The sequence below is a fragment of the Streptomyces sp. NPDC107454 genome, from assembly GCF_055582885.1.
Genome location: NZ_JBVJPA010000008.1, coordinates 301150 through 414859 on the forward strand (window position 1 = coordinate 301150; position 113710 = coordinate 414859).

The following is a 113710-nucleotide window of genomic DNA, read 5'->3' on the forward strand; positions in this document are numbered from 1 at the left end:
AAGCCGCGGCGTACGCGGGCCAAGGCCACGGCCGAGGCGCCCGCCGAAGCCGCCGTGGACAGTGCCGAAGCCCCGGCCAAGCCCGTCCGTCGCCGCACTCGCAAGGCCGTCGCGGATTCCGTCGCGACTGCCGAGGCCGTCACGCCCGTCGAGGCCGAGATTCCGGCGCAGACCGCCGCCGCCGTCGTCGTGGCCGAGGCCGTCGCGGAGGCTCCGGCCAAGCCGGTTCGTCGCCGTACCCGCAAGGCCGCGGAGCCCGCGGAGGTCGCGGTCGACACGGCGGAGGGTGCCGCCGAGGCGCCGGTCACCAAGCCGCGGCGTACGCGCAAGGCGGCGGTGGCCGTGGTGGACGCGGTCGAGGCCGCGCCGGAGGCCCCCGTCACCAAGCCGCGGCGTACGCGGGCCAAGGCCACGGCCGAGGCGCCCGCCGAAGCCGCCGTGGACAGTGCCGAAGCCCCGGCCAAGCCCGTCCGTCGCCGGACCCGCAAGGCCGTCGCGGAGACCGTCACGGAGACCGTCGAGGCGGCGATTCCCGCCCAGTCGGCAGCCGTTGACGAGCCGGAGGCCAAGCCGCGTCGACGTGCCCGCAAGGTCGCGGAGCCCGCGGTCGCCGCGGAGACGGCGCCCGAGGCGGCAGCGCCGCGTCGGCGTACGCGCAAGGCGGCGGCTGCCGCGGAGCCCGCGGAGAGCTGATCCTCAGCCCGATGGCCCGGTCCCACATGCAGTGGGGCCGGGCCATCGGCGTTCTCGAACGCCGGACGAGCCGGGGGCTTTCAGGGGCGCGGGGAACTGCGCGCTCAGCCCCACCGACCGTCAGCCGGACAACTACGGGTGGGCGGGGAGCCGGGGCGCAGCCCCGCCCGATAGCCTCGGGGCATGAGCAGGCCCCCCTCCTTCGCGCCGCCCGCCGGTGTCCGTGCCTACCGTCTCCGCACCGCCCGCGGCGAGTTCGCCGCGCTCGACGCCGCGCCGCAGGCGCAGCTCAAGGGAACCGTGCTGCTGCTGCCGGGTTTCACCGGCAGCAAGGAAGACTTCATCGCGCTGCACGAGCCGCTCGCGGCGCGCGGGTACCGTACCGTCGCCGTGGACGGCCGCGGGCAGTACGAGAGCGACGGCCCCGAGCACGACGAATCGGCGTACGAGCAGGCCGAGTTGGCGAAGGACGTGCTCGCCCAGGCGGCAGCCGTCGGCACCCCCGTGCACCTCGTCGGCCACTCCCTCGGCGGACTGGTCGCCCGCGCCGCCGTCCTCCTCGACCCGGCCCCCTTCGCCTCGCTCACTCTCATGGCCTCGGGCCCCGCCCAGATCTCCACCTCCCAGCAACAGCGCGTCAAGCTGCTCCGGGACTCCCTCGCCGTGATGGACATGGCCCAGGTGTGGGACGCCATCCAGGCGATGGAACCGCCGGAGGAGATCGACACCGCCGATCTCGACGGTGGTCTGGACGACCGCGAGGACCTGCGGCGCCGCTGGCTGCTCACCCGCCCGGCCCAGCTGATCGCGACCGGCCGTCAGCTGTGCACGGAGCCCGACCGCGTCGCCGAGCTGGCCGCCGTACCCCTGCCCAAGCATGTGCTGTCCGGTGCGTTCGACGACACCTGGCCGGTGCCGCTCCTGGACGACATGGCCGTACGTCTCAAGGCCCGGCGCACGGTCGTACGAGGAGCCGAGCACTCCCCGAACACGGACCAGCCCGAGCAGACAGCCCTCGCCCTCGCCAAGTTCTGGGATCAGACGCAGGAGTGATCCGGGTGCGGACCCCGGTGGAAGCCAGAACCTAGTACTGCGCTTGCAAGTGCTCCCAGAAGCCGTCCCTGAGCGCGCGGCGCAGGTCCGCCTGGCCCCGCAGGGAGTACTGCAGCAGCCCCTCGGCCTCGACCAGCAGATCCTGGTCGACCGAGCCGGGCAGGTAGGGGTGGCCGGGCAGCAGCTCCACCAGCGCCTCGCGCCCCCGCGCGGCCAGCCACTTCGCGGCGATCTGGGCGCCCACGAACCGCACGTCCTCGCGGGTGGGCCGGCTCGCCGCCGTCGGGTCGTAGGTCGCGGAGGTGCGCCGCGACACGTAGGGCTTGAAGAATTCGAGGTCGAACGTGCGCTGGCTGTCGACCTCCCACAGCAGCGGCTCGGCCTGGTTGCGGCCCTCGGGCGCCTCGATGCCCCAGAGGTGGACCCGCGCCCCGTACCCCTGCGCCGCCTCGACCGCCGACACCAGGTCCTCGTCGCCGCCGAGCAGCGCGGCGTCGCTGATGGCGCGGTGCCGGGCGAGGGACTCCAGGTCGGAGCGGATGAGGGAATCGACGCCCTTTTGCTGGTTGTTGGCGTTGAGGTTGCCCAACCGGACCTTCACGTCCGGGAGTTCGGCGATCGACTGCTGTTCCGCGGTGTGGATACGGCGGCGTGCGCCGTCGTACCAGTAGACGCGCAGCAGCCTGCTGTCGGCGAAGATGGTGCGGGCCCTGTCGATGAGCGCGTCGATGAGGCCTTCGGCGTCGAGGTCGAAGGCGCGGCGGTCCTCGGTCCCGGCGACGAGCCGCCCCGCGGCCGCGTACAGGTATCCGGCGTCGACGAAGATCGCATGGGTCGAGGGCGTCTTTGCCACCTCGGCGAGCATGCGCTGGAGCAGCTCGTTCGTGCGGTCGATGCGGGCGCCGAGCGCCGCGTGGTCGTCGTTCATCACCTCCATTGTCCCGGCGGTCACGCTGCGAACACAACCGGTCCCGTTCAGTCTCCTTCAGACTTCTTACCCGACAGTAATTAGGTTCTCGAAAAATTTCCTTAGCGTAGGGAATGTTTGTAACACGCACCCCGTTGAATACGAACGGAAGCGTGAGCACCGACGTCTCGCGCACCGCACGCCAGTAGTTCTCCTCAGGAGGATGACCAGACGAAGGGAGAAGCCCATGCGCTTCGAAATCATGCGACTCGACGATGTCGACGGCACGCCCGTGGACACCACCGTTGTAGACGCCGCCTCCGTCAACCGGATCGTTCAGCAGGCCGCCGCCATCGGGCAGCGACTGTGGATCCGCCCGGCCGAATCGTCCGCTTCATAACATTTCAGAGCAGTTCGAAGCATCACGGAGCAGTTCACCTCCGGGCGGACGCCTTCAGATTTCAAAGCCCCGTACGGCACGACGCCGTACGGGGCTTTGCGTGTTCTCACCGGCTCACGGTCAGCCCGCCCGGATCACCTGGGTGATCCCGTTGATGATCTGCTGCACGGCGATCGCGGACAGCATCATGCCCGCGAGCCGGGTCACCAGCACGACACCGCCGTCCTTGATGACGCGGATGATCAGCAGCGAGTAGCGCATGACCAGCCACAGGACGACGTGGATGGCGAGGATCGCGACCCACACGGACACCTGGGTGGCGACGGTGTCGGCCTTCTGGACCGCGAGGATCACCGACACGATCGCGCCGGGGCCCGCCAGCAGCGGCATCCCGAGCGGTACGAGGGCGACGTTGACGTCCTTGGTCTGCTTGGGCTCGTCGGTCTTGCCGGTCAGCAGGTCGAGGGCGATCAGCAGGAGCAGCAGCCCGCCCGCGATCATCAGCGCGGGCACGGACACATGCAGGTAGTCGAGGATCTGGTGGCCGAGGAGGCCGAAGACGGCGATCACTCCGCCGGCCACACAGACGGCCTGGAGGGCCATCCGCTTCTGGACCTTGGCGGGGCGTCCCGCGGTGAGCGCGAGGAAGATCGGGGTGATCCCGGGGGGATCCATGATGACGAAGAGGGTGAGGAAGAGGGAGCCGAAGACGGCGACGTCGAACATGAGTGAGTGAGGCCTTGCGAAGGTGGGGAGATCGGCGCGGCGAGATCTGCCGCCACCGCTGGGGAAAGGCGTTCCGCCGGGCGGAACGGAGGCACACGACGGCCGGCGTGGGGCATGTTGCCGGGCACATTCATTGCCGTGCGCTGTGCAGTGCGCTTTGTCAGGCGCTCTGTCGGATGCTTCGAGGAACCTGGGGCGCGAAGGCGGGTGTCAGGCTCCGCCGGTGCCCGGGACGGGGAACGCCCCGGTCGCACGCCGGGTGATCTCGCCGTACACCTCGGGGTCGGTGGTGAACTCCCCGAGCACACAGGTCTTGCGGCTGCCGTGGTAGTCGCTGGACCCTGTGGCGAGCAGCCCCAGGTCGGCGGCGAGGCCGCGCAGCCGGGCGCGGGTGGCAGGCTCGTGGTCCATGTGGTCCACCTCGATGCCGTCGAGACCGGCGGCGGCCAGGTCGGCGATCGCGGACTCCGGCACCGTCCGGCCGCGCTTGGCGGCAGCCGGGTGCGCGAACACGGTCACGCCGCCCGCGGCCTTGACGAGGCGGATCGCCTCGAAGGGGTCGGTCTCGTGCTTGGGGACGTAGGCCCGCCCGCCGTCGGCCAGCCAGTCCTGCGTGAAGGCGTCGGAGACGCTGTCCACGACCCCCAGCTCGACCAGGGCGGAGGCGACGTGCGGTCGCCCGACGGATCCGTCGCCCGCGATGCGCGCGACCTGCTCCCAGGTGACCGGCACACCGAGCTCCTGGAGCTTGGCGACCATCGCCCGGGCACGCGGCACGCGGTCGTCGCGCACCAGCTCGCGCTCGGCGAGCAGCCCGGGCTCCTCGGGGTCGAAGAGGTAGGCCAGCATGTGCATGCTGATGCCGTCGAGGCGGCAGGAGAGCTCGGCGCCCGTGACGAGGGTGAGCCCCTCGGGCAGCGCGGCCAGCGCCTCCGCGTACCCGCGGGTCGTGTCGTGATCGGTCAGCGCGACGACGTCGAGACCGGCGGCGCCTGCGTTGCGCACCAGCTCGGCGGGGGTGTCCGTACCGTCGGAGGCGGTGGAGTGGGTGTGCAGATCGATACGCACGACGCGGACTCCAGGCGATGACGGGGTGAGAGGGGACGCTCAAGCATAACGGGAGTTCCGAGCGCCTTGTCACACCCGCAAGTCCCGGGCGCCCCCTACAACCAACCCGTACGAAGCGGCCCGTCAGGAGCGCGGGGAACCGCGCGCTCAGCCCGGAACAACCCGCACGCGCCCCACGCAACCACCCGAAGACCCAAGGACTCCAGGACTCAAGGACCCAAGGCGCCGCACACCACAGCGGAGCGCTACGGCTCCAGGATCCGTGGCGACAACGCCCCGCACGGCAGCAGATCCACCTCCGCCCCCGCGTCCCGCAGATCCGTCAGCACCAGCTCGTCGTACATCAGCAGCCCCGACTGCTCGGGCCACACCACCGCCCACACCCACAGCCCCAGCGCCTCGCCCGCGAAGACGGCACGGTCGTCGGGGCTGCCGGTCACATGCCAGAGCGGGGTCGGGCGGCCGGCCGCGAGGACCTTCGCCTGGGGTGGTTTCTCGACGTTCATGTACGGCCCCGGGTCGGGTCCGTCGACGCCCGCGTACCGCGCGCCGAGGCCGACGCCGAGCTCCTCGGCGACGAGGATCAGCTCCCCTATGCCGCCGAGCGGTCCGGGGCCCGAGCAGGCCACGGCCGTCGCGCGCCCTCCGCTGCGATCGTCACCGGCGAAGGCCGCGCCGGTGAACAGCCAGCCGACCGGCAGCGGCCACGGCATCCACACCGGCACCTGGGCACGGTGCACCACTACACCGAGGGCCTCGACGCTGGGCGGGATCACGGGCTGCAGCGGATACACGGCCCCGTGCGCATCGCACTGCCAGGAGTCGGCAAAGAGGCCGGGAGCCCTGACCCGGCCACCACACTTCGGGCAACTGGGTTCGCCCCTCATAGGGCCCCACGGTCCTCCCCGTATTTCGCCGCGTCAAGGACGATCACCCGTCCGGAGCGTGGCGGTCACCCGATGGAACTAGATGCAGCTTGCATTAATTAGCCCTTCTAACTTATTATGTGTATACGCCAACGATCTCTCCACACGCAGTCGAGGAGCGAGCATGACCAACACCACGGGAGGTCCCGCCGAGGGGGACACATTCGACGCCGGCGCGGGCAGCATCCTGCGGCAGCCGAAGGCCGTCTGGGCGACCGCCGGCGCATCCGTCGTCGCCTTCATGGGCATCGGGCTCGTCGACCCGATCCTGCCCTCCATCGCCAAGGGCCTGGACGCCACCCCGAGCCAGGTCTCGCTGCTGTTCACCTCGTACTTCCTGATCACCGCGGTCGCGATGCTGGTGACCGGCTTCGTCTCCAGCCGCATCGGCGGCAAGAAGACCCTGCTGCTCGGCCTCGCGCTCGTCGTGGTCTTCGCGGGGCTCGCGGGCACGTCGGGCTCGGTCGGCGAACTCGTCGGCTTCCGGGCCGGCTGGGGCCTGGGCAACGCGCTGTTCGTCTCCACCGCCCTCGCCGTCATCGTCGGCGCGGCGGCCGGCGGCAGCGCCGCGGCGATCCTGCTCTACGAGTCCGCGCTCGGCCTCGGCATGGCGTGCGGGCCGCTGCTCGGCGCCCTGCTCGGCAACGCCAGCTGGCGCTACCCCTTCTTCGGCACCGCGTTCCTGATGGCGGTCGGCTTCCTGTGCATCACGGCGTTCCTCAAGGAGCAGCCGAGGCCCGCGAAGAAGACCTCACTGCTCGACCCGATCAAGGCGCTCGGCCACGGCGGCCTCGCCTCGGCGGCCGTGTCGGCGTTCTTCTACAACTACACGTTCTTCACCGTGCTGGCCTTCACCCCGTTCGTGCTGAACATGACCCCCTACAAGTCGGGCGCCGTGTTCTTCTGCTGGGGTCTGCTGCTCGCCGTCTTCTCGGTGATCGTGGCACCGCGGATGCAGGCACGGTTCGGCTCGCTCAAGGTGCTGGGCGGCTCCCTGGTCCTGCTCGCCGCCGACGTGCTCGTGCTCGGGTACGGCAACCACACCACGGCCGTGGTCTGCACGATCCTGTCGGGCGCCTTCATCGGCGTGAACAACACCGTCTACACCGAACTGGCGCTCGGCGTGTCGGACGCGCCGCGCCCGGTGGCGAGCGCCGGCTACAACTTCGTCCGGTGGTTCGCCGCCGCGGCCGCGCCCTACTTCGCGCCGAAGATCGAGGAATGGAGCGACATCCACATCCCGTTCGTGGTCGCCGCGGTCACCGCCGTGATCGGAGCGGTCGTGGTCTTCGTACGCCGCGACGCGCTCTCCCACGAGGCCGAGGAGCTCCAGCCGAAGCACGCCACCGAGGACAGTGTGACCGTGTTCGCCAACTGACTGATTTCCCGTACTCAATCCAGCGGAACGGATGTGCGCGAGGGATCGCGCAGGTCCGTTCCGCGGTTCAGCCAGCGTTCCTGAAGGGCCCCGGCGCCGTGCACACGCTTCCACGCGGCCTCGTTCGGCGTCATCGGGAGCAGCGGCAGGAACCGTACGGGATCGGCGGGCGCGGCCAGCTCCAGGTCCTCGACCAGGCCACCGGACTCCGCGACCAGGACCGAGGTGAACGGCGCGCCGGGCCACAGCGCCCCGCCCACGTCGAGCGAGGCACCAGGAGCCACGATCAGCCCCTCGACCTGCGGGGACGCGGCGAGCACGGCGAGCGGGCGGAGCACCTTGTCGGTGTCGGCGGCGCCGGGGCGGACCGACAGGACCAGCTCCGCGCGCGGGCCCTTCACCGGGTCGGCGAGGACCGCCGTGGGGTCCGCCATCGGCTGGGCGGACATACCGAGCGTGGCGTAGCGGACGACGTCACCCTCTGTGAAGCGCAGCACTTCGATACGGTCGGTGCCGAGGAAGGTGACCGCGGCCCGGGCGTCGGGTTCGCCCAGCGCAGAGCGCAACCGGGCCTCGACCAAAGGAAGAACATCAGCCATGAGCCGAGCATAGAACTCGTCAGTAACGGGCAAAGCGGCGGCTTGACGCTTCAGTGCGCTGATAGTCTTGGCCGCTGGTCGGGGCAGCACGCAGAAGCGTCGCTCTCAAGCTCCGACGCACTGAGACTGACTGTCTTCCCCACGGGGGGAGCCAGCTCCCCCACGGGGGATGGATCGTCCCTCACGGGGGACCGACCGGAGGAGGTGGGGCTGCAATGGACCGAAGTCGACCTGGCAGTACCACCCGCTCTTCCGGTCGCTGAAGTTCTGTAGCTGGTTCCAGCCGCTCCCCGGCTCCCGTAGCTCTGTCGGCTGCTGCCTCCTGCAAACGTGTGCATACGTGTCAACGTTGTCCCGGTGCACCACGGAAGAGCGCTTCGTTTCCGCCTGATCCATCCGATCTGTCTGATCTGAATCAGTAGCGAAGCTGCCACCGCGACGGTGCGGTGCTCCCCGCTTTGTGGACGTGCCAAACATCCGCAGTCAGGACGTCCCCATTCCGGGTAGTTTCAACCGTCGTCGGTCGCCTCCGTTGCGAAGGAGCCCGTCATGTCGATGATTCGTGACCTGCGTGCCGCGGTCCGTCCCCGTCCCTCGCTGCGCAAGGACAGTGGCTCGTACGACCACACCCGCGCCCCCGGGACCAACTCCGCCGTGGTCGACTGCGCCGTCTACCGCGACGGCGCCCGCGTCCAGACCCCCGAGCCGCTGACGCCCCAGGAGGCGATGCGGCTGGTGCACCGCGACGGCGGTTTCGTGTGGATCGGTCTGCACGAGCCCACGGAGGCCGAATTCGCCGGTATCGCGGGCGAGTTCGGACTGCACCCGCTGGCCGTCGAGGACGCCGTCCAGGCCCACCAGCGACCCAAGCTGGAGCGCTACGACGACTCCCTGTTCACCGTCTTCAAGACCATCCACTACGTCGAGCACGACGAACTCACCGCCACCAGCGAGATCGTGGAGACCGGCGAGGTCATGTGCTTCACCGGGCGGGACTTCTTCATCACCGTCCGGCACGGCGGGCAGGGCTCGCTGCGCGCGCTGCGGCACCGGCTGCAGGACGACCCCGAGCTGCTCGCCAAGGGCCCCTCCGCCGTGCTGCACGCCATCGCCGACCACGTCGTCGACGGGTACATCGCGGTCGCGGACGCCGTGCAGGACGACATCGACGAGGTGGAGACCGAGGTCTTCTCGCCGGGCCGCAAGGGCACCCCGCGCGGCACGGACGCCGGCCGCATCTACCAACTCAAGCGCGAGGTGCTGGAGTTCAAGCGGGCCGTGTCCCCGCTGCTGCGCCCCATGCAGCTGCTGAGCGAGCGCCCGATGCGGCTGATCGACCCGGACATCCAGAAGTACTTCCGCGACGTCGCCGACCACCTCGCCCGCGTCCAGGAGCAGGTCCTCGGCTTCGACGAACTGCTCAACTCCATCCTCCAGGCCAACCTCGCGCAGGCGTCCGTGACGCAGAACGAGGACATGCGCAAGATCACTTCCTGGGCCGCGATCATCGCCGTACCGACGATGGTCTGTGGCGTGTACGGCATGAACTTCGACTACATGCCGGAACTGCACTGGAAGTTCGGCTACCCGCTGGTGCTGGGCGCCACGGTCGGGATGTGTCTGTCGATCCACCGGATCCTGAAGCGCAACGGCTGGCTCTGAGCGCACCGGGTGACCGCCTGGTGCCCCTGGATAGGCTGGGCCCATGACGGAACAGCTGCTCGACCGGGCCCTCGTCGAGGAGGCCACGAAGAAGTCCGGGCTGATCTGGGTGCGCAGCGGCGGCGTGCCGGCGCATGAGGCGCCCGGCGCCGAGGCACCCACCCGGGCCCTGTGGCACGTGTGGCACGACGGCGCGGCCTGCCTGGTCGGCGACGGGCCCGGAGAGCAGCCGCTGCCCGGGCTCGTCGACGGGGGCGACGCGGTCGTCGTCGTCCGCAGCAAGGACAAGGGCGGCCGGCTGGCCGCGTGGACCGCGAAGGTGGTCGAACTCGCGCCCGGCTCCCCCGCGTGGGAGGCGACGGTCGCCGAGCTCAAGGGCAAGCGTCTGAACGCGCCCGACGGCGAGGAGATGCCGGCCCGCTGGGCCCGCGAGTGCCGGGTGCTGCGCCTGGAGCCCCGGGCGGGCACCCTCCCGCTGCCGGACGGCTCGCTGGCCGCCACGCCGGTCCCGTCCCCCGCGACCACCCGCCAGCCGATCCCGGCCGCCGTACCGCGCCTGCTCTTCAGGAAGCGGGGACGCCGCTAGGGCCTTGTCCGGCGGAGAGGCCCTCAGGGCTACGACGTCGGCAGCTGCTGGCCGTAGTCCACGGTCTCGTCCTTGGCGGGTTCCACGAGGGCGAAGCTCTTGCCCCAGTCGGTGAGGGTGAGCGTGCCCGCGTCGCCCGCGCGGACCAGCAGCAGCGGGTACGGGGTTCCCTTCAGGGAGACGTCCAGGGTGCCGCCCGCGCCCTTGTCGCCGGTGATACGGATGGTGCGGACGCCGGACTGCTCGTGGTGCCCGTCCGTGGCGAGGGAGCCGTGCAGGGTCAGCAGACCGTCGAGCAGGACGTCCTTGTCCGTGAAGCTGATGAAGCGCTTGTAGGCCGGGTCGCCGCTCGGGACCTTCACGTACTTGCCGTCGAGCTTGTCGGCGGCCGCGGTGTCCGCCGAAGTGGCACCGCTCTTGCCGTCCTGGTGGTTCCAGAACTCGGCGCCGGCCTTGAGGAAGAGATGCCGGCCGACCCGGAGCAGATGGAAGCTCGCCCCCTCCGAGGTGACCGAACCGGTGCCGCCGTCGGACCTCAGCCGCATGTCGAGCTTGTACGTGCGCCCGTTCGACACCACGGTGCCGGCGAGTCGTACCGCCTCGGCCGACGTGGCGGCCTTGCGCGTCTTCGACTGGATCTCGGTGGCGGACAGCTTCCCCACCCCGTTCGTGCCCGCGTCCGGATCCTCACTACTGCACCCCGTCAGCGCCGTCCCCGTCACGACCAGTGCGCACATCGCGCCCACCAGTGCGGCCCTGCGGGTACGGCCCTGGGAAATCGCAGTCACAGGTAGGGCTGCCTTTCATACGGGTGTCCATGCGGGTGTCCAAGCGCGTGCGCGTGCGCGTGTCCGTGCGGGTGCCCATGCCGGGGTGGCCGTGCCGGGTGTCCCCAACGGCGTACGGCAGCGTACCGGTGCCGTGCGTGCCCGGCGGAGCCAGTCCGTCCGGACCGCTCACCAGGGCGTATCCGACCGGGACGGGCTAGCCTGAAGCCCACCTGAGCGGACAGGTCGGGACCAAACGCCCGTACGGAGAATGCCGGCACGCGTCCGGAGCGACACGCGACGAGCAACACGCGACCAGCGACACGGAAGAAAGAGCAACACGGAAAGAAGGAGGCGCGGGCATGGCCGCAGCCGCCCCCCGGATCTTCGTCTCGCACCTCGCCGGTGTCGCCGTCTTCGACCCCAACGGCGACCAGGTGGGCCGCGTGCGGGACCTGGTCGCCATGCTCCGCGTCGGACGCCGCCCGCCCCGGTTGCTCGGGCTGGTCGTGGAACTCTCCACCCGGCGGCGCATCTTCCTGCCCATGACCCGTGTCATCGGCATCGAGTCCGGCCAGGTCATCACCACCGGTGTCCTGAACGTGCGCCGCTTCGAGCAGCGGCCCACCGAGCGGCTCGTCTTCGGGGAGCTGCTCGACCGGCGGGTCCAGCTCGTCGAGACCGACGAGGAGGTGACCGTGCTCGACGTGTCCGTCCAGCAGCTGCCCGCGCGCCGGGAGTGGGAGATCGGCCGCGTCTTCGTGCGCAGGGGCCGCAGCGGGACCTTCCGGCGTACCAAGGGCGAGACGATGACCGTCGACTGGTCCGCCGTCACCGGGTTCTCGCTGGAGGAGCACGGACAGGGCGCCGAGAGCCTCCTCGCCACTTTCGAGCAGCTGCGCGCCGCCGACCTGGCCAACGTCCTGCACCACCTGTCACCGAAGCGGCGCGGGGAGGTCGCCGCCGCCCTGGACGACGACCGCCTCGCCGACGTCCTGGAGGAGCTCCCCGAGGACGACCAGATCGAGATCCTGGGCAAGCTGAAGGAGGAGCGCGCCGCCGACGTCCTGGAGGCGATGGACCCCGACGACGCGGCCGACCTGCTCGCCGAACTCCCCGAGGACGACGTGGAGCGACTGCTGACGCTGATGCGTCCCGACGACGCGGCCGACGTACGACGGCTGATGGCCTACGAGGAGCGCACCGCCGGCGGTCTGATGACGACCGAGCCCATCGTGCTGCGGCCCGACGCCACGGTCGCCGACGCGCTCGCCCGGGTCCGCAATCCCGACCTGTCCCCCGCGCTCGCCGCCCAGGTGTACGTGTGCCGCCCGCCGGACGAGACGCCGACCGGGAAGTACCTCGGCGCGGCGCACTTCCAGCGGCTGCTGCGCGACCCGCCGTACACGCTGGTCAGTTCGATCCTCGACGACAATCTCCAGCCCCTCGCGCCGGACGCCGCGCTGCCCGTCGTCGCCGGGTTCTTCGCCACGTACGACATGGTCGCCGCGCCCGTCGTCGACGAGAGCGGCTCGCTGCTCGGCGCGGTGACCGTGGACGACGTACTGGACCACATGCTGCCGGAGGACTGGCGCGAGACCGAGTTCCATCTGCACGAGGAGGAACCGCAGCACGAACGTCTGGACGAACCCCAGGACGAGCGCCCGCGTGACCGCGACGCCGACCTCGGCGACGACCTCGAAGACCACCGGGGGGACGACAAGGAAGGCGACCAGAAGGACGGCCGCGAAGGCGTGGACGAAGTGGGGCGCGATGGGGCCTGACCGCGAGACCCGCGAACGGGCCGCCACCGGGGCGACCGCCACCACCCGGCCCCGCACCCGCCTCGACCAGCCGCTGCCGCCGCGCCGCCGACTGGTGCCCGAGTGGGACCCGGAGGCCTTCGGGCGGCTCTCGGAGCGGATCGCGCGTTTCCTCGGCACCGGACGATTCATCGTCTGGATGACGGTCGTCATCATCGTGTGGCTGGTGTGGAACGTCGCGGCACCGCGCCATCTGCGCTTCGACCCGTACCCGTTCATCTTCCTGACCCTGATGCTCTCGCTCCAGGCCTCCTACGCCGCTCCGCTGATCCTCCTCGCGCAGAACCGCCAGGACGACCGCGACCGGGTCAACCTCGAACAGGACCGCAAGCAGGACGAGCGCTCGATCGCGGACACCGAGTACCTCACCCGCGAGATCGCCGCCCTGCGCATGGGCCTCGGCGAGGTCGCCACCCGCGACTGGATCCGCTCCGAATTCCAGGACCTGATCAGAGAGCTGGAGGAACACCGCACCGACGGCCGGGTCGTATTCCCGGCAGAACGGCCGCCGCGACGTGACGTAGACGACCGCTGACGGGGCTTTCCGGGCCCCGGGCCCGGCGCCGTACCATCGTCCTATGGCTACGGAAGACGCGGTGCGCGAAGCACTGGCGACGGTGAACGACCCCGAGATCCAGCGACCCATCACCGAGCTGGGGATGGTCAAATCGGTGGAGATCGGTGCGGATGGCGCGGTCGCGGTCACCGTGTATCTGACCGTCTCCGGCTGCCCGATGCGCGAGACCATCACGAAGAACGTGACGGAGGCGGTCTCGGCGGTCGAGGGTGTCACCCGCGTCGACGTGACCCTGGACGTGATGAGCGACGAGCAGCGCAAGGAGCTGGCGAGCGCGCTGCGCGGCGGCCAGACCGAGCGCGAGGTGCCCTTCGCCAAGCCGGGCTCACTCACGCGCGTGTACGCGGTCGCCTCCGGCAAGGGCGGTGTCGGCAAGTCCTCGGTGACCGTGAACCTCGCGGCGGCGATGGCGGCCGACGGCCTCAAGGTCGGCGTGGTCGACGCGGACATCTACGGCCACTCGGTGCCCCGCATGCTCGGCGCGCACGGCCGTCCGACCCAGGTCGAGAACATGATCATGCCGCCGTCCGCGAACGGCGTGAAGGTCATCTCCATCGGCATGTTCACCCCGGGCAACGCACCGGTGGTCTGGCGCGGCCCGATGCTCCACCGCGCCCTCCAGCAGTTCCTGGCGGACGTCTTCTGGGGCGACCTGGACGTCCTGCTCCTCGACCTCCCGCCGGGTACGGGCGACATCGCGATCTCGGTGGCCCAGCTGGTCCCGAACGCGGAGATCCTGGTCGTCACCACCCCGCAGCAGGCGGCGGCCGAGGTCGCGGAGCGCGCGGGCTCCATCGCCGTCCAGACCCACCAGAAGATCGTGGGCGTGGTCGAGAACATGTCGGGCCTGCCGTGCCCGCACTGCGGCGAGATGGTCGACGTCTTCGGCACGGGCGGCGGTCAGACGGTCGCCGACGGCCTGACCCGCACCACCGGCGCGAGCGTTCCCGTCCTCGGCTCCATCCCGATCGACGTCCGCCTGCGCGAGGGCGGCGACGAGGGCAAGCCGGTCGTCCTGACCGACCCGGAGTCCCCCGCGGGCTCCGCCCTGCGCGCCATCGCCGGCAAGCTCGGCGGCCGCCAGCGCGGCCTGTCCGGCATGTCCCTGGGCATCACCCCGAGGAACAAGTTCTAGCCGGCAGTACGTCGACAGGGGCGCCCCGCCGAGGAGCGCCCCAAAGGAACGCGGCCCTGCCATGTGCGGCTCCGCCGCGTGGGCGCGACAAGCCACAGACGCCCCGCGGCCGCCGAACGACCCGGAGCCACGCACCGCCCCGCGTCCCCGGCCCCTTCCAGGACGGCACCGTCACGCGTACGCGGCGATGTCCTTGATCATGGCGAAGCCCAGCCCGTACGCGCTCATTCCCCGCCCGTACGCCCCCACATGGACCCCCTCCTGGGTGGAGCCCGCGAGGACCCAGCCGAACTCGGACTCGCGGTAGTGGAACGGCGTGGGGACGCCGTCCACGGGGAGGGACAGCGAGGACCAGTCGGGCCCGTCGAGGTCGTCCGCGAGCACCCACGCCGTCTCGGTCTGCTGGTCCAGCCAGTCGTCCCGCAGGGTGTGGTCCATCTGGCCGGGCCAGGTGAAGGACAGCAGCCCCACACCGGCCAGCCAGGCCGCCGAGGACACCGACGTGGCCTCGAGGAGCCCGGTACCGTCCGCACTGCGGCGCGAGGGGCTGGCCGCGACGGTCACCACGACCGCGAACCGCTCCTTGTCCTCCGTCGACTCGCTGCGCACCGTGGGCTCTTCCCCGTGCCCGATCGAACCGTGCTCGACGGCACCGTCCGCCGACGTACCGACCTGCATCAGCCAGCGCGGCCCCGTGAAGGCCTCGTCGAGGCCGTACCACGGGAAGTGCGCCAGCAGGTATCCGTCTACCGTGCGGCGGGCGGAGGGGACCTGCTGTCCGTCTTCCGCGGCCGGCGCCTGCGCGCCTACCCGACTTGTCGTCTCCATCTGCCCGGACGCCTCCTTGCTCTCGTCGGACCGGGTGGCCCGCCCCCCTCGGGCGTCCTCAGCGGTCCGCACAACAACTGGGCAGCATAGCCACCCCGCTCCGAGCAACAGGGAAAGCACCCGGCGCGTGAGACGCGCACGCGCCGTTTTCAGGCCGTGTCACACGCCTGCGGGTACGACTCAGGTGGCGTCCGCGTCGAAGGGCGGGCGCTCGTCCGGATCGGTTTTCTCGGGCTTCTTGGTCATGTCGATCGAGCCGCCGGAGGAACCGGAGGACGAGGACGGAGAAGACGAAGAGGAGTCCGTGTCGCGGCTGTGGACCGCGTCCGTGACCTCGGCCATCTCCTTCTTCAGGTCGAAGCCGTTGCGGATCTCCTTGAGCCCCAGCTCGTCGTTGTCCAGCTGCTTGCGGATGAACGTCTTGGGGTTGAGGTCATCGAACTCGAAGTCCTTGAACTCCGGGCCGAGTTCCTCACGGATGTCCGCCTTGGCGCTCTCCGAGAACTCGCGGATCTTGCGGATGGTGCGGGTGACGTCCTGGATCATCTTCGGGAGCTTTTCCGGACCGAAGACGAGCACGGCGAGGACAACGAGCGTCACCAGCTCGAGCGGTCCTATGTCATTGAACACCTGAAGCTCCTTGCGATGTCCTCAGTCCTCGACCCTCGGCCCTCGGGATTCTTCCGTGGTCCGGGCCGGGTCCACGGTACCCGTCGATCCCGTCCGTCCGGAACTGTCCCGGGGCTTCCGGGTTCGTGTACACGACGAGTTTCCCCGGATGTACGCCGCTCAGCACGGGCTCGGGGCCTCTCCTGTGAAGTTCATGTCAATTGCTGTCGAAAGAGGTCAGCCGCTGCTCGCGGAGCCGAGGACCAGGGTGACCGTCCGCTGTGAGCCGCCCCGCCGGAGGGTCAGCCGGAGCCTGTCGCCGGGACGGTGTGCGCGTGTCTTCACGATCAGCTCCTCACCGGAGTGGACGCGCCGGCCGTCGACCTCGGTGATGACGTCGCCGGCCTTGATGCCCGCCTTGGCCCCGGGACCGCCCGCGATGACCGGCGCGCCGCCGCCCTTCGTGCCGACCCGGGCGCCGTCGCCCGTGTAGTCCATGTCGAGCATGACCCCGATCACCGGGTGGGTCGCCCGGCCGGTGTTGATCAGCTCCTCGGCGACGCGCCTGGCCTGGTTGACGGGGATGGCGAAGCCGAGCCCGATGGAACCGGCCTGGCCGCCCTGGAGGTCGGTGCCGCCGTCGGCCGAGCGGATGGCGCTGTTGATGCCTATGACGCGGGCCCGGGAGTCGAGAAGGGGGCCGCCGGAGTTGCCGGGGTTGATGGGCGCGTCGGTCTGCAGCGCGTCGACGTACGAGACGTCGCTCCCGTCGCCCTTCTCGCCGCCCGCCGTGATGGGCCGCTCCTTGGCGCTGATGATCCCGGAGGTGACGGTGTTGGCGAGGTCGAAGGGCGCGCCGATGGCGACGACGGGGTCGCCCACCTGGACGCTGTCGGAGTTGCCCAGCGCCATGGGCCGCAGCCCGCCGACTCCCGACACCTTGACCACGGCGAGGTCGTAGCCGCTGTCGCGCCCGACGACGGTGGCCTCGGCGCTCTCGCCGCCGCTGAACGTCACGGATATCTCGCCGCCGCTGCCGGCCGGCTCGACCACGTGGTTGTTGGTGAGGATGTGACCCCGGGTGTCGAGCACGAACCCGGTGCCGGTGTCCTCTTCGCTGGAGCCGCGCACATGCAGGGTGACCACGCTGGGCAGCGCGCGGGCCGCAATCCCGGCCACGCTGTCCGTGGGCCGCCCGGGCGCCTCCCTGGCGGCCTGCGGCAGTGTGACGTCACCGACCCCGCCGTTGCGCTCCAGATAGGCCCCTACGGCGCCTCCGGCGCCTCCGGAGACGAGGGCGAGCGCCACGGCCCCGAGGACCAGCGCCTTCCTCGCCCGCCTACGCCGCTGGGTCTTCGTCTCGACAGCCGCCCCGTTCAGCTGGAGCGGTCCCGGGGCGGCCCAGGGGTCGTAGTTCTGCCACGGGGCGGGGGCCGGGTGGGGGTTGCTCGGGTACGGGGCCGGGGCCGGAAGCGGCGCCGGGGCCGGAAGCGGGGGCGGGCCCGGGGGCATGGCGGTGCCGTGCGCGGGGGTGGTGGCCGGGTGCTGGACGGGCGGGGCGGGCGCCCAGGGGCCCGGCTCGCCGTACGGCGGGGTGCTGTAGGGGTCGGGGTCGTGCAGGGGCCGGGGGCGGTCGACGGGGGCCTGCTGCGCCGGTACGGCGGCGACCGGGGCCCCGCCCGCGGGCACGGCGTCGGAGGGACCCCCGACCGCCTCCGCATCCGCATCCGCATCGGGCGCGCTTCCCTGAAGAACCGCGGCAGGACGCTCCAACTCGAAGTCACCGCCGCCGACACCACTCCCGGCACCGGGCCCCGCCGGTGCGACGTACGGCGAAGCCGCACCAGTCTCACCAGTCGCACCGGCCACACCCGTCGGAGCCGTGGCCGCCGCCGTCGCCGGCCGGTCCAGTTCGTAGTCCCCGTCGGAGTCGTGGTTCGCGTCGGGTCCGGGGATGTCCTCGACCGGGCCCACCTCGCCGACCCCCGGAGGGACCTGGCGGGGCCGACTCCACCACTTCGCCTTCGTGGGCTTCCCCTCGTTCATGCTCTCCCCACACCTGGCCCGCGGCACAGCACGCCGACGGTCACCGCAGATTGCCGACTCCGCGTCCGGGAATCCCTCCGGCGGACGCGGCCCACCCTGGATTCAACCAGGTTCCGGGGCCGGGGCGCAGGGGGCCGGTCAGTGGGCGGTACGGGAGGAGGGGGACGGGGAGGAAGAGGGGGACGGGGAGGTGGCCGGGGCGGCGAGCAGGCGCGGAGGCGTGAGGCCGGGCGGCGTCGACCAGGAGGTCTGCGCGATCGGCTGTGCCTGGGTGAGCGGATGTATGAGCGGGGACATCACGGCGGCACCGGCCACCACGGGGGTGGTCAGCGTGTGCAAGAGGTCGTCCGCCCGGGGCACCGGAGCGGGGACCCCGGGGAGCAGGGGCGCGGACACCGAGGTCGGCACCGCGGGCGCCACACCGAGCGAACGCTCTCCCTGGGCCAGCAGCGGCCCGTCGGAGCGGCGGCGCTGTGTCTCGGGAGCCGTCGCGGGCCCCGAGCCCGGCGTACGCGCCGGCGTCACATTGCTGCCGCCGGAGCCGCCGCGTGCGTCCGTGGTGTCGGCCGGCACTCCGGTCGACACCCCGCCGAGCGCGACCGCGGCCAGCGACACCGCACCGGCGGCGGCGAAGGCGAAGCGCAGCCCGCGTGAGGCCGATCGGTCGGTCTCGTGACGGCTGACGTCATGGATACGGAAACCGCGCCCGGAGGCGGGCGGCAGCACGTCACCGTGCGGCGCGGCGGGCACGTATCCGAAGGGCTCTCCGCGCACTCCGAAGACGCCGGTCACCGGGGCGCCGGAGGGGAGTCCTCCGCCGAATCCGCCCCCGCCGAACGGTGAGCCATCACCGCCGTCGAAGTCACCTCCCCCGGGCAGTCCCTGGAGACGGGCCAGGAAACTCTCGGAGGGGGGCGGAGCGGCGACTTCCGCGAAGACGTTCTTCAGTCGGCGCTGGGCGTCCGCCTCGGCCTTGCACTTCGCGCAGGTGACGAGGTGGGCCAGGACGCGATCGCGCGACTCATGACCGAGCTCTCCGTCCACCAGGGCGGAGAGTCGGTCCCCAAGATGCTGGTCGGCAACACGCCGCTCCGTAGAGTCGGGCCGGGATCCACTCACGCGGTCGCGCCCCCTCCTCCCAGCGCGGGAACTCCCGTGATCGCGAAGCCGCGGCGCTCGGCACGGGCCTCGGGAGACCGGTGTGCGAGGGCCTTGCGCAGCTGCGAACGGCCACGGTGGATCCGGCTGCGGACCGTACCGAGCTTGACGCCCAGGGTCGCGGCGATCTCCTCGTACGAAAGTCCCTCGATGTCACAGAGGACGACGGCGGCGCGGAACTCGGGCGCGAGGGTGTCCAGCGCCTGCTGGACGTCCGCGTCGAAGTGCGCGTCGTTGAAGACCTGCTGCGGGGAGGGCTCGCGGCTGGGCAGGCGCTCGGCCGCGTCGTCACCGAGGGCGTCGAAGCGGATGCGCTGCTTGCGGCGCACCATGTCGAGGAAGAGGTTCGTGGTGATGCGGTGCAGCCAGCCCTCGAAGGTGCCGGGCGTGTAGGTCGACAGGGAGCGGAAGACACGCACGAAGACTTCCTGTGTGAGGTCCTCGGCGTCGTGCTGGTTGCCCGTCAGGCGGTAGGCGAGCCGGTAGACCCGGCCGCTGTGCGTGCTGACGATCTCCTCCCAGGTGGGCGGAGTCCACGCCTGCGACTCCGCGTCGGTGGTGAACGTCGCGGTCTGCGCGGGGGCAGCAGCATGGAACTTGTCAGCGATGTCGGTCACGGATTTCGGCTCACCCGCTGATCTGAGGAGGCGCCGCAGCACCCCGCCCCGATCCACAGGCGTAGCCGCACCTCCCCTGTCGGCTCTGGTGGTGTCCAGTGGAGCCCCTACCATAGCCACCTCGCCCGTTAGCTCCGGATAAGCGGTTTTACGAGAATTTGATACGTGCTCATATGCCTGCGTCAGCATGTGCTCGCCACCCCGCTCCACACCCCGCTCCGCGCACTGTTGCATCGGCTTTCCCCCGCTCTGTTTCCGCACCCTTCTAAACGCCTGGTCCCATCTGCGGGTTCCCGGCACCAACGGATACAGTCACGCCCAGGCAACCACGGGGACAGGGAGAGGGTCATTACCGGCAACCGGCAGACGAGCTGGGCGTTCGCCGACGCCTTTGTCGCCGAGGACGAAGCGCTGCGCTGGGCCCGTGACCGGGCCCGCGAGGCAGGGCTGCGCCCGGTGTCGCCCGGCACGGGCGCCGCGCTGCGGTTGCTCGCCGCCACCGTGGACGCGAAAGCGGTGGCGGAGATCGGGACCGGGACCGGCGTCTCCGGAATTCATCTGCTGCACGGCATGCGGCCGGACGGGGTACTGACCACCGTCGATCCGGAACCGGACCGCCAGCAGTTCGCCCGCCAGGCCTTCCGCGCGGCCGGCTTCGCCAGCAACCGCGCCCGCTTCATCCCCGGCCGCGCACTGGACGTCCTGCCCCGGCTCGCGGACGCGGGCTACGACCTCGTCTTCTGCGACGGCGACCGCCTGGAGTGCCTGGACTACCTCGCTGAATCGTTGCGCCTGCTGCGTCCTGGCGGGCTGGTCGTCTTCGAGGGGGTCTTCGCGGACGGCCGCACGGTCGAATCGGGCCCGCAGCCCGCCGAGGTCGGCCGGCTGCGCGAACTGCTGCGCGCGGTGCGCGAGAGCCAGGACCTGGTGCCCTCGTTGCTGCCGGTGGGCGACGGGTTGCTGTGCGGGGTCAAGCGCTGACCGCACGCTCGGCCCCGTACCCGCACTGCATGCCTGACCTGCTTCTACGCGCACAGGCACACCGCTGCCGTACCCCAGGAAAACGACCGCCCCGGCACCGAATACGGTGCCGGGGCAGCTGAAAGGTATGGTCGCGTTCCGCGTCAGCCGACGACCTTCTTGAGGGCGTCGCCGAGCGCGTCGGCCTCGTCAGGGGTCAGCTCGACGACGAGCCGACCGCCGCCTTCGAGCGGAACGCGCATGACGATGCCCCGCCCCTCCTTGGTCACCTCGAGCGGGCCATCGCCCGTCCGCGGCTTCATGGCCGCCATGCTCGTTCCCCTTCCTGAAACCAGCTCATCGTCGCCGACGGCCCCTTGAAGGGCACGCACGTCCCCTCATAGGACACACGTCACCGGCATCGAACACATTGCTTCCAGGCCATTATCCCGCATCTCAGGACCCGATGACCAACATCAGTCGGCATCGCTTGCGCAACGCGCTTGAGCAAAACCACTCAATTCGGCGATGTGGCTGCGATACTGCGCCGCTGCATCGACTTCCACGGCGCGGAATTCTTTGACGCAGGTCACATGTCCTGTCCACGCCCCGGCCGTGATCTCCGCCATGCTGTCCTGCATGCTGTCCTCGCACGCAGGACGTACCGACCGGTACGTCGGAGCCGCGAAACCGGAGGAGACCCACCATGGCCGACACCGTGCTCTACGAGGTGAGCGACGGACTCGCGACGATCACGCTGAACCGCCCCGAGGCGATGAACGCGATGAACACCGAGACCAAGGTCGCCCTCCGGGACGCGGCCCAGGCCGCCGCGGCGGACGGCGGCGTACGGGCGATCCTGCTCACCGCCGCAGGTGACCGGGCGTTCTGCGTCGGGCAGGACCTCAAGGAGCACATCGGGCTGCTGTCCGCCGACAAGGAGTCGGGGTCGCGGCACACGATGAGCACCGTGCGCGAGCACTACAACCCGATCGTGCGCGCCCTGACCGGGGCCCCGAAGCCCGTGGTGGCCGCGGTGAACGGCGTCGCCGCGGGGGCCGGCTTCGGCTTCGCCCTCTGCGCGGACTACCGGATCGTCGCCGACACCGCCGCCTTCAACACGTCCTTCGCCGGGGTCGCGCTGACCGCCGACTCGGGCACGTCATGGACCCTGCCGCGGCTGATCGGACCGGGCCGCGCCGCCGATCTGCTGCTCTTCCCGCGCAGTATCACCGCGCAGGAGGCCTTCGAGCTCGGGATCGCCAACCGGCTCGTCCCGTCGTCCGAGCTGCGCGGCGAGGCGGAGAAGGTGGCGCGGGCGCTGGCGGCGGGGCCGACGGTCGCGTACGCCGCGCTGAAGGAGTCCGTGGCGTACGGGCTCACTCATTCTCTGGACGAGACACTGGAGAAGGAGGACGAGCTGCAGGCGCGGGCCGGGGCGTCCGAGGACCATGTGATCGCGGTGCAGGCGTTCGTCAACAAGGAGAAGCCGAAGTACTTGGGGCGCTGACGCTTCGCCGGACTCGGAGGTCGGAGGTCGGAGGTCGGTACGGGAACTGCGGGCCGTCCGTTGCTGGTCGCGCAGTTCCCCGCGCCCCTCAGCGGGCGCTCCTGGCCGCGCAATCCTCCAAGTGGTCGTTGACCAGGCCGCACGCCTGCATGAGCGCGTAGGCCGTGGTCGGGCCCACGAAGCGGATGCCGCGCTTCTTGAGGGTCTTGGAGAGGGCCGTCGACTCGTCGGTGACGGCCGGGACGTCGGCCAGCCGCTTCGGGGCCGGGCGGACGGCCGGGTCGGGGGCGAAGGACCAGATCAGCTCGTCCAGCTCGCCCGGCTCCCAGTCGGCCAGCACGCGCGCGTTGGCGACGGTCGCCTCGATCTTGGCGCGGTTGCGGATGATGCCCGGGTCGCCGAGGAGGCGCTCCTTGTCGGCGTCCGTGAACGCGGCCACCGAGGCGATCTCGAAGTCGGCGAAGGCGGCACGGAAACCCGGCCTGCGGCGCAGGATCGTGATCCAGGACAGGCCCGACTGAAAGGCCTCCAGGCAGAGCCGCTCGTACAGCGCGTCGTCGCCGTGGACCGGGCGGCCCCACTCCTTGTCGTGGTACGAGACGTAGTCCTCGGTGGACAGGGCCCAGGGGCAGCGCAGCGCGCCGTCGGGCCCGGCCAGCGCGTCGCTCACTGCTGCTCCCCCTCGGCCGGCTTGCGCAGCGACATGGTCGCGGTGGCGCGGGCGCCGGCCAGCGCGGCCTCCAGGTCGGCGATCCTGGCGTCGCGCTCGGCGAGCTCGGCGCCGAGCCGGCCGAGGGCGTCGTCCACGTCCGCCATGCGGTAGCCGCGGGCGGCGAGCGGGAAGCGCACGGACTCCACGTCCGCGCGGTTCACCGGCCGGTCCTGGGGCAGCGAATCCACCAGCCGGTCGGGCTCGGCGTCGGGAAGGGGGGCGCTCTCGCCGCCGCCCACCACGGACAGTGTCACCGCGGCGACCACGACGGCGAGCGCGACGACCAGGAACAAGAACATGAACATCGCTGAGGTCCCCACGCTCTGGTGCCGACGCGTTGGGCGCCGACGCGAAAGTACTGAAGCTACTGAAAATGTCTGACGAGTGCCGAAGCGGTCCGGCGCTGAAAGTGTCAGGGTCCGATCGTGCCATGCGAGTCTGACAGTTAAGGTCGCAGGCGGCTAAGCAGCCGGACTTACTAGGAGAGGTCACAGGGGATGCTCAGGCTGGGCAGGCACGAATTCGACCCGCACGAGCCGGTGATCATGGCCATCGTGAACCGGACCCCTGACTCCTTCTACGACCAGGGAGCCACCTTCCGCGACGAGCCCGCGCTCGCGCGCGTGGACCAGGCGGTGGCCGAGGGCGCCGTCATCATCGACATCGGCGGGGTCAAGGCCGGGCCCGGGGAAGAAGTGACCGCCGAGGAGGAGGCGCGCCGTACGGTCGGTTTCGTCGCCGAGGTGCGGCGGCGGTTCCCGGACGTGATCATCAGTGTCGACACCTGGCGGCACGAGGTCGGGGAGGCGGTCTGCGAGGCGGGGGCGAATCTCCTCAACGACGCGTGGGGTGGCGTGGATCCGCGGCTCGCGGAGGTGGCCGCGCGGTACGGGGTGGGGCTGGTGTGCACCCATGCCGGGGGCGCCGAGCCTCGTACGCGGCCGCATCGGATCGCCTACGACGACGTCGTGGCCGACATTCTGCGGGTGACCGTGGGGCTGGCCGAGCGGGCGGTGGCCCTGGGGGTGCCCCGGGAGTCCGTGCTGATCGACCCCGGGCACGACTTCGGGAAGAACACGCGGCACAGCCTGGAGGCGACTCGGCGGCTGGGCGAGATGGTGGAGACGGGGTGGCCCGTGCTCGTCTCCCTCTCCAACAAGGACTTCGTCGGGGAGACGCTCGACAAGCCGGTGAAGGAGCGGGTGGTCGGGACGCTGGCCACGACGGCGGTGTCGGCGTGGCTGGGGGCGCAGGTGTATCGCGTCCACGAGGTCGCCGAGACGCGTCAGGTCCTGGACATGGTGGCGTCGATCGCGGGCCACCGCCCTCCGGCGGTGGCCCGCCGGGGCCTGGCGTAGACCACCCGCGCCCCTTGCGGAGCCGCTCCGCTACCGGCCCGCCTCCTTCGAGACCAGGGCCACCGCTTCCTCCACCTCGTCCGTGAGGTGGAACAGGAGGAGGTCCTTTTCGGAGGCCTTGCCCTGGGCGATCAGGGTGTTCTTGAGCCAGTCGACGAGACCGCCCCAGTACGCCGTGCCGAACAGGACGATCGGGAAGCGTGTGACCTTCTGGGTCTGGACGAGGGTGAGGGCCTCGAAGAGTTCGTCGAGGGTGCCGAGGCCGCCGGGCAGGACCACGAAGCCCTGGGCGTACTTGACGAACATCATCTTGCGGACGAAGAAGTACCGGAAGTTGAGGCCGATGTCGACGTAGGGGTTGAGGCCCTGTTCGAAGGGGAGCTCGATACCCAGGCCGACCGAGATGCCCTTGGCCTCGCAGGCGCCCTTGTTGGCGGCTTCCATCGCGCCGGGCCCGCCGCCCGTGATGACGGCGAAGCCGGCTTCGACCAGGCCTCGGCCGAGCGCGACTCCCGCCTCGTACTCGGGCGAGTCCACCGGCGTACGGGCGGAGCCGAAGACGCTGATCGCGGGCGGGAGTTCGGCGAGCGTGCCGAAGCCTTCGATGAACTCCGACTGGATGCGCAGGACCCGCCAGGGGTCGGTGTGCACCCAGTCGGAGGGGCCGCCCGCGTCGAGCAGCCGCTGGTCCGTGGTACTCGCCTGCACCTGGCCCCGCCTGCGCAGTACCGGCCCCAGCCGCTGCTCCTCCGGTGGCTGCTTCTTGCCCTCGGGGTTGCCAGTAGCCATGTGCGCTCCCTCCGCTTGCAAGTGGTTCAGCCCCAGCGTAGATCTACGCGGGTTACGGAGGGGGGACATGCGCATGTCCGCCGTGCACCACGAAGGTTCGGGCGGGTCCTCAGGACGTCAGCCAGGCCCGCAGGCGCTCCTCGGCCTCGGGGATCTCCGACGCCCGCACCCGCTCGTCCACCTTGTGGGCGAGGAGCGGCGCGCCGGGCCCGTAGTTCACCGCGGGCACCCCGAGCGCGCTGAAGCGGGCGACGTCCGTCCAGCCGAACTTGGGGCGGGCCTCGCCGCCCACGGCCGCCAGGAAGGCCGCGGCGGCCGGGTGGGTCAGGCCGGGCCGGGCCCCGCCGGTGTGGTCGTCGACGATGAACTCGTCGATGTCGCAGTCGGCGAAGAAGTCACGGACGAAGGCCTCGGCCTCCGCCTCGCTCCGGTCGGGCGCGTAACGGAAGTTGACGACGACGGTGCAGGCGTCGGGGATGACGTTGGTGGCCACGCCCCCTTCGATACGGACGGCGTTGAGGCCTTCGTGGAACCGGAGGCCGTCCACGACCGGCGTGCGCGGCTCGTAGGCGGCGAGCCTGGCGAGGATCGGCGCCGCCGTGTGGATCGCGTTGGAGCCCATCCACGCGCGCGCGGAGTGGGCACGCTCCCCCTTGGTCTTCAGGAGCACCCGGAGCGTGCCCTGGCAGCCGCCCTCCACCTGGCCGTCCGTCGGCTCCAGGAGGATCGCGAAGTCGCCCGCCAGCCAGTCGGGGTGGGCCTCGGCGACGTGCTTCAGGCCGTTCAGGTGGGCGGCGACCTCTTCGTTGTCGTAGAACACGAAGGTGAGGTCGCGGTTGGGTGCCGGGACCGTGGCCGCGATGCGCAGCTGCACGGCGACGCCGGACTTCATGTCGCAGGTGCCGCAGCCCCACAGGACGCCGTCCTCGTCGAGGCGCGAGGGCACATTGCCCGCGATGGGGACCGTGTCGATATGGCCGGCGAGGATCACGCGCTCGGCCCGCCCCAGGTTCGTACGCGCCACGACGTTGTTGCCGTACCGGTCGACCGTCAGATGCGGCAGGGCGCGCAGCGCGGCCTCGACGGCGTCCGCGAGCGGCTTCTCGTTGCCGCTCTCCGAGGGGAAGTCGACGAGCCGCGCGGTGAGCTCGGCGGCGTCCAGCGTGAGGTCAAGGGTGGTGTCGGCCATGCCCTCGACCCTAGCGCCCCCTGCTCGGCGCCCTGCCGCACACGGGTTGTCCACAACCCCATACGTCGCCAACAGTCGCCTCCAGTACCTTGTACGCGTGCCAGAGACGTCCCCCACTCCTGTCCGGCGCGGCCGCTTCTTCCGTTTCGGGGCGGCCGTCGTAGTCATGCTCGCGCTCGCGGGTTACCTCGCGGTGCAGTACCTCACAGGAGGGACGGGTGCGCCGCGCTGCAGAGTCGTCTCGGGCAAGAGCGACGGCGCGTCGTACGAGTTCACCCCGGAGCAGGCGGTGAACGCGGCGACGATCTCGGCGGTCGGCACCACCCGCGGGCTGCCGGAGCGCGCCGTGGCCATCGCGCTCGCGACCGCGCTCCAGGAGTCGGGGCTGCGCAACATCCAGCACGGCGACCGGGACTCGCTCGGTCTGTTCCAGCAGCGCCCCTCGCAGGGCTGGGGGACGACGAAACAGATCATGGACCCGACGTACGCGGCCGGCATGTTCTACGAACACCTGGCCAAGGTGCCGGGCTACACGCGGCTGCCGCTCACCGTCGCCGCGCAGCGCGTGCAGCGCAGCGGCTATCCGCAGGCGTACGCGAAGCACGAGCCGGACGCGACGCTGCTGGCCGCGGCCCTGACCGGCCGCGCGGCGGCCGCGCTGACCTGCGAGGGCCGCCCGGGGGCGACCCCGGTCGGCGGCCCGGACTCGGTGCGCGCCGCGCTCGTACGGGACTTCGGGCGCGAGGTGCTGCAGGAGGCGGGAGCCGATGTGAGCACCGCGGGCTCCCCCGCCTCCTCGACGGCCTCACCGACGCTCGCCCCCTCGCCGAGCGTCTCCGGCCGGACCGTGACCGTGCCCGTGCGCAAGGACCCCACCGGCGACTCCACGGTCCGCCAGCGCGGCTGGGAGCTGGCGCACTGGGCGGTGGCCAACTCCTCGACGCTGCACATCCAACGGGTCTTTTACGCGGGGCGGGAGTGGACGGCCGGGGAAAGGAACGGCGAGTGGCGCGCGCCGGTCACCACGGGCGGTTCGACGACGACGCAGTCCGCCGACGAGGTCCGCATCGTCACCGCGCAGTAGTACGGGGCCTCACCTGTACGGGGGATGCGCGGCGTGGCGCGTTGCCGCTGCGAGCAGGTTTTCGCGTACTCACCCCGGAATCCGCCGGACCCCTTGAAAACAAAGGGCCGTAAGGATTCGGCAGACTTTCCGACCGGATGCCCTTTGCCCGTTTTTATCCACAACCGATAATGCGACGCATTGCCAACTCTTTACGTCGGGCCACCGCAACCTTCGCGGGTCTCGAGCGGTAGTCACTGCGTCCGAGCCCGGAACGATCAACGGGTCGCCCGACAGCCGGTCGGCGGCCGAACGGTCAACTCCCGGGCACGGGTGGACACTTCACCGTTCTCTTCCGTCTAAGGAGCATCATGTCCCTCCCCCTGACCCGCCGGATCGCCCGTGCCGCGCTGCTCATCGCAGCGGGAGCGGCGCCCGTGGTCGGTGCGGCCGGCTCCGCCAGCGCGGCGGCCGAACTCCCGGCCACCCCCAACCTCGGCGGGCTGACCGCTCTGGACGGCGCGCACGTCGGCAACACGGTCGACGGTGCGACGCAGAGTGTCACCGGGCTCGCGGGCACGACCGGCGGCAACGCCCTCAAGAAGGCCGTCCCGGCCGCGGGCAAGACGGGCGGCAGTGTCGCCAGGACGGCGACGCCGGCCGCGCAGAAGGTGGCCGGGGACACGGCGGGGCAGGCCGGGGGTCTGCTCGGTGAGACCGCGAAGACCGCCGGTGGCGGTCTTCCGACGGACGCGGTGACCAAGGGTGGTCTGCCGACGGGGCAGCTGCCGCTGAAGGGGCTGCCGCTCGGCTAGGCGCCGGGCACATGCTGTAGCTGTACGGGCGAAGGGGTCCAGGGAGTTTCCCTGGGCCCCTTCGCGTGTGTCGCTTCCTGGCGTGCGGGCCGGTGGGGGCTGGTCGCGCAGTTCCCCGCGCCCCTAAAGGGGCGCCAGGCGTTCTACCGCCGCCGCCACCCGCTCGTCCGTTGCCGTCAGGGCCACGCGGACGAAGTTCTCGCCCGCCTCGCCGTAGAAGTCGCCCGGCGCGACGAGGATGCCCAGTTCGGCCAGATGGGCGACGGTGTCCCAGCAGGACTCGCCGCGGGTGGCCCACAGGTACAGGCTCGCCTCGCTGTGCTCGATGCGGAAGCCGTGGCGCAGCAGGGCCTCGCGCAGGGCGGTGCGACGGGCCGCGTAGCGCTCGCGCTGTTCGCGGACGTGGACGTCGTCCGCGAGGGCGGCGACCACCGCGGCCTGGGTCGGCGCGGACGTCATCATGCCGCCGTGCTTGCGGATCTGGAGCAGGTCGCCGAGGACGGCGGGGTCACCGGCGAGGAACGCGGCGCGGTAGCCGGCCAGGTTCGAGCGCTTCGAGAGCGAGTGGACCGAGACGATCCCCTCGTACGAGCCGCCGCAGACGTCCGGGTGCAGGACCGAGACCGGGTCGGCCTCCCAGCCCAGCTCGAGGTAGCACTCGTCGGAGAACACGAGGATGTCGTGCTCGCGGGCCCACGCGACGATCCGGGCGAGTTCCGGGGCGGACAGGACCCTGCCCGTCGGGTTCGACGGGGAGTTCAGCCACAGGAGCTTCAGGTCGGTCGGGTCCAGCTCCGTGGGGTCGTCGTAGACCACGTAGTCGGCGCGGGCCAGGCGCGCGCCGACCTCGTACGTCGGGTACGCGAGGCGCGGGTACGCCACCTTGTCGCCGGGGCCCAGGCCCAGCTGGGTGGGGAGCCAGGCGACGAGTTCCTTGGAGCCGACGACCGGGAGCACGTGCTGGTGGGTGATGCCGCGTGCGCCGAGCCGCCGCTCGACCCAGCCGGTGAGCGCGTCGCGCAGTTCGGGCGTGCCCCACACCGTGGGATAGCCCGGCGAGTCCGCGGCCGCGACCAGAGCTTTCTGGATCAGCTCGGGCACCGGGTCGACCGGGGTGCCGACGGACAGGTCGACGATGCCACCCGGATGAGCGGCGGCCGTCGCCTTGAAGGGCTCCAGCTTGTCCCAGGGGAAGACGGGAAGCCGGTCGGAGACTGCGGACACGGGATCGGGCTCACTTTCTCGTTCGTACGACCCGTACACACACGGCCTGCGCGCCTGTGGCCGGTACGGGCCGCTACGGCAAACGCCTCGGTCCCGTACGGCGATCGAGGGGATCGGGCCGTACGGGACCGAGGCGGCGCGTAGGTGCGGCCGCTTACTGGTTCTGCGGCGGCAGCGCTGCGATGAAGGGGTGGTCGCGCTCGATCAGACCGAGCTTGCTGGCGCCGCCGGGCGAGCCGAGCTCGTCGAAGAACTCGACGTTCGCCTTGTAGTAGTCCTTCCACTCTTCGGGAGTGTCGTCTTCGTAGAAGATCGCCTCGACCGGGCACACCGGCTCACAGGCTCCACAGTCGACGCATTCGTCCGGGTGGATGTACAAGGACCGGGAGCCCTCGTAGATGCAGTCGACCGGGCACTCCTCGATGCACGCCTTGTCCTTGACGTCGACACAAGGCTGCGCGATGACGTAGGTCACGCTGTCGTTCCTCCTCGATAGGGCGCTGGCGGGCCTCCGTAGGCTCCGCCGCCTGGCGCGCGGGAGCGCGGCGTCGTCGATGCCCGCACCTAGTATCTCCGTTCCGGGGCGTGATCCATACAGGAGGGGTGAACTGACCTGTGGAAATCTCTGCGGCTGGACGTCTCGAGGTCCGAATCACCGCTGCTGACGTGGGCAAACGTGTCTCTGTTCGGCGGATGATCGTAGATATCGAAGATGCCGCCGGCGGTGAGAAATTCACTGACACGGTCGGTGTTCTCACATCATGGGACGAGAGTGTGCTGCTGATCACACGGCGCGACGGCGAAATCGTCCGGATTCCGGAATCCTCGCTGGTCGCGGGCAAGGTCGTACCGGCCGCCCCGGCGCGTCGGCGGGGTCCCGCCGCCTCGTACGAGGAGCTGGCGCGGGTCGCCGCGCGGGCCTGGCAGCCGGTGGAGAGCGAGCGGCTCGGCGACTGGGAGCTGCGGGCGGCCTCCGGGTTCACCCGGCGCGCGAATTCCGTACTGCCGCTCGGCGACCCGGGCGTGCCGCTCGACGAGGCGCTGACGTACGTACGCGACTGGTACGCGGCCCGTGACCTGCCCGTCTACCTCCAGACCGCCACCGGGGCCGAGGGCACGCAGGAGATGCTGTGCGCGGAGCTGGAGGCGCGCGGCTGGGCGCGTGCGGTGAGCGCCGGGCTGTGGATCGGCGCGCTCGCGCCGCTCGCCGACATCGACGTCGCACAGGCCTCCGAGGTGATCCTCACCCGCGCGGCCGACGAGGCCTGGCTGGGCCGCTACCAGCGCAAGGGGCTGAGCGAGGTCGCGCTGCACGTCCTGGGCAGCGGGCCGTCGGTGTGGTTCGCGACGGTGCCCGGCGCCGAGGGGGAGCCTCCGGCCGCGATCGGGCGGTGTGTCGTCGACGGGCGGTGGGCCGGTTTCGGCGCCGTCGAGGTAGACCCCGCCCAGCGCCGTCGGGGCCTCGCCACCGCCGTCATGGCCGCGCTCGCCCGCCGTGCCCTGGACGAGGGCGCCTCGGCGGCCTGGCTCCAGGTGGAGGCGAACAACGCGGGGGCGCGGGCGCTGTACACCGGGATGGGCTTCGCGGCGCATCACGCGTACCACTACTACAGCGCGCCCGAGGCGTCCACCGACGACCGCCGCCGACCGGCGTGAAGGGGTACCGGACCGTCATGCCTTCCCCCCATCCCCCGGAGCCGGAGCGAGCCGCCGAGGTGCGGCGGAGGTTCGCCGAGGAGGCACGGTCCGAGCGGCCCGACCTGGCGGCGCTGTGTCTGCTGATCGGGGCGGCGGCGGACGGCACGCTGGACGAGGCGGGGACGGACGCGGCCCAGATCGAGCTCGACCGGCTCGCCGGACAGCTGCCGTTCCGGCCCGGTGGGGCGCGGGCCTGGGCGACCGCGCTCGCCGAGCTGCTCGGCGGGCGCTGCGGGTTCCGGGGCTCGCCCGGGGACTATCAACGGCTGGAGTCGTCGCTGCTGCACGCGGTGCTGCGGCGGCGGCGCGGGCTGCCCATCCTGCTCTCCGTGGTGTGGATGGAGGTGGCCAGACGGGCCGGCGCGCCGGTGTACGGGGTCGCCCTGCCCGGGCATTTCGTGGTGGGCTTCGGGCCGGCCGAGCAGCAGGTGCTCGCCGATCCCTTCGACGGGGGGCGGGTGCTGAGCGGCTCCGATGCCGAGCTGCTCGTGCAGGGCGCCACCGGGGCGCCGCTCGATCCCTCGATGCTCGTCCCCGCCCCTCCCCTCGACGTGGTCGTGCGGATCCTGAACAACGTCCGGGCGTGGGCGGCGGCGCGGCCGGAGCGGTCGGATGTCGGCCTGTGGGCCGTGGAGTTGGCGCTGCTGTTGCCGTCGCATCCGGCGCGGTTGCGGTACGAGCGGGCTCAGCTGCTGGTGCAGCGTGGGGATTTCCTGGGTGGGGCCGCGGAGTTGGATGCCTACGCCGATGTGGTCGCCGCGGTGGATCCGCCTTCGGCGGAGAAGGTTCGGGGGCAGGCTCGGGGAGCTCGGGCGATGTTGAACTGAGTTCGCCCTTGCGCCGTGGGACTTTGGAGGCAGCGGGCGACTGCGGGTCCGATTCGGCTGGTCGCGCCCACGCGGCGGAGCCGCACGATGTCAGGGCCCCGCGCCCCTTCCGGGGCGCTCAGCCCAACCGGGGTTCTACAGCCAGCCCTTCTCCCGCGCTATCCGGACCGCCTCCGCGCGATTGCGTGCCGCCAGCTTCTGGATCGCTGTGGACAGGTAGTTGCGGACCGTGCCCTGGGAGAGGTGGAGGGTGGTGGCCAGTTCGGCGTTGGTGGAGCCGTCGGCCGCCGCGCGGAGGATCTCGCGCTCGCGGTCGGTCAGGGGGTTGGCGCCCTCGGCGAGGGCGGCGGCCGCGAGGGTGGGGTCGATGACCCGTTCACCGGCGAGCACCTTGCGTACCGCCGCGGCGAGTTGGGCGGCCGGGGCGTCCTTGACGAGGAAGGCGTCGGCGCCGGACTCCATGGCGCTGCGCAGATAGCCGGGGCGGCCGAAGGTCGTGAGGATGAGCAGTTTGATGCCGGGGAGTTCCTTGTGGACCTCGGCCGCCGCCTCGATGCCCGTCTTGCCCGGCATCTCGATGTCGAGGAGCGCCACGTCCACGTCGTGGGCGCGGGCCGCGGCCAGCACCTCGTCGCCGCGCGCCACCTGGGCGACCACCTCGATGTCGGGCTCCAGGCCCAGCAACGCGGCCAGCGCCTCGCGGACCATCGACTGGTCCTCGGCGAGCAGGACCTTGATCGTGCGGCTCATGCACCGGATCCTACGGGGTGATCGGCGGCCTCGAAGGGGGCCTGCGCCGGTACCCGTGCGACCAGCCGGAAGCCGTGCCGCACCCTCCCCCAAGCTCTCGACTCCGCTCGAGCAGGGGGGACCCCCATCGTCTCCAGGGCTCCGCCCGCCTTCTCCAGGCGCTCGGCCAGGCCCGTCAGACCGTTGCCCGGACCATGGCCCGAGCCGCCCGAACCGTCGTCCTCCACGCTCAGTTCGAGCACCGGGCCGTCCAGTGTCTGGCGGTGGACGAGCTCGACGGTGCAGCGCCGGGCCCCGCTGTGCCGTACGACGTTGGTGACCGCCTCCCGCAGTGCCCAGGCGAGCGCGGACTCGCTCTCCTCGGCGACGTCGGTGAGGTCCGGCTCCGCGGGCAGGTCCGCGGTGACGCCCGCCGCCGTCAACGCGACCTGTGCGCCCGCGAGTTCGCCGGACAGCCGGGGGCGCCGGTAGCCGGAGACCGCCTCACGTACGTCGACGAGGGCCTGCCGGCTGACCTGTTCGATGTCGGCGACCTGCTGGGCCGCCTTCTCGGGGTGGTCGGGGAGCATCCGGCCGGCCAGCTCGCTCTTGAGGGTGATCAGGGAGAGCGAGTGGCCCAGCAGGTCGTGCAGATCGCGGGCCAGGCGCAGGCGCTCCTCGTTCGCGGCCAGTTGGGCGACCGTCGCACGGGCCTCGCGCAGCGCGATCGTCGTGCGGATCAGTTCACGGACGCCGGTCATGGCGAACCCGCCGAGGAACGCCGGGATGAGCAGCCCCGCCAGATACGCCCTGCCGCCCGAAACGGTCAGGGCGATCCCCGTCAGCACGACGGCGACGGCCGGGATGGCCCAGCGCGCCAACCGCAGCGGAAGCACCGCGCCGCACGCGATCGAGACGTACACGAACAGGACGAGCCACTCCCGCCCCAGCGTGAAGGAGAGCAGGGCCGCCTCGGCCGCGAGGACCACGAGAGAGACGAACACGAAGGGCGTCGTGTCACCGCTGCCGGTACGGAAGACCAGGGCCCCGTACCACGCGACGAAGGCCACCAGGCCGCACCAGCCGAGCACGACGACAGCGGTGCTGTGCCCGCCGTGCACCAAATCGCTGACGGGCGCGCTCAGATAGACGAGCCAGATGCCGGTCCAGATGGCCTTGACCATCTTCTGCCTGCGATTCTTCGGGCGTTGCCCGATGCCGACGCTGCTCACGCCTTCAGCGTGTCCTTCCGGTACAGCCATGCCGCGCCGCCCGCGAAGAGGAGGAAGGAGACGGCGAGGATGACGAGGTCCTTCGCGTGCGGGGCGTCGCCCAGTTCGATGGACCGCCCGAGGGCAGCGTACGCGTGGGTGGGCAGCCAGGACGCGATCTTCTGGAGCCAGTCGGGGAAGGTGGTCGTGGGCATCCACAGGCCGCCGAGCACCGAGAGCCCGAAGTACAGGATCATCGTGATCGGGCGGACCGCGTCGCCGCTCGCGAGATAGCCGATGGCCACGCCGAGCGCGGCGAAGACGAGGCTGCCGGCCCAGATCGCGCCGGTGAGCGCGAGCCACTGCCAGGCGTCCAGCCGTACGTGCTTCACGGCGGCGGCGACCGCGAAGACGACCACGATCGACGGCAGGCTGATCACGGCGGCGCTGGCGGTCTTCGCCAGGACATAGCCGCGGCCCGGCAGGGTGGTGAGCCTGAGCTGCCGTACCCAGCCGCTCTCGCGCTCCTTCGCGATGCGCTCGCTGTTGCCCATCAGGACCGCGGTCAGGGCGCCGAAGGAGGCCATGGAGACCATGAAGAAGGTCGGCAGGGTCAGCCCGGTGCCGTCCACCTTGGTGGTGCTGTCCGCGCTGCCCGCGATCAGCAGGAACAGGGCCGAGGGGTAGACCACCGAGAAGAAGAGGAACTTCTTGTTGCGCAGGGCGCGGGTGATCTCGAGCTTGATGAGGCTGTTCACTGCGACTTCGCCTCCTCGGCGGCCGTGATGGCGACGAAGGCCTGCTCGAGCCCGAGCCCGGCGACTTCGAGATTGCGGGGGTAGAGGCCGAGCCCGTACAGCGCGTGTACGGTCGCGTCGGCGTCGGAGGACTGGATGCGGACGGTGTGCCCGGACACGTCGATCGAGGTCAGGAAGGGCAGGGTGCGCAGCGGGGCCTCGTCTATGGGGCCTTCCAGGTCGAAGGCGACGCGGCGGGCGCCGGCCTTCGCCTTGATCTCGGCGGCGGTGCCGTCGGCCAGCAGCCGGCCCCGGTGCAGTACGAGGACGCGGTCCGCGATGGCGTCGGCCTCCTCCAGGTAGTGCGTGGCGAACAGGACGGTCCTGCCCTGGTCGGCCTGCTCGCGCATGGTGGCCCAGAAGGCCTGGCGGGCGGAGACGTCCATGCCGGTGGTGGGCTCGTCCAGGACGATCAGGTCGTTGGCGCCGGCGGTGGCGAGCGCGAAGCGGACGCGCTGTTCCTGGCCTCCGGAGAGCTTGTTGACCTTGCGGTCGGCGATCCCCGAGATGCCCGCACGGGCCAGCACGTCGGTGACCTTGTACGGCTTCGGGTGCAGATCGCAGGCCAGCTTCACCAGCTCGCCGACCGTCACCTCGTCCATCAGGCCGCCGCTCTGCAGCATGGCACCCACCCGGCCGCCGACGATCGCCTCGCGGGGGCCTGTGCCGAACACCCGGACCGCGCCGGTGTCGGGGTGCTTGAGGCCGAGGAGCAGGTCCAGCGTGGTCGACTTGCCCGCGCCGTTCGGACCCAGCAGGGCCACGGTCTCGCCCGGGTGCAGGTCGAGCGTCAGCCCGTCGACGGCCCGTACGTTCCCGTAGGTCTTGCTCACCTGATCGAACCCGACCACCGGGGTGGTGGCGGGCGCCGCTGTTGTCGTCATGGGGACCATCGTGGCCGCGCGGGCCCGGTGCCCGGCAGTGTCGGCGGTCCTGACTGCCGGATGACAGATGTCATGTGCCATGGCGTTCGGTGTGGTCCACGGGCCCCGTGCTACGACGACGGAGCCCCTGCCCGGTGCGGGCAGGGGCTCCGTCCGTCCGGACGACCAGGGGTCAGCTCGCTTTGGTGTCGATGACTCCGATGCGCTCCGCCGTCGTCTTGCCGCGCAAGGCCTTGCCCAGTGCGGTGACGACGTCCTGCGGCGTGACAGCGCGCTTCCCGCCCGCGGTCTGGACCTGCACGCCGTCGAAGGTCTTGCCGTACGCCGCCTTGAGCGCCGTGAGGTCGTACGTCTCCACGAGCTTGCCGTTGACGGCCTTGAAGCCGAGGATCTTCGGGAGGGACACGGGGCCGAACTGGATGCTGTGCGCCGCGTCGGTCTGAATGGTGACGCGGGCGGACATCGCGGGCTCCGCGAACTCCTTCATCATCCGGTCGACCTCGGCGTTCGAGACGGTCGGCTGACGGGTCGTGGTGGCGACCTTCACCGGGGTGGTGGTGCCGGTCTCGACCTGGGCGCGGTAGGCGTCCTCGACGGCCTTGGTCGAGGCCGCCACGTCGATGCCCTTGCCCGCCTTGCCGTACACGGCGACGGCCTTGCCGGACTGGAACTTGATGGTGCCGTCGCTCGCCGAACCGGAGCCGCTCGCGGTGCGCTCCAGGGCGGCCTGGAGCTTCTCCGCGTCGACGGGCATCGCCGGCTCGACGACGCGCTGCTGACCGAACAGCGAGCCGATCACGGAGACCGGGTTGTAGTCGCTGCCCGCGGCGGCGCGGACCGTGTCCTGGGCGTTGAACTGGAGCCCGGCCTGGTCCGGCTTCAGCGAGACGGTGGTGCCGTCCACCGACAGCTTGAGCGCCGTGTTCATACGGGCCCCGAAGGCGTCGTCGAGCTTCTTGACGGCCTCGTCGCGGGTGCCGCCGCCGATGTCGACGCCCAGCACCGTGGTGCCCTTGGGGACGTCCGAGCGGTTCATCAGCAGTCCGGCGCCGTAGACGCCACCGGCGATGAACACCACGCCGACGACCAGGAGGGTCAGCTTGCTGCGGCCCTTCTTCTTGGCCGGCTTCTTCGAGGAGGCGGCGGGCTTCGGGGCCGGCTCGGGTGCCTTCGGCGGGGTGTGCGGAAGCGGTCCTTCGGTGTGCGCACCCGGCGCGAACGGGGAGTTCTGGGCGCCAGGCACGACAGGGATGCCGCTGGTCAGAGTGTGCCCGGAGACGTTGTCCACGGGGCCGCCGTAGCCCTGGCCGCCCGGATCGGGCGCGGGCTTCTGCGGGGTGAGGATCGCGGTGTCGTCGCTGAGGCCGCCCCCGGGGTATCCCGCGCCGAGGCCGGCCGCGCCGTGCCCGCCGGGGACGCCATGACCACCGGGGCCACCCGGCCCACCGGGTCCCGCGGCCAGGCTGCCCGGAGCCACGCCCGGCCCGGCCGGCGGCACCAACAGGCCGTCACCGGTGACCGGACCGCCGGTCGGGCCCGCGGGACCGCCCCGGCCGTTCTCCGAGAAGTTCTCCGCGAAGTACGGGAGGTCGTCACGGCGCGGTTCGCCACCGGGCCCCGCGGGGCCACCCGGGCCTCCGGAGCCACCGGGACCGCCCGGGCCGTCGCTTCCTATGGCCGGGAACGAGGCCGTGTTGCCCAGCGCCGCGGAGACGTCGAAGGAACCGGTGCCGCCGCCGTGACCGGGGGCCACGGGTCCGGCGCCGGTGGCACCGGGCAGCCCGGCACCGTTCGTGCCGCCGCTCCCGGGGCGGGGCGCGTTCGCCCCGCCGGGCCGGGCACCGCCCGTGATCCCCAGGGGACCGGCACCGTTCGCGCCACCGGGGGCGCCCGGACGCGCACCGCCGTTGCCGTTACCGCCCGGCGCACCCGCGCCTTGCGGCGCCGCGGGACCCGCGGGTCCCGAACCGCCGGGCAGACCCGCCCCGTTGGTGGACCCGCCGCCCGGGGCGCCGCCCGGCGCACCGGACTTGCGGGGCGCGAACCAGTCGCTGGTCTTCTCTTTGGCCGGAGCACCGCCCGCGGCGGCGGCTTCGGCCGAGGTCTCGGTGGCCGTGGCCGCTGCCACGGGCGCACTCACGGCACGCTGCGCCTCCGCCGGGGCTCCCGCGGAACCGGCGGACTCGGCGGGCGACTCGGCGTCCCCGACCGGTGTGCGCACGACGACCGGCGGGATGGGCCGCGATCCGGGGATGTTGATCCGGATCCGTGTCGTCAGCGTGGTCTCGGTCTTGCGCTCCTCCGGCGGGGTGCCGCCGGCCGAACGGCCCGCGTCGGCACCGTTTTCGGAAACCATGGGGGTCCCGTAGGGGGGCGTCCCCGACGGGTACGCGGCTCCACCGCGCCCGTTGGGCCCGGAGGACGAACTGTCAGTTTCACGACTCAAGGCAGGTTCTCCCGGTTGGCTCCGCCGCCCGTTTACTCGACCTCATCTCGGGCAGCTCGGCGGCGCGCACCACCATACTGGCCGCATTCGGCGCGCAAACCTCGCCCGCCCAGGAAATTCGCACGGGACCCGCACCTGTCCGGTACCGCGAAGTGGTACGTCACTTCCCAAGTCGGACGGCGGAGTCGTGCGGTTGCCGCCCCAGACCAAGCGTGGCGCACATCACAGCCACAGCCATCCCGCCGAGCAGGAAGAGGTAGGAACCGAATCCCGCGCCGAAGAAGAAGTCCCCTTCCGGGCGGGTGGAGGTGAGCAGGATGACCGCGATCATCCAGCCCGCGGCGGGCGCGACGGCGCCGGCCCGGGAGCCGGTCGCCCGCGATCCGCCCAGGAAGAGCCCGGCCGCGCCGGCCAGGGCGAGCAGCAACCCGCCCGGGAACCAGGCGGCTTGCACCAGCGTCCCGGCGGCCCCGACCACCGCGCCGAGCAGGAACAGGCCCAGGTGGGCCAGGGTCCGCCCGGCCGAGGGCCGCGGCAGCGGCTGGGCGAGCGCGCTCCCCCGCTGTCCCGACATGCTCATCACGCGTCCGCCTTTCCCTGCTCGGTCTCTTCGGTCTTTGTGAAACCCTGCCCGTCCCCCGTGGAACCCTGATCGATCCCCTCGATCCCCGCGATCCCCGCGATCCCCTTGATCCCCGCGAAGAGGTCGGTCTCATGACCGGGCCCCGCGCGCTCCCCGCGCACCAACTCGTAGTACTCGGTGGTGAACAGCGGTTGCGCGAGTGCGTTCGACAGCGCGAACCAGGGTCCGGCCACCTCGATCTGGGTGGCGTGCGCCCGCATGGCGGCGGCCTTCGCGGCGGCGTACGCGCTCCCGTCGATCGCGGTGGTGACCACCGTGTCGTCGACCACGCCGGGTACGTCGGCCACGGCGGCGGAGTGCTCGAAGGGCAGTCCGGGCAGGGCCTCGCGCAGCCGTCGGAAGCCCTCCTCGACGACGGAGCGCGGGGCGCGGTTCCAGTAGACCTTGGTGATCTCCCAGGGCGCGCCGAGGCCGGGGTGGAAGGCGGGGTCCGCGGCCAGCTCGACGGCGCGCATGGCGACGCGGTGGGCCTGGATGTGGTCCGGGTGTCCGTAGCCCCCGTCGGGGTCGTAGGTGACGAGAACCTGAGGGCGGACCTCGCGGATCACCTCGACCAGGTACGCGGCGGCCTCGTCGACGTCGGCGGACCAGAAGGCGCCCGCGCGGTGGTTCTGCTCCAGGCCCATCATCCCGGAGTCGCCGAAGCGCCCGGGACCGCCGAGGAAGCGGTGGTCGGTGACCCCGAGCTCCTTCATGGCGGCGGCCAGCTCGCCGATCCGGTGCGGGCCGAGCCCGCCCTCGCGGTCGGGCGCGAGATGCGCCAGCCCGGGCGGGATGACCTCGCCCTCCTCGCCGAGGGTGCAGGTCACCAGCGTCACATGAGCGCCCTCGGCCGTGTACCTGGCCATGGTCGCGCCATTGTTGATCGACTCGTCGTCCGGATGCGCGTGCACCAGGAGCAGACGCCGGTCGGGCAGTTCCGTCATGGAACCCACCCTACGAGGCGCCCGGCCCACCGCCGAGGCGGGCACGGGTCGCGGCGCCGAAGCCCCCCGTCAGAACTTGAAGCTGCCGATCATGTCAGCGACGTTCGTCGTCAGGTCGCTGATCGTGGGGGCCATCGTCGAAGAGGCGAGATAGAAGCCGAACAGGACACACACGACCGCATGGCCGGCCTTCAACCCGGACTTCCTGACCAGGATGACGACGATGATCGCCAGCAGCACCACCGCCGAAATCGAGAGTGCCACGGCGGCTCACCTCCAAAGATCCCAGGGACATGGGGGGTCGGACATGGGGGTCGGTAAATCCATACAGCGGCCAGCAGGTTCATACCCACACACCGCCAGTGATCATAACTATCCATACGCGCGCATCGATCGGCGCACGGCCGCACAAGGGGGCGCATGGCCAATATGGTCAAGGCATGACGACCGAGCCTCTTTCCTTCCCCCGCCGGTACGCCCGGACGCAGCGCTTCACCCTCGGCGCGCCCCGCGCGTTCAGCGTCTCCCCGGACGGTTCCCGGGTGGTGTTTCTGAGGTCCTCCTCCGGTACGGACCGGGCGAATCAGCTGTGGGTCCTCGATGTCGCGGAGGGGCAGGAACGCGTCGCGGCCGACCCGCGGGCGCTGCTCGGCGGCGCCACGGAGCGCCTGTCGGCGGCGGAGCGGGCGCGCCGCGAGCGCAGTCGCGAGGGCGGCGCGGGGATCGTCGGGTATGCCACGGACACGGCGGTCGAGCTGGCCTCTTTCGCCTTGTCAGGGCGGCTTTTCACGGCGGAGCTGCGAGCCGGTACGGCGCGTGAACTCCGGGTCCCGGGACCGGTGATCGACCCGCGCCCCTCGCCCGACGGACGGCTCGTCGCGTATGTCCGCGGGGGCGCCCTGCGGGTCGTCGGCGCCGAGGGGGACGGCGACCGGGCGCTGGTGGAGCCGGAGTCCGATGCGGATCCGGGCACGGTTTCCTATGGATTGGCTGAGTTCATCGCGGCCGAGGAGATGGGGCGTTCGCGCGGTTTCTGGTGGTCTCCGGAAGGGGACCGGCTGCTGGTCGCACGGGTCGACGACGCGCCCGTGCGGCGCTGGTGGATTTCCGATCCCGCACAACCGGAACGCGCTCCGCAGCAGGTCGGCTACCCGGCCGCCGGAACGGACAATGCGGACGTAAGGCTCTTCGTGGTCAGCCTCGACGGGGTGCGCACGGAGGTGGTCTGGAACCGGGCGCACTACCCGTATCTGGCGCATGTGCACTGGTCAGCGGCGGGCGCGCCACTGATTCTGGTGCAAGCACGGGACCAGCGCAGTCAGCTGTTCCTGGCCGTCGACCCGGACACCGGGGCGACCCGGATGGTGCACGCCGACGAAGATCGACAATGGCTGGATCTTTTCCCTGGTGTGCCGTGCTGGAGCCCCGCGGGACAGCTCGTACGGATCGCCGACGAGGGCGGGGCGCGGGTCCTGGCCTTCGGCGAACGCCCGTTCACGGGACCGCAGTTGCATGTGCGCGCGGTGCTGGACGTCTCGGACGACGACGTGCTGATCTCGGCGTCGGCCGGCGAGGCGGCGACCGCCCCGGAGACGGGCGAGGTGCATGTCTACCGCGTCAACGAGCTCGGCGTCGAGCGCCTCTCCCAGGAACCCGGCGTGCACGCGGCGGTGCGCGGCGGGGGCGTGACCGTGCTGGTCTCCTCGGTGCCGGACCGGCCGGGGGCCCAGGTGCAGGTGCTGCGGGAGGGCAAGCGGACGGCGACTGTCACGTCGTGTGCGGAAAGTCCCGGTCTGTCCCCGCGCGTGACGCTCACCGAGGGGGGCGCACGGAAAATCTCATGCGCCCTGCTTATGCCTACTGACTACGACGGTGTCACTCCCCTCCCCGTCCTCATGGACCCCTACGGCGGTCCGCACGGCCCCCGGGTGCTGGCCGCGCACAACGCACACCTCACCTCGCAGTGGTTCGCCGACCAGGGCTTCGCGGTGGTCGTCGCCGACGGCCGGGGCACCCCCGGCCGCTCCCCCGCCTGGGAGAAGGCGGTCCGCGACGACTTCACGCTCGCCCTCGACGACCAGATCGACGCGCTGCACGGACTCGCGGAGAGGTTCCCGCTGGATCTGTCCCGGGTGGCGATCCGGGGCTGGTCGTTCGGCGGCTGGCTCGCGGGGCTCGCCGTGCTGCGCCGCCCCGACGTCTTCCACGCGGGCATCGCGGGCGCCCCGGTCACCGACTGGCGGCTGTACGACACCCACTACACGGAGCGCTACCTCGGCGATCCGGCGGCGGCCGCGGAGGCGTACGCGAAGAACTCGCTGATCACGGACGACGGACTGTCCGCGCCCGCCGAACCGCACCGGCCGCTGATGATCGTGCACGGGCTCGCGGACGACAACGTGGTGGTCGCGCACGCCCTGCGGCTCTCCTCGGCGCTGCTGGCCGCGGGCCGCCCGCACGAGGTGCTGCCCCTGTCGGGCGTCACCCACATGACCCCGCAGGAACAGGTCGCGGAGAACCTCCTGCTGCTCCAGGTGGACTTCCTGAAGCGATCACTGGGCATGACCGGCTGAACACATGCGACAGGCCGGGGCGACATGGCGCGCCCCGGCCCGTCTACGGCACCCGCACGGCCGTACGATGATTACCTTGACGCGTCCGTATATCGGTGCCGCTTCGGCCAAGTTGCCTGCGTGTTAACGAAGTTCGTCAGCATTTGCGGGGTTATGTCGCCCGCTCGGGCGGTTCCTCCGGCGGTACGACCCGCTTCTCCTCGGCGAAATGACAGGCCGAGTCGTGCGCGGCCGGACCCTCCACGAAGCGGAACTCCCTGGGCACCGCGAGCGGCGGCACCTCCAGCGCGCAGCGCTCCTGGGCCTTCCAGCAGCGGGTGCGGAAGCGGCAGCCGGAGGGGATGTTCGCCGGGGAAGGCACGTCTCCGGCGAGGATGATCCGCTCCCGGCGTTCGCGGGCCTCCGGGTCGGGGACGGGCACGGCGGAGAGCAGGGCCTGGGTGTACGGGTGCGTCGGGTGGTCGTAGATCTCGGCGCCCCTGCCGGTCTCCACGATCCGTCCGAGGTACATCACGCCGACCCGGTCGGAGATGTGCCGCACGATGGAGAGGTCGTGCGCGATGAAGACGTAGCTCAGGTCGAACTCGTCCTGGAGCCGCTCCATCAGGTTGATCACCTGCGCCTGCACCGAGACGTCGAGCGCCGAGACGGGCTCGTCGGCGACGATGATCTCGGGGCGCAGCGCCAACCCCCGTGCGATGCCGATGCGTTGGCGCTGGCCGCCGGAGAACTGGTGCGGATAGCGGTTGATGTACTCGGGGTTGAGGCCGACCACGTCCAGGAGGTCCTGGACGCGTCTCCTGCGGTCGCCCTTGGGCGCGACCTCGGGGTGGATCTCGTAGGGCTCCCCGATGATGTCGCCGACGGTCATGCGCGGGTTGAGCGAGGTGTACGGGTCCTGGAAGACCATCTGGATGTTGCGACGTACGGCCTTGAGCGCCCTGCCGGACAGTTTGGTGATGTCCTCGCCCTTGTACAGAATCGTCCCGGCCGTCGGTTTCTCCAGGTTGACCAGCATCCTGGCGACCGTCGACTTGCCGCAGCCGGACTCGCCGACGATGCCGAGGGTCTCGCCCGCGGCGAGTTCGAAGTCGACTCCGTCGACGGCCCTGACCGCGCCGATCTGCTTCTTGAAGAGGATCCCCCGCGTCAGCGGGTAGTGCTTGACCAGGCCGCTGACCTCCAGAATCGCCTCAGCCATCGAGGCACTCCCGCCAGAAGAAGCAGGCGCTGGTGCGGGCCCCGGCTTCCGGGTCCGCCTCCGCACGGCCCACCCCTTCACGGTCCACCTCGAACAGCGGCGGCACCTCGGTGCGGCAGATGTCCTGGGCCATCGGACAGCGCGGGTTGAAGGCGCAGCCGGGCGGGATGTGCATCAGGTTGGGCGGCAGGCCCTTGATCGCGTAGAGCTCCTGGCCCTTCTGGTCGAGGCGCGGGATCGACTCCAGGAGGCCCTTGGTGTACGGGTGGGCGGGGGCCTTGTAGATGTCGTGGACCGGCGCGGACTCGACGATCCGGCCCGCGTACATGACGGCGATCCGGTCGGCGACGTCGGCGACGACGCCGAGGTCGTGGGTGATGAGGATGAGCCCCATGTCGAGCTCGCGCTGCAGCTCGGCGAGCAGGTCCATGACCTGGGCCTGGACGGTGACGTCGAGGGCGGTGGTCGGCTCGTCGGCGATGATCAGGGCGGGCTCCAGGGCCAGCGCCATGGCGATCATGATGCGCTGGCGCATACCGCCGGAGAACTGGTGCGGATAGTCGCGCACCCGGTCGGCGGCGGCCGGGATGCGCACCCGGTCCATCAGCTCGATCGCCTTGGCGCGGGCGTCCTTGCGGGACATCCCGCGGTGCACGGTGAACATCTCGCCGAGCTGGTCGCCGACGCTGAGCACGGGGTTGAGGGAGGACAGCGCGTCCTGGAAGATCATCGCCATCTCGGCGCCGCGGACCTTGCGCCGCTCGTCCTCCCTGAGCTTCAGCAGGTCCCGGCCCTGGAAGAGGATCTCGCCGCCGGTGATCCTGCCGGGCGGCATGTCGAGGATGCCCATCACGGCCTGCGCGGTGACGGACTTGCCGGAACCTGACTCACCGAGGACGGCGAGCGTCTCGCCCTCGTCCACGCCGTAGTCGACCCCGTTGACGGCCTTGGCGACTCCGTCCCGGGTGCGGAACTCCACGTGCAGATCGCGTACTTCGAGCAGCACGGCCGTCACCTCAGCTTCGGGTCGAGGGCGTCGCGCACCGCGTCGCCGAGCATGATGAACGCGAGCACGGTGATCGCGAGGGCGCCGGCGGGCCACAGCAGCATGTGCGGGGCCGTACGGACGTAGGCGGAGGCCGAGGAGATGTCGATGCCCCAGCTGACCGTGGGGGGCTTCAGGCCCACGCCGAGGTAGGAGAGCGTCGCCTCCAGTGCGATGTAGGTGCCGAGCGCGATGGTGGCGACGACGATGACCGGCGCGACGGCGTTGGGGGTGATGTGCCGCAGCATCAGGCGGGAGTTCGAGGCACCGAGGGCACGGGCGGCCTGGACGTAGTCGTTCTGCTTGATGGTGATGACGGAGCCGCGCGCGATGCGCGAGATCTGGGGCCAGCCGAGCAGCACCATGAACCCGATGACGGGCCAGATGGTGTTGCTGGTCACCACGGAGAGGAGGACCAGGCCGCCGAGCACGACGGGGATCGCGAAGAAGATGTCGGTGATCCGGGAGAGGACCGAGTCGCCCATTCCGCCGAAGAACCCGGCGAGCCCGCCGAGCACCGAGCCGAGAATCGCGACGCCGAGAGTGGCGCAGACGCCGACGCTGATCGACACGCGGGTCCCGTACACCACCCGTGTGTAGACGTCGCAGCCCTGCCCGTCGAACCCGAAGGGATGTCCCGGCTGCGAGCCCTCCTGGGCCTTGGCGAGGTCGCACTTGAGGGGGTTCTGGGTGGCGATCAGCGAGGGCCACAGGGAGATGACGACCAGGAAGAGGATGAGGAGCCCGGAGACGATGAAGACGGGGTTGCGCCGCAGATCGCGCCAGGCGTCGGACCACAGGCTCCTGGGCTTCTCCTGAGGGCCCGTGCCCTCGGGGCCGCCGGGCGTCCGCTCCAGGGTGGCGCCCTCGCTCGTGGCGAGGTCCATGGCGCCGCCCGCGCCGGTCGCGGCGATGGCGCCCTCCCGCTGGTACGGCGGCGGCTGCTCAGGCATAGCGGATCCTCGGGTCGAGTACGGCGTAGAGGAGGTCGACGAGCAGGTTGGCGACCAGGAAGACGAGCACGAGGACCGTCACGAAGCCGACCACGGTCTGGGTGTTCTGCCGCACGATCCCCTGGTAGAGCTGGTAGCCGACGCCGTGGATGTTGAAGATCCGCTCGGTGACGATCGCGCCGCCCATGAGCGCGCCGATGTCCGTGCCGATGAAGGTGACCACGGGGATCAGCGAGTTGCGCAGCAGGTGCTTGGTGATCACCCGGTGCCGGGGCAGGCCCTTGGCGACGGCTGTCCGGACGTAGTCGGACCGCTTGTTCTCGGCGATGGAGGTCCGGGTGAGCCGGGTGACGTAGGCGAGGGAGACAGAGGCGAGGACCAGTCCGGGCACGATCAGTTCGCCGAAGGTGGCGTCCGCGGAGACCGAGGGTCTGATCCAGCCCCACTCGACACCGAGAAGTAGTTGCAACAGCAATCCTGTGACGAAGGTCGGGATCGAGATGACGACGAGGGTGAGCAGCAGGACACCGGTGTCGACGGGCCGGCCGCGGCGCAGCCCGGTGACGACGCCCAGCAGGATGCCGATGACGATCTCGAAGAGGATCGCGACGATCGTCAACCGGATGGTGACGGGGAAGGAGTCGGCCATCAGCTCGGTGACCGGCTGCCCGGTGAAGGCGGTGCCGAAGTCGCCGGTGAAGACATTGCCCATGTACGTGAGGTATTGCTGCCACACCGGCTTGTCGAGGCCGAACTCCTTGCGCAGCTGGGCCGCGGTGGCGGGGTCGCACTGCCGCTCGCCGCACAGGCCCGCGATGGGGTCGCCCATCACGTTCACCATCAGGAAGATCAAGAGCGTGGCGCCGATGAAGACCGGGATCATCTGGAGCAGACGCCGGATCACATACCGTCCCATGAGGGCTCCGGAGGTAGTACGGGGCCCACGCCCGGGTTCGCTTCAGCAACCCGGACGTTCACCCCGTGGACGGCTCAGCTGACCTTGATCTCGTTGTAGACGGGCACGCTGAACTGGTTGAGCGCCACGCCCGAGATCCTGTCCGAGTAGCCCGCGCTGCCGTTCTGGTACCAGAGCGGGATGGCGGCCATGTTGTCCCGTACGACCCCTTCGGCCTGCTGGAAGAGCTTGATGGCCTTGGCCTTGTCGGTCTCGGCGTTCGCCTGGTCGACGAGCTTGTCGAAGTTCTTGTTGGACCACTTGCCGTCGTTGGAGGAGGCGTTCGTGTAGTACAGCGGCTGAAGGAAGTTCTGGATCAGCGGGTAGTCCATCTGCCAGCCGGCCCGGAACGGACCCGGCATCTTGTGCTGCCCGATCTGGTTGCGGAAGTCGGCGAAGGTGCCGATCGGGTTGCCGACGCAGGCCTTGTCGTTGCCCAGCGCGTTGTTGATGGAGTTACAGACGGCGTCGATCCACTCCTTGTGGGAGCCGCTGTCCGCGTTGTACGAGATCTTGATCTGGCCGCCGGGCAGTCCGCCGCCGCCTTGGATCAGCTTCTTCGCCTGCGCGGGGTCGTACCGGCAGGAGGCACCGCACAGTCCGTCCTGGAAGCCGCCGGCCGCGCCGAGCACCGGTGAGGTCCAGTCGGAGGCCGGGGTGCGGGTCTTCTGGAAGATCGTGCTGGTGATCTGGTCCCGGTTGATCGCCATGGACAGGCCCTTGCGGACGTTCTCCATGCCGCTCTTGTCCCAGGCCTGGTCGTAGAAGGGGAAGGCGATGGTCTGGATGATGCCGGCCGGGGTGTTGATGTACCGGCCGCCGAGATCGTTCTTCACGTTCTTGAGCTGGGCGGCGGGCACGTCGTCGACGAGGTCGAGGTTGCCCGCCAGCAGGTCGGTGTAGGCGGTGTTGTTGTCGGTGTAGACCTTCAGGTCCACCCCGCCGTTCTGTGCCTTGTCCGTCCCCGGGTACGCGTCCCACTTCCGCAGGGACATCATCGAGCCCTTGGTGTACGAGTCCACGGTGTAGGGCCCGTTGCCGACCGGCTTCTTCAGCCAGGCCGCGTGGTCGCTGAAGAACGCCTTGGGCAGCGGTGCGAAGGCGACGTAGCCGAGGGTGTCGGGGAAGGTCGAGAACTTCTGGTTGAGCTTGACGGTGAAGGTGTGCGCGCCCGTGACCTTCAGCCCCGACAGCGTGTCCGCGCTCTGCGTTCCCGTCTCGGGGTGGACCTTGTCGTAGCCCTCGATGTACCCGAAGAAGTACGCGTTCTTCTGGTTGTTCTTGAGACTGGCCCCGTAGTTCCAGGCATCCACGAAGGACTGCGCGGTGACGGGCTCTCCGTTGCTGAACGTCCAGCCGTCCTTGACGGTGACCGTGAAGTTCTGCGAGTCCGAGGTGTCGATCTTCTGCGCCAGCATGTTCTGGGCCGCGCCGGTCTTGGCGTCGTACCGCTTCAGACCCCGGAAGATCATGTCGAGGACCTTGCCGCCCTGCACCTCGTTGGTGTTGGACGGCTCCAGCGGGTTCTGCGGGTCCCCCCAGGAGGAACTGAGTACTCCGGACGCGCCGCCGCCGCTGCCGCCTCCGCCGCCTCCGCAGGCCGTCGCCACGAGGGCCACCGCCGCCGCGCCCACGGCCCGTGTGGCGTGCGTCGCTCCACGCATGGAGTGCCTCCCAGAGTGCGCTGCCGCCAGCGCCGCGGCGCTGTTCCATTACCGGCCAATATCAACCGGTAACGCGCATACCGCACATTCAGGCCACCCGTACGTGGACGACCAACTCCACCTCGAAGCCGTCCGCGTCCTCCAGATACGCGGCGCAGTGTTCCGGACCGCCCGCGTGCGGATAGCGGTCCGAAAAGAGGGGTGACCAGCCGTGGCGGGGTGCTTCGGCCACGAGCCGGTCGAGTTCGGCGCGGTCCGGCACATGGAAGGCGAGGTGGTTCAGACCGGGGCGCAGACGGTCGTGGGAGTCCGCCTTCAGCGCGGGCGACTGCTCGACGACGAGATAGGTCTCGCCCCGGCGCCAGCTGCGGCCGTGCGGCCACTCCTGGTACGGCTCACAGCCCAGGCGCTCCAGCAGCCATCCCCAGGAGCGGACCGCGCGCTCCAGGTCGGGCACCCACAGTTCGACGTGATGCAGCATCTTCCCCCCACCTGGAAAAGCCGGTTCCCGGCACCGCGGTGGCGGTGCCGGGAACCGGCCTGTCGATCACGGGACGCGTGGCGCTCAGGCCGCGTGCACGACGTTCTTCTCCTCGGCGAAGTGGCACGCCGACTCATGGGCCGCCGGCGAGTCCACGCCCATGAACACCTCGGGCACCGCGAGGATCGGGGTCTCCACGGAGCACTTGTCCTGGGCCTTCCAGCAGCGGGTGCGGAAGCTGCAGCCCGACGGCGGGTTGGCCGGGGACGGCACGTCACCGGTCAGGATGATCCGGTCGCGGTGCTCACGGGCCTCCGGGTCCGGCACCGGGACGGCCGACAGCAGCGCCTGGGTGTAGGGGTGCGTCGGGTGGTCGTAGATCTGCTCGTCGGAGCCGATCTCCGCCATCTTGCCGAGGTACATGACGCCGACACGGTCCGAGATGTGCCGGACGATCGACAGGTCGTGGGCGATGAAGAGGTAGGACAGGTTGAACTCGTCCTGGAGCCGCTCCATCAGGTTGATGACCTGCGCCTGCACCGACACGTCCAGCGCCGACACCGGCTCGTCGCAGATGATGATCTCGGGGTTGAGCGCGAGACCACGGGCGATGCCGATGCGCTGACGCTGACCGCCGGAGAACTGGTGCGGGTAGCGGTTGATGTACTCGGGGTTGAGGCCGACCACGTCCAGCAGTTCCTGGACCTTGCGCCGCCGGTCGCCCTTCGGAGCCACCTCGGGGTGGATGTCGAAGGGCTCACCGATGATGTCGCCCACCGTCATACGGGGGTTGAGCGAGGTGTACGGGTCCTGGAAGACCATCTGGATGTTGCGGCGCACGGCCTTCAGGGCGCGCCCGGACAGCTTGGTGATGTCCTGGCCCTTGTAGAAGATCTCGCCCGCGGTGGCCCGCTCCAGGTTCATCAGGAGCTTGGCCACGGTGGACTTGCCACAGCCGGACTCGCCCACGATGCCCAGCGTCTCACCCTGGTACAGGTCGAACGAGACACCGTCGACGGCCTTCACCGCGCCGATCTGCCGCTTGAACAGGATGCCCTGGGTGAGCGGGAAGTGCTTCTTCAGGTTGCGCACCTGAAGGATCGGCTCGCCACGGTCCACCGGCGCCTCGATCGCGGCGACCGCCTCCGCCTCGGAGTGGGCGTCGACGACCTCCACGTCGGAGACGTTCGGGGTGGCCTCCTGCTCGTCGTTCTTGCTGAGCTCAGCCATGGATCGTCTCCTTCCAGAAGTGGCAGGCCGAACCGCGGCCGACCAGCTCGGTGCCGTCCTGCTCGCTGACCGGGAGCAGCGCCGGCACGTCGGTGCGGCAGATGTCCTGGGCCTTGGGGCAGCGCGGGTTGAACGCGCAGCCGGTCGGAATGCGCAGCAGGTTGGGCGGCAGCCCCTTGATCGCGTACAGCTCCTGGCCCTTCTGGTCCAGGCGCGGGATCGAGTCCAGCAGACCCCGCGTGTACGGGTGCGCGGGGCGCTTGTACAGCTCGTGGACGGGGGCGCGCTCCACGATCCGGCCCGCGTACATCACGGCGATCTTGTCCGCGACGTCGGCGACGACGCCGAGGTCGTGGGTGATCAGGATCAGGCCCATGTTGTACTCGCGCTGAAGGTCCGCGAGCAGGTCCATGACCTGGGCCTGGACCGTCACGTCGAGCGCCGTGGTGGGCTCGTCCGCGATGATCAGGTCCGGCTCCAGGGCCAGCGCCATCGCGATCATGATGCGCTGGCGCATACCGCCCGAGAACTGGTGCGGGTAGTCGTTCACGCGGGCCGCGGAGGCCGGGATCTTCACCCGGTCCATCAGCTCGATCGCCTTGGCCTTGGCCTCCTTCTTGGAGAGGCCCTGGTGCACCCGGAACATCTCGCCGAGCTGGTAGCCGACGGACAGGACCGGGTTGAGCGAGCTGAGCGCGTCCTGGAAGATCATGGCGATCTTCTGGCCGCGGATCTTGCGGCGCTCCTCGCCGGACATCTTGAGCATGTCCTGGCCGCGGAAGAGGATCTCGCCCTGCGGGATCCTCGCCGGCGGCATGTCGAGGATGCCCATGATCGCCTGCGCGGTCACGGACTTGCCGGAGCCGGACTCGCCGAGCACGGCGAGGGTCTCGCCCGCGCTGACGCTGTAGTTGACGCCGTTGACCGCCTTGGCCACGCCCTCGCGGGTGTGGAACTCGACGTGCAGGTCACGCACTTCGAGCAGCGGCCCGTCGTCGGCGCCGCCCTTACGCGGGGCGGGCACCGGGACGGAGTCTTCTTCGATGATGGTCACGTACGCCTCCCTCAGCGCAGCTTCGGGTCGAGGGCGTTACGGACGGCCTCACCGAGCATGATGAACGCCAGCACCGTGATGCTGAGCATGATCGACGGGTACAGCATGATCCACTGCGCCACGCGAATCTGGTTGCCGCCGTCCGAGATGTCGTTGCCCCAGGACACGCCGTTGAGGCCGAGTCCGAGGAAGGACAGGGTCGCCTCGGCGGAGATGTAGACACCGAGCGAGATGGTGGAGACGACGATCACGGGGGCGAGGGTGTTCGGCAGGATGTGCCGGAACATGATCCGCGGGGTGCTCGCGCCCAGGGCCTTGGCCGCGTGGACGTAGTCGGCCTGCTTGGTGGTGATCACGGCGCCGCGCATCACTCGGGCGATCTGCGTCCAGCCGAAGGCGGCCAGCGCGCCGATGACGACCCAGGTCGTGCGGTCCGGGAAGGAGGTCAGCACGACCATGGTGGCGAGCAGGAACGGGATGCCGAAGAAGACGTCCGTCAGGCGCGACAGGATCGAGTCGACGATGCCGCCGAAGTATCCGGCGATCATGCCCATCAGGCCACCCACGACCGTCACCGCGAGGGTGGTGCCGAAGCCCACGGCCACGGAGGCCCGGGTGCCGTAGATGGTACGGGCGAAGACGCTGCGGCCCTGCTGGTCGTAGCCCAGCCAGTCCGCGGAGAACACATGGCCCAGCTTCGGCTTCTGCAGGAAGTGCTTGGCCAGATCGCCCTTGATCGGGTCGGTGTCGGTGAACAGACCCGGGAAGAAGGTGATGGTCAGCAGCAGCAGGATCAGCACCGCCGAGATACCGAAGATCCAGCTGTGCCGGAGGTCGTTCCAGGCGTCGCCCCACAGGCTGCGGGACTTCTCCGGCTTGGCCGCGGGGACCGCCACCGGGGTGGCCGCGCCGTCGGTCGCCACCGCCGTCTGGACGTCGGTCTTGGTCACGTCAGGCATAGCGAATCCTCGGGTCCAGGACCGCGTACAGCAGGTCGACGAGCAGGCTGGCGAGGAGATAGACCAGCACCAGGATGGTCACCAGGCCGACGAGCGTGGTGCCTTCACGCCGCACGATGGACTGGTAGATCGTGCCGCCGATGCCCTGGATGTTGAACAGGCCCTCGGTGACGACGGCTCCGCCCATCAGCGCACCGATGTCGGTGCCCAGGTAGGTGATCACGGGGATCAGCGAGTTGCGCATGAGGTGGACGCCCACCACACGACGCCGGGGCAGGCCCTTGGCGATGGCCGTGCGGATGTAGTCGGCGCGCAGGTTCTCGGCGACCGACGTCCGGGTGAGCCGGGTCACATAGGCCAGCGAGGCGGTCGCGAGGACGAACGCCGGCATCAGCAACTCGTTGTAGTTCGTGGAGTCGTTCACGTTCGGCGGCAGCCAGTTGAGCTGGAAGGCGAAGACGACCTTCAGGATGAAGCCGAGAACGAACACCGGAACGGAGATCAGCAGCAGCGAGACCAGCAGGATCGCGTTGTCCGCGAACCGCCCGGCGCGCATGCCCGCCCAGACGCCCAGGGCGATGCCCAGGACGACCTCGATGGCGAAGGACAGCGAGGCCAGACGAAGGGTCACAGGGAACGCCTCGCCGAGGACGTCCGTGACGGGGCGGCCGCTCGCGATCTGCGTGCCGAAGTCGAAGTGAAGGATCATGTCCTTCATGTAGTGGTAGTACTGCACCAGGATCGGCTGGTCCAGGCCGTACTGATGTCTCAGTGAGGCGATGACGGCAGGGCTTCCGCCCTTGTCGCCGAACAGGCCTCGCACGGGGTCGCCGGGCAGGGCGTAGACCATGAGAAAGATCAGCAGGGTTGTCCCGATGAAGACCGGGATCATCTGGAGCAGTCGTCGTGCGACGTAGCGCCCCATCGTGCCTCCATATAGTTACTACGACGACAGCCGACGGGCCCTTTCCCTGCGCACCCCTGAACGATGCGCATGGAAAGGGCCCCCCGGCCGCTGCCGTCCCCCCGGGCGCGGCGCACGAGGCGGCGCCGCACCCGGGATCACGGGCTGATTGCGGTTACTTCTTGACCTGAACGCCGGTCAGGATCGGGTCGCCGTCCTGGGCGTACTCCACGCCGGTGACCTTGTCCGAGTAGCCCGCGTTGACCTTGTAGTACCAGAGCGGAATGCTCGGCATGTAGTTGACGAGCTCCTTCTCGATGTCCTGGTACTTCTTCTCCGAGTCCGCGAGCGAGCTGGCGGTGTCGGCCGCGGCGATGTCCGCGTCGATCTTCTTGTTCGAGAACCCGCTCGTGTTGCCGTCCGACTTGCTGCCGAACAGGTCACGGATGAAGTTGGCGTTCATCGGGAAGTCGAGCACCCAGCCACTGCGGTACATGGACTTGACCGCGTGCGCGTCACGCGCGTCCAGGTCGGCCTGGAAGTCGGCCTTGGAGTCGCCGGAGCACTTGACACCGGTGGCGTTGGTGATCGAGTTGCAGACCGCCTCCACCCACTCCTTGTGACCGCCGTCGGCGTTGAACTGGATGGAGATGGCGTTGCCCGGGACACCGCCGCCGTCCTTGATGAGCTGCTTCGCCTTGGTCGGGTTGTACGTGAAGACGTCACCGCCGACGTTCGGCTCGTAGCCGAGCACACCCTTCGCGACCCAGCCGGTGGCGGGCTCACGGGTGCCCTGGAGCACCGTCTTGGTGATGGTGGCGCGGTCGATCGCCATCGACAGGCCCTGGAGGACCTTCGGGTTGATGTTCTTCCACTGCTTGGTGTAGAAGGCCGGCGTGATCGTCTGGATCGCCGAGTACGCCTTGTCCACCGCGCGGCTGCCGAGGTCCGACTTGTAGACCGGCAGGTCCTTCGGGGCGATCTGACGCAGGACGTCGACGTTGCCCGACTTCAGGTCCTCGTAGGCCGTCTCCAGGTTGGTGTAGTTCTTGAAGAGCACACCACCGTTCTTGGCCTTGTCCGGACCCTGGTAGCCGTCGAACTTGGCGACCTCGATCTGCTTCTTGTGCGCCCAGCTGACGAACTTGTACGGGCCGTTGCCGATCGGGTGCTCGCCCGCGGCCTTCGGGTCCTTGTAGAAGGACTCGGGCAGCGGCGAGAAGACCTCGTAGCCGAGCTTGTAGACGTAGTAGGGGATCGCCTTGGAGAGCGTGATCGTGAAGGTGTTGTCGTCGACGACCTTCAGACCGGACATCTCGGTGGCCTTCGGCTTGCCCTTCGCCGGGGCGACGTCGTCGTAGCCCGCGATGTCGGAGAACCAGAAGCTGTTGGTCTGCTTGTTCGCCGGGGCGGCGGCCCAGTTCCACGCCTTGACGTAGGACGTGGCGGTCACCGGGGTGCCGTCGTGGAACTTCCAGCCCGACTTCAGCTTGACCGTGTACGTCTTGTTGTCCTTCGTGTCCACCGACTGGGCGTTCACGTAGACGATGTTGCCCTTGTCGTCGTAGCTCACGAGCTGCGAGAAGAGCGACTTGATGACGATGCTGCCGTTGGACTCCATGGTGTTGGCCGGCTGCAGCGGGTTCTGCGGCTCGCCCACCTCGACCGAGAACTTACCGGCCGGGTCGACGGCGGCCTTGCTGTCGCTGCCCTTGTCGCCACCGCCACCACCACAGGCGGTCGCTCCCAGCGCCACAACCGCGGCTATCGCGACCCACTTGGCGCTCTTGGCACCGCGCATGGGTTCCTCCTCATGAGTCCATTGGTTCACCGCAAAAGGGAGCACTAGTCACACTGCCGACACTTGGGACGGAGAAAGTGCTGGTGCCCCCTGCGCTCGCAAGCCGACGCCACCTGAAGGCGTATGGCCCGTTGATCCGAGCTCTACGCGCCTAACTATCTGCCATGGGCCAGAGCCCGACCACACTCACAAGGTCTCGGTTCGATCACACCTGTCGCCTACTTCTTCCAAAATCCGGACAAAGGGTTTGCTGAAAGATCCCTCCGAAACGGACTTGTTACACATCTATCGGTCTCGACCGTCCGCATTGCGGACGGTCGGAGCGAAAAAAGAGGTTGCGACTATCGTGGCCGTCATGTGGGGGTGCCATCGGCGTGCCCACCCACCCCGGACCGGCGGAGGCGACTGCCCCGTTTCGCGGTCAACGGGCTTCCATGACAAGGCCGTTCGCTGATCAAGCGGGTACGTCCCCGACGGTGTGATCACGGCGCCGAGACGCGCCGTGCGGCCGGGACCCACGTGATTGCAGGGTAGTGGGAACCGGCCAATGTGGAGGGCTCCTCCTCCGTAATGAAGGGTTTTCCCTACCCTCCCCTCGCTCTGCGCCCTATCGCAGCCACGTACCGCGGCGCAAACCGCGCGCCGCGCTCAGCGCGCCCCCCAACGCGTCGGGCACCCCGCGAATGCGAGGTGCCCGAAATCACTGCGGAACGGTCGAGGTCAGCCGTGCTTGGCCCGGCTGGCGGTGCGACCGCGCTCCTTCTGGTCGAGGACGACCTTGCGGATGCGCACGGACTCCGGGGTCACCTCGACGCACTCGTCGTCGCGGCAGAACTCGAGGGACTGCTCCAGGGAGAGCTTGCGCGGCGGGACGATCGCCTCGAACGAGTCGGCCGAGGACGACCGCATGTTCGTGAGCTTCTTCTCCTTGGTGATGTTCACGTCCATGTCGTCGGCGCGCGAGTTCTCGCCGACGATCATGCCCTCGTACACCTCGGTGCCGGGGTCGGTGAACAGCACACCGCGCTCCTGGAGGTTCGTCATCGCGAAGGCGGTGACGGCGCCGGAGCGGTCGGCGACCAGCGAGCCGTTGTTACGGGTGGTCAGCGTGCCGAACCACGGCTCGTGACCCTCGTGGATGGAGTGGGCGATGCCCGTGCCGCGCGTGCCGGTCAGGAACTCGGTCCGGAAGCCGATGAGGCCGCGGGAGGGCACGACGAACTCCAGGCGGACCCAGCCGGAGCCGTGGTTCGACATGTTGTCCATGCGGCCCTTGCGGACGCCCATGAGCTGCGTGACCGCGCCCATGTGCTCCTCGGGCACGTCGATCGTCATGCGCTCGACCGGCTCGTGCACCTTGCCGTCGATGATCTGGGTGACCACCTGGGGCTTGCCGATGGTCAGCTCGAAGCCCTCGCGGCGCATCTGCTCGACCAGGATGGCGAGCGCGAGCTCACCACGGCCCTGGACCTCCCAGGCGTCCGGACGCTCGGTGTCCAGCACCCGCAGGGAGACGTTACCGACCAGCTCGCGGTCGAGACGGTCCTTGACCTGGCGGGCGGTGACCTTGCGGTCCTTGACCGCGGACTTGGCGTCCGCGCCCTTGCCGGTGCCACCACGGCCGACCAGCGGCGAGGTGTTCGTACCGATCGTCATCGAGATCGCCGGCTCGTCCACCGTGATCAGCGGCAGCGCGATCGGGTTCTCGGGGTCGGCGAGGGTCTCGCCGATCATGATCTCCGGGATACCGGCGACGGCGCAGATGTCACCGGGGCCCGCCACCTCGGCGGGCTTGCGGGTGAGCGCCTCGGTCATCAGCAGCTCGGTGATGCGGACGTTGGACATCGTGCCGTCGCGCTTGATCCACGTGACGGTCTGGCCCTTGCGCAGCGCGCCCTGCTCGACGCGGAGCAGCGCGATACGGCCGAGGAAGTTGTCGGCGTCCAGGTTGGTGACGTGCGCCTGGAGCGGGGCGGACTCGTCGTAGGACGGGGCCGGGACGGACTCCAGGATCGTGGTGAAGAACGGCTCCAGGCTGTCGCTGTCCTGCGGGACCGTGCCGTCCTCCGGCTTGGTCAGGGAGGCGACGCCGTCACGCGCACACGCGTAGACGATCGGGAACTCGATCTGGTCCTCGTCGGCGTCCAGGTCGAGGAAGAGGTCGTACGCCTCGTTCACGACCTCGTCGATGCGCGAGTCGGGACGGTCCGTCTTGTTGATGCACAGGATGACGGGCAGGCGGGCCTGCAGCGCCTTGCGCAGCACGAAGCGGGTCTGCGGCAGCGGGCCCTCGGAGGCGTCGACGAGGAGGACGACCGCGTCCACCATCGACAGACCGCGCTCGACCTCGCCACCGAAGTCGGCGTGGCCCGGGGTGTCGATGATGTTGATGGTGATGACCTCACCACCATCCTTCGGGTGGTACTTCACGGCCGTGTTCTTGGCCAGGATCGTGATGCCCTTCTCACGCTCCAGGTCGTTCGAGTCCATCATGCGGTCGTCAAGCGACTCGGCGGCGTGCGCGGCGAAGGCACCGGCCTGCTTGAGCATGGCATCGACCAGGGTGGTCTTGCCATGGTCGACGTGGGCGACGATGGCGACGTTGCGGATGTCGTGGCGCGTGGCCATATTGAGGCGCTTCTCCCGGAGTGAGTGGACGGCCTGCGCGTACGTCAGTGCTACGCGGACCCTGCCGGGCTGGACACGCCACGGCCTTACCCCATGGTACGTGGCCTTGACGGGCACGGCCTCCGCGGGCTAGTCCGCGGAGGCCGTGGGCGGCGTTGATCGCCCTTCCTGCTTGCCCTTCCTGCTTGCCCTTCCTACCTGTCCTTCTTGGTTGTCGTTCCCCCCTGCGCGCCCTTCTTCAGAAAGCCCATGTCCTCATAGAGGGGGGTCTGGAACCCGAAGGCGCCGGCGTTGGCGAGGTTCAGACGGGTGGCCGTGAGCTGGGGGCGCTGATAGAGGGGAATCGATCCGGCGGCGGCCCAGATCCGGGCGTCGGCCTTACGGACCAGGGAACGCGACTCGTCCTCGTCCAGCGTCGCGATGGCCTGATCGAACAACTGGTCGACCTGGTCGGTGCCGACCCGGGTGTAGTTCTGCTCGACGGCGAGGGAGCCGTCGGCCGCCGGGACCGGCTTCGCGTAGATCGGGCGGGCGTCGGTGGCGGGGAAGGCCGAGGCGGGCCAGGAGTACAGCGCCAGGTCGTACTGGCCCGAGGCGATGTGGTCCTTGAAATAGCTGTCGTCCGGCACCCTGGACGTCTCGGTACGGATGCCGATGTGCTCCAGCATCCGCGAGATCTGGTCGGCCACCGTGCGCAGCGAGTCCGAACCGGGACCCGAGGGCAGGACGAAGCGCAGTGTCAGCGCCTTGCCGTCCTTGGCGAGCGCGCCGGCCGCGGCGCCCGCCGGGGCGGCCGTGCCCTTGGGCGCGTAGGCGCCGGGCGCCCCGCCCTGCCGGTTGTCCTTGGGGGCGTACTGCCTGCCGTCGAGATGCTTGCCGGCCTCTTCGTCCCCCTGCTGCTTCCCGTTCTTCCCGTGCTTCTCGGCGGGGTCCTTCGGGTCCTTCTTGTCCCGGTCGGCCTCACCGTTCTTGCCGGCCGCACCGTTCTTGTCGTCCTCGCCGACGATGAACGTTCCGTCGTCCGAGTCCGCGTCGGAGCCCGCCTTCTTGCCCTCGGGCCCGGCCGCCTTGTCCTTGTCCTTCTTCTGCTGCTGTTGCTGCTCGGTCACCGGTCCCCCGGGCACCCATCCGGCATCCGCCAGCAGCGCCTGCGCCTCCTTGGTGTCCTGCCCGCCGAGCGCGCCGCTGTTGTCGGCGTAGTCCGGCTGGCCGGAGAGCGCGAGGTGGCTGCCGACCGGAACGGCGGGCAGGCCCAGCGGGCCCAGGACGGCCTGGGCGAGTTCGTCGCGGTTGATCGCGCGCGCGACGGCGCGGCGGACGCGCTCGTCGGCGAGCGGGCCCTCGGAGCCGTTCAGGGCCAGCTGGGTGTAGGCGGGCTCGAGGGACTTGCGGACCACGAAGTCGCGCAGGGACGTCTGCTGACGGGCGTACGTCGCGATCGCCGTGCGCTGCTTCTTGCGGGCCTTGATCTCGTGGGACGCGGCCTTCTCGTCGGAGCCGTGCGCGACCGCCCAGGAACGCAGCGCTTTCGCGGGCGTGAGCGCGGAGCCCGGTCCCTGCAGCCGGACGGTCCCCTTTTCGCGGGCGGCGAGCGCGATCCGGCCGGCCTCTTCGGGGTCGATCTCGGCCAGGTCGACCTTGTCGGCGGCGAGCGCCTCGGCCCGCTTGTCGCGCGGGACGGCGATCAGCGCGATCTCGGAGAGCTTGGCGGGGCGGCCCCACCAGCGCGGGTTGCGGGCGAGGAGGACCTCGCCGCTCTTGTGGTCGATCTTCTGCAGGGCGAACGGGCCCGCGGTGGCCTGGAGCTTGGTGCGCGCCCCGTCATTGAAGGCGTCCGCGGTGCCCATCACGTCCTTGGGGTACAGCGGTGAGAAGAGCGACTTCCAGTCGGCGTAGGGGCGACTGAAGGTGACGCGGACCTCCAGGTTGCTCTTGCCGCGCTCGATCTTCTCGATGCGGTCGTAGCCGGCGTTGCGGGCCGTCCAGTACGCGCTGTCCTTGCCGGACAGGGCGCGCCACTGGGCGGCGAAGTCGGCGGCGCCGATCTCGCGGCCGTCGCTCCAGACCGCCTGCTGGTTGAGCTTGTAGAGCACGACCTGCTTGGGCTCGGTCTCGACGATCTTGGCCGATTCGAGGTAGTCGGGGTTGAGCTGCGGGGTGCCGTTGGAGTCGAGGCGGTACAGGGCGGGCAGTACGGCGCCGGCGATCCGGGAGGTGCCGGCGTCGGCGTCCGCCTGGAAGGTGTTGAGGGTCTCCGGTACGGCGTCCACCGCCCAGCGCAGGGTGCCGCCGTCCGCGATCCGGTCGCGGGTCGCAGGTGCGATGTCCTGCGCGGCGAGAGGCTTGGCGGCCTCCTCGTCGGCGCTGCACGCGGCGAGGGCGGGTACCGCGAGCGCGCCCGCGGTGAGGAACGCGACCGAGCGCATCACCGCGCGCAGTCCGACGCCGTCGTGGGACATCACTGCAACCTCCGGTGGGGAGAACGGGGCCGGATCTGATCACTTTTGGCGGTATATGCGGTTGATCAGATGTATGCGCCCACTGAAGGGGAGGGGGAGCGTGGGGGTGCGGCGACACGACGTGGAACGCCCGGAACCCCACCCGTCCGGCCCAACGGACGGGCCGGAGAACCCGGCGGCCGGGATCCGGGGCGCGGCCCCGTCGCAGGGCCCGGATTCACTCACGCGTGGACGTGAATCGGCCCCGGGGGGCGCATTCCGGGGGCCGCGAGCCGTCAATCCGTGCAGATCCCTTCCCACGGCTCGGTGTGACGCGCAACACTCGCAGGCGCATGAACGTTGCCGCCTTGGACCGCAGGGTCCCGGAAGCGAGGGCAAGTCATGTCCGTGCACGACGACTTGACGTCAGTTCAGCGATGCATCGACGACCTCGTGAGGTCGGTGGGACGCCTGGAGCAGCAGATCGGCGGAGGCGGCCTCGAGATGCGCCGCGTCCGCGCCGACGCGGACCACCTGCGCGAGAGCGTCGCCCTGCTGCGCGAGTCCGCCCCCGGCCTCTCCCCGCCCCGGCGCCCCGATCTCGTCCCGATCCCCGACACCCCGTACGACAGCTCCTTGTGGACGGACTCGGACGACGAGGGACTCGGCGCCCACGACCGCCACGCCCCGTGAGCGCCCCGGAGGCGAAAAGTTGAGCACTGGCACTGAACCCCATCCGACCCGCGGCGGCGTGCACACCGGTACGCGCGCCGCGATCACCGCTCCGCATCTGCGCACCGACCGCTGGTGGCTGGCGCCCGCCGTCACCGCCGCCGGGCTGCTGGCCTTCGTCGTGTACTCGACCTGGCGCGCGTTCGCGGACACGAACTACTACTCGGCGCCGTACGTCTCGCCGTTCTACTCGCCCTGTCTGGCCGAGCGGTGCCGGACGATGCACGCGGGCCCCAACGCGGACCTGTTCGGGAGCTGGTGGGGCATCTCCCCCGCCATCATCATCCTGATCTTCCCGCTCGGTTTCCGGCTGACCTGCTACTACTACCGCAAGGCGTACTACCGCAGCTTCTGGGCGTCGCCGCCGGCCTGCGCGGTCGCCGAGCCGCACAAGAAGTACACCGGTGAGACCCGCTTCCCGCTCATCCTGCAGAACGTCCACCGGTACTTCTTCTACGCCGCGATCGTCGTCGCCGGGATCCTGACCTACGACACCGTGCTCTCCTTCCGGGACGAGCACTATCGCTGGGGCCACATGGGCCTGGGCACCCTGGTCTTCCTGCTCAACATCACGCTGATCTGGGCGTACACCCTGTCCTGCCACTCCTGCCGGCACATCGTCGGCGGCAAGCTCAAGCACTTCTCCAAACATCCCGTGCGCTACCGGATGTGGCAGTGGGTCGGGAAGCTGAACGCCCGCCACATGCTGCTCGCCTGGGCGTCGCTGATCAGCGTGGCGCTCGCCGACTTCTACGTGTATCTCGTCGCGTCCGGCGCCTTCGACGATCCGCGCTTCTTCTAGCTGAGTGGGGCCCTCTGATGTCCGTGGTTGACAGGCAGGAGTGGGACGTTGTCGTGGTCGGCGCCGGTGGCGCCGGACTGCGCGCCGCGATCGAGGCGCGCGAACGCGGCGCCCGTACGGCCGTGATCTGCAAGTCGCTGTTCGGCAAGGCCCACACGGTGATGGCCGAGGGCGGCATCGCGGCCGCGATGGGCAACGTCAACTCCGGCGACAACTGGCAGGTCCACTTCCGCGACACCATGCGGGGCGGGAAGTTCCTGAACCAGTGGCGCATGGCCGAGCTGCATGCCAAGGAAGCCCCGGACCGGGTGTGGGAGCTGGAGACCTGGGGCGCCCTGTTCGACCGTACGAAGGACGGGCGGATCTCGCAGCGCAACTTCGGCGGCCACGAGTATCCGCGCCTCGCGCACGTCGGCGACCGGACCGGCCTCGAGCTCATCCGGACCCTCCAGCAGAAGATCGTGTCGCTCCAGCAGGAGGACATGAAGGAGACGGGCGAGTACGAGAGCCGGCTGAAGGTGTACCAGGAGTGCACCGTCACGCGTGTGCTGAAGGACGGCAACCGCGTCTCCGGCGCGTTCTGCTACGAGCGCGAGTCCGGCCGCTTCTTCGTGCTCGAAGCTCCCTCCGTCGTCATCGCCACCGGCGGTATCGGCAAGTCGTTCAAGGTGACGTCGAACTCGTGGGAGTACACGGGCGACGGGCACGCCCTCGCGCTGCTCGCCGGAGCACCGCTGCTCAACATGGAGTTCGTGCAGTTCCATCCGACGGGCATGGTCTGGCCGCCGTCGGTGAAGGGGATCCTGGTCACCGAGTCGGTGCGCGGGGACGGCGGGGTGCTCAGGAACTCCGACGGCAAGCGGTTCATGTTCGACTACATCCCGGACGTCTTCAAGGAGAAGTACGCGCAGTCCGAGGAGGAGGGCGACCGCTGGTACGAGGACCCGGACCACAACCGGCGTCCCCCGGAGCTGCTGCCCCGCGACGAGGTCGCCCGCGCCATCAACTCCGAGGTGAAGGCGGGTCGCGGGTCACCGCACGGCGGGGTCTTCCTCGATGTGTCGACCCGGATGCCCGCCGAGGTGATCCGGCGCCGGCTTCCCTCCATGTACCACCAGTTCAAGGAGCTCGCGGACGTCGACATCACGGCGGAGGCGATGGAGGTCGGGCCCACCTGTCACTACGTGATGGGCGGCATCGCGGTCGAATCGGACTCGGCGGCCGCGCGCGGCGTACCGGGGCTGTTCGCCGCCGGTGAGGTCGCGGGCGGCATGCACGGTTCCAACCGGCTCGGCGGCAACTCCCTGTCCGACCTGCTGGTCTTCGGGCGGCGGGCGGGGCTGCACGCCGCCGGGTACGCCGCCGACCTGGCCGGGGACCGCCCGCCCGTGGACGACATCCAGATCGACGCGGCGGCGGCCGAGGCCCTGCGGCCCTTCTCGGCCGAGGGTCCGGAGCCCGGTACGGAGAGCGGACGCCCGCCCGAGAACCCGTACACCCTCCACCAGGAACTCCAGCAGACCATGAACGACCTGGTGGGCATCATCCGCCGCGAGGCCGAGATGGAACAGGCCCTGGAGAAACTCGCGGAGCTGCGGGTACGGGCACGGCGGGCCGGAGTCGAGGGCCACCGGCAGTTCAACCCCGGCTGGCACCTCGCCCTCGACCTGCGCAACATGCTCCTGGTCAGCGAGTGCGTGGCCCGCGCCGCCCTGGAGCGCACGGAGTCACGCGGCGGCCACACCCGCGAGGACCATCCGACGATGGAGCGGACCTGGCGTCGTGCGAACCTCCTGTGCCAGCTCACCGACCCCACGGGCGGGTTGGCGGCCACCGACCCGGTGCACGGCCAGATCGACCTCAGCCGAGAGACCACCGAACCCATTCGCCCCGACCTGCTCGCCCTCTTCGAGAAGGAGGAGCTGGTCAAGTACCTCGCCGAAGAGGAGCTCTACGATTGACCTTCCTTCCGCCTCGAAAGACGGGAGGTGCCGCGGCTCGCGCCGCTGCATTTCCTGCTTCACCGCCGACTGCCTCATTTGGATTGAACTTCCGCTGAGGTCTTACACCGGCTCCACAGACTGCAGCCGCCAGCCCGGCGGCCAAGATGTTCTTCGCGGCGTTGTGGTCCCGATCATGTCGGGTACCGCAGCCCTTGCGCATCCATTCACGGACGCGCGAAGGAAGGCTCTCGCAGATCCGACCGCACGCAGAGCATGCCTTCGAGGAGGGGTGCCAGCGGTCGATGACGACAAGTTCACGCCCGTACCAAGCGCACTTGTACTCGAGCAGAGAACGCAGCCGTGTCCACGACGCGTCGCTGATGGCACGCGCAAGGCTGCCGTTCTTGAGCATGTTTCGGACGGTCAGGTCCTCGATCACGACCAGTTGGTTCTCCTGGACGAGTCGGGTGGTCAGCTTGTGCAGGAAATCCCGGCGCCGGTCGGCGATCCGGACGTGAATCTTCGCTACCTTGGCGCAGGCCTTGGCCCTGTTGTTCGACCCCGCGTCGACGCCTATCGCAGTGCCCGTTCCCCTCAGTGGCTTGACCGTGTCCTCCACGAGCAGGCACACGAACCGGCGCCCCGCCCCGTCTCGGGACACGGTCACCGTGGTCGGCTCCGCGTCTTTGGGCAGCGGGCGCGAGAAGACGATGTCCAGCGGGCCGGACATCTTCGCCAGGAACAGCTCTCCCGCGCGCCGGCGAAACGCGGAGCGGGTGTAGCCGAGGATCCGGCTTGCCGGACAGCCGCTCTTCACCCCGCGCAGGGTGTACGCCTCGGAGCGCAGCCGCAGAGCCCAGTTGTACACGTAACGAACGCAACCGGAGGGAGATGCTTTTCATGGATTCCACGAAGCTGCCGCGGGGTGCAAACCGATGAGCACAGTCGCGTCCACCACATACGAGGCGCACTTCCGGATCTGGCGCGGGGACATCAAGGGCGGCGGCCTGGAGGACTTCGCGGTCGAGGTCAACGACGGTGAGGTGGTGCTTGACATCATCCACCGGCTCCAGGCGACCCAGGCCCCGGACCTGGCCGTCCGCTGGAACTGCAAGGCGGGCAAGTGCGGTTCGTGCTCGGCGGAGGTCAACGGGCGCCCCCGGCTGATGTGCATGACGCGCATGTCGGTGTTCACGCGGGAGGAGACGATCACCGTCACACCGCTGCGCGCCTTCCCGGTCGTAAGGGATCTGGTGACGGACGTCGGCTTCAACTACGCGAAGGCGCGGCAGGTCCCCGCCTTCGTCCCGCCGGCCGGTCTCGGCCCCGGCGAGTACCGCATGCAGCAGGAGGACGTGGACCGCTCGCAGGAGTTCCGCAAGTGCATCGAGTGCTTCCTGTGCCAGGACACCTGCCATGTCGTGCGCGACCACGAGGAGAACAAACCGGCGTTCGCGGGCCCGCGTTTCCTGATGCGCGTCGCCGAACTGGACATGCATCCGCTGGACGCGGCCTCCGACACCGGCCTGGACCGCAAGCGCACCGCCCAGGACGAGCACGGCCTCGGCTACTGCAACATCACCAAGTGCTGCACGGAGGTCTGCCCCGAGGGCATCAAGATCACGGACAACGCCCTGATCCCCTTGAAGGAACGCGCGGTCGACCGCAAGTACGACCCGCTGGTGTGGCTGGGTTCGAAGATCAGGAGGCGGGATTCGTCTTCGTAGGACTCTCAGGACCCTAGGGAGCCGAAGGAGCGGTCGGGCCGCGGCGGCGGTCGCGGGTCGCGCGGTGCATCAGCGTGGCGCCGGTGATCAGGCCGGCGCCGCTCACGACGGCGGCGGCGAACCGGAGGAAGCCGGGCCCCGTGAAGGCCAGGCTCAGCGACTCAAGGGCGAGGGCCGCCGTCAGTACCAGCGCGCCCTGGCCCCACAGGCGGCGCCGGACGACGGGACGGCGCTCCCACCCGGGCACCCGGCCGCCGCGCACGGCGACGATCCCGACGGCCGCCGCGAGTCCGAGGACCACGCCCTCGCCGAGGCCCGCCGCGAAGAGCCAGGGCCCCGTCATCGGCGTGCGGGGATACCGGGGCGACCGGGACGCCGCGAGGCCAGCTGCAGCACGAGCCCCGTGATGAACAGGGCCATACCGGTCATCGCGAAGGGCGCCATGCTGAGGTCGGGTCCTCGGAACGGGCCGAGGAACATGTACAGGGACATTCCGACGGCCCCCACCAGCGAGCCGTACCCCCACAGCTTCGGCCGGAAGACACGGGGGCGCAGCCAGGACGGCACCCAGCCCGTGACGATCCCGGCGATGCCCATCAGCGCCGCGCCGGTCATCGCCAGCGCGGCGAAGCCCACCAGGTACGGGTGCACGGACTTTCCTCTCCCCCAGAGCGCGCCGGACCGGCGCGCGCCCTCAGATCATGGCACGGGGTTCTCCAGCAGTGTGAGGGTCTGCCCGACGTTGTGTTCCGCGATCGCCCGCATGAACTCCGGATCCGGGAAGTCGCCGTCGAGGAGCCGGAGGGGGCCCGCGACCAGCGAGAGGTGCATGGCCAGGCGGTAGAGGCGCAGCCGGTCCTCGTCGAGGCCGTCGGCGCGCAGGGCCTCGTAGGCGTGCTGGAAGCGCTGGCGCAGGAAGACGTGCTCCCACTCGGCGTCGAAGTAGAGCAGGCCCTCGATGTCGATGAGGGCGGGGTGGCCGTGCTCGTCCACGAGGACGTGGTCCGGGCCGAGTTCGCCGTGGACCAGGCCGACGCGGCCGCGCGGTCGGACCGGCTCGGCGAGGGCGTGCAGACGGTCGTGCAGGGCCTCGCGTACGGCGGCGGTCCGAAGGTCGCGTGCGGCGGCCTCCGCCAGGTCGGCCAGGGCCCGTTCGAGGACGACCTGCTCGCACGAACCGCCGTGCGCGCTGCCGCCGTTGTCGACGACGGCGACCTTGCCGTGGCGGGGTGCGGGGTGGGCGTGCAGGGTCCGCAGGGCCCCGGCCAGTTCCCGCAGGGGCCCTTCGGCAGCCTGGGGGTCGCGGTGCAGCAGGTCCTCCAGGCTGCCGCCGCGCACGTCCTCCACCACGGCCACGTCCGAGGGCAGCCGCGTGTGGCTGCGGTCGGCGAACAGCAGGCGGGGGGTGCGGATGCCGAGGGCGGTGAGCCTGTCGTGCGCGGCGCTGAAGAGGTCGAGCCCGGAGGCGTGCGAGAAGGAGTCGCGGGGGTCGGCCGGGGCCGCGTCCCAGTAGTCCTCGGCCGGGTCCCAGACGTAGGCGACCGCGGTGGAGCCGTCGTCGTGGAAGAGCCGGTAGACACCCTTCTTGCTGCCGCCGCGCAGCCGGGCGACCGCGGCAAGCGTCCGGGCCGGGCCAAGAGCGGCACGGGCGAGGGGCGCGAGCTCGTCCCTCGTGAGCGGCCTGCGCGTGGCGGTCATCGGACCCAGCCCTCCTCGTACGCCGACCAGTCCTTCTCCCGGGCGGCGAAGTCCACGTACAGGGCGACGCCGAAGTGTTCCCGGGTGCGGTCGGTGCGGGAGAGGCCGAGGCGGGCGCCGCGGACGGCCGCCGCGACCGTCTCCGCGGAGCCGTGGTGGTCCATGTTGTCCTCGTAGTAGAACGGCAGGCCCATCAGCAGATCGGTCGACTTCGGGGTGACTTCGAGGGCGAGGGAGGTCTGCTCGGCGACGTAACCCCCGTACAGGCTCTCCAGCGGAAGCGCCGTGTCGTACGACATCACGGCGATCTGGTCGACCCGGCGGGCGACCTGTCCGAAGAACGACTGGGACCACCACTTGGGGTGCGCGGTGAAGGCGCCGAAGACGGAGTGGAGGTTCGGGAGCGGGTCGATCTGGTGGGCGGCGACGGAGAGCTGGGCGTCGTGGGCGCGGGTGACGCGACGCAGATCGTCGAGCAGGGAGAGGTAGTTCGAGTCGCCGGAGTGCAGGGGTTCCAGGTCGAAGTGGGCGCCCTCGAAGCCGGCGTCGAGGATCTGCCCGGCGGAGCGGACGACGGCGGCCCGGGTCGCCGCCCGTTCCAGGCGCATCCCGACCTCCCCCTCGGTGGCGAGCACGTCGCCGAGCCAGGCCTGGACACGGACACCGGGCAGTTCGCGGTGCACGGCCTCGACCAGCCAACGCGCCTTCGGGTACGCCGACTCGGGCAGGGTCCCGTCATGCTCCAGCGGTCCCGCGTGCACATACAGATCCCGGATCCCGGTGGTCCGCAGCCGCTTCGCGAGCGCCTTGACGTCCGCGTCCTTCTTCCGGCCGTCCACCCAGGCGTGGCCCATCCAGAGGGCGTCACGGTCCCTGGTCCGGGTACCGGAGGCCGGGTCTCCGGCGTAGTTGACCCGCAGGGCGATGCCCGCGGTGAGCAGGGAGAGGACCACCGTCACCACGAGCGCGAGCGCGACCCGTTTGGGCCAGCGGAGGCGGGGGTGCCGCCAGCCCCGGCCCACCGTGCGAAGCCAGGCGGGGACCCGGCTCGGGGAGGTACGGCCCTCGTCGTCCTCCGGCCCCGCCCCTGAGTCCGCCTTGGTCCCCGTGCGCTGCTCGTCCATCCCCCGTGCCCCCTCCGTACGCCCCCGTATCCCCGGTACCTTAAGCGGCCCCGCCTCGGCGCACCCCCGGTCGCGCCCCGGCGCAAGCGGTCATACGCTCCCAAATGTGACGTCGCCCCTGAGCCGAAGCCGGTCGCGCCGAGCCACGTCCCACATAGCCGTACGGGTGGCGCATGCCGTGCTCGGGGGGCTGCTGGCGGTGGGGTGGCTGCTGCTGCCCGTCGCACGGGCGGGAGCCGACGAGGTGCGGGCCGCGCCCGGGCGAGGTGGGACGAGCACCGGCGATCTCGTGCTGCCCCTCGTCGCGGTGGTCGCCGCGGGGGCACTGGCAGCGTACTCGTACGCGCGGCGGACCCGACGGGCCCGGACCCGTACGACGCCCGGCGGCGGCACCCCGCACCCCGTGCCGTTCGCCGAACTCGACCGGCAGGCAGAGCGGTTGCTCGTCGGGATCGACGACTGCGTGCGCACCGGAACGGAGGAACTCGGCTGGGCCGCGGCCCAGTTCGGGGACGAGGCCGTCGCGACCTGCACGGAGGCACTGGCGTTCGCGCGCTCCGAGCTGACGGCTTCCTTCCGGCTGTGGCAGCGGCTGGACGACACCCTGACGGACGACAGCCTCGTGAGACGGCAACTGCTGCAGGAGATCATCGCCCGCTGTATGGAGGCGGGGCGGCGGCTGGACGCGGAGGCGCCCGGGTTCGACCTGGTGCGCGCCCTGGAACGGACGCTGCCTGCCGCACTGGAGTCGGCGGAGGCCCGTTTCCGGGAGCTCACCGCGCGCACCCCGGCAGCGGAGGCGACGCTCACCGAACTGCGCGAGCGGTACGCGCCCTCCGCGTCCCTGTCCGTAGCAGGCAACGTCGAACAGGCCAAGGACCGGCTCGTCTTCGCCACCACCCGCCTGGACCGGGCCCGGCAGTCCCTGGACCGGGGGGAGGGCCCGCGGGCGACGGCGCATCTGCGGGCCGCCGAGGCCGCCGTCGACCAGGCGGACCTCTTCGTGGCCGGTATCGACCGGCTGGCCTGCGAACTCACCTCCGCGACGGCCCTGTTGCCCGGCGCGCTGCGTGACACGGACGCCGAGCTCGTGGCCGCGCGCGGCCTCCCGGCCGTCGGTGCGCTGCCCGGTCGGATCACGCACGCCGCGTCGGCCGTCGCCGACGTGCGGCGGGAGATCACGGGCGGCGTCCGTCCCTACGACCCCCTCGGCGCCCTGCGTCGCCTCGTCGCCGCCGGGGCACCGCTCCTGGCCGAGGACCGCGTGCCCGTCGACCGGACCTTCCTCGAGCGGGCCTTCTTCGACCACGTGCTCCTTCCGGCCCGCAGTGCCGTCGCCCTCGCCTCCGAGTTCGTCACGACCCACCGGGGGGCGGTCGGGGTCGAGGCCCGGACCCGGCTGTCGGAGGCAAAGCGGCACCTCGCGCTCACGCCCCGCACCCTCCTCGACGTCCGGCGCGCCGACGGGCTGGCTCTGGAGGCCCAGCAGCTCGCGGAGCGGGACGTGCGGACGTACGGGAATCCGTACGCCGGGCCCGAGGGTGCGGGCGTCGGCGGTGCGGTGCTCGGCGGGATCCTGCTCGACGACACGCCCGACGCCCCCGCGGCGAGCTTCGGCGGACCGAGGACACGCGGGCGCAGGGGCCTTTAGGAGCGTGGGGCTTTCAGGGGTGCGGGGAACTGTGCCGTCAGAACAGGCTCAGCAACGCCTCCGCCGGGTCCGTGAGGGGCGTGCCGCCGTCCGGGAGCGGGAGTTCGAACCAGACCGTCTTGCCGCGCGGCGTCCGCCGCGAGCCCCATGAGGCGGAGAGCAGACCGACGAGCTGCAGCCCCCGGCCCCCCTCGTCCGTGTCGCGGGCGCGGCGCCGGCGCGGCTGGACGAGGCCCGCGTCCCAGACCTCGCACACGAGGGTCCGGTCCAGCAGCAGGCGCAGCCTGATCTCACCCTCGCCGTAGCGCAGCGCGTTGGTGACGAGTTCGCTGACCAGGAGCTCGGCGGTGTCGACGAGCGGCTCCAGGTCCCAGGCGGTGAGCTGGGTGCGCGCGTACTCGCGGGCCCGGCCCACGCTGCGGGGCTCGCGCGGCAGCGTCCAGTCGCCGACGGAATCGGCGGGCAGCCCCTGGACGCGAGCCATCAGCAGCGCGATGTCGTCCTCGCCGTGGTGGGTGTCGAGGGTGTTGAGGACGTGGTCGCACACGTCCTCCAGGGGGCGGGAGGGGTCGGTGAGCGCGCCGACGAACGCCTGCAGACCCTCGTCGAGGGGGTGATCGCGCGATTCGACCAGTCCATCCGTGTAGAGCGCCAACAGTGCGCCTTCGGGTAGTTCGACCTCCACCTCCTCGAAGGGCTCGCCGCCCACCCCGAGGGGCATGCCCGGCGGCACGTCGAGCATCAGCGCGCTCTCGCCGGGTTCGACCAGCACCGGCGGAAGATGGCCCGCGTTGGCGAAGGTGCAGCGGCGGGTCACGGAGTCGTACACCGCGTACACGCAGGTCGCCAGGTACACCTCGGAGAGGTCGGCGTCGCGGGGCTGGCGGGCCGCGCGGGTGGCCTGCTGGACTCCGCCGGGGGTGCCGAGGCCGCGGGCGATCTCGTCCAACGCCGAGAGGACTTCGGCGGGTTCGAGGTCGAGGAGGGCCAGGGTGCGGACCGCGGTGCGCAGTTCACCCATGGCGACCGCCGCCCGCAGACCGCGCCCCATGACGTCGCCGACGACCAACGCCGTGCGGTGTCCGGGGAGTTCGATGACGTCGAACCAGTCGCCGCCGACCTCGGTGGCCGCGTTGCCGGGCAGGTACCGGCACGCGATGTCCAGACCGGAGGCCTCCGGGTCGCCCGGCGGGAGGAGCGAGCGCTGCAGGATCAGCGCGCGTTCGTGCTCACGGCGGTACAGCCGGGCGTTGTCGATGCAGACCGCGGCGCGCGCCGCCAGTTCCACCGCGAGCGCCCGGTCGCGGTCGCCGAAGGGCTCGCTGCCCTTCGTACGGGAGAACTGGGCGAGGCCGACCACCGTGTCGTGGGCGACCATCGGGACCGCCAGCGTGGACTGGATGAGCCCGCCGTCCTCGGCGGGGACGTGCTGCGGGCGGGCGGTGCGCAGGGCGTCCGCGCAGGGCGAGTTGAACGGGTAGTGGTGGACGGCGCCCACGGTCACGGGGGCCGGTCCGCCGATGAACGGCGCGTCGGACACGGCGCTGGCGAAGGCGACCCGGCGCAGCTCCGCGCTGCCGTCGGCGAGCGCCCGCGGGGTCTCGTCGCCCGCCAGCAGGCCCTGGTACAGGTCGACGGTGGCGAGGTCGCAGAAACCGGGCACGACGACGTCGAGAAGTTCGCGCGCGGTGGTCTCCAGGTCGAGGGAGTTGCCGATGCGGGCGCCCGCCTCGTTCAGAAGAGCGAGATTGCGCCGGGCGGCGGCCGCTTCCCGGGCCGCGGCGCGTCGGCTGGTGATGTCGGTTCCGAGCCAGGCGATACCGATGGGGCGGCCGGTGCCGCTGTGCACACGGTAGAGGTTGATCGACCAGTGCCGGCGCTCGTCGGAGCCGGGTATGAAACCGGTGACGTGCATGTCCGTGATGGAGTCGCCGGTTTCGAGGACGCGGCGCAGGGTCGCGGCGACCCGATCGGCCTCGGCGCGCGGCAGATAGTCGTGGACCGTACCGCCGCGGTGACTCTCCACGTTTCCGCCGAACACCGAGGCGAACCGCTTGTTGGCGCGCCGGACCCGCAGATCCGTGTCGATGAGCAGGAAACCGAACGGAGATTGACCGAAAATCGCCTGCGAGGCGGCGAGGTCCGTCTCGATGCTGCGGAGGGTCCGGACGTCCACGACGATGCACACGGCGGCCCGCTCGCCGTCCTCCGTCGTGGTGGGCATCACATAGACCTCGGCGAGGCCCTCGGCGCCCGGCTCGCCGTCCTCGGCGGCCGGCACGCGGAAGGGGACCACACCGGTCCACTCGCGGCCGTCCAGGATCTCCGCCATCTTGCGCTGGCCGCGCTCGCGCTGGTCGGGTTCGAAGAACGCCTCGATGGGGTCCATGCCGAGGGCGCGCTCGGGGGATATCCCGAAGAGCTGCTGGGCCCGCAGGCTCCACTGGTCGACGAGGCCGTCGGCACCGATGGAGAACGAGGCGACCTTGATGTAGTCGTAGATCGAACCGGGCGGGCTGCTCTGCCACATCGCGTCGCCCATGGGCTCGCCGGACGGTTCGACGGGCGCTCCGCCCCCCGGTCCACCAGGCGACTTGGCCGTGGCCCGGTGCAGGTCCGTGCCGATGTCCGTGCCCGCGTCCGTCGGTTCGCCCGTCGAGGCGCCCGCCGTCCGGGGCCTCGCGGCGTCGCTCGGTCCGGAGGGCGCGCCGCCCCATGATGTGTTCGTCGGCTCGGTTCTCGCGTCGACTCGCGGTGGGGTCATGGCGTCGCCCATCGCCCCGCCCGTCGCTCCGGCCACGGCGGAATCACCCGCGGCCCCCGCCCTCGCGCCGTCCGACGGGTCCTCGGACTCCGTGGCCTTCGCTGGTATCTCGCTCACGCGAACCGTCCCCTCCAGCTCACCGCGTCCGGCACCGGTCACCGGGGGCGGCTGCCCGCAGTATCCAGCACTACGGCGCCGCACAACACGGTGTTCACGATCACAGCACGGTCCCGATGGTTTTTGGACCGGCCGCGACATACTCCCAGTCTTCTAACCAGGTGGCGCCCCATCGAATCAAAGACTCCGGACAACTCTCGTGGCCTGAACCGATCGGTCGCCCCACCCTCCGCCCGACGCACCCTCAGCACGACAGCCGACGCACCCTCAGCCGGGCATCGTCCGCACCCTCGACCGGGCACCGTCCGCACCCTCGACCGGCACCGCCGGCACCCTCAGCCGGGCACCCCCAGCTCGAACCAGACCGTCTTTCCAGTGTCCCCGGGCCGGGTACCCCAACGCCGCGACGACCCCGCCACCAGTTGCAGCCCTCGACCGCTCTCGTCGTCCGCGTCGGCGGACCGCTCACGGGGTGGGTCGGGCAACGGGTCGGAGACCTCCACGAGAAGAGCACCCGGCAGTCCCCCGGGTCTGACCAGACGGACACCGATGGGCCCTGCGGCGTGCCGCAGCGAGTTGGTCACCAGCTCACTGACCAGCAACGCGGTCACATCACCGAGGGAATCCAGCCCCCAGGTGCGCAGCTGGCCCCGGACGACGGCACGGGCGGTACGGACGGCACCGGGCTCCGCGGGAAAGCTCCACTCGGCACAGTCGCCTTCGGTGTCGATCACGCCGATCACTTCCCAGGCCAAGAACCCACCCATGTCCGGTTTCGTGGGGTTAATGGGCACATACCCGATATCCGGGACGCTTTACCGCAGATGTGGGCGCACTGTGGCACGAACGGCGTACGGGACTTCGAGCCGCGGACACGGCTCGCGCTGTCCCGCTCCCGAAAGCCGTACACGCAGCGCCGCGCACCGGCGCCCGCGCCCGCACCTCGCACGTCACCGGTGTCCCCCAAAGAGAGGAGCCGGTGCACGGCACCCGGCGCTGCGGCCTGCCGGCGTCCAGGCGGGGCCCTAGGGCCTGTCGTCCCAGCTCCGCAGCACCGCCTTCACGGCGGGGACGTCCTGGTCCAGCCAGTCCACGTCCCAGAGCTCGTCCGGACTCAGCCAGCGCAGGTCGTCGTGATCCTCGAGGGGCGTGGGGTCGGCCGAGCCCGGGAGCAGCCGCGCGGTCCACACATGCAGGACGTACGGCGTCCGCAGGGGCCACTCCCCCGGGACGCGCTCGACGGACTCCGCGGTGACGCCGAGTTCCTCGCGCAGTTCGCGTACGAGGGCGGCTTCGGGGGCCTCGCCCGGTTCCACCTTGCCGCCGGGCAGCTCCCAGCGTCCGGCCAGTTCGGGGGGTGCGCTGCGGCGCGCGGCGAGGAGGCGTCCGTCGTGCAGCAGGGCGCCGCCCACCACCACGATCGTTTCGTCCATGCGCCGGAGCCTACGGCAGGGCGCACCGGACACGGACGGGACGTCGGACCGAAGCCGAGACCAGGGCCGGGGCCACGGCAGAGGCCGGGACCGGGACCGTCACACCGTCACCTGGATCCGTTCTGCGCGATCCGCTCGACCCAGTAGAGCTGCTTGTGGCCGCGGTCGTCGAGGCTGTCCGCGATCTTCTGGGCCTCGGCCCGGGTCGCGTACCTGCCGACGCGGTAGCGATTGCCGTTGTCGTCCTGCCGTATGACGAGCCAGGGAAGAGTGATCGTGCTGTCGTTCATCGAGCCCCTCCACTTCCCGCCCCCGGCCCGCGCCGTGCCCCGCACCCTAACGAAACCGCAATCCGCATATGCCCGAGCCTACGCCTAACCTTCACGCAGCGAATACGCCTTTACACAAAGAGGTACGCAACCAGCCAAGACGGAGGGGGCGCACGGGTACGAACGCGCCGTCGCGCGCCCTCCGTGCGCCCGTCAGGCAGCGCGAACTCCGCCCGGGGCAGGGCATTTGAGAAAGGCCAGATTGCAACCGGCGTCGCGCGCGGGGCACTTGGCGGTCGGATCGCCCGGGAACGAGGGGTCCCCGTCCCGCGGACGCCGACCGCCCGTGAAGTCCTGCGTCTACTTCACCGGCAGGTGGTACGCGATGCGATACCGGTCCGCCGGTACGACGACGTCGGCCGTCTCCACCGGACGGCCCGAGGCGAAGTACGTCCGCTGGATGACGACGACCACGTGCCCGGGGACACCGCCGAGCGCGAGGAGTTCCTCCGCGAGGCCGGGACGGGCGCCCACTTCCTCCGTGACGTTGTCCACGATCACGTCGATGGCCGCCATCCGCTCGACGACACCCATGCCCCCGAGCGGGCCCTCTTCGGGGAGCATCACCGGGGTGCGGCCCGTGACGGCGAGCGGCTCCCAGGAGGTGGAGAGCATCATCGCCTCGCCGGCGTCCCGGAAGACGTAGTTCGTGCACATCACGCGGTCACCGGGCCGGATCGAGAGGCGCTCGGCGATCGCGCCGCTCGCCTCGGCCTGCTCACTGTGCGACTCCCAGGTGCCGCGCACGGCCAGGTCGGCCTGCTCCTGGCGGAAGGGGGTCGCTCCACTGTCCGGGCGGTACCCGGAGCGGGCCACCCGGCGCGGCACCGGCCGCTCCCGCACATACGTCCCCGAGCCGGAGCGGCCCTCGACCAGGCCTTCGGCCATCAGCACTTTGCGCGCTTCCAGGGCGACCGTGTCCGAGACGCCGTACTCCTCGCGGATCCTGGCCTGGGAGGGGAGGCGGGTGTGCGGTGGCAGCGAACCGTCGACGATCTTCTTGCGGAGATCACCCGCGACACGCAGATACGCCGGCTGCTCACCGAAAGTCACTGGCCGCTCCCATCAGGTTGTACAGACAGCTACAGCCTGGCAACCGTGGGTTGTGCCATGCAAGCGAAGGCCAGAGAATCACTCGATGTGATTACCTATCCCCGCCGTGGGCTTTACCCAGGCACTTTCTCCCCGCTGTAGCCCGCGTCACACCTCCAGACCGCGACCGCTTCCCCCGTTGCCCCCGCCGCCCCCGCCCCCGTCGCTCGACGGCGGGGTGGCGGTGAGGCCCAGAACCTTGCGTGCGGTGACCGTCCTCCTCGGGTCGATGAGCTTCAGGCCCTTCTTGTAGGGGGCGGCGAAGGTGTCCGCGTCCGTGGCGGCCGCCGCCTTCGTCCACTCCTTCCGCGCGGCCTCGGCGTCGTCGGCGAGGGTGGCGACGGGCTTCTCGGCGGCGGGGAACCAGCCGTGTCCGCGCAGCAGATGGGCCTCGTCGTCGAGCGCGGCGGACACGCCGGCCGCCCACTCCTTGTAACCCCGCAGGTCGTCGTCGACGTACTGCGCGGCGGGCGCCGCGCGCAGAGCCTCGTCGAGCCTGTCCACGGCCTGCAGATACGCGAACTGGTCCGCGTTCAGGGTGAAGCCGTCCCTGCGCAGCGAACCCGTCAGGGTGCTCTTGCTGTCCCCGTTCTCGAGCATGCAGATGATCGAGTGACGGCCGAGGTTCCAGCTGTCGCGGGTCGGGATGAAGTGGTAGAGCCGGACGTCGTCCGGGACGGCCCAGGCGTCCATCGTGTACGCGCGCTCGAACGTGCGGCACTTGGTGTCGGCGACGTCGCGCAGACTGCCGCGGCCGGGGTAACCCGTGCCGCTCATGGCGAAGTTCGCGATCACCTCGGCGTGGTGGCTCCCGGCGCACGGCACCTTGTCGACGTGGACGGTCACGCTCTTCGACGAGTGGCCCGGCTCGTCGAAGCAGTCCCCCTTCTTGAGCGAGAAGGCCGTGCCCGTGCGCGCCGAGTCGTTCATCCCGCCCTTGAAGCCGTCCCAGAAGTCGCTCGCGCCGCCGGTGGCGACGGTCAGGACGAGCAGCGCGACACCGAGCGAGGACATCACCATGCCGCCCACCGCCAGCCCCTTGCCCCGCTCACCCCGCTTCCTGATCTGCGCGAGCGCGACGATCCCGAGGACCAGCCCGACGGCGGGCAGGAAGCAGAGGATGCCGAACACGAGCGCGACGATCGCGAGCCCGTTGACGGGCGCGGGACGGTTGTACGGGGAGTAGCCCTGACCCCAGCCCTGGTACGGCTCCTGATACGACCCCTGAACGGGGGGCGGGTACGGGCCTTCGGGCCGCTCGGGCCCGGGTGGCGGGGGTATGGCCACGAGTGCTCTGCTCCTAGTCCGGACGGGCTCGGCCGTACGGAGAACCGGTACGGAACCGACGTGCGACGGGCATGTGTCCGACGCACAGTTGGGCGCATCGTAAGCGCGGCACGGCAGGGCGGTGTGGCCGGGGCGGGGGCGCGGGCGGGGACGGAATGCGGCGGCGGGGTGGGGCACGGACCCGGAGCCGTTCCCCGAGGACGTCGAGGCGCCCGCATAGCCTGCGCACATGACACCTTTGCCGGATCGCTTCTGCCCGGCGGACGGTACGCGCGTCCCCGCCGGCTCGCTCGACTGGTGCTGCCCGGTCTGCCGCGGGCCGCTCGACCTGGACTTCGCACCGACCCCCGCGCCCCTCACCTCCCTGACCGGGCGGGTGAACTCACTGTGGCGGTACACGGAGTGCCTGCCGCTGGCCGCGCCCACGGTCAGCCTGGGCGAGGGCCGCACCCCGCTGGTGGAGCTGCGCGGGAGCATCTCGGCCAAGCTGGACTTCCTGATGCCGACCCTGTCCTTCAAGGACCGCGGCGCCGTCCTGCTGGCCGAGCTGGCACTGCGGCTGGGGCCGCGGCAGGTGATCGCGGACAGCAGCGGAAACGCGGGGACGGCGATCGCCGCGTACTGCGCGCGGGCCGCCCTGCCCTGCACGGTGTACGTCCCCGAGGGCACGCCGCCGAAGAAGCTGGAGCAGATCGAGGCGCACGGGGCGCGGGTGCACGTCGTGGACGGGGACCGGGAGGCGACGGCGCGGGCGGCGCGCGAGGCCGCGGACCTCCCGGGCACCTTCTACGCCTCGCACGTCTTCAACCCGTACTTCCTGCACGGTACGAAGACGTACGTACACGAGCTCTGGGAGGACCTGGGCGGGCGCCTGCCCGATGTCGTCGTCGTCCCCGTCGGCAACGGCACGCTGCTCCTCGGCGCCGCCCTCGCCGTCGCCGAGCTGCACGGGGCGGGGCTCATCGACCGGCGGCCCGCGCTGTACGCCGTCCAGTCCGCCGCGGTGGCGCCGCTCGCGCACGCCTGGGCCGAGGGCGCGGACGACCTGGTCGGAGTCACCCCTTCGGCCCCCACCTTCGCCGAGGGCATCGCCATCCCGCGCCCACCCAGGGCCCGCCAGATCCTGCGCGCCGTGCGCGACTCCGGTGGCACGTTCCTCACGGTGACGGAGGACCAGATCCGCCACGCCCAGCGGGACTTGGCGTCGCGGGGCCTGTACGTCGAGTCGACGGGAGTGGCGTGCTGGGCGGCCGTACGGGAGGGGGTGCTCGGGGGACGTACGGCGGTGGTGCCGTTGTGCGGGGCGGGCGTGAAGACGGGGCCGGCCCAGGGGTAGGCGGGGCCGGCCCGGGGGTAGGCGGGGCCGGCCCGGGGGTAGGCGGGGCCGGCCCGGGGGTAGGCGGGGCGCCGACGCCCCGGGCGGCGCTCGCTCGTCGAACGACGTGTCCCTCACGGCTCCCGCGCACCGCCCTGCCCCGGCCCCACGGCGCCCGCCAGGCGTAGTTGCTCCTCCTCCACGATGCGGCGGGCGAGAGTGCTGTCGGAGATGTCGACCGCGTCCGGGCTCTGTTCGGCGGTGTCGCTGCGGCGGGCGTAGGCGTCGAAGAGGCGGGTCTTGTTCTTGAGGATGTGCAGCAGGCGCTGGTCGACGCTGTCGGTGGCGAGGAGGCGGTGCACCTGGACGGGGCGGACCTGGCCCATACGGTGGGCGCGGGCCACGGCCTGGTGTTCCATCGTGGGCTTGACCTGCGGTTCGCACAGGACGATCACGGAGGCGGCCTGAAGGTTGAGGCCGATGCCGGCGGCCTCGATCTGACAGAGGAGGACCGCGTGGCCGGGAGCGGCCGTGAAGTCGTCGACGAGACGCTGCCGGCGCGCGGCGGGCACGGCACCGGAGATTGGCCCGAACACGCCCTCTCCCAAGGCTTGTCCGACCAGCGCCAGCACCTCGCGGAAGTAGGAGAACACCACCACCTTCAGGCCGTTCTCCGCCGCTTCGGCCACCAGTTCGCGCAGTCGCCCCAGCTTCGCGGACTTCTCCGCGTCGGCGTACGCGGCCCGGCGCATCGACATGAAGTTCCCGTCCGCGACCGCTTTGACATACGCCTCCCGGTCCGCGGCGCTGAACTCCTCCCACTCGTCGACCTCCACCAGCGCGGGCAGTTCGGTGAGGACGTCGCGCTGGTTGCGGCGCAGATAGGCGGGGGCGACGGACTTGCGGAAGGCGTGCGGGCCGGCGGCCGCGGTGGTGTGCCGTATCGCGGGGAGGAGGGCCGGCTGGAGGTAGCGGACGAGGGTGCGGAACTCCTCGACCCGGTTCTCCATGGGCGTCCCGGTGAGGAACAGGACGCGCTCGCAGTGCCCCGTCCAGGCCGCGACCGCCCTGGAGCGGCGGGTGTCCGGATTCTTCACGTAGTGCGCCTCGTCGACGACCACCATCCCCGGCTTCGCGCTTTCACCGTCCGGGGCGGGCAGGCGGTGCAGCATGTCGTACGTGGTGATCGCGACGCCTCCGCGCTCCCGCCACTCCTCGTAGGCGTCCAGCCGCTCCGCGCCGTGCACCGGCAGGGCCCGCAGTGTGCTGCGCGCGCCGATCTCGCGCGTCCAGTTGATCAGTACGCTCGCCGGGCAGACGACCAGGAAGTGGCTGTGCCCGTCCGCCGCGAGATGCGCGAGTACGGCGATGGCCTGCACGGTCTTGCCGAGCCCCATCTCGTCGCCGAGGACGACCCGGCGCTGGGCGAGCGCGAACCGGGCGCCGAAGTCCTGGTAGCCGCGCAGCGAGACCCGGCGCCGGGTGTCGTCCAGCGTCTGGGCGTGCACCCGCTCGGCGACCTCCGACGGCAGGAAGCCCTCGGCGGCCGCCACGTCCGAACGGTGCTCGCAGACGTCGGCGAGCCGGCTGTAGTACTCCGCGGAGCGCAACTCGAAGTCGACCCACGCCTCGATCTCGGAGGCGGGCGTCCGCAGCAGGTCGGTCGAGGCCTGCGCGAGCAGCAGGCGTACGTCACGGGCGCCGGCGTCGGCGGTCAGCTCGCGCAGTCCGGCGATCGCGTCGAGCGCGCTGCGTCGCCGCTCCCGCCCCGCGAGCGCCATCCCCAGCCGTCCGCCGGCGGGCCGGGCCGCGGGCAGCAGCGCCCCGAGCCGCTCGTCGAGCCGCGTCGCCGCGTCCACGGCCCGGCGCAGCTCGGGACCGGCCTCGACGAGGGTGCGCAACGCGATCACCAGGGCGGTCGTGCGGGGCTCGGGCCGGTCGACGTCCATCCGTACGGAGACGGTCTCCTCCACCGCTCTCGCGAGCTGCCGGGCCGCCGCGAGGGCGCGGTCGGCGGTCTGCGCGCCCACCCCCGGCAGTCGGCGCAGCTCGTACCGCCCCGCCTCGTACACCGCCCGCACCGACGCGAACCCGGCCGTCTCCAGCGCCCCGAGCCGCAGCCGCCCCTCGGTGACGTCCTTCAGCCGGGAGACGGGGATGGACTCCAGCTCCTTGCCGACGAGTTCGGCGTGGATCGGTGCCAGCGCCGCGCGCACCGCTTCGAGCGCGCGGGCGTGATCGGCGAGCACACCCCGCGCGGCCTCGTGCAGTCCGACGCCCTCGGCGAGCAGACCCCGCTCACGTTTCCCCACCGGCCCGACACTACTGCCCCCCACCGACAGCCCGACCCGGCTCCGGGCACGCCGCCGGAGGCAAGCCCCCAGGTCATCGGACAGGAAGGCCGATCACCTCGTTGACGGTCTCGTGGCTCGGGCGGCGTCGAATCGCTACGGTCGAACCATGACCGCACTGCCCGACTGGATGCGCCCGCCCCGCGCGGAAGGCTGGTTCGCGGAGGACCTCGACCGCCTCCCCGAGGCACCCCGCCATACCGAGCTGATCGACGGCGCCCTCGTCTTCATGATGTCGCCCGAACGGTGGTGGCACGGCCACCTCGTCACCATGCTCACCGTCGCCCTCATGGAGCAGGCGCCCGTCGATGTCAGGGTCGGCCGCGAGATAACCATAAAGCTCGACGGGCGCAACCGGCCCGAACCGGACCTGCTGCTGACGACGGCCGAGTACGACGGAGACCGCACCTGGTTCACGCCGGACGAGGTACGGCTCGTCGTCGAGGTCGTCTCGCCCGAGTCCGCGCACCGGGACCGCACGGTCAAGCTCCGCAAGTACGCGGAAGCAGGCATCCCGCACTACTGGTGCATCGAGGACGAGGAAGGGGCACCCGTCGTTCACGTCTACGAACTCGACGAGCCGACCCGCTCCTACGCACCCGCCGGTATCTTCCGGGGCACCCTGGAACGCCCCGTCCCCTTCGAGATCAGCCTGGACCTCGACAAGCTCACCCCGCCCCGGCACGCATAGCAGTCGGCACCGAGTCGACACGGGAACACAGAAGGGGTCGGGTTCCATGGAGTCCAGCCCCTTCCGACCTGTTCACTCATGAGCCGCCGAGCGTGCTGCGATCGGCCGGTCAGGTCGCGGTGCAGGAGACCGTGGGCCAGGTCCAGTTGCCGTTCGGCTGGATGGTGACGCCCCAGTTGTTGCCGCTGCCGTTGGGCCTGGCGCTCAGCACCTGGCTGCTCGGGTAGGAGGCGGCGATGTTCCAGGTGGAGAGGACCTTCGCCGGGGACGGCACGTTCATCGTCACGGTCCAGTTGCTGGAGCCGCTCACCGAGACGTTGAGGTTGTACCGGTCCCCCCACTGCTGACCGGCCGACAGGGTCGCGGTGCAGCCGCTGCTGCCGCCACCACCGCCCGAACCCGCGTCGCCCACCGTGATGTTGGAGTTCCCGCTGCTCTGGTAACCCTCGGTGGCGAGGATCATGTAGTAGTTGAAGCTGCCCAGGGGCATTCCGGCGCGGGCCCAGGCGTCGAAGTGGTTGCCGGTGGTGATGGTGCCGCCGGTCCGCTTCGTCTGCCGGACGCTCCAGTACTGATCGAAGGTGCGCGTGCCTTCCACGGAGGGGGCGTTGTACCGCGTGGTCTTGTAGATGTCGTACGTGCCGCCGTCACTGGTGACGGTGCCCATGTACGTTCCCGTGGGCCGGTAGGTGCCCCAGTTGTCGACGATGTAGTACTCGACGAGCGGGTTCGACGTCCATCCGTACAGCGACAGATAGCCGTTGCCGGACGGGTTGAAGGTGCCCGAGTACGTCACGCTCCGGCGACCGCCGGTGCTCCAGCCCTTGCCGGCGACGAAGTTGCCGGTGTTGCTCCATGAGGTGCCGTAGTTGCCGCCGGAGCCGAGGTTCATCGAGACCGACCCCTGGGTGTCGGTCCAGAACGAGTAGTAGTAGCCGTTGTTGGTGCCGGTCTGGTTCGTGGTGACGACCGTGTCGGCACTCGCGGTGCCGGGCAGGGTCATCGCCGCCAGAACGACCAGCAGCAGGGTGCAGGCACTGCCGGCGAACATCCTGAAGCGGTTGCGGTTGCGGTCGCGGTTGCGGTTCGTCGGGCGTGCGGGTGCGTCGTTCATGTGGGTGCTTCCTCCTCGTCCTCGGGAGGCCGATGGAGACCGGGCAGCGTGACGCGCGCCTGGGCGATCTGTCGCTGAGCATGTGACGACGGCGGCCGTGCTCGCCGTCGCGCGACACGGCCACGGTGGCGGCCCGCATCGACAGTGTTGAGCCCTGCCAACGACGAAAAGTGTTGGCCTGCCCCTGCCAACTGTCAATAGTTTCGTTATCGGCTACGAAATGTTCGCCGTCCACTTACCCATGGAATCCGGCGAGATGACGCAGCTCACGGGCTCTCTCAAACGATTCATGGCGAGAGTCATCGAGAAAGGGACGAGAGACCAAGATCCACCCTCGAATTATTTCGCGCGAATGTTTCGAAGTTTTTCCCGATCATTGTGATTCGCGCGTGGCTCAGGCTCTGCGACTCGCCCAGTTTGGAAGGGGTTGTTCACTCCGATGTGAGGCCACCGGATCGGTTACGGGGCTGGCCTCGACGGAACTCAGCCCCGCTTGCCCGGGGCACTTCAGCACGGACGACCCAGCGGTCAGTAGTGATAGCGGGCCGCGAGGATCACGATCTCCTTGTCCGTGACCAGATAGACAAGGCGGTGCTCGTCGTCGATCCGCCTCGACCACGCCCCGGGCAAGTGGTACTTGAGCGGCTCGGGTTTGCCGATCCCGGTGAAGGGATCGCGCTTGACGTCCTCGATGAGCTTGTTGATCCGAGCGAGCATCTTGCGGTCGTTCTTGAGCCAGGACGTGTAGTCCTCCCAGCCCTGGTCCTCAAAGACAAGCCTCACACGGCACCCGCAGCAGGATCAGCCACATCCGGATCGATCAGCTCGCGCTCCGACACGTTGATGTTGCTCAGAGCGTTCTCGTACGCCTTGAGCAGTCGCCGTGCGTTTACAGGCGAGCGCAGCAAGTACGAGCCCTCACGCAGTGCCGCGTAGTCCTCGGCCGAGACGAGCACGGCATTGCCATGCTTGGAGACGATCTCGATGGCCTCGTGATCGTCGTTGACCTTCTTGATCAGCGGAAAGAGAGCCTTGCGGGCTTCGCTCGCAGTTATCGACATGAACTGACTCCCTACCTCAAGTGGTACCGAATAACGTACCACTGAAGGTCTCCTCAAGCCGAGCCAAATAGGTGACTGGCCACCAGGAAATCCAGCACGATCCCAGAACGGGAAACAGCAAGGGGTCGACTCCCGGAGGAGCCGACCCCAGTTGACCTGCATGTTTGCCAGGCCATCTACGTGGTGCTACTTCACCTTCTCAGACGTTGAAGCGGAACTCCACCACGTCGCCGTCCTGCATGACGTAGTCCTTGCCCTCCATGCGGGCCTTGCCCTTGGCGCGGGCCTCGGCGACCGAGCCCGTGTCGACGAGGTCCTCGAAGGAGATGACCTCCGCCTTGATGAAGCCCTTCTGGAAGTCGGTGTGGATGACTCCGGCGGCCTCGGGGGCGGTGTCGCCCTTCTTGATGGTCCAGGCGCGGGATTCCTTGGGGCCGGCCGTCAGATAGGTCTGCAGGCCGAGGGTGTCGAAGCCGACGCGGGCGAGGGTGGCGAGGCCCGGCTCCTCGGCGCCCACCGACTCCAGGAGCTCCATGGCGTCCTCCTCGTCGAGCTCGGCGAGGTCCGCCTCCAGCTTGGCGTTGAGGAAGATCGCCTCGGCGGGGGCTACCAGGGTGCGCTGCTCGGCCTTGAAGTCCTCGTCGACCAGCTCGTCCTCGTCCACGTTGAAGACGTAGAGGAACGGCTTGGTGGTCAGGAGGTGGAGGTCGTGCAGGAGCTCCTCGTTGCCGGAGCCCTGGACGATGCCCTGCGAGAAGAGCGTGTCGCCCTTCTCCAGGATCTCCTTCGCCGCCTCGACCGCCGCGACCTTGGGAGCGATGTCCTTCTTGATGCGCGACTCCTTCTGGAGGCGCGGCAGGACCTTCTCGATGGTCTGGAGGTCCGCGAGGATCAGCTCGGTGTTGATCGTCTCGATGTCGTCCTTGGGCGAGACCTTGCCGTCGACGTGCACGACGTTCTCGTCCTTGAAGGCACGGATGACCTGGCAGATCGCGTCCGACTCACGGATGTTCGCGAGGAACTTGTTGCCCAGGCCCTCGCCCTCCGAGGCGCCCTTCACGATGCCCGCGATGTCGACGAAGTCGACCGTCGCCGGAAGCACGCGCTGCGAGCCGAAGATCTCGGCCAGCTTGGTCAGCCGGGCGTCGGGGACACCGACCACGCCCACATTGGGCTCGATCGTGGCGAACGGGTAGTTGGCCGCGAGCACGTCGTTCTTGGTCAGGGCGTTGAACAGGGTCGACTTGCCGACATTGGGCAGACCGACGATTCCGATCGTGAGCGACACGTTGCGACTTCCCGTACGTGAGGGTGGGCGACAGGTCCGCGAAGGTGCGCGGGCCGATCCACCAGTCTACGGGGTGCGAGGTCCCTTACCGGCGACGCATCGAACGCATGGCCAAGGTCGGCCCATCGGCGTGTCTGAGGGGCTATTCCGCACATAAACCGACCTAAGTTGGTCCAGTGGAGCAACACAGGACGCGTCCCCCTCAGTACAGACCGCGACGCGGCGCACCTCTCCCCGCCCAGACCGGGCGCGCCGCGGCCGACCGTGTACGCAGGAGTGCGCCTCCCGCGCGGCGACCCGCGCCCGTGCCCAGGCCCGCTCCGGCGCGACGGCGGATGCCGAACCCCCGGCTCACCGGGCTCGGCGGCGGACTGTTCTGCGGGGCGACGATGTTCGCGCTCGCCTGTCTCGACCAGCTGCTCTTCGGGGCGTCGCTGGTGGTCTACGGGGTGCTGTTCCTGCCGGTGTGCGCGCTGACCGCGCTGTGGGTGCGCCGGGGAGACATCGTCACCGCGCCCGTCGTCGTGCCCATCGCCTTCGCGTTCGGGCTGCTGCCCGTCGCCGACGGGGGCGGCGGGATCGAGGGCGAACTGATGGGGCTCGTCACCGCGCTGGCGACCCAGGCGGGATGGCTGTACGGGGGGACGCTGGTCGCGGGGGTCATCACCACCGTACGGAAGATCCACCTGATGAGCCGCCGGGCCGCCCAGCGCCGGGCGGCCCAGAGGCCCCGCCCGGAGACCCGCCCGCGCCGCCGTCCGTCCTGACGGACACGAGGGGCTCGACAGACACGAGGGGCCGCCCGATGGACACGACCGGGGGCGACGGACCCGACGGGCCCGAGGACACAACCGGGGGCGAGGACACAACCGGGGACGACGGACACAACGGGTCCGACGGATACGACCGGGGGCGATGAACCCGACGGGGCGACCGGCGCGGCCACACCGCCGCCGGGCTCCCGGCCCCGCCCCGCCCCGCCCCGCCCGGAGGGCCTACGCGGACTTCGCCGCCCGCATCGCCGCCCCCACGATCCCCGCGTTGTTCTGCAGCTGCGCCGGGACGATCTCCGCCTTGATGCCCTCGATCAGGGGCAGGAACTTGTCGGCCTTGCGGCTGACGCCGCCGCCGATGATGAAGAGCTCGGGCGAGAAGAGCATTTCCACATGGGCGAGGTACTTCTGCACCCGGTGGGCCCACTGCTCCCAGGTCAGCTCGTGGTCCTCCTTGGCCTTCGTGGAGGCGCGCTTCTCCGCGTCGTGGCCGTTCAGCTCGAGGTGTCCCAGCTCCGTGTTCGTCACCAGCTCGCCGTCGACGAAGAGCGCGCTGCCGATGCCCGTGCCGAAGGTGAGCAGGAGGACCGTGCCCTGACGGTCGCGCCCGGCGCCGAACTGCATCTCGGCGACGCCCGCCGCGTCCGCGTCGTTCAGCACCGTCACCGGGAGGCCGCCCAGCCGCTCGCCCAGCAGAGCACGCGCGTCGGTGTCGATCCACGCCTTGTCGACATTGGCAGCCGTACGAATGGTGGTGCCGCCGGTGACCACTCCGGGGAAGGTGATACCGACGGGTCCCGTCCAGCCGAAGTGACCGACGACCTCCTTCACGCCGTCGGCCACCGCGTCCGGGGTCGCCGGATGGGGAGTGAGCACTTTGTAGCGCTCCTCCGTCAGTTCGCCGCGGTCCAGGTCCACAGGGGCACCCTTGATCCCGGATCCGCCGATGTCCACGCCGAAGATCTGCATGGCCCTACGCTACGTCGTACGACTGACAGTTACTTCTCGGAGGGGGCGGAAGCACCGGCAGCCGTGCGCTGCTCCACCAGCGCCGCCGCCTCCGCGCGCAGATCGCGGCGCAGCTCCTTGGGCAGCGAGAAGGTGATGGACTCCTCGGCCGCCTTGACGATCTCGACGTCCTCGAAGCCACGGGCGGAGAGCCACTCCAGGACCTGCTCGACCAGGACCTCCGGTACGGAGGCGCCCGAGGTGACACCGACCGTCGTCACACCCTCCAGCCAGCCCTCCTCGATCTCGTCGGCGAAGTCCACGAGGTACGCCGTCCGCGCCCCCGCGAGCTTGGCGACCTCGACGAGACGCACGGAGTTGGAGGAGTTGCGCGAGCCGACCACGATGACCAGGTCCGCTTCCTCCCCCATCCGCTTCACGGCCAGCTGGCGGTTCTGCGTGGCGTAGCAGATGTCGTCGCTGGGCGGGGAGATGAGCTGCGGGAACTTCTCCTTCAGCGCGTCGACCGTCTCCATCGTCTCGTCGACCGACAGCGTGGTCTGGGAGAGCCAGACGACCTTGGACGGGTCGCGGACCTCGACCTTGGCGACGTCCTCGGGACCGTCCACGAGGGTGATGTGGTCGGGCGCCTCGCCAGAGGTGCCGATGACCTCCTCGTGGCCCTCGTGGCCGATCAGCAGGATGTCGAAGTCCTCGTTCGCGAACCGGACGGCTTCCTTGTGGACCTTGGTGACCAGCGGGCAGGTCGCGTCGATGGTGGCGAGCTTGCCGGCCGCGGCCTCGTCGTGGACGACCGGGGCGACGCCGTGCGCCGAGAACATGACGATGGACCCCTCGGGGACCTCGGCCGTCTGCTCGACGAAGATCGCGCCCTTCTTCTCCAGGGTCTGCACGACGTACTTGTTGTGGACGATCTCGTGGCGGACATAGATCGGGGCCCCGTACTGCTCAAGGGCCTTCTCGACGGCGATCACGGCGCGGTCCACGCCCGCGCAGTAGCCACGGGGGGCGGCGAGCAGGACACGGCGGCCAGGCGAAGCAGTCATGGCACCCATCGTAAGGCCGCGCCCGGCGCGTCAGAGATCGCCTCCTTGGGGAGACTGGGGGGAGCCGGACGGGGTGGGCGGGACGCGACCCTCGGGAGGCACGATGTCCGACACGCAGACCACCGCCGGAGCGGCCGACGAGACCGGTGCCGGTTACGGACTGCGGCGCAGCCTCGGCTTCCGGGACCTGGTCGTCTACGGGCTGCTGTTCATCGCCCCCATGGCGCCGGTCGGCATCTTCGGGACCCTCGACGCCGAGTCGCACGGGGCGGTGGCGCTGGTCTATGTCGTCGCCACGGTCGCGATGGCGTTCACCGCGTTCAGCTACGCCCAGATGGTGCGGGTGGTCCCCCAGGCGGGCTCGGTGTTCGCCTACGCGCGCGTGGGGCTCGGCAAGGAGGCCGGGTTCATCGCCGGGTGGATGGCGATGCTGGACTACGTCCTCATCCCTGCGGTGGCGTACCTGTTCTCGGGGATCGCGATGAACTCGCTGGTCCCGGAGGTCTCCCGATGGGAGTGGACCGCGCTCGCGGTGGTCGTCACGACGGTGCTCAACCTCTGGGGCGTACGGGCCGCCGCCCGGGTGGGCTTCCTGGTGCTCGCCATGGAGATCGTGGTCCTCCTTGTCTTCGCCGTGTCCGCGGTCGTCGTCCTCGCGCGCGACGGGGCGCAGCGCGGCTTGCTGTCCCCGCTGACCGGCGACGGCTCACAGGGGGCGTTCGCGCTGTCGGCGGTCGTCGGGGCCGTGTCGGTCGCCGTTCTGTCGTATCTGGGCTTCGACGCGATCGCCTCGTTCGCGGAGGAGGTGACCGGCGATTCGGAGAAGGTGGCCAGGGCGGTGCTGTTCTGCCTGGCGCTCGCGGGTGTGCTGTTCGTGGCGCAGACGTACCTCGTGGCCCTGCTGGAGCCGATGTCGTCCGCGCGGCTCGCCGCCGACCCCGGCAGGCAGGGATCGGCCTTCTACGACGCCGTGGACGCCTCGGTCGGTCCCTGGCTGCACAACCTGGTGGCCGCGAGCAAGGCGATCGGCGCCGCCTTCGCCGCGCTCGCCGGGCAGGCCGCGGCGGGACGGCTGGTGTTCGCGATGGCCCGCGACCGGCGGCTGCCGCGGGCGCTGTCGAAGACCGACTCCGGGGTGCCGCGGGCCGCGCTGCTGTGCGCCGCGGTCATCACGCTGGTCGCGGCGGTGTGGGCGGCGCGGCGCGACGACGGGCTCGACCGTCTGGTGTCGGTGGTCGACATCGGCGCGCTGACCGCGTTCACGCTGCTGCACGCGAGCGTGGTGGGGTGGTTCGCGGTACGGCGTCGGGGCGGGCCCGTGGTGTGGTGGCGGCACGTCCTGATCCCCGTGGTCGGGGCCGCGGTCACCGTTGCCGTGATCGTGGAGGCGTCCGGGGTCGCTCAGGTGGTCGGTGCGGTGTGGCTGGCCTTGGGGGTGGGGGTGCTGCTCGCCCAACAGGGACGCGTCCGCGGGTAGCCGGGGGCTGCTGCGGTGCGGGCCGTGTGTCAGTGGGGGCCGTTACTCTCGGGCGCATGGCTCTCAACACGTCCGCGGACGCCCCGCTGCCCGTCGGCGAGGTGTCGCGGCTCATCGGAGGGTGGATCGACCGGCTCGGCGCGGTGTGGGTCGAGGGACAGATCACCCAGCTGTCGCGGCGCCCCGGCGCGGGCGTCGTCTTCCTGACCCTGCGCGACCCGTCGTACGACATCTCGGTGAGCGTCACCTGCTACCGGCAGGTGTTCGACGCGGTGGCGGACGTGGTGAGCGAGGGCGCCCGCGTCGTCGTCCTGGCCAAGCCCGAGTGGTACGCGCCGCGCGGGCAGCTGTCACTGCGGGCCACCGAGATCAAGCCGGTCGGCGTGGGTGAACTCCTCGCGCGACTCGAGCAGTTGAAGAAGTCGCTGGCGAGCGAGGGGCTGTTCGCGGCCGATCGCAAGAAGGCCCTGCCGTTCCTGCCGCAGCTCATCGGGCTGGTGTGCGGGCGGGCGTCCGCGGCCGAGCGGGACGTGCTGGAGAACGCGCGGCACCGCTGGCCGGCCGTCCGCTTCGAGGTGCGCAACGTCCCCGTGCAGGGGGTGCACGCGGTGCCGCAGGTCGTGCAGGCCGTGAAGGAGCTGGACGCGCTCGACGCCGTGGACGTGATCATCGTGGCGCGCGGCGGCGGCAGTGTGGAGGATCTGCTGCCGTTCTCGGACGAGCAGCTCGTACGGGCGGTCGCGGCCTGTCGTACGCCGGTCGTGTCGGCCATCGGGCACGAGCCCGACAACCCGTTGCTGGACTTCGTGGCCGACCTGCGCGCGTCCACGCCGACGGACGCGGCCAAGAAAGTCGTGCCGGACGTCGGGGAGGAGTACGAGCGGGTGCGGTTCCTGCGGGACCGGGCGCGGCGGAGCGTCCAGTCCTTCATCGACCGGGAGGAGCGCGGGCTCGCGCACGCGCTGGCCCGGCCCTCGATAGAGGATCCGCATCGGATGGTCGACGAGCGCGCCGACCAGGTCGCCGCGCTGCTGGACCGCGGGCGGCGCACGCTCGGGCATCTGCTCGACCGCGCCGACTCGGAGCTGACGCACACCCACGCGCGTGTGGTGGCCCTCTCCCCCGCCGCGACCCTCCAACGGGGATATGCGGTGCTCCAGAAGGCCGACGGTCATGTGGTCCGGGATCCGGACGAGGTGGCGGCGGGCGAGGCGCTGCGGGCGCGGGTCGCCGAGGGTGAATTCACGGTACGAGTCGATGCATAGGGTGGGCGCATGACCAGCAAGGTGGACGAGGCACTCGGGTACGAGCAGGCGCGGGACGAGCTGATCGAGGTCGTACGCCGACTGGAGGCGGGCGGCACGACGCTCGAGGAGTCACTGGCGCTCTGGGAGCGGGGCGAGGAGCTGGCGAAGGTCTGCCGCCGCTGGCTGGAGGGCGCACGGGCCCGCCTGGACGCGGCGCTGGCCGAGGAGGAGTCGGAGAGCGGGGACGGAGACGGGCACGGGGACGGGGGCCGCGACTCCGAGTGACGTCATGACGTCCGCTCCCTTCCGCGGCCGGTGATACCCGGCGACATCCCAGTGACACCCTGCCGCCGTCCCGCCCGTGGCACCCGGCCGCCGTCCCGCCCCGTGACGCCTGGCCGCCGTCCCGCCCAGTGACACCCGGCCGCCGTCCCCGCTCGGTGACGGCGGCCTCGTCGTTCCCCCGGAACCCTGGTGCCCGGAAGCGACCTCGTTCCCCCTCACTCCCTGTGAAGCGGATCACGTCACCCCATTTTTGGTTGAACCTTAAACCTCCTCCCCGTACCTTTGACATCGCCAACCGATCCCCCCGGATCCACCGCACATTCCAAGAAGGTTTCTGATGTCTCTCGTTCTTGACCCCGCCGCCCAGGACCTGCTGTTCCGCGAGGCCCGTACCGCCAACACGTTCACCGACGAGCCGGTGACCGACGAGCAGGTGCAGGCGATCTACGACCTGGTCAAGTACGGCCCGACCGCCTTCAACCAGTCGCCGCTGCGCGTCACCCTGGTCCGCTCCGCCGAGGCCCGCGAGCGCCTGGTGCAGCACATGGCCGAGGGCAACCAGCCCAAGACCGCCACCGCCCCGCTGGTCGCGATCCTCTCCGCGGACAACGAGTTCCACGAGGAGCTCCCCACCCTGTTCCCGCACTTCCCGCAGGCCAAGGACGTCTTCTTCGCCGAGCGCCCGGCCCGTGAGGGTGCCGCCACGCTGAACGCCGCCCTGCAGGCCGCGTACTTCATCATCGGCATCCGCGCCGCCGGCCTCGCCGCCGGCCCGATGACCGGTCTCGACTTCGCGGGCGTCCAGAAGGAGTTCCTGGACGACGACCACACCCCGCTGATGGTCGTCAACATCGGCAAGCCGGGCGAGGACGCCTGGTTCCCGCGCTCCCCGCGCCTGGAGTTCGACCAGGTCATCACGACCGTCTGAGCCCCGCGCACGCCCCGGCGTGTACGTGCATGAGAAGGGCCCCCGTCAATGGCGCCGGGGGCCCTTCTCATGCACGCACACGGACGTATTACGCGGACGCATCACAGCGTCACGTCGTCACGTCGTCACGTCGTCACGTCGTCACGTCGTCACGTCGTCACAGCGTCACGACGTCTTCAGCGCCTCCGCCATCTTCGTCAGCTGCCCGAACGACGCCGTCCCGGTCACCACGGTGGTCGCCCCCTTGGCCTTGAGCACGAGGGCGTCGTACTTGTCGCCCTCGTACCGCTGCCACGTCGCGTCACCGATCCGCTGGGTGGCCTTCGTCTCCTTGGCGCCCTGGCTGGCCGAGTCGATGAAGACGGCCGCGGGCTGAGTCGACTGCTCGATCGCCACGTACTGACCGTCGGGGTCGTGGAAGCCCAGGTGCCAGGCGTCGAACTCGGTGCCGTCGTACCGCACCGAGGTCGCCTTCCACGCCGTCGGCAGACCCACGGGTGCCGCCACGGGATACGACGCCGCGCGGCGCGCCGTGAGCAGCTCGACGCGGTAGTCGACGCGCTTGAGAGGAGGCGCGGAGTCGTCATGCGGGATGAAGATGTAGATCACGCCCGCCATGAGCCCGATCAGACCCAGGGAGAGAAGCATGTCCCGGACGCTCTGCTTGCCTTTCGTACCTGCCACGCCCCTATCGTCGCAGGTGCCCTGGCCTGCTCATCCGTGGGGCCCCCTGCTCATTCTGTCAGCCTGACGATAGAGTCGGGGCACACCCTCATCCGGCCGTCGTCGTATCAGAAAGGTGCGTCTCGATGACCGAGAATCATCAACTGCCGTCCGAGCTCGAGGTCCCTTCCGAGGCCCCCGACCGAAATCTCGCCCTGGAACTCGTCCGGGTCACCGAGGCCGCCGCGATGGCCGCGGGCCGCTGGGTCGGCCGCGGCGACAAGATCGGCGCCGACGGCGCCGCCGTCCGGGCCATGCGGACCCTCGTCTCCACCGTCTCGATGAACGGCGTCGTCGTCATCGGTGAAGGCGAGAAGGACGAGGCCCCGATGCTCTTCAACGGGGAGCGCGTGGGCGACGGGACCGGCCCCGAGTGCGACATCGCCGTCGACCCGATCGACGGCACCACGCTGACCGCCAAGGGCATGAGCAACGCGATCGCGGTGCTGGCCGCCGCCGACCGCGGCACCATGTTCGACCCGTCCGCGGTCTTCTACATGGACAAGCTGGTCACCGGGCCTGAGGCCGCCGACTTCGTCGACATCAACGCGCCCGTCGCGGTGAACATCCGCCGGGTCGCCAAGGCCAAGAAGTCCTCGCCCGAGGACGTCACCGTCGTGATCCTCGACCGGCCGCGCCACGAGGGGATCATCAAGGAGATCCGCGAGACCGGCGCCCGGATCAAGCTGATCTCCGACGGCGACGTCGCGGGCTCGATCCTCGCGCTGCGCGAGGGCACGGGCATCGACCTGCTCCTCGGCGTCGGCGGTACGCCCGAGGGCATCATCTCCGCCTGCGCCGTGAAGTGCCTGGGCGGCACCATCCAGGGCAAGCTGTGGCCCAAGGACGACGAGGAGCGGCAGCGCGCGCTGGACGCCGGGCACGACCTCGACCGTGTGCTGCTCACCGACGACCTGGTCTCCGGCGAGAACGTGTTCTTCGTCGCCACCGGGATCACGGACGGGGAGCTGCTGCGCGGGGTGCGGTACCGGGCGGAGACCGCGACCACCGAGTCGATCGTGATGCGGTCCAAGTCGGGTACGGTGCGCCAGATTCGGTCGGAGCATCGGCTGAGCAAGCTGCGGGCGTACAGCGCGATCGACTTCGACCGGGCGAAGTAGCTCCGCGGGGTCAGCCGGGGAACTGCCGGTTGCGGGGCACTGCGGGCCCGTTGCGGCTGGTCGCGCAGTTCCCCGCGCCCCTTCGGACGCGTGCCTACGGGGTGCGTGCCTTACAGGATGCGTGAAGAAGTGTGTACGGCGAAGGGGCCGCCCCCGTGCGGAGGGGTGGCCCCTTCGGTGTCTGCATGGGTCAGCCGGCTGCGGCTATCGTGCCGCGTGCGGCCTTCTTGAGTTCCAGGTCGCGGCGGCGGCGCCGGGCGAGCACCACGCGGCGCTCGGCGGCGGTGAGGCCCCCCCACACTCCGTACGGCTCGGGTTGCAGCAGCGCGTGTTCGCGGCACTCCACCATCACGGGACAGCGGGCGCAGACGCGCTTCGCCGCCTCCTCGCGGGACAGCCGGGCCGCCGTGGGCTCCTTGGAGGGCGCGAAGAACAGGCCCGCCTCGTCCCTGCGGCACACCGCCTCCGTGTGCCATGGGGCTTCCTGGTCCCTGTCCCGCACTGGCGCCCGCTGGGCCGGAACGGCAGCTACCTGCAGGGACTGATGCGGCGGTTGCAGCACGGTCTACTCCTGACGACGGCTTCGCGGGCGTGCCGGGCACCGCGGGAAGTCCCACAGCGCCCTCCAAGAGGCGATGCAGCAAGCCCTACCCGCTGTGCGCGCGCCTATGCACTGAGTTTCCGAGAGCGGAGCCGGTCGTTCAAAAACGGGGCGCGGGTGAGTGGACCAATGCGCCCCGCGCGCCGTCGCGTTCACAGGCGTCAACGGTCGAGGTGCTTGCGCAAAGTCCTGTCCACCCGGTCCATCGTGCGGTCGAGAATGTCGGCGACGAGCTTGCCGCGCTTGGGCCGCGCCTCGATGTTCCCCAGCACCGCGAAGCCTTCGACGTAGACCACGGGGGCATCGGGGTCGCCCCCGTCCGTGGGGTGCGTCTCGAAGTTACCGAGGACTCCGCCGCCGCTGCCGCGCAGCGAGACGTTCTCCGGGACCTTGATCTCGACGTTGCCGAAGACCGAGATCGCCTTGATCACGACCTGTTGGTACTCGAAGATCGCCTCGCTGAGGTCGATGTCGACGGAGCCGAAGACGGCGTACGCGTGGATGCGGCGCCCGGCGCGCCAGCGGCCCTTGCGCACGGCGGCGCTGAACACCGCCACCACGTTCTCGTCGGCCTCCGCCGGGATGCCGCCCGGCTGGGGGCGGTTGGGCACGGACGCGTACGCGGGGGTCGCGCGGCCCGCGCTCGCGGCGGGCAGGTCCTGGACGAACCGGTCGAGCTCTCCCACCGTCTTCGTGGCCAGCACCCCCTCGATCCGCTCAGCGTGCTCGTCGGCGGTCAGGCGCCCCTCGGCGAGGGCATCGCGCAGAATGTCGGCGATCCGGTCACGGTCGGCGTCGGAGGCCCGGAGTTCGGCGTCGGAGGCCCGGGTTTCGGTGCGCTTCTGAAGGTCCACGACAGCAGCGTACCCAAACGCGATAGATCGCGACTACCCCTTCTCGCGACCTGTGGAAAACCGCCCCTTCACGCCAACTGAGCCTTACCTCACAGACTCACCGTCGGCGCCAGGTTCTACGCTGGTGGATGCTGCCAATGGAGGCATGCCGCTGTCTGCCGAGTGAGGAATGGGCTAGTGCCTGAGTTCGCGTACACCGATCTGCTCCCCCAGGGAGAGGACACCACCCCGTACCGGCTGGTGACCTCCGAGGGTGTCTCCACCTTCAAGGCCGACGGGCGCACGTTCCTCAAGGTCGACCCGGAGGCGCTGCGCAAGCTCGCCGCGGAGGCCATCCACGACATCCAGCACTATCTGCGGCCCGCGCACCTGGCGCAGCTGCGGCGCATCATCGACGACCCCGAGGCGTCCGGCAACGACAAGTTCGTCGCCCTGGACCTGCTGAAGAACGCGAACATCGCGGCCGCCGGCGTGCTGCCCATGTGCCAGGACACCGGCACCGCGATCGTGATGGGCAAGCGCGGACAGAACGTGCTCACCGAGGGCGGCGACGAGGAGGCCCTCTCGCGGGGCATCTACGACGCGTACACCAAACTGAACCTGCGCTACTCGCAGATGGCTCCGCTCACCATGTGGGAGGAGAAGAACACCGGGTCCAACCTTCCGGCGCAGATCGAGCTGTACGCGACCGACGGCGGCGCCTACAAGTTCCTGTTCATGGCCAAGGGCGGCGGTTCGGCGAACAAGAGCTTCCTGTACCAGGAGACGAAGGCCGTTCTGAACGAGGCCTCCATGATGAAGTTCCTGGAGGAGAAGATCCGTTCGCTGGGCACGGCCGCCTGCCCGCCGTACCACCTGGCGATCGTGGTCGGCGGCACGAGCGCCGAGTACGCCCTGAAGACCGCGAAGTACGCCTCCGCGCACTACCTGGACGAGATTCCGGCCGAGGGCTCGGAGCTCGGTCACGGCTTCCGGGACAAGGACCTGGAGCAGAAGGTCTTCGAGCTGACCCAGAAGATCGGCATCGGCGCGCAGTTCGGCGGCAAGTACTTCTGTCACGACGTGCGCGTGGTGCGTCTGCCGCGGCACGGCGCGTCCTGCCCCGTCGCGATCGCGGTGTCCTGCTCCGCCGACCGTCAGGCCGTCGCGAAGATCACCGCCGAGGGCGTGTTCCTGGAGCAGCTGGAGACCGACCCCGCGCGCTTCCTGCCGGAGACCACGGACGAGCACCTGGACTCCGCCGCGGACGACGTCGTCCGGATCGACCTGAACCAGCCGATGGACGACATCCTCGCCGAGCTGACGAAGTACCCGGTCAAGACCCGGCTCTCGCTCTCCGGCCCGCTCGTCGTGGCGCGCGACATCGCGCACGCCAAGATCAAGGAGCGGCTCGACGCGGGCGAGGAGATGCCGCAGTACCTCAAGGACCACCCGGTGTACTACGCCGGTCCGGCCAAGACCCCCGAGGGTTACGCGTCGGGCTCGTTCGGCCCCACCACCGCCGGCCGCATGGACTCCTACGTGGAGCAGTTCCAGGCCGCGGGCGGCTCCAAGGTGATGCTCGCGAAGGGCAACCGTTCCGCGCAGGTCACAAGCGCCTGTGACGCGCACGGCGGCTTCTACCTCGGCTCCATCGGCGGCCCCGCCGCGCGGCTCGCCCAGGACTGCATCAAGAAGGTCGAGGTCGTCGAGTACGAGGAGCTCGGCATGGAAGCCGTCTGGAAGATCGAGGTCGAGGACTTCCCGGCGTTCATCGTCGTCGACGACAAGGGCAACGACTTCTTCCAGGATCCCGCCCCGGCTCCGACGTTCACTTCGATTCCGGTGCGGGGGCCTGGGCTCGCGTAGCGCCTTTCGGGGCGGCCGGGGGTCCTCAAACGCCGGACGGGCCGAGTGGTGCCGTCCGGCGAACGAGTCGAACGACTGCTTCCAGGACCCGGCACCGGCTCCGACGTTCACGTCGATTCCGGTGCGGGGACCTGGGCCGGCGTAGCGTCCCGGGACGCCAGAGGCAGCTGTTCGCCGCCTGGACGCGTCCCGCCACGCCCCGATGCTGTCCCACTTCGTCCCAGGAACGAGTGGGACAGCATTTTTGTGAGCTTTGACGGAAACCCTCCGTGATGACCGGATCACAGCCTGTGGTCCGCAGGTCATCTCGGAGGGAAATCCCATGATTGGTCGCACTTTGCGCAACGGCCTGGTGGCCGCGATCGCGGCTGTCGCCGTCTTCCCGGTGACAGCCGTCGCCTCCGCCGCCCCGGCCGCCCCGCACGTTACCGGCCGGGGCGCCGTGTCCTCGCCGGTCGCGTCGTCGAGCTGGTACCCGGCGTCCCCGCTGTCCTCGATCCCCGGCCTCCAGCGCGCCGCGCACACCCTGCCACTGGCCCCGATCACCCACGCGCGCCACCACGCCCGGCACCACGTCACCCGGCACGTCCTGGGCCGGGTGACGACCCACCACACGCGTCTGCGCGTCCGGTCCGGTCCGGGTACCGGCTACCGGATCGTCGGCTCGCGGCGGGCCGGCCGCGTGGTGACCCTCGTCTGCAAGAAGAGCGGTTCCTCCGTCATGGGCAACTCGCGCTGGTACAAGCTCGCCCACAACCGGGGCTACGTCTCCGCCCACTACGTCCGCAACAGCCGCGCCGTCCGCTGGTGCTGACGAACACCTCGCCGCTCGCCTCCTGAGGTCCGGCACCGGCCGGCGGGGCGAGGTCCGCCCCGCCGGTCGGTAGGACAAGTCGATCAGCCGACGACCCCACTCCCCTGACGAAACAGCAGGTCAACTCCCCTTCATATTCGGTTCGCATTCGGGCGATCGGGGTGTGCCCGGGCGCCGAGCGAGGGAACACATCAGGGCGGTCACCCCGGCAGGGCGAGGGAGCGAGAGGAAGAGCCACGTGAGGGTCAAGAGACAGCCGCTGCCCGACTCGTTGGACGAGACAGAACACAGCAAGGCAGTACGCACGAAAACAGAACATATCGACATGGAGCACATCGGTACCGAGCGCGTCCCTACGGAACGCACCGGCACGGAGGACGTCGGCACGGAGGACATCGACGAGGAGCGGCTGCTGATGGAGCGGCTCCGGTGCCTCAGGCAGCGGACGGGGCTGAGTCTGGCAGCGCTGGCCTCCGTCACCCCGTTCAGCAAGTCGACCTGGCACCGCTACCTGAGCGGTGATCAGTTTCCGCCGCGCTCGGCGGTCGAGTCGCTCGGCCGTCTGGCGGACACCGACCCGGGTCCCCTTCTCTCCCTGTGGGACGCCGCGTCCCGGGCCCAGTCCAGGGCGGCGACCCCGCCCCTGGGAGCCCCGGTCCCACAGGCCGCGGTTCCGGACGCGCCGGTTCGGGGCCGGCGCGTCCGGGGGTCCAACCGGGCCGTCATCGCCCTCGCGGCGATGGCGGCCACGGTGGTGGTCACCGCGGGCGCCGCCGACGTCCTCGACCCCGACCAGCCCGCGGCTCCCGCCGGCGCCTCCTGCCGGGGCCTCGACTGCCAGGGGCAGTTCCCGACCTCCGAGGCCTGCGCCCGTGACGCGCGTACGGAGAGCACCGTCACGCGCGCCGGGCAGGTCGTGCTGCTGCGTTTCTCCCCCTCGTGCGCGACGGTCTGGTCGGAGGTCCGCACCAGGACCGGCGGGGCGCGGGAGATCTCGATCAGATCGGACCAGGACGAGCTGTCCGCCGCCTACCGGGGCGACCCCTCCGACGGCTACAGCAGCCCGATGCTGGCCGCGTCGAGCCCCAGCGGGGCGGAGGCCTGCGCCACGGTCGGCGGGACGTCGGCGTGCACCGGCCCGCTCGGCGGCTCACGGAGCTGACTCCCCAGGAGCGCAGCTCACGGAGCCGACTCCCCGGGAGAAACGGGAGCCGCCTTGCCGGGAACACGGGGCACGTCCGCGACGCTGTCCCCACTGGAGGTGATCGTCGATGGCCGACGAACAGGCAGCCCCGTACCGGATCGAGCACGACTCCATGGGCGAGGTCAGGGTGCCCGCGGACGCGAAGTGGCGGGCCCAGACCCAACGGGCCGTGGAGAATTTCCCCATCTCGGGTCAGCGTCTGGAGCGCGCGCACATCGAGGCGCTGGCGCTGATCAAGGGCGCGGCGGCCAGGGTCAACGCGCAGCTGGGGGTGGTCGACAAGGACGTGGCCGCGGCCATCCAGGAGGCGGCGGGCGAGGTCGCCGAGGGTCGCTGGGACGCGCACTTCCCGGTGGACGTCTTCCAGACGGGTTCCGGAACGTCCTCCAACATGAACACCAACGAGGTCATCGCCACGCTCGCGACCGAGCGGCTCGGCAGGGACGTACACCCCAATGACCATGTGAACGCCTCGCAGTCGTCGAACGACGTGTTCCCGTCCTCGATCCACATCGCCGCCACCGCCGCCGTGACCAGGGATCTCGTCCCGGCTCTGGAACACCTCACCGCCGCCCTGGAGCGGAAGGCCGAGGAGTTCGCGGACGTCGTGAAGTCGGGGCGTACGCATCTCATGGACGCCACGCCGGTGACGCTCGGGCAGGAGTTCGGGGGGTACGCGGCGCAGGTGCGGTACGGCGTCGAGCGCCTCCGGGCCTCGCTGCCCCGGCTCGCCGAACTGCCGCTCGGTGGGACCGCTGTCGGCACCGGGATCAACACGCCGCCCGGGTTCTCCGCGGCCGTCATCGCCGAGGTGGCGCGGGCCACCGGGCTGCCGCTCACCGAGGCCCGTGACCACTTCGAGGCACAGGGCGCGCGGGACGGGATCGTCGAGACGAGCGGGCAGCTGCGGACCATCGCGGTCGGGCTGACGAAGATCGCCAACGATCTGCGGTGGATGGCGTCCGGTCCGCGCACCGGGCTGGCCGAGATCAGCCTGCCCGATCTCCAGCCCGGCTCCTCGATCATGCCCGGCAAGGTGAATCCGGTCATTCCCGAGGCCGTGCTGATGGTCGCGACCCAGGTGATGGGCAACGACGCGACGGTCACCGTCGCCGGAGCAGCCGGCAACTTCGAGCTGAACGTCATGCTTCCGGTCATCGCCAAGAACGTCCTGGAATCGATCCGTCTCCTCGCCAACGTCTCGCGCCTGCTCGCCGACCGCACGGTCGACGGGATCGTCGCCCACCGCGAACGGGCCCGCGAGTACGCCGAGTCCTCGCCGTCGGTCGTGACACCGCTCAACAAGTACATCGGCTACGAGGAGGCCGCCAAGGTGGCCAAGAAGGCACTGGCGGAACGGCGGACGATCCGCCAGGTCGTCCTGGACTCCGGGTACGTCGAGCGCGGTGACCTCACCCTGGAGCAGCTGGACGAGGCGCTCGATGTCCTGAGGATGACGCATCCGTAAACGGCGTTCACTCCCCGGATGACCTTGGAAGCCATTGGATGACGTCTCCGTTACGTCATTCGCTCCATCGCGCGAACCGTGACGCGCACCGCAGCGTCGTATGCCTGGGGCACCTAATATCTGGTCATGGCAGAGGGTGGAGCGGTGAGGCGAGTGGCGGCGGGCGGGTCGGCGGTGTACTGGGCCCCCGGGAGTCACATTCTGTGGCGGTACCGGGAGAACGCCGGTGAGCACGTCCACATCTGCCGCCCCGTGACCGTCGTACGGGACGACGAGGAACTGCTCGCGGTGTGGATGGCGCCCGGCACCGAGTGCGTGAAGCCCGTGCTCGCCGACGGCACACCCGTGCACGGAGAACCGCTGGAGTCCCGCTACACCAAGGCGCGAACGGTGCAGCGGGGCCGCTGGTTCGGCACCGGAGTGCTGAAGCTGGCGCGGCCCGGCCAGCCCTGGTCGGTGTGGCTGTTCTGGGAACCGGGCTGGCGGTTCAAGAACTGGTACGTGAACCTGGAGGCGCCGCTCGCCCGTTGGGAGGGCGGGGTCGACTCCGAGGATCACTTCCTGGACATCTCCGTGCACCCGGACCGCAGTTGGCACTGGCTCGACGAAGACGAGTTCGCACAGGCGCAACGGGCCGGATTGATGGATACTCAACTGGCCGCACAGGTAAGAGAGGCAGGGCACTGCGCGGTGGAGGTGATCCGTGCCTGGGGCGCGCCGTTCTCGGACGGCTGGCAGCACTGGCGCCCGGATCCCGCCTGGCCGGTTCCTTCCCTGCCGGATGACTGGGACCGTACGCCCGCGCACGTGTCCTCATGAGACCCTTGATGCGCCCCCGTGGTACAACCGTAGGATCGTCCTCCGCAAGGGCGCACAGCAGCAACTACCGCAGCATGCGCTGGGCTTGACCATACGTCACCGAGGGGCGGCAGGACGTGAGCGAGGGGTACGAGGGCCACGACGGTACGGTCGGCGGACGGCCCGCCGGGCCGCACCGGGCGTTCGGCCCGATGACGGCGTTCACGTCGGCGACGGGCAGGCCCCGTCCTGACGACGCGCAGATTCCGTTCCCGGGACACACATTCCGGGTATCGGGGCTGCGGGACGAACTGCACGCACGGCGCGCAGCCCCGGACGGATGGATTCGACACGCGTGACGGAGCACCCCACCTCGCACGAGCGCCGCCAGAGCGGCGCCGGCCGGCCCTCCACCCCCGCGGACCCCCGCGGGGCGCTCCTGCGTACCCCGGAGCCGCAGCGCGCGCCCGGCGCATTACCCGCTCAACCCGCCCGCACCGGCGACGCCCCCACCGGTTCCGCTCCGAGCACGCCCTACGGCCAGCACGGATCGTCCGCCACCCAGGCGTCGGCGAGCACCGACACACCGTCTCCCTCGGGCACCGGCGCGTCCACGCCGCCGCCCGCCTCCCCCGGCCCCGAGCACTCCCAGCCCTCGGCCAGCGAGCCCGACGCGCACCGCCCGCGCCCGGCTCCCGAGGGCATCCCGGCCCAGCCGGGCATGGAAGGCGACCGGCCGTCCGGGAACACCACGGGCACGGACCGGCGTACCGGGCAGGGGTTGCCGCACGCGGGCCCGATGCCGATGCGGCGTGACGGCGACCGGCTGCGCTTCGTGGGCGCGGCGACCCGGCGGATCGCCCGCGGCATCGACCTGGACGAGATCGTCATGGGTCTGTGCCGGGCCACCGTGCCGACCTTCTCGGACGCGATCCTCGTCTATCTGCGCGACCCGCTGCCGGTCGGCGACGAGCGGCCCACCGGGCCCCTCGTGCTGCGGTTGCGGCGCACCGACCGGATCCCCGAGGAGCGGGACACCGAGAACGGCTTCATGCCCGCACTGCGGCCCGAGCCGAACGAACTTTCGGCGATGACGGCCGAGCTGTGCGAGGTGCGCCCCGGCGGCGCCCTCGCCGAGGTACTGCGCGGCGTGCGCCCGGTCTTCGCGGACGCGCCCGCCGCCCGGGCCGCGCTGCCCGAGCTGCTCGGCGACGAGCTGATCGTGCCCACCGGCCAGCGCGCGATCCTCGCCCCGCTGCGCGGGCGGCGCCGGGTGATCGGCGCGGCGCTCTTCGTGCGCCGCCCCGAGCGGATGGCGTTCGAGACGGACGATCTGCTGGTCGCGGCCCAGCTCGCCACGCACAGCGCGCTCGGCATCGACAAGGCGGTGCTGTACGGCCGCGAGGCGTACATCGCCGACGAGCTGCAGCGCACCATGCTGCCCGAGACGCTGCCGCGCCCCACCGGAGTGCGGCTGGCCTCGCGCTATCTGCCGGCCGCGGAGACCGCCCGGGTCGGCGGCGACTGGTACGACGCGATCCCGCTGCCGGGCAGCCGCGTCGCCCTCGTCGTCGGTGACGTCATGGGCCACTCGATGACCTCGGCCGCGATCATGGGCCAGCTGCGCACCACCGCGCAGACCCTCGCCGGGCTCGACCTGCCCCCGCAGGAGGTGCTGCACCACCTGGACGAGCAGGCCCAGCGCCTGGGCACCGACCGCATGGCGACCTGCTTGTACGCCGTCTACGACCCGGTCGCGCACCGGATCACCATCGCCAACGCGGGCCATCCGCCGCCGGTGCTGCTGCACCTGGGCGGCCGGGCCGAGGTGCTGCGGGTGCCGCCGGGCGCCCCCATCGGCGTAGGAGGAGTGGATTTCGAGGCGGTCGAGCTGGACGCGCCCGCCGGAGCGACGCTCCTGCTCTACACGGACGGCCTGGTCGAGTCGCGCCTCAGGGACGTGTGGACCGGCATAGAACAGCTGCGCGAGAAGCTCGCCGCCACCGCGCAGCTCACCGGCCCGGACCATCCGCCGCCGCTGGAAGCGCTCTGCGACGAGGTGCTGGACATGCTCGGTCCGGGCGACCGGGACGACGACATCGCGCTGCTCGCCGCCCGCTTCGACGGGATCGCGCCGAGCGATGTGGCGTACTGGTTCCTGGAGCCGGAGGACGCGGCCCCCGGGCGGGCCCGGCGCCTGGCCCGCCGGGCGCTGTCCCGCTGGGGCCTGGAGGACATGAGCGACTCCGTGGAGCTGCTGGTCAGCGAGGTCGTCACCAACGCCGTGCGCTATGCGTCACGCCCGGTCACCCTCCGTCTGCTGCGTACGGACGTGCTGCGCTGCGAGGTGGGCGACGACGTGCCGCAGCTGCCCAGGCTGCGGCAGGCGCGCGCCACGGACGAGGGCGGGCGTGGCCTGTATCTGGTCAACAAACTGGCCAGACGGTGGGGCGCCACGCGTCTGAGCACCGGAAAGGTGGTCTGGTTCGAACTGAACCGGGGCTGAATGGACCGGGGGGGGGCCGAGGGGTACGCGATGCGCCTCGCCCCACGGCGGCCCGGTTGCCGACATCCTGTCGGCAGAGTTGACTGCTGAGGTGAGCGAAGCGATCTGAAGACTCTCTTCTTGACGGGAGGACGCTCGTGACGCAGGCACCCCAGAAGGCTCCGTACACCACGAACAACGTCGGCATTCCGGTGGAGAGCGACGAACACTCGCTGACCGTCGGTCCCGACGGCCCCATCCTGCTCCAGGACCACTACCTCATCGAGAAGATGGCCCAGTTCAACCGGGAGCGGGTCCCCGAGCGGGTGGTGCACGCCAAAGGCAGTGGCGCATACGGGTTCTTCGAAGTAACGAATGATGTCAGTCAGTTCACCAAGGCCGATCTTTTCCAGCCGGGCAGACGCACCGAGATGCTGGCTCGTTTCTCCACCGTGGCCGGCGAGCAGGGTTCGCCCGACACCTGGCGCGACCCGCGCGGATTCGCGCTGAAGTTCTACACCGAGCAGGGCAATTACGACCTGGTGGGCAACAACACCCCGGTCTTCTTCGTCCGTGACACGATCAAGTTCCAGGACTTCATCCGCTCGCAGAAGCGCCACCCGGCGACCGGGCTGCGCAGCAACGACATGCAGTGGGATTTCTGGACCCTCTCGCCCGAGTCGGCACACCAGGTGACCTGGCTGATGGGCGACCGGGGCATCCCGAAGACGTACCGCAACATGAACGGCTACGGCTCCCACACCTACATGTGGATCAACGGCGCCGGTGAGAAGTTCTGGGTGAAGTACCACTTCAAGACCGACCAGGGCATCGACTTCCTCACCCAGGCGGAGGCCGACGAGCTGGCCGGGTCGGACGCGGACAAGCACCGTCGGGACCTGTACGAGTCGATCGAGTCCGGGAACGCGCCGAGCTGGAGCCTGAAGGTCCAGATCATGCCGTTCGAGGACGCGGCGGACTACCGCTTCAACCCCTTCGACCTGACCAAGGTCTGGCCGCACGGGGACTATCCGCTGATCGACGTCGGCCGGATGACCCTCGACAGAAACCCCGAGGACTACTTCATCCACATCGAGCAGGCCGCCTTCGAGCCGTCCAACCTGGTGCCGGGCATCGGCCCCTCGCCGGACAAGATGCTGCTCGGCCGGCTGTTCTCCTATCCGGACACACACCGGTACCGGATCGGTCCGAACTACGCCCAGCTGCCGCCGAACCGCCCGCACGCCCCGGTGAACTCGTACGCCAAGGACGGCCCGATGCGCTACGAGCCGTCGCTCGCGGCGCGCCCGTACGCGCCCAACTCCTACGGCGGCCCCGCGGCCGACTTCTCCCGCTTCGGCGACCCGGTGAGCTGGGAGGCCACGGGCGAGCTGGTGCGCGAGGCGTACAAGCTGCACCGCGAGGACGACGACTGGGGCCAGCCGGGCACGATGGTCCGCCAGGTCCTCGACGACGCGGCCCGCGACCGCCTGGTCTCGAACGTCACCGGCCATCTGAAGGCCGACGTCTCCCGCCCGGTCCTGGACCGTGCCCTGCAGTACTGGCGCAACATCGACAAGGAGCTGGGCGACCGGATCGCCCACGACGTCAACGGAGGCTGAGCGAAGACGTCAACGGAGGCTGAACACCGGGACGCCCGGCGCGTGGCGCGTGGCGCCCGAGGTGGAATCGAACCGACTCCACCTCGGGCGCCACGCGCTTGTGATGTCGTAGGGGAGGCAGCATCCAGACGTGAGGACGAACCGTGCAGCTTCAAGACGTACTGAACCGTCTCGACCGGTGGCTGGAAGTCAACGTGCCGGATGATTTCGGCACGTTGAACCCGCCCGCGACGGCGTCGGAGATCGATGCGATCACCGAGAACAGGTTCTCGCTCGTCCCGGAAATCCGGATGTGGCTTGAGCATCACAACGGCGTGTCGACCCACTTCCGGCACAGCGGCCCCGGCGGCTTCATTCCGGGCGGCCACTATCCGGTCGACGCCGAGCGCATGATGCTCGGCCAGCGGGACATGGAGCAGGACGTGGCGTGGAGCCAGGAGGACGACAACGCGGACTTCGTCGTGGGCCGGACGGCTCATGTGAAATGGGTGCCCATCAGCAGTACACACGTCGGGACGCAGCTGATCGTGGACCATCGCGAGGGGCCGACGCACGGCGCCGTCCTGGAGATCGACCAGGATCTGGAACTGTGGGGGGTCGTACGCTGGAAGAGCCTGTCCGAGATGTTCCAGGAGACACTCGAATCCCTGGAGACCGGACGGCCCGTCGTCACGGCGATCGGCAGGGAGATCCGTCCCGAGACGGTCCGCGAGTCGGACGGTACGAGCAACATCGTCTGGACGTGACGCCGGACGGCCCACCGTGGGGGACCGGCCGTATCGGCGGCCCCCCACGTCCGTCGCCCTAGAAGGGCGGTGGTTCAGGGACGGATGACGCAGACGTCATCGGGATTGCATCCCTCCATCTGCGGAACCTCCATGTAGAACGCCCCGCCGTTCTGCACCCGTGCCTTCGTGAAGAAGCCCGACAGTCCCGGGCCTCTTCCCGCGTCTCCGTTCTGCTTGCCCGGCATGGAAGCACGCCCGCAGATCTCCTTCCACGTGGGCGGGTCGTACCCGTCGTCGTCGAAGAGGCGCCAGGTGCCGTCGTCCTGCTTCTGCGCGAAGAGCTGCGCGCAGATCCCTCCGTTGACGACCGGTGTCGGTATTCCTCCGCTCTCCAGGGTGGCGGCGAAGGGAAACTCGTCGCATTGCACCCCCTGGGTGTCCCCGGTGGCGTCCGGGTGTGCCGTCCACTTTCCGGTGCCGGTTTTGTTGCAAATCGTGTTGCGGTTGTGTTCCTGCTGGACCTTGTCCGTCATGCGGTGCATCGGTTTGTTGTACTTCTTACTCCCCGGATGGTCCGCAAGTTTCTCCCGCAGTACCCAGTAGTAGGCGGCAGCGGCCGGATAGCGTTTGGTGTTGGTCTGCCACGTCGGCGTGTTCTTGGCGAAGACGCAGCCGGTCGAATTGGCCACGGCGACGCTGTTGTCACATTCGACCTCTCCCCAGAAAGTCCAGGACGGCTTGATGGTCTCGGCCGCTCCGGCCGCCTCAGGGGCAGCCGCCTTGAAGTTGAGGAACGTACCCCGGTCGAACTTCTGGGACGTACCGGACACAGCGTTGTTCCAGGTGAACGTCCTGGTCGCCGACGCCCAGTGCGTGTCCACAACGGGTTCCCACATGGTGAGACCGTCCCAGGTGCCCTGGTAGGCCTCGTCGCAGTCCGGTGTGCAGATCGCGTCCCAGTAGTCCAGGGACACGGTGCCCAACGAGGCGTCGAGGGACAGCGGGCTCATGAACATCCGCTCGCGGAACACGGCCTTGTTCTCCAGCAGGATCTCCTCGCGAACCGCGAAGACGGCCGTCCCCACCGTCTCGCCGTTGTGGTCCCACCTGATCACGACGGCCAGCTTGTTGCAGCCCTCGCGGCGCGTGATGGTGTAGCCGGAGACGGTGGGGTCGTCGCACCACGACACCAGCGGGGCGGCGGCCGCGGCGACGCCACTCCTGGAGCTCTTGGACTGCTGCCACTTCCTGGCGCCGTACTTCTTGATGTCGTAGTCGAGCTTCACGCACTGGCGTGTGCCCTCGTGGTCCGTGGCGACGCAGCGCTCCTTGTTCGCCGCCAGCGTCGTGCCCTCGGGATTCGGCTGCTTCTGCCGGTCCGTGTCCTCCCACACCGGGTCGGGCGCGTCGGGGTCGCCCTCCGGGATGACGATATCGGGTACGAAGTCCCAGTCGCCGGGCTCGAACGCCACGGCGTCGAAGGCGATGTCCTCGTCCCCCGTGCCGTCGGACGTGATCGTGTTCAGCTTGACCTCGGGCACGATGCCCTTGGTCCGGAAGATCCCGAGCTTCACCCACCGGTTGCTGTCACCCGGCTGGGAGACGGTCCTGGTGCGCCAGCCGTTGCGGGTCTTGATCTGGTACTTGGCGAGCTTGGTCTGCGCACCGTGGTCGGGAAGGTGCACCCAGACCCTGGCGTCCTTGTCGAGCTCCCTGTTGAGCTTCCAGTCACCGGTGATCTTCAGCCGCTGGCCCTTGGTGTCGTCGGCGCGTGTGTGACCGAACCAGAAGTGGCCGCCGAAGCCCGCGCCCAGTTGGTGGAGGTCGACCTTGGCCGGGTAGACGGTCTCGACCGCGTTGTTGGCGAAGTCGAAGCTGAAGGTGCCGGAGTTCGTCCAGGAGTTGCTGCACCCCGCTCGGACGACCGGGGTGTCGGCCGGGACGTCGTCGACGATGAGAGCCCCGTCCGGGAGTCCGCTGGTGCTGCAGCTCGGCGGATACGCCGTGCCGTCGGCCTCTTCGGGCGCGGTGTCACCGAAGCGGACGAACTCGTATCCGCAGGTGTCGACACAGTCGGTCTTCCACGTCACGGGCTTGTTCCACCAGCACTTGACGTCGTCACGGCCGCAGGGACCGCTGCTCGCGCTGTCGTTGGAGGCGCCGTCGGAGATCCGGCTCGGGTCGCAGCTGTTGGAGGAGTCGCAGAAGGCGTCCTCGGGCGCCTTGAGGTGGGCCCGGTTGTAGAGCGCGCTGCCCTTGACGGTGACGGCCGAGCTGGTGCCGTTCCAGGTGGCGGGGCGGAACGCGGGAACCAGCGTGCCGGGCGACTCCAGGAAGGAGGGCGGGTGGGCGGCGAAGCCGAGGACCTTCTCCTGGTAGGGCCAGTTCTGCGGGCGGGCCGCGGCGCTGGCGTCCTCGCCGCCGGCCGCGTTCTCCATGAACGGCAGCCGTCCGGCGTCCCATTCGGGATTGGCCGGGTTGTTGGCCCAGCCCAGACCCCACGGCGAGCCGTCACCGGCGTTGGCGTGGAAGCCCGAGTTGTACGCCCACAGGGCGAAGTACCAGTTCTCCGGCCGGCCGCTGGTGCCGTGGTTGGCGATCATGCCGGCGGCGCGGGTCTCGTTCCACTTGGAGACGAGGGTCTGCAGGCCCGCGGCGATGTTGGCGGTGTAGTCCAGCGCGGCGGCCCGCTGCTTCTGGTAGTCCCAGGCCGCACCGCCGTGGCCGTCCTCGCGACCGGCCATCCGCATGTGGTCGGTGATCTGCGTGATGCCGTAACCGCAGTCCGCCTTGGCGAAGTCGACGTCCCAGTCGTTGCTGGGGTCGCCGTCGTAGAGGTTGATGCCGTAGTAGTTGCCGATCAGCGGGCTGGCGGTGACCCCGGGCACGGCCTCCCGGCCGGCCTGCCACATGTTCGACTCCTGGGTGGTCACCCCGAGCATGACCTGCGCCATGGCCCGGCCACCGCCGTCGAGCGGCGGGTTCAGGAAGAGTGACTGCGGCATGTACGCGGGCATGCCCAGGTTCTTCCAGTTGGCAGGGCGCGAGATGTGCGTGTTCAGCAAGCCCTTGACCGCCATGTCGACCGCCCACTCCACCTGGCGCGGCTTGGGCTGCATGGCCTGGTTGCGCACGTCGTTGCGCGGCACGGAGCAGGTGCGCTCCGCCTCCACCGGGTCGCTCGGGTCACCCGCGGCCGTCGCGGCCACCGACGCCTTGGCGCTGCCCCGGGAACCGGACAGCAGTCCCGGGGACGCGTCACGGCCCTGGCCCGCGTACGCCGACACCCGACGCGCCGGATCGACGGTGAAGGAGGCCTTGCGTCCGGTGGCGCGGGTGGTCAGGGACATCTTCAGCGTACGGGCCTTGGTGGCCTCGCCGGGCTGCAGCAGCGTGCCCTTGCCGTCGGCCCAGGCCGTGTGGGTCAGGACGGCCTCGCCGCGTGTGGAGACGGTGACGTCCTTCGGCGTCGCCGCGAGCCTCTTCACCGTGCTCGGCGTCCGGGCAGCGGTCGGCCTGGTCGTGCCGGTCACATACACGGTGCCCGCGCTGCGGGTCAGCCCGGTCTCGGTGGCGAGGCCCCGGGCCAGCACGGTCGCCCGCGTGGTGCGTACGTCGGGGTGCGCGACGGCACCGGCCGCGATGCGCTTCACCTTGGACGTGACCCCGCGCTTGTCGAGGAAGGCGATCCCCCCGTCGCCGTCGGGCGTCAGGCGGTAGGGCACACCGTCGGTACGGGCGAGAGCCGTGCGCCCGCCCCTGGCGTCGACCTTGATGACCTCCGCGCCGGAGGCCGCGGCTATGGAACCGCCGGCAACCGGGACGGCCGAGGTGACCTGCCCCTTGACCGGGATCGGCTTGCCGGTCCTGCCGGTCGAGGCGTCCAGCCGGAACAGCCGGGTGCCGGGCCTGTCCTCACCACCGGACTGGGTCAGGATCACCGTCTCACCAGGTCCGCAGCCCGGGTTGTAGTAGGACAGCGACGCCTTGAGTTCCAGCTTCGTCACCCGGCCGGAAGCCAGATCGACCACCGCGGTGAAACCGCCCCGAGCCATCAGCTGGGGCTTGTTGGTGAAGGTACGAGGCGCATAGACCACAACCGCCCGCTTACCCGAACCGGTGACGCAGGTGTTGCCGATCCAGGCGTCGGCGTCGAAGCCCGGCTCGGAAAGCGACGCGATGGTGCGCCAGCTGTATCCGTCCTTCTTCCTGGCGGTCAGGAGATGGAAGCCGTCCGCGTCCCCCGAGGTCGTCCACGCCACGTCGCCGGACGCCTGCCACCCCTTGCCCAGCACCGCGGCCCGCTCGGCCGACGGCACCGCGTCACGCTGAGCGTCGGCCGCCGCCTTCGTGTCGGAAGACGTCGGTGCTGGTGGATCGGCCCAGGCCACGGGCTGCGTAAGTCCGGCGAGTAACGCACCGGCCGCCAACGCGGCCAGCCTTACCCGCATTCGTCTGTAGAGTCTCAAAACATCCCCTTCTCACATGGCTCCCGCACTACGAGAGCCCTGAAAAGGAAAGGGCACCTTGACCACAATCCGGGCATGCCTGATAGGCCGCGCATCGAGTTCGGAGTTCGCGGATTCAGACAGGAATTGAGCGCGGTCGGCCGGTCAACGCGCAGCGCAAGGTGTCGCCAAGATCCCCTCCCCGTTGACGGGAGAATGGTCCAGACACCCGACCCGAGTCAACGAAATTCTCATAGAACTTTAAAGTTCCGGCCTTTGTGGCCGATAATCGCCCGGCAAAAAGGGCACCCGGTGAGCCACCGGGCGCCCTTTTTCACTCAGGCCCTGGTGGGCCTTTTCGACGGTTACTGCTGGTTGTCCGGATTGAATGGGTCCGGTGGTGTGATCACGTCGGTCGGGGTCCCCGCCGGAGTGGTCGGGGGTGTCGTCGCCGGGGTGGTCGGGGGCTCGGACGTCGGCGTCGGCGGCGCGCTGGTGGTGGGCGGCTCGGTCGTCGGCGGCTCGGTGGTCGGGGTCTGCGACGGCGTCTCGCTCGGCGTGTCGCTGATCGTCGGCGTGGTGGTGGGCTGCATAGCCGCGCCCTGGGTGGTGTCCAGGTCGAAGGTGGTGACGCTGCCCATCGCGTTGAAGGTGTACGCCGCCCATATCTGGGCCGGGAAGCCGCCGCCGTTGACACGGCCGCCGCCCGCGGCGCCCTTCAGGGAGACCTGCGTACCCTGCTTGACCACCTTGCCGGCGCTGTCCTTGCGGTCCTTGGGGACCTCTCCGAACAGACCGACCGAGGTGACCAGGTTCGGCGTGTACCCGGTGAACCAGGCCGACTTGTTGAAGTCGGACGTACCCGTCTTGCCCGCGACCTGCTGGTCGTTGCGGTCGACCGCCTGGGCCACCGAGACCTGGGCCGTACCGTCGTTGACCACGCCGGTGAGCACCGAGGTGACCGTATCGGCCGCCTGGGAGCTGATGACCTGGTCGCCGATCGGGGTCGGGAAGTCGACCGTACGGTCCTTGTGCTCGGCCGAGGCGACGATGGCCGGGGTGACCTTCCGGCCGTGGTTGTCGAGGGTCGCGTAGATGCCCGCCATCTCCAGCGGGCTCGCGCCCATGGTGCCGAGGGTCTGCGCGGGCACCGCCTGCATGCCCTTGGTGTCCATGCCGAGCTTGCCGGCGACCTTGAGGACCTCGTCCATGCCGACGTCGACGCCCATCTGCGCGAAGACGGAGTTGATGGACTTGTTCATCGCGGTCTGGACGGTGACGTCGCCGTAGTCCTGGTTGTCCTCGTTGGGCGGCGCGAAGCCGATGCTGCTGCCCTTGACGGAGCGGCCGCTGGTGCCGTCGTAGACCGTGTCCGCCGTGATGTCCTGGCCGTCCTGCGTCTTGGCCTGCTCGTCCAGGGCCGCCGCGAAGATCAGCGGCTTGAAGGTGGAGGCGGGCTGGTAGTCGCGGCGGGTCGCGTTGTTCACGTAGTGCTTGAAGTAGTCCTCGCCGCCGTACATCGCCACGACCTTGCCGGTCTTGGGGTCGACGGACGCGGCACCGGCCTCGACGTCACCGTCGACCTTGCGCTTCTTGGTGTCCAGCTTGCCGGTGAGCTTCGTCTTGACGGCGACTTCCAGCTGCGTCTGCTTCTTCTTGTCGATGTTGAGCGTGATCGTCCAGCCGCCCGCGTCGACCAGTGCCTTGGCGTCCTCGTAGTTGGCGGCGGCGCCCTGGGTCACGAGCCGGTTGGCCAGCGCGCTGTTGGCCGCGTCCACCAGGTAGCCGGTCTGACCCTCCATGCCGGGCACGCCCTTGGGGTCCTGCGGGACCGGGAACTTCATGGTCGCGCGCTTGGCGGCGGGCAGCCAGCCCTCCTCGACCATGTTGTCGAGGGTGTAGTTCCAGCGGGCCGTGACCAGCCGCTTGCCGGTGTCCGTGGCGGCACCCCAGTCGTACTGGCTCGGGGCCTGGAGCAGCGAGGCGAGGTACGCGCCCTGCTCGACCGTGAGGTCGCTCGCGTCCTTGCCGTAGTACGCCTGGGCCGCCGCCTGGATGCCGTAGGAGTTGCGGCCGTAGTAGCTGGTGTTGATGTAGCCCGCGAGGATGTCGTCCTTGGACTGCTGACGGTCCAGCTTCAGCGAGATGACCAGTTCCTTCAGCTTGCGCGTGACGGTCTGGTCCTGGGTGAGGTAGTAGTTCTTGACGTACTGCTGGGTGATCGTCGAACCACCCTGTTTGCCCTTGCCGGACAGGGTGTTGATCAGACCTCGGGCCGTGCCCTTGAGGTCGACGCCGGAGTCCTTGTAGAAGGACTTGTTCTCCGCGGCGACGAAGGTCTTCTGGACGTCCTTGGGCACCTTGTCCAGGCCGACGATCTCGCGGTTGACCTTGCCGGTTCGGGCGAGCGTGCTGCCATCGCTGTACTTGTAGATGTTGCTCTGACGCTGCGCGTCGGCGTTGCCCTGGGGTATGGACACCACCATGTAGAGCACGATGAAGGCGCCCATGCCGAGCAGACAGAAGCCCAGGAAGGTGCCGAGGATCGTCTTCCAGTTCACGAACCGCCGTACGCCGGTGCGCCGGGGCTTTCCTCCGGACGAGGGCATGGCCGCCGCGCGGCGGCCACCGTGCTGCCGCGCTCGTCTCTCTTCCGCTCGTCCCATGGCTGCGTCCGCTCCGCTCGCTCTCGTGTCGCGCTCTCTTGTACGCGTGTCCTGCCGCGTTCACTCACGCGCTCGGGTGTCGCGTTCGTGTTCGCGCGTCACACAGGTCCACCGCTGAGGTCAGCTCAGCAAACTAACACCACGCGCTATGACAAAGGGCTATCGATCCGGTCTTTTGCGGACGTGACAATCAGCACGTACCACTCAGGACATCGCATCCGTCCCACCTCAACCGACGTGCGAGAAGGGTGGAAGGTTGCCGTGGCGGGTAATGTGATATCACTTAGATAGACCTGGTTGGTCATGGACGGGTGGGAGTCGTACGGGCTTCCGCCCTACGAAAACGGGGGCACCTATGCCAGAACACGACTCGACTCCCAACGGCTCGACTCCCAGTGGCTCCTCCGCTGCCGCCGATGTGCCGCGGATGCCCGATCCGCGGGTACGGGAGTTCGCCGCGCACAGCATCGGCGGCGGGCTCGCGCTGCTGTTCGGGCTGGTCGGGCTGCTGCTCGGCGTCGGCATGGTCGCGGCCGCCACGACGGTCGGCGCCGGCGGGGCCAAGGCCGCGCTGATCGTCCCCGGCATCCTGACCGGCCTCGCCGCGTTCATCGCGATGTGCGGGTTGAACACGGTGGCGCCCGGTGAGGCGCGGGTCGTCCAGCTCTTCGGGCGGTACCGGGGGACGATCCGCCAGGACGGGCTGCGCTGGGTGAACCCCTTCACCTCCCGCACCAAGATCTCGACCCGGGTACGCAACCACGAGACCGCCGTCCTCAAGGTCAACGACGCCTACGGCAATCCGATAGAGCTCGCCGCGGTCGTGGTCTGGAGGGTCGAGGACACCGCGCAGGCCACCTTCGAGGTCGACGACTTCCTGGAGTTCGTCGCCACGCAGACCGAGGCGGCCGTACGGCACATCGCGATCGAGTACCCCTACGACGCCCACGAGGCGGACGGTCTCTCACTGCGCGGCAACGCCGAGGAGATCACCGAGAAGCTCGCCGTCGAACTGCACGCGCGGGTGGAGGCGGCCGGGGTGTCGATCATCGAGTCGCGCTTCACGCATCTCGCGTACGCTCCCGAGATCGCCTCCGCGATGCTTCAGCGCCAGCAGGCCGGGGCGGTGGTCGCGGCGCGGCGGGAGATCGTGGACGGGGCGGTCGGGATGGTCGAGGCCGCGCTCGCCCGGATCACCGAGCGGGACATTGTGGAGCTGGACCCCGAGCGGAAGGCGGCGATGGTGTCGAACCTGTTGGTGGTGTTGTGCGGTGACCGGGCTCCGCAGCCCGTCCTGAACACGGGGTCCCTCTACCAGTGACGGATCCCTCCGGGGGGTCGGTCCCCGAGCGTCGGCCGCAGCCGCAGTCTCAGCCTCAGCCGCGTAAGCAGGTTCTGCTGCGGCTGGATCCGCTGGTCCATGAAGCGCTGGCCCGGTGGGCGGCGGATGAGCTGCGCTCGGCCAACGCGCAGATCGAGTATCTGTTGCGGCGGGCGCTTGCGGAGGCGGGGCGGTTGCCGGGTGGGGCGGGGCCGATTCCTCGACGGGGGCGACCGTCCGCTTCCGCGACGGACGCGACGGAGGAGTAGGCACCGTCGGGTTCCGCTCCGCGCCGCGTCCGCCTGTCTGCGCCTGCGGGTGGGTGGGGGTCGGTCGCGCAGTTCCCCGCGCCCCTGAAGGCCCGGGTCGTTCGTCGGCTGCCGGCCGGTGGGGGCCGGTCGCGCAGTTCCCCGCGCCCCTGAGGGGCCGGAGGTCGCTGCTCGGCTGCGGGTGGATGGGGGCCGAGCGCGCAGTTCCCCGCGCCTCTGGGGGACCGGGGGTCGTTCTTCGGTTGCGGGTGGGTGCTCTGACCTTGCTGCC

102 protein-coding genes and 1 pseudogene are annotated in these 113710 nt (G+C 70.3%); 40 read left to right on the plus strand and 63 right to left on the minus strand.

Annotated features, from left to right (window positions below; all coding sequences use genetic code 11):
* Positions 1-693: pseudogene (locus ACZ69M_RS22190) on the plus strand (DEAD/DEAH box helicase); the annotation flags it as partial.
* Between the two features lie 183 nt (positions 694-876).
* Positions 877-1746: an alpha/beta fold hydrolase gene (locus ACZ69M_RS22195; protein ID WP_470052085.1), complete on the plus strand. Its 870-nt coding sequence runs from the start codon at positions 877-879 to the stop codon at positions 1744-1746.
* Between the two features lie 31 nt (positions 1747-1777).
* Here the strand turns inward: ACZ69M_RS22195 and ACZ69M_RS22200 are convergent, their stop codons facing one another.
* Positions 1778-2683: an NYN domain-containing protein gene (locus tag ACZ69M_RS22200; RefSeq protein ID WP_179436824.1), complete on the minus strand. Its 906-nt coding sequence runs from the start codon at positions 2681-2683 to the stop codon at positions 1778-1780.
* Positions 2684-2900: 217 nt separating this feature from the next.
* Between ACZ69M_RS22200 and ACZ69M_RS22205 the strand changes: the two genes are divergently transcribed.
* Positions 2901-3053 carry a hypothetical protein gene (locus ACZ69M_RS22205; RefSeq protein ID WP_095852725.1) on the plus strand — a complete coding sequence of 51 codons (153 nt, stop codon included), beginning with the start codon at positions 2901-2903 and terminating at the stop codon, positions 3051-3053.
* Positions 3054-3173: 120 nt separating this feature from the next.
* Here the strand turns inward: ACZ69M_RS22205 and ACZ69M_RS22210 are convergent, their stop codons facing one another.
* From ACZ69M_RS22210 to ACZ69M_RS22220, 3 genes are all read right to left on the minus strand, one after another.
* Positions 3174-3779 carry a MarC family protein gene (locus ACZ69M_RS22210; protein ID WP_470052087.1) on the minus strand — a complete coding sequence of 202 codons (606 nt, stop codon included), beginning with the start codon at positions 3777-3779 and terminating at the stop codon, positions 3174-3176.
* A gap of 210 nt (positions 3780-3989) precedes the next feature.
* On the minus strand, positions 3990-4847 hold the full coding sequence (locus ACZ69M_RS22215; protein ID WP_403697040.1) for a PHP domain-containing protein: 858 nt from the start codon (positions 4845-4847) through the stop codon (positions 3990-3992).
* Between the two features lie 245 nt (positions 4848-5092).
* On the minus strand, positions 5093-5734 hold the full coding sequence (locus ACZ69M_RS22220) for a DUF6758 family protein (RefSeq protein ID WP_352045908.1): 642 nt from the start codon (positions 5732-5734) through the stop codon (positions 5093-5095).
* Between the two features lie 163 nt (positions 5735-5897).
* Between ACZ69M_RS22220 and ACZ69M_RS22225 the strand changes: the two genes are divergently transcribed.
* The gene (locus ACZ69M_RS22225) at positions 5898-7151 is read left to right on the plus strand and encodes an MFS transporter (protein ID WP_470052090.1); all 1254 of its coding nucleotides are present in this window, start codon (positions 5898-5900) and stop codon (positions 7149-7151) included.
* A gap of 14 nt (positions 7152-7165) precedes the next feature.
* On the opposite strand, the gene ACZ69M_RS22230 is transcribed toward ACZ69M_RS22225, so the two are convergent.
* Positions 7166-7750, minus strand: coding sequence for a suppressor of fused domain protein (locus ACZ69M_RS22230; RefSeq protein WP_470052092.1), 585 nt, complete (start codon positions 7748-7750; stop codon positions 7166-7168).
* Between the two features lie 549 nt (positions 7751-8299).
* On the opposite strand from ACZ69M_RS22230, the gene ACZ69M_RS22235 reads away from it, so the two are divergent.
* Both ACZ69M_RS22235 and ACZ69M_RS22240 read left to right on the plus strand, forming a co-directional pair.
* On the plus strand, positions 8300-9412 hold the full coding sequence (locus ACZ69M_RS22235) for a magnesium and cobalt transport protein CorA (RefSeq protein ID WP_054228210.1): 1113 nt from the start codon (positions 8300-8302) through the stop codon (positions 9410-9412).
* Positions 9413-9455: 43 nt separating this feature from the next.
* Positions 9456-9998, plus strand: a complete 543-nt coding sequence (locus ACZ69M_RS22240; protein ID WP_470052094.1) for a hypothetical protein — start codon at positions 9456-9458, stop codon at positions 9996-9998.
* Positions 9999-10027: 29 nt separating this feature from the next.
* Here the strand turns inward: ACZ69M_RS22240 and ACZ69M_RS22245 are convergent, their stop codons facing one another.
* The gene (locus ACZ69M_RS22245) at positions 10028-10786 is read right to left on the minus strand and encodes a hypothetical protein (protein ID WP_470052096.1); all 759 of its coding nucleotides are present in this window, start codon (positions 10784-10786) and stop codon (positions 10028-10030) included.
* A 341-nt stretch (positions 10787-11127) separates the two neighbouring features.
* On the opposite strand from ACZ69M_RS22245, the gene ACZ69M_RS22250 reads away from it, so the two are divergent.
* Genes ACZ69M_RS22250 through ACZ69M_RS22260 form a run of 3 tightly spaced genes read left to right on the plus strand, consistent with a single transcriptional unit; the run spans position 11128 to position 14300 of the window.
* Positions 11128-12549: a magnesium transporter MgtE N-terminal domain-containing protein gene (locus tag ACZ69M_RS22250; RefSeq protein WP_470052097.1), complete on the plus strand. Its 1422-nt coding sequence runs from the start codon at positions 11128-11130 to the stop codon at positions 12547-12549.
* Positions 12539-13123, plus strand: coding sequence for a DUF1003 domain-containing protein (locus ACZ69M_RS22255; protein ID WP_470052098.1), 585 nt, complete (start codon positions 12539-12541; stop codon positions 13121-13123). The genes ACZ69M_RS22250 and ACZ69M_RS22255 overlap by 11 nt, the downstream gene beginning before the upstream one ends.
* A gap of 43 nt (positions 13124-13166) precedes the next feature.
* Positions 13167-14300, plus strand: coding sequence for an Mrp/NBP35 family ATP-binding protein (locus ACZ69M_RS22260; RefSeq protein WP_352045900.1), 1134 nt, complete (start codon positions 13167-13169; stop codon positions 14298-14300).
* Between the two features lie 171 nt (positions 14301-14471).
* Here the strand turns inward: ACZ69M_RS22260 and ACZ69M_RS22265 are convergent, their stop codons facing one another.
* The 5 genes from ACZ69M_RS22265 to sigE all read right to left on the minus strand — a co-directional run bounded on the left by ACZ69M_RS22265 (position 14472) and on the right by sigE (position 19600).
* Positions 14472-15128 carry a hypothetical protein gene (locus ACZ69M_RS22265; RefSeq protein WP_470052100.1) on the minus strand — a complete coding sequence of 219 codons (657 nt, stop codon included), beginning with the start codon at positions 15126-15128 and terminating at the stop codon, positions 14472-14474.
* Positions 15129-15308: 180 nt separating this feature from the next.
* Positions 15309-15758 (minus strand): sec-independent translocase, encoded by a 450-nt coding sequence (locus ACZ69M_RS22270; protein WP_470052102.1) that lies wholly within the window; start codon positions 15756-15758, stop codon positions 15309-15311.
* 216 nt (positions 15759-15974) lie between these two features.
* Complete coding sequence (locus tag ACZ69M_RS22275; protein ID WP_470052104.1) at positions 15975-17783, minus strand: S1C family serine protease; 1809 nt, start codon at positions 17781-17783, stop codon at positions 15975-15977.
* Positions 17784-17921: 138 nt separating this feature from the next.
* Positions 17922-18902, minus strand: a complete 981-nt coding sequence (locus tag ACZ69M_RS22280; RefSeq protein ID WP_470052108.1) for an anti-sigma factor family protein — start codon at positions 18900-18902, stop codon at positions 17922-17924.
* Positions 18899-19600, minus strand: coding sequence for an RNA polymerase sigma factor SigE (gene sigE / locus ACZ69M_RS22285; protein ID WP_054228218.1), 702 nt, complete (start codon positions 19598-19600; stop codon positions 18899-18901). Before sigE ends, ACZ69M_RS22280 begins: the two co-directional genes overlap by 4 nt.
* A 414-nt stretch (positions 19601-20014) precedes the next feature.
* On the opposite strand from sigE, the gene ACZ69M_RS22290 reads away from it, so the two are divergent.
* On the plus strand, positions 20015-20539 hold the full coding sequence (locus ACZ69M_RS22290) for an O-methyltransferase (RefSeq protein ID WP_054228219.1): 525 nt from the start codon (positions 20015-20017) through the stop codon (positions 20537-20539).
* 143 nt (positions 20540-20682) lie between these two features.
* Here the strand turns inward: ACZ69M_RS22290 and ACZ69M_RS22295 are convergent, their stop codons facing one another.
* Both ACZ69M_RS22295 and ACZ69M_RS22300 read right to left on the minus strand, forming a co-directional pair.
* Positions 20683-20850 (minus strand): DUF3117 domain-containing protein, encoded by a 168-nt coding sequence (locus tag ACZ69M_RS22295; RefSeq protein ID WP_003966491.1) that lies wholly within the window; start codon positions 20848-20850, stop codon positions 20683-20685.
* A 144-nt stretch (positions 20851-20994) separates the two neighbouring features.
* Positions 20995-21159: a hypothetical protein gene (locus ACZ69M_RS22300; RefSeq protein WP_352045896.1), complete on the minus strand. Its 165-nt coding sequence runs from the start codon at positions 21157-21159 to the stop codon at positions 20995-20997.
* A 65-nt stretch (positions 21160-21224) separates the two neighbouring features.
* Here ACZ69M_RS22300 and chcB point away from each other — a divergent pair, with 65 nt between their 5' ends.
* Complete coding sequence (gene chcB, locus ACZ69M_RS22305) at positions 21225-22028, plus strand: 2-cyclohexenylcarbonyl CoA isomerase (RefSeq protein ID WP_470052111.1); 804 nt, start codon at positions 21225-21227, stop codon at positions 22026-22028.
* 88 nt (positions 22029-22116) lie between these two features.
* On the opposite strand, the gene ACZ69M_RS22310 is transcribed toward chcB, so the two are convergent.
* Positions 22117-22698, minus strand: a complete 582-nt coding sequence (locus ACZ69M_RS22310) for a DNA-3-methyladenine glycosylase I (RefSeq protein ID WP_470052113.1) — start codon at positions 22696-22698, stop codon at positions 22117-22119.
* Positions 22695-23045 (minus strand): DivIVA domain-containing protein, encoded by a 351-nt coding sequence (locus ACZ69M_RS22315; protein ID WP_352045893.1) that lies wholly within the window; start codon positions 23043-23045, stop codon positions 22695-22697. The genes ACZ69M_RS22310 and ACZ69M_RS22315 overlap by 4 nt, the downstream gene beginning before the upstream one ends.
* 192 nt (positions 23046-23237) lie before the next feature.
* On the opposite strand from ACZ69M_RS22315, the gene folP reads away from it, so the two are divergent.
* Positions 23238-24098 carry a dihydropteroate synthase gene (gene folP / locus ACZ69M_RS22320; protein WP_470052115.1) on the plus strand — a complete coding sequence of 287 codons (861 nt, stop codon included), beginning with the start codon at positions 23238-23240 and terminating at the stop codon, positions 24096-24098.
* A 30-nt stretch (positions 24099-24128) separates the two neighbouring features.
* On the opposite strand, the gene ACZ69M_RS22325 is transcribed toward folP, so the two are convergent.
* Both ACZ69M_RS22325 and dapE read right to left on the minus strand, forming a co-directional pair.
* Positions 24129-24887 carry an LOG family protein gene (locus ACZ69M_RS22325; RefSeq protein ID WP_054228224.1) on the minus strand — a complete coding sequence of 253 codons (759 nt, stop codon included), beginning with the start codon at positions 24885-24887 and terminating at the stop codon, positions 24129-24131.
* Between the two features lie 109 nt (positions 24888-24996).
* A complete protein-coding gene (dapE, locus tag ACZ69M_RS22330) occupies positions 24997-26076 on the minus strand; it encodes a succinyl-diaminopimelate desuccinylase (protein WP_351430134.1) in 1080 nt (359 codons plus the stop codon).
* Positions 26077-26173: 97 nt separating this feature from the next.
* On the opposite strand from dapE, the gene ACZ69M_RS22335 reads away from it, so the two are divergent.
* Both ACZ69M_RS22335 and ACZ69M_RS22340 read left to right on the plus strand, forming a co-directional pair.
* Positions 26174-27160 (plus strand): VldE C-terminal domain-containing protein, encoded by a 987-nt coding sequence (locus tag ACZ69M_RS22335; protein WP_470052118.1) that lies wholly within the window; start codon positions 26174-26176, stop codon positions 27158-27160.
* Between the two features lie 350 nt (positions 27161-27510).
* Entirely contained in the window at positions 27511-27954 is a 444-nt protein-coding gene (locus ACZ69M_RS22340; protein ID WP_470052120.1) for an ATP-binding protein, read from the plus strand.
* Between the two features lie 123 nt (positions 27955-28077).
* Here ACZ69M_RS22340 and ACZ69M_RS22345 read toward each other — a convergent pair whose 3' ends face one another.
* Entirely contained in the window at positions 28078-29178 is a 1101-nt protein-coding gene (locus ACZ69M_RS22345) for a bifunctional succinyldiaminopimelate transaminase/glutamate-prephenate aminotransferase (RefSeq protein WP_470052122.1), read from the minus strand.
* Between the two features lie 154 nt (positions 29179-29332).
* Entirely contained in the window at positions 29333-29653 is a 321-nt protein-coding gene (fdxA, locus tag ACZ69M_RS22350) for a ferredoxin (RefSeq protein WP_018089397.1), read from the minus strand.
* Between the two features lie 140 nt (positions 29654-29793).
* On the opposite strand from fdxA, the gene ACZ69M_RS22355 reads away from it, so the two are divergent.
* Together ACZ69M_RS22355 and ACZ69M_RS22360 are read left to right on the plus strand one after the other, a co-directional pair.
* Entirely contained in the window at positions 29794-30834 is a 1041-nt protein-coding gene (locus ACZ69M_RS22355) for a GNAT family N-acetyltransferase (RefSeq protein WP_470052124.1), read from the plus strand.
* A 17-nt stretch (positions 30835-30851) separates the two neighbouring features.
* Complete coding sequence (locus tag ACZ69M_RS22360; protein ID WP_470052126.1) at positions 30852-31703, plus strand: transglutaminase family protein; 852 nt, start codon at positions 30852-30854, stop codon at positions 31701-31703.
* Between the two features lie 135 nt (positions 31704-31838).
* On the opposite strand, the gene ACZ69M_RS22365 is transcribed toward ACZ69M_RS22360, so the two are convergent.
* The 8 genes from ACZ69M_RS22365 to ACZ69M_RS22400 form a co-directional block, all read right to left on the minus strand.
* The gene (locus tag ACZ69M_RS22365) at positions 31839-32453 is read right to left on the minus strand and encodes a response regulator transcription factor (RefSeq protein WP_352045885.1); all 615 of its coding nucleotides are present in this window, start codon (positions 32451-32453) and stop codon (positions 31839-31841) included.
* On the minus strand, positions 32450-33664 hold the full coding sequence (locus ACZ69M_RS22370; protein ID WP_470052128.1) for a sensor histidine kinase: 1215 nt from the start codon (positions 33662-33664) through the stop codon (positions 32450-32452). Before ACZ69M_RS22370 ends, ACZ69M_RS22365 begins: the two co-directional genes overlap by 4 nt.
* On the minus strand, positions 33661-34401 hold the full coding sequence (locus ACZ69M_RS22375; RefSeq protein ID WP_212726985.1) for an ABC transporter permease: 741 nt from the start codon (positions 34399-34401) through the stop codon (positions 33661-33663). Before ACZ69M_RS22375 ends, ACZ69M_RS22370 begins: the two co-directional genes overlap by 4 nt.
* On the minus strand, positions 34398-35324 hold the full coding sequence (locus ACZ69M_RS22380) for an ABC transporter ATP-binding protein (RefSeq protein ID WP_470052130.1): 927 nt from the start codon (positions 35322-35324) through the stop codon (positions 34398-34400). Before ACZ69M_RS22380 ends, ACZ69M_RS22375 begins: the two co-directional genes overlap by 4 nt.
* A gap of 172 nt (positions 35325-35496) precedes the next feature.
* Complete coding sequence (locus ACZ69M_RS22385) at positions 35497-37770, minus strand: peptidoglycan binding domain-containing protein (protein WP_470052132.1); 2274 nt, start codon at positions 37768-37770, stop codon at positions 35497-35499.
* A 160-nt stretch (positions 37771-37930) separates the two neighbouring features.
* A complete protein-coding gene (locus tag ACZ69M_RS22390; RefSeq protein WP_470052134.1) occupies positions 37931-38350 on the minus strand; it encodes a DUF6113 family protein in 420 nt (139 codons plus the stop codon).
* A complete protein-coding gene (mshB, locus tag ACZ69M_RS22395; protein WP_470052135.1) occupies positions 38350-39339 on the minus strand; it encodes an N-acetyl-1-D-myo-inositol-2-amino-2-deoxy-alpha-D-glucopyranoside deacetylase in 990 nt (329 codons plus the stop codon). Before mshB ends, ACZ69M_RS22390 begins: the two co-directional genes overlap by 1 nt.
* 69 nt (positions 39340-39408) lie before the next feature.
* Positions 39409-39603, minus strand: a complete 195-nt coding sequence (locus ACZ69M_RS22400) for a hypothetical protein (RefSeq protein WP_054228237.1) — start codon at positions 39601-39603, stop codon at positions 39409-39411.
* Between the two features lie 176 nt (positions 39604-39779).
* Between ACZ69M_RS22400 and ACZ69M_RS22405 the strand changes: the two genes are divergently transcribed.
* Positions 39780-41912 (plus strand): prolyl oligopeptidase family serine peptidase, encoded by a 2133-nt coding sequence (locus ACZ69M_RS22405; RefSeq protein WP_470052137.1) that lies wholly within the window; start codon positions 39780-39782, stop codon positions 41910-41912.
* A 151-nt stretch (positions 41913-42063) separates the two neighbouring features.
* Here ACZ69M_RS22405 and ACZ69M_RS22410 read toward each other — a convergent pair whose 3' ends face one another.
* The 13 genes from ACZ69M_RS22410 to ACZ69M_RS22470 all read right to left on the minus strand — a co-directional run bounded on the left by ACZ69M_RS22410 (position 42064) and on the right by ACZ69M_RS22470 (position 59246).
* Positions 42064-43113: an ABC transporter ATP-binding protein gene (locus tag ACZ69M_RS22410; protein ID WP_470052139.1), complete on the minus strand. Its 1050-nt coding sequence runs from the start codon at positions 43111-43113 to the stop codon at positions 42064-42066.
* Positions 43106-44119 carry an ABC transporter ATP-binding protein gene (locus tag ACZ69M_RS22415; protein WP_470052141.1) on the minus strand — a complete coding sequence of 338 codons (1014 nt, stop codon included), beginning with the start codon at positions 44117-44119 and terminating at the stop codon, positions 43106-43108. Before ACZ69M_RS22415 ends, ACZ69M_RS22410 begins: the two co-directional genes overlap by 8 nt.
* Positions 44120-44124: 5 nt before the next feature.
* A complete protein-coding gene (locus tag ACZ69M_RS22420; RefSeq protein WP_470052143.1) occupies positions 44125-45111 on the minus strand; it encodes an ABC transporter permease in 987 nt (328 codons plus the stop codon).
* A complete protein-coding gene (locus tag ACZ69M_RS22425) occupies positions 45104-46027 on the minus strand; it encodes an ABC transporter permease (protein ID WP_470052145.1) in 924 nt (307 codons plus the stop codon). Before ACZ69M_RS22425 ends, ACZ69M_RS22420 begins: the two co-directional genes overlap by 8 nt.
* Positions 46028-46101: 74 nt before the next feature.
* Complete coding sequence (locus tag ACZ69M_RS22430; RefSeq protein WP_470052147.1) at positions 46102-47730, minus strand: peptide ABC transporter substrate-binding protein; 1629 nt, start codon at positions 47728-47730, stop codon at positions 46102-46104.
* 88 nt (positions 47731-47818) lie between these two features.
* Positions 47819-48211, minus strand: coding sequence for a VOC family protein (locus ACZ69M_RS22435; protein WP_470052149.1), 393 nt, complete (start codon positions 48209-48211; stop codon positions 47819-47821).
* 84 nt (positions 48212-48295) lie between these two features.
* Positions 48296-49441, minus strand: a complete 1146-nt coding sequence (locus tag ACZ69M_RS22440; RefSeq protein ID WP_470052151.1) for an ABC transporter ATP-binding protein — start codon at positions 49439-49441, stop codon at positions 48296-48298.
* Positions 49434-50495 carry an ABC transporter ATP-binding protein gene (locus tag ACZ69M_RS22445; RefSeq protein ID WP_054228245.1) on the minus strand — a complete coding sequence of 354 codons (1062 nt, stop codon included), beginning with the start codon at positions 50493-50495 and terminating at the stop codon, positions 49434-49436. The genes ACZ69M_RS22440 and ACZ69M_RS22445 overlap by 8 nt, the downstream gene beginning before the upstream one ends.
* A gap of 11 nt (positions 50496-50506) precedes the next feature.
* Entirely contained in the window at positions 50507-51454 is a 948-nt protein-coding gene (locus ACZ69M_RS22450; RefSeq protein ID WP_470052152.1) for an ABC transporter permease, read from the minus strand.
* Positions 51447-52379 (minus strand): ABC transporter permease, encoded by a 933-nt coding sequence (locus ACZ69M_RS22455; protein WP_099920803.1) that lies wholly within the window; start codon positions 52377-52379, stop codon positions 51447-51449. The genes ACZ69M_RS22450 and ACZ69M_RS22455 overlap by 8 nt, the downstream gene beginning before the upstream one ends.
* Positions 52380-52533: 154 nt before the next feature.
* Positions 52534-54159, minus strand: a complete 1626-nt coding sequence (locus ACZ69M_RS22460) for a peptide ABC transporter substrate-binding protein (RefSeq protein ID WP_470052153.1) — start codon at positions 54157-54159, stop codon at positions 52534-52536.
* 720 nt (positions 54160-54879) lie between these two features.
* Positions 54880-56787, minus strand: coding sequence for a translational GTPase TypA (gene typA, locus ACZ69M_RS22465; protein WP_470052154.1), 1908 nt, complete (start codon positions 56785-56787; stop codon positions 54880-54882).
* Positions 56788-56981: 194 nt separating this feature from the next.
* Positions 56982-59246 carry an ABC transporter family substrate-binding protein gene (locus ACZ69M_RS22470; protein ID WP_470052155.1) on the minus strand — a complete coding sequence of 755 codons (2265 nt, stop codon included), beginning with the start codon at positions 59244-59246 and terminating at the stop codon, positions 56982-56984.
* A gap of 381 nt (positions 59247-59627) precedes the next feature.
* Here ACZ69M_RS22470 and ACZ69M_RS22475 point away from each other — a divergent pair, with 381 nt between their 5' ends.
* Genes ACZ69M_RS22475 through ACZ69M_RS22485 form a run of 3 tightly spaced genes read left to right on the plus strand, consistent with a single transcriptional unit; the run spans position 59628 to position 62720 of the window.
* Positions 59628-59918, plus strand: coding sequence for a hypothetical protein (locus tag ACZ69M_RS22475; RefSeq protein ID WP_054228251.1), 291 nt, complete (start codon positions 59628-59630; stop codon positions 59916-59918).
* 19 nt (positions 59919-59937) lie between these two features.
* Positions 59938-60759 carry a hypothetical protein gene (locus tag ACZ69M_RS22480; protein ID WP_470052157.1) on the plus strand — a complete coding sequence of 274 codons (822 nt, stop codon included), beginning with the start codon at positions 59938-59940 and terminating at the stop codon, positions 60757-60759.
* A gap of 17 nt (positions 60760-60776) precedes the next feature.
* Complete coding sequence (locus ACZ69M_RS22485; protein ID WP_470052159.1) at positions 60777-62720, plus strand: fumarate reductase/succinate dehydrogenase flavoprotein subunit; 1944 nt, start codon at positions 60777-60779, stop codon at positions 62718-62720.
* On the opposite strand, the gene ACZ69M_RS22490 is transcribed toward ACZ69M_RS22485, so the two are convergent.
* Complete coding sequence (locus ACZ69M_RS22490; RefSeq protein WP_470052161.1) at positions 62686-63570, minus strand: RNA-guided endonuclease InsQ/TnpB family protein; 885 nt, start codon at positions 63568-63570, stop codon at positions 62686-62688. The two genes, ACZ69M_RS22485 and ACZ69M_RS22490, sit on opposite strands and share 35 nt — an antisense overlap.
* 67 nt (positions 63571-63637) lie before the next feature.
* Between ACZ69M_RS22490 and ACZ69M_RS22495 the strand changes: the two genes are divergently transcribed.
* Complete coding sequence (locus ACZ69M_RS22495) at positions 63638-64429, plus strand: succinate dehydrogenase/fumarate reductase iron-sulfur subunit (protein WP_470052163.1); 792 nt, start codon at positions 63638-63640, stop codon at positions 64427-64429.
* Positions 64430-64442: 13 nt separating this feature from the next.
* Here ACZ69M_RS22495 and ACZ69M_RS22500 read toward each other — a convergent pair whose 3' ends face one another.
* Genes ACZ69M_RS22500 through ACZ69M_RS22515 form a run of 4 tightly spaced genes read right to left on the minus strand, consistent with a single transcriptional unit; the run spans position 64443 to position 67251 of the window.
* Positions 64443-64772, minus strand: coding sequence for a hypothetical protein (locus ACZ69M_RS22500; RefSeq protein ID WP_470052165.1), 330 nt, complete (start codon positions 64770-64772; stop codon positions 64443-64445).
* Positions 64769-65080: a hypothetical protein gene (locus tag ACZ69M_RS22505; RefSeq protein WP_470052167.1), complete on the minus strand. Its 312-nt coding sequence runs from the start codon at positions 65078-65080 to the stop codon at positions 64769-64771. Before ACZ69M_RS22505 ends, ACZ69M_RS22500 begins: the two co-directional genes overlap by 4 nt.
* 48 nt (positions 65081-65128) lie before the next feature.
* Complete coding sequence (locus ACZ69M_RS22510; RefSeq protein ID WP_470052169.1) at positions 65129-66127, minus strand: phosphotransferase family protein; 999 nt, start codon at positions 66125-66127, stop codon at positions 65129-65131.
* The gene (locus tag ACZ69M_RS22515; protein ID WP_470052171.1) at positions 66124-67251 is read right to left on the minus strand and encodes a glycoside hydrolase family 18 protein; all 1128 of its coding nucleotides are present in this window, start codon (positions 67249-67251) and stop codon (positions 66124-66126) included. Before ACZ69M_RS22515 ends, ACZ69M_RS22510 begins: the two co-directional genes overlap by 4 nt.
* Before the next feature lie 106 nt (positions 67252-67357).
* Between ACZ69M_RS22515 and ACZ69M_RS22520 the strand changes: the two genes are divergently transcribed.
* Positions 67358-68902 (plus strand): hypothetical protein, encoded by a 1545-nt coding sequence (locus ACZ69M_RS22520; protein ID WP_470052173.1) that lies wholly within the window; start codon positions 67358-67360, stop codon positions 68900-68902.
* Positions 68903-68939: 37 nt separating this feature from the next.
* Here ACZ69M_RS22520 and ACZ69M_RS22525 read toward each other — a convergent pair whose 3' ends face one another.
* The 6 genes from ACZ69M_RS22525 to ACZ69M_RS22550 all read right to left on the minus strand — a co-directional run bounded on the left by ACZ69M_RS22525 (position 68940) and on the right by ACZ69M_RS22550 (position 75924).
* Positions 68940-71783: a SpoIIE family protein phosphatase gene (locus ACZ69M_RS22525; RefSeq protein WP_470052175.1), complete on the minus strand. Its 2844-nt coding sequence runs from the start codon at positions 71781-71783 to the stop codon at positions 68940-68942.
* A 335-nt stretch (positions 71784-72118) separates the two neighbouring features.
* Positions 72119-72550, minus strand: a complete 432-nt coding sequence (locus ACZ69M_RS22530) for an ATP-binding protein (RefSeq protein ID WP_099920816.1) — start codon at positions 72548-72550, stop codon at positions 72119-72121.
* 258 nt (positions 72551-72808) lie between these two features.
* Positions 72809-73216 (minus strand): (deoxy)nucleoside triphosphate pyrophosphohydrolase, encoded by a 408-nt coding sequence (locus tag ACZ69M_RS22535; protein ID WP_470052177.1) that lies wholly within the window; start codon positions 73214-73216, stop codon positions 72809-72811.
* Between the two features lie 107 nt (positions 73217-73323).
* Positions 73324-73506 (minus strand): SPOR domain-containing protein, encoded by a 183-nt coding sequence (locus ACZ69M_RS22540; RefSeq protein ID WP_470052179.1) that lies wholly within the window; start codon positions 73504-73506, stop codon positions 73324-73326.
* A gap of 339 nt (positions 73507-73845) precedes the next feature.
* Positions 73846-74598, minus strand: a complete 753-nt coding sequence (locus ACZ69M_RS22545; protein ID WP_054228262.1) for a GntR family transcriptional regulator — start codon at positions 74596-74598, stop codon at positions 73846-73848.
* Between the two features lie 147 nt (positions 74599-74745).
* Positions 74746-75924 carry a DUF4190 domain-containing protein gene (locus ACZ69M_RS22550; protein WP_470052182.1) on the minus strand — a complete coding sequence of 393 codons (1179 nt, stop codon included), beginning with the start codon at positions 75922-75924 and terminating at the stop codon, positions 74746-74748.
* 229 nt (positions 75925-76153) lie between these two features.
* Between ACZ69M_RS22550 and ACZ69M_RS22555 the strand changes: the two genes are divergently transcribed.
* Positions 76154-77260, plus strand: a complete 1107-nt coding sequence (locus ACZ69M_RS22555; protein WP_470052184.1) for a threonine synthase — start codon at positions 76154-76156, stop codon at positions 77258-77260.
* Positions 77261-77373: 113 nt separating this feature from the next.
* Here the strand turns inward: ACZ69M_RS22555 and ACZ69M_RS22560 are convergent, their stop codons facing one another.
* A complete protein-coding gene (locus ACZ69M_RS22560) occupies positions 77374-79551 on the minus strand; it encodes a DEAD/DEAH box helicase (RefSeq protein WP_470052186.1) in 2178 nt (725 codons plus the stop codon).
* A 148-nt stretch (positions 79552-79699) separates the two neighbouring features.
* Here ACZ69M_RS22560 and ACZ69M_RS22565 point away from each other — a divergent pair, with 148 nt between their 5' ends.
* On the plus strand, positions 79700-80281 hold the full coding sequence (locus ACZ69M_RS22565) for a Uma2 family endonuclease (protein ID WP_470052188.1): 582 nt from the start codon (positions 79700-79702) through the stop codon (positions 80279-80281).
* A gap of 109 nt (positions 80282-80390) precedes the next feature.
* Here the strand turns inward: ACZ69M_RS22565 and ACZ69M_RS22570 are convergent, their stop codons facing one another.
* The 4 genes from ACZ69M_RS22570 to ychF all read right to left on the minus strand — a co-directional run bounded on the left by ACZ69M_RS22570 (position 80391) and on the right by ychF (position 83744).
* Positions 80391-81332 (minus strand): glycoside hydrolase family 11 protein, encoded by a 942-nt coding sequence (locus tag ACZ69M_RS22570; RefSeq protein WP_470052452.1) that lies wholly within the window; start codon positions 81330-81332, stop codon positions 80391-80393.
* 591 nt (positions 81333-81923) lie between these two features.
* Positions 81924-82178 (minus strand): Txe/YoeB family addiction module toxin, encoded by a 255-nt coding sequence (locus ACZ69M_RS22575; protein ID WP_009321768.1) that lies wholly within the window; start codon positions 82176-82178, stop codon positions 81924-81926.
* Positions 82175-82456, minus strand: a complete 282-nt coding sequence (locus ACZ69M_RS22580; RefSeq protein WP_470052190.1) for a type II toxin-antitoxin system Phd/YefM family antitoxin — start codon at positions 82454-82456, stop codon at positions 82175-82177. The genes ACZ69M_RS22575 and ACZ69M_RS22580 overlap by 4 nt, the downstream gene beginning before the upstream one ends.
* 199 nt (positions 82457-82655) lie before the next feature.
* On the minus strand, positions 82656-83744 hold the full coding sequence (gene ychF / locus ACZ69M_RS22585; protein WP_054228266.1) for a redox-regulated ATPase YchF: 1089 nt from the start codon (positions 83742-83744) through the stop codon (positions 82656-82658).
* 335 nt (positions 83745-84079) lie between these two features.
* Here ychF and ACZ69M_RS22590 point away from each other — a divergent pair, with 335 nt between their 5' ends.
* Positions 84080-84511 carry a DUF6542 domain-containing protein gene (locus tag ACZ69M_RS22590; protein ID WP_470052193.1) on the plus strand — a complete coding sequence of 144 codons (432 nt, stop codon included), beginning with the start codon at positions 84080-84082 and terminating at the stop codon, positions 84509-84511.
* A gap of 228 nt (positions 84512-84739) precedes the next feature.
* Here ACZ69M_RS22590 and ppgK read toward each other — a convergent pair whose 3' ends face one another.
* On the minus strand, positions 84740-85486 hold the full coding sequence (ppgK, locus tag ACZ69M_RS22595) for a polyphosphate--glucose phosphotransferase (protein WP_470052195.1): 747 nt from the start codon (positions 85484-85486) through the stop codon (positions 84740-84742).
* Positions 85487-85515: 29 nt separating this feature from the next.
* Positions 85516-86541 carry a 4-hydroxy-3-methylbut-2-enyl diphosphate reductase gene (locus ACZ69M_RS22600; protein WP_470052197.1) on the minus strand — a complete coding sequence of 342 codons (1026 nt, stop codon included), beginning with the start codon at positions 86539-86541 and terminating at the stop codon, positions 85516-85518.
* Between the two features lie 94 nt (positions 86542-86635).
* Here ACZ69M_RS22600 and ACZ69M_RS22605 point away from each other — a divergent pair, with 94 nt between their 5' ends.
* From ACZ69M_RS22605 to ACZ69M_RS22620, 4 genes are all read left to right on the plus strand, one after another.
* Positions 86636-88009, plus strand: coding sequence for an APC family permease (locus ACZ69M_RS22605; RefSeq protein ID WP_470052199.1), 1374 nt, complete (start codon positions 86636-86638; stop codon positions 88007-88009).
* A 56-nt stretch (positions 88010-88065) separates the two neighbouring features.
* Positions 88066-89274: an exodeoxyribonuclease VII large subunit gene (gene xseA / locus ACZ69M_RS22610; protein WP_470052201.1), complete on the plus strand. Its 1209-nt coding sequence runs from the start codon at positions 88066-88068 to the stop codon at positions 89272-89274.
* A gap of 9 nt (positions 89275-89283) precedes the next feature.
* Positions 89284-89541 carry an exodeoxyribonuclease VII small subunit gene (locus tag ACZ69M_RS22615; RefSeq protein WP_067368332.1) on the plus strand — a complete coding sequence of 86 codons (258 nt, stop codon included), beginning with the start codon at positions 89284-89286 and terminating at the stop codon, positions 89539-89541.
* 337 nt (positions 89542-89878) lie between these two features.
* Complete coding sequence (locus ACZ69M_RS22620) at positions 89879-90469, plus strand: malonic semialdehyde reductase (protein WP_470052203.1); 591 nt, start codon at positions 89879-89881, stop codon at positions 90467-90469.
* 165 nt (positions 90470-90634) lie between these two features.
* Here ACZ69M_RS22620 and ACZ69M_RS22625 read toward each other — a convergent pair whose 3' ends face one another.
* Entirely contained in the window at positions 90635-91153 is a 519-nt protein-coding gene (locus ACZ69M_RS22625; protein WP_351426881.1) for a DUF4245 domain-containing protein, read from the minus strand.
* Positions 91154-91278: 125 nt separating this feature from the next.
* Here ACZ69M_RS22625 and glpX point away from each other — a divergent pair, with 125 nt between their 5' ends.
* Positions 91279-92313: a class II fructose-bisphosphatase gene (gene glpX, locus ACZ69M_RS22630; RefSeq protein WP_470052205.1), complete on the plus strand. Its 1035-nt coding sequence runs from the start codon at positions 91279-91281 to the stop codon at positions 92311-92313.
* A 190-nt stretch (positions 92314-92503) separates the two neighbouring features.
* On the opposite strand, the gene ACZ69M_RS22635 is transcribed toward glpX, so the two are convergent.
* The gene (locus tag ACZ69M_RS22635; protein ID WP_075028724.1) at positions 92504-92875 is read right to left on the minus strand and encodes a WhiB family transcriptional regulator; all 372 of its coding nucleotides are present in this window, start codon (positions 92873-92875) and stop codon (positions 92504-92506) included.
* A 200-nt stretch (positions 92876-93075) separates the two neighbouring features.
* Positions 93076-93768 (minus strand): DUF1707 SHOCT-like domain-containing protein, encoded by a 693-nt coding sequence (locus tag ACZ69M_RS22640; protein ID WP_470052208.1) that lies wholly within the window; start codon positions 93766-93768, stop codon positions 93076-93078.
* Between the two features lie 177 nt (positions 93769-93945).
* Here ACZ69M_RS22640 and ACZ69M_RS22645 point away from each other — a divergent pair, with 177 nt between their 5' ends.
* The 8 genes from ACZ69M_RS22645 to ACZ69M_RS22680 all read left to right on the plus strand — a co-directional run bounded on the left by ACZ69M_RS22645 (position 93946) and on the right by ACZ69M_RS22680 (position 104753).
* A complete protein-coding gene (locus ACZ69M_RS22645) occupies positions 93946-95616 on the plus strand; it encodes a fumarate hydratase (RefSeq protein ID WP_470052209.1) in 1671 nt (556 codons plus the stop codon).
* A 322-nt stretch (positions 95617-95938) separates the two neighbouring features.
* Positions 95939-96430, plus strand: coding sequence for an SH3 domain-containing protein (locus tag ACZ69M_RS22650; RefSeq protein WP_470052211.1), 492 nt, complete (start codon positions 95939-95941; stop codon positions 96428-96430).
* 325 nt (positions 96431-96755) lie between these two features.
* Positions 96756-97592, plus strand: a complete 837-nt coding sequence (locus ACZ69M_RS22655) for a helix-turn-helix domain-containing protein (RefSeq protein ID WP_470052213.1) — start codon at positions 96756-96758, stop codon at positions 97590-97592.
* Positions 97593-97701: 109 nt separating this feature from the next.
* A complete protein-coding gene (locus tag ACZ69M_RS22660; RefSeq protein ID WP_470052215.1) occupies positions 97702-99102 on the plus strand; it encodes a class II fumarate hydratase in 1401 nt (466 codons plus the stop codon).
* Between the two features lie 126 nt (positions 99103-99228).
* Positions 99229-99921 carry a cytidylyl-2-hydroxypropylphosphonate hydrolase gene (gene fomD / locus ACZ69M_RS22665; RefSeq protein ID WP_470052217.1) on the plus strand — a complete coding sequence of 231 codons (693 nt, stop codon included), beginning with the start codon at positions 99229-99231 and terminating at the stop codon, positions 99919-99921.
* 319 nt (positions 99922-100240) lie between these two features.
* On the plus strand, positions 100241-102406 hold the full coding sequence (locus tag ACZ69M_RS22670; protein WP_470052219.1) for a SpoIIE family protein phosphatase: 2166 nt from the start codon (positions 100241-100243) through the stop codon (positions 102404-102406).
* A gap of 137 nt (positions 102407-102543) precedes the next feature.
* Positions 102544-104007 carry a catalase gene (locus ACZ69M_RS22675; RefSeq protein WP_470052221.1) on the plus strand — a complete coding sequence of 488 codons (1464 nt, stop codon included), beginning with the start codon at positions 102544-102546 and terminating at the stop codon, positions 104005-104007.
* Between the two features lie 143 nt (positions 104008-104150).
* On the plus strand, positions 104151-104753 hold the full coding sequence (locus ACZ69M_RS22680) for an SMI1/KNR4 family protein (RefSeq protein WP_470052222.1): 603 nt from the start codon (positions 104151-104153) through the stop codon (positions 104751-104753).
* Positions 104754-104827: 74 nt separating this feature from the next.
* Here the strand turns inward: ACZ69M_RS22680 and ACZ69M_RS22685 are convergent, their stop codons facing one another.
* On the minus strand, positions 104828-109186 hold the full coding sequence (locus ACZ69M_RS22685) for a golvesin C-terminal-like domain-containing protein (RefSeq protein ID WP_470052224.1): 4359 nt from the start codon (positions 109184-109186) through the stop codon (positions 104828-104830).
* 362 nt (positions 109187-109548) lie between these two features.
* Entirely contained in the window at positions 109549-111849 is a 2301-nt protein-coding gene (locus tag ACZ69M_RS22690) for a transglycosylase domain-containing protein (RefSeq protein WP_470052226.1), read from the minus strand.
* Between the two features lie 355 nt (positions 111850-112204).
* Between ACZ69M_RS22690 and ACZ69M_RS22695 the strand changes: the two genes are divergently transcribed.
* Both ACZ69M_RS22695 and ACZ69M_RS22700 read left to right on the plus strand, forming a co-directional pair.
* A complete protein-coding gene (locus tag ACZ69M_RS22695; protein WP_470052228.1) occupies positions 112205-113170 on the plus strand; it encodes an SPFH domain-containing protein in 966 nt (321 codons plus the stop codon).
* Positions 113167-113439, plus strand: coding sequence for a type II toxin-antitoxin system antitoxin (locus tag ACZ69M_RS22700; RefSeq protein WP_470052230.1), 273 nt, complete (start codon positions 113167-113169; stop codon positions 113437-113439). The genes ACZ69M_RS22695 and ACZ69M_RS22700 overlap by 4 nt, the downstream gene beginning before the upstream one ends.
* Positions 113440-113710: the final 271 nt, after the last annotated feature.

Excerpts from the sequence above, each read along its gene's own strand:
- ACZ69M_RS22195 (WP_470052085.1), top strand. The coding sequence starts at position 877 with ATGAGCAGGCCCCCCTCCTTCGCGCCGCCCGCCGGTGTCCGTGCCTAC.
- ACZ69M_RS22200 (WP_179436824.1), bottom strand. The coding sequence starts at position 2,683 with ATGGAGGTGATGAACGACGACCACGCGGCGCTCGGCGCCCGCATCGAC.
- ACZ69M_RS22205 (WP_095852725.1), top strand. The coding sequence starts at position 2,901 with ATGCGCTTCGAAATCATGCGACTCGACGATGTCGACGGCACGCCCGTG.
- ACZ69M_RS22210 (WP_470052087.1), bottom strand. The coding sequence starts at position 3,779 with ATGTTCGACGTCGCCGTCTTCGGCTCCCTCTTCCTCACCCTCTTCGTC.
- ACZ69M_RS22220 (WP_352045908.1), bottom strand. The coding sequence starts at position 5,734 with ATGAGGGGCGAACCCAGTTGCCCGAAGTGTGGTGGCCGGGTCAGGGCT.
- ACZ69M_RS22225 (WP_470052090.1), top strand. The coding sequence starts at position 5,898 with ATGACCAACACCACGGGAGGTCCCGCCGAGGGGGACACATTCGACGCC.
- ACZ69M_RS22230 (WP_470052092.1), bottom strand. The coding sequence starts at position 7,750 with ATGGCTGATGTTCTTCCTTTGGTCGAGGCCCGGTTGCGCTCTGCGCTG.
- ACZ69M_RS22235 (WP_054228210.1), top strand. The coding sequence starts at position 8,300 with ATGTCGATGATTCGTGACCTGCGTGCCGCGGTCCGTCCCCGTCCCTCG.
- ACZ69M_RS22240 (WP_470052094.1), top strand. The coding sequence starts at position 9,456 with ATGACGGAACAGCTGCTCGACCGGGCCCTCGTCGAGGAGGCCACGAAG.
- ACZ69M_RS22250 (WP_470052097.1), top strand. The coding sequence starts at position 11,128 with ATGGCCGCAGCCGCCCCCCGGATCTTCGTCTCGCACCTCGCCGGTGTC.
- ACZ69M_RS22255 (WP_470052098.1), top strand. The coding sequence starts at position 12,539 with ATGGGGCCTGACCGCGAGACCCGCGAACGGGCCGCCACCGGGGCGACC.
- ACZ69M_RS22260 (WP_352045900.1), top strand. The coding sequence starts at position 13,167 with ATGGCTACGGAAGACGCGGTGCGCGAAGCACTGGCGACGGTGAACGAC.
- ACZ69M_RS22265 (WP_470052100.1), bottom strand. The coding sequence starts at position 15,128 with ATGGAGACGACAAGTCGGGTAGGCGCGCAGGCGCCGGCCGCGGAAGAC.
- ACZ69M_RS22275 (WP_470052104.1), bottom strand. The coding sequence starts at position 17,783 with ATGAACGAGGGGAAGCCCACGAAGGCGAAGTGGTGGAGTCGGCCCCGC.
- ACZ69M_RS22295 (WP_003966491.1), bottom strand. The coding sequence starts at position 20,850 with ATGGCGGCCATGAAGCCGCGGACGGGCGATGGCCCGCTCGAGGTGACC.
- ACZ69M_RS22300 (WP_352045896.1), bottom strand. The coding sequence starts at position 21,159 with ATGCAGGACAGCATGGCGGAGATCACGGCCGGGGCGTGGACAGGACAT.
- chcB (WP_470052111.1), top strand. The coding sequence starts at position 21,225 with ATGGCCGACACCGTGCTCTACGAGGTGAGCGACGGACTCGCGACGATC.
- ACZ69M_RS22315 (WP_352045893.1), bottom strand. The coding sequence starts at position 23,045 with ATGTTCATGTTCTTGTTCCTGGTCGTCGCGCTCGCCGTCGTGGTCGCC.
- folP (WP_470052115.1), top strand. The coding sequence starts at position 23,238 with ATGCTCAGGCTGGGCAGGCACGAATTCGACCCGCACGAGCCGGTGATC.
- ACZ69M_RS22325 (WP_054228224.1), bottom strand. The coding sequence starts at position 24,887 with ATGGCTACTGGCAACCCCGAGGGCAAGAAGCAGCCACCGGAGGAGCAG.
- dapE (WP_351430134.1), bottom strand. The coding sequence starts at position 26,076 with ATGGCCGACACCACCCTTGACCTCACGCTGGACGCCGCCGAGCTCACC.
- ACZ69M_RS22340 (WP_470052120.1), top strand. The coding sequence starts at position 27,511 with ATGTCCCTCCCCCTGACCCGCCGGATCGCCCGTGCCGCGCTGCTCATC.
- ACZ69M_RS22360 (WP_470052126.1), top strand. The coding sequence starts at position 30,852 with ATGCCTTCCCCCCATCCCCCGGAGCCGGAGCGAGCCGCCGAGGTGCGG.
- ACZ69M_RS22365 (WP_352045885.1), bottom strand. The coding sequence starts at position 32,453 with ATGAGCCGCACGATCAAGGTCCTGCTCGCCGAGGACCAGTCGATGGTC.
- ACZ69M_RS22380 (WP_470052130.1), bottom strand. The coding sequence starts at position 35,324 with ATGACGACAACAGCGGCGCCCGCCACCACCCCGGTGGTCGGGTTCGAT.
- ACZ69M_RS22390 (WP_470052134.1), bottom strand. The coding sequence starts at position 38,350 with ATGAGCATGTCGGGACAGCGGGGGAGCGCGCTCGCCCAGCCGCTGCCG.
- mshB (WP_470052135.1), bottom strand. The coding sequence starts at position 39,339 with ATGACGGAACTGCCCGACCGGCGTCTGCTCCTGGTGCACGCGCATCCG.
- ACZ69M_RS22405 (WP_470052137.1), top strand. The coding sequence starts at position 39,780 with ATGACGACCGAGCCTCTTTCCTTCCCCCGCCGGTACGCCCGGACGCAG.
- ACZ69M_RS22410 (WP_470052139.1), bottom strand. The coding sequence starts at position 43,113 with ATGGCTGAGGCGATTCTGGAGGTCAGCGGCCTGGTCAAGCACTACCCG.
- ACZ69M_RS22420 (WP_470052143.1), bottom strand. The coding sequence starts at position 45,111 with ATGCCTGAGCAGCCGCCGCCGTACCAGCGGGAGGGCGCCATCGCCGCG.
- ACZ69M_RS22425 (WP_470052145.1), bottom strand. The coding sequence starts at position 46,027 with ATGGGACGGTATGTGATCCGGCGTCTGCTCCAGATGATCCCGGTCTTC.
- ACZ69M_RS22430 (WP_470052147.1), bottom strand. The coding sequence starts at position 47,730 with ATGCGTGGAGCGACGCACGCCACACGGGCCGTGGGCGCGGCGGCGGTG.
- ACZ69M_RS22435 (WP_470052149.1), bottom strand. The coding sequence starts at position 48,211 with ATGCTGCATCACGTCGAACTGTGGGTGCCCGACCTGGAGCGCGCGGTC.
- ACZ69M_RS22440 (WP_470052151.1), bottom strand. The coding sequence starts at position 49,441 with ATGGCTGAGCTCAGCAAGAACGACGAGCAGGAGGCCACCCCGAACGTC.
- ACZ69M_RS22450 (WP_470052152.1), bottom strand. The coding sequence starts at position 51,454 with ATGCCTGACGTGACCAAGACCGACGTCCAGACGGCGGTGGCGACCGAC.
- ACZ69M_RS22455 (WP_099920803.1), bottom strand. The coding sequence starts at position 52,379 with ATGGGGCGCTACGTCGCACGACGACTGCTCCAGATGATCCCGGTCTTC.
- ACZ69M_RS22460 (WP_470052153.1), bottom strand. The coding sequence starts at position 54,159 with ATGCGCGGTGCCAAGAGCGCCAAGTGGGTCGCGATAGCCGCGGTTGTG.
- typA (WP_470052154.1), bottom strand. The coding sequence starts at position 56,787 with ATGGCCACGCGCCACGACATCCGCAACGTCGCCATCGTCGCCCACGTC.
- ACZ69M_RS22470 (WP_470052155.1), bottom strand. The coding sequence starts at position 59,246 with ATGTCCCACGACGGCGTCGGACTGCGCGCGGTGATGCGCTCGGTCGCG.
- ACZ69M_RS22475 (WP_054228251.1), top strand. The coding sequence starts at position 59,628 with ATGTCCGTGCACGACGACTTGACGTCAGTTCAGCGATGCATCGACGAC.
- ACZ69M_RS22485 (WP_470052159.1), top strand. The coding sequence starts at position 60,777 with ATGTCCGTGGTTGACAGGCAGGAGTGGGACGTTGTCGTGGTCGGCGCC.
- ACZ69M_RS22495 (WP_470052163.1), top strand. The coding sequence starts at position 63,638 with ATGAGCACAGTCGCGTCCACCACATACGAGGCGCACTTCCGGATCTGG.
- ACZ69M_RS22500 (WP_470052165.1), bottom strand. The coding sequence starts at position 64,772 with ATGACGGGGCCCTGGCTCTTCGCGGCGGGCCTCGGCGAGGGCGTGGTC.
- ACZ69M_RS22510 (WP_470052169.1), bottom strand. The coding sequence starts at position 66,127 with ATGACCGCCACGCGCAGGCCGCTCACGAGGGACGAGCTCGCGCCCCTC.
- ACZ69M_RS22515 (WP_470052171.1), bottom strand. The coding sequence starts at position 67,251 with ATGGACGAGCAGCGCACGGGGACCAAGGCGGACTCAGGGGCGGGGCCG.
- ACZ69M_RS22530 (WP_099920816.1), bottom strand. The coding sequence starts at position 72,550 with ATGGGTGGGTTCTTGGCCTGGGAAGTGATCGGCGTGATCGACACCGAA.
- ACZ69M_RS22535 (WP_470052177.1), bottom strand. The coding sequence starts at position 73,216 with ATGGACGAAACGATCGTGGTGGTGGGCGGCGCCCTGCTGCACGACGGA.
- ACZ69M_RS22540 (WP_470052179.1), bottom strand. The coding sequence starts at position 73,506 with ATGAACGACAGCACGATCACTCTTCCCTGGCTCGTCATACGGCAGGAC.
- ACZ69M_RS22555 (WP_470052184.1), top strand. The coding sequence starts at position 76,154 with ATGACACCTTTGCCGGATCGCTTCTGCCCGGCGGACGGTACGCGCGTC.
- ACZ69M_RS22565 (WP_470052188.1), top strand. The coding sequence starts at position 79,700 with ATGACCGCACTGCCCGACTGGATGCGCCCGCCCCGCGCGGAAGGCTGG.
- ACZ69M_RS22570 (WP_470052452.1), bottom strand. The coding sequence starts at position 81,332 with ATGTTCGCCGGCAGTGCCTGCACCCTGCTGCTGGTCGTTCTGGCGGCG.
- ACZ69M_RS22580 (WP_470052190.1), bottom strand. The coding sequence starts at position 82,456 with ATGTCGATAACTGCGAGCGAAGCCCGCAAGGCTCTCTTTCCGCTGATC.
- ACZ69M_RS22590 (WP_470052193.1), top strand. The coding sequence starts at position 84,080 with ATGCCGAACCCCCGGCTCACCGGGCTCGGCGGCGGACTGTTCTGCGGG.
- ppgK (WP_470052195.1), bottom strand. The coding sequence starts at position 85,486 with ATGCAGATCTTCGGCGTGGACATCGGCGGATCCGGGATCAAGGGTGCC.
- ACZ69M_RS22600 (WP_470052197.1), bottom strand. The coding sequence starts at position 86,541 with ATGGGTGCCATGACTGCTTCGCCTGGCCGCCGTGTCCTGCTCGCCGCC.
- ACZ69M_RS22605 (WP_470052199.1), top strand. The coding sequence starts at position 86,636 with ATGTCCGACACGCAGACCACCGCCGGAGCGGCCGACGAGACCGGTGCC.
- xseA (WP_470052201.1), top strand. The coding sequence starts at position 88,066 with ATGGCTCTCAACACGTCCGCGGACGCCCCGCTGCCCGTCGGCGAGGTG.
- ACZ69M_RS22615 (WP_067368332.1), top strand. The coding sequence starts at position 89,284 with ATGACCAGCAAGGTGGACGAGGCACTCGGGTACGAGCAGGCGCGGGAC.
- ACZ69M_RS22620 (WP_470052203.1), top strand. The coding sequence starts at position 89,879 with ATGTCTCTCGTTCTTGACCCCGCCGCCCAGGACCTGCTGTTCCGCGAG.
- glpX (WP_470052205.1), top strand. The coding sequence starts at position 91,279 with ATGACCGAGAATCATCAACTGCCGTCCGAGCTCGAGGTCCCTTCCGAG.
- ACZ69M_RS22650 (WP_470052211.1), top strand. The coding sequence starts at position 95,939 with ATGATTGGTCGCACTTTGCGCAACGGCCTGGTGGCCGCGATCGCGGCT.
- ACZ69M_RS22655 (WP_470052213.1), top strand. The coding sequence starts at position 96,756 with ATGGAGCACATCGGTACCGAGCGCGTCCCTACGGAACGCACCGGCACG.
- ACZ69M_RS22660 (WP_470052215.1), top strand. The coding sequence starts at position 97,702 with ATGGCCGACGAACAGGCAGCCCCGTACCGGATCGAGCACGACTCCATG.
- fomD (WP_470052217.1), top strand. The coding sequence starts at position 99,229 with ATGGCAGAGGGTGGAGCGGTGAGGCGAGTGGCGGCGGGCGGGTCGGCG.
- ACZ69M_RS22670 (WP_470052219.1), top strand. The coding sequence starts at position 100,241 with ATGGATTCGACACGCGTGACGGAGCACCCCACCTCGCACGAGCGCCGC.
- ACZ69M_RS22685 (WP_470052224.1), bottom strand. The coding sequence starts at position 109,186 with ATGCGGGTAAGGCTGGCCGCGTTGGCGGCCGGTGCGTTACTCGCCGGA.
- ACZ69M_RS22690 (WP_470052226.1), bottom strand. The coding sequence starts at position 111,849 with ATGGGACGAGCGGAAGAGAGACGAGCGCGGCAGCACGGTGGCCGCCGC.
- ACZ69M_RS22695 (WP_470052228.1), top strand. The coding sequence starts at position 112,205 with ATGCCAGAACACGACTCGACTCCCAACGGCTCGACTCCCAGTGGCTCC.